General features: G+C 45.2%; 107 protein-coding genes and 1 tRNA gene (1 of these 108 running past the window's edge). 39 read left to right on the top strand and 69 right to left on the bottom strand.

The window, feature by feature from the left end:
• On the bottom strand, positions 1 to 989 hold the 5' portion of the coding sequence (locus tag BUB37_RS16140) for an acyl-CoA carboxylase subunit beta (protein WP_072994858.1). The gene continues 640 nt to the left of window position 1, outside the view; the window shows 989 of its 1,629 coding nt (coding positions 1-989); it begins with the start codon at positions 987 to 989; its stop codon lies off the left edge, out of view.
• Between the two features lie 73 nt (positions 990 to 1,062).
• Here BUB37_RS16140 and BUB37_RS16135 point away from each other — a divergent pair, with 73 nt between their 5' ends.
• From BUB37_RS16135 to ettA, 3 genes are all read left to right on the top strand, one after another.
• Entirely contained in the window at positions 1,063 to 2,043 is a 981-nt protein-coding gene (locus BUB37_RS16135) for a Gfo/Idh/MocA family protein (RefSeq protein ID WP_072994857.1), read from the top strand.
• Positions 2,044 to 2,131: 88 nt separating this feature from the next.
• On the top strand, positions 2,132 to 2,314 hold the full coding sequence (locus BUB37_RS16130) for a CAL67264 family membrane protein (protein WP_072994856.1): 183 nt from the start codon (positions 2,132 to 2,134) through the stop codon (positions 2,312 to 2,314).
• Positions 2,315 to 2,385: 71 nt separating this feature from the next.
• Entirely contained in the window at positions 2,386 to 4,077 is a 1,692-nt protein-coding gene (gene ettA / locus BUB37_RS16125) for an energy-dependent translational throttle protein EttA (protein WP_072994855.1), read from the top strand.
• A gap of 52 nt (positions 4,078 to 4,129) precedes the next feature.
• On the opposite strand, the gene BUB37_RS16120 is transcribed toward ettA, so the two are convergent.
• The 4 genes from BUB37_RS16120 to BUB37_RS16105 form a co-directional block, all read right to left on the bottom strand.
• Positions 4,130 to 5,515: a M16 family metallopeptidase gene (locus BUB37_RS16120; protein WP_072994854.1), complete on the bottom strand. Its 1,386-nt coding sequence runs from the start codon at positions 5,513 to 5,515 to the stop codon at positions 4,130 to 4,132.
• Positions 5,512 to 6,912: a M16 family metallopeptidase gene (locus BUB37_RS16115; protein ID WP_094766769.1), complete on the bottom strand. Its 1,401-nt coding sequence runs from the start codon at positions 6,910 to 6,912 to the stop codon at positions 5,512 to 5,514. Before BUB37_RS16115 ends, BUB37_RS16120 begins: the two co-directional genes overlap by 4 nt.
• An 82-nt stretch (positions 6,913 to 6,994) precedes the next feature.
• On the bottom strand, positions 6,995 to 7,810 hold the full coding sequence (locus tag BUB37_RS16110) for an MBL fold metallo-hydrolase (RefSeq protein WP_072994853.1): 816 nt from the start codon (positions 7,808 to 7,810) through the stop codon (positions 6,995 to 6,997).
• On the bottom strand, positions 7,795 to 8,319 hold the full coding sequence (locus tag BUB37_RS16105; protein ID WP_072994852.1) for a GNAT family N-acetyltransferase: 525 nt from the start codon (positions 8,317 to 8,319) through the stop codon (positions 7,795 to 7,797). Before BUB37_RS16105 ends, BUB37_RS16110 begins: the two co-directional genes overlap by 16 nt.
• 158 nt (positions 8,320 to 8,477) lie before the next feature.
• Here BUB37_RS16105 and BUB37_RS16100 point away from each other — a divergent pair, with 158 nt between their 5' ends.
• The gene (locus BUB37_RS16100; protein WP_072994851.1) at positions 8,478 to 9,365 is read left to right on the top strand and encodes a hypothetical protein; all 888 of its coding nucleotides are present in this window, start codon (positions 8,478 to 8,480) and stop codon (positions 9,363 to 9,365) included.
• Positions 9,366 to 9,453: 88 nt separating this feature from the next.
• Here BUB37_RS16100 and fumC read toward each other — a convergent pair whose 3' ends face one another.
• The gene (fumC, locus tag BUB37_RS16095; RefSeq protein WP_072994850.1) at positions 9,454 to 10,851 is read right to left on the bottom strand and encodes a class II fumarate hydratase; all 1,398 of its coding nucleotides are present in this window, start codon (positions 10,849 to 10,851) and stop codon (positions 9,454 to 9,456) included.
• 171 nt (positions 10,852 to 11,022) lie between these two features.
• Here fumC and BUB37_RS21665 point away from each other — a divergent pair, with 171 nt between their 5' ends.
• Positions 11,023 to 11,193, top strand: a complete 171-nt coding sequence (locus BUB37_RS21665) for a hypothetical protein (protein WP_094766768.1) — start codon at positions 11,023 to 11,025, stop codon at positions 11,191 to 11,193.
• A gap of 113 nt (positions 11,194 to 11,306) precedes the next feature.
• Here the strand turns inward: BUB37_RS21665 and BUB37_RS16090 are convergent, their stop codons facing one another.
• From BUB37_RS16090 to BUB37_RS16060, 7 genes are all read right to left on the bottom strand, one after another.
• Positions 11,307 to 13,796 carry a TonB-dependent receptor gene (locus BUB37_RS16090; protein ID WP_072994849.1) on the bottom strand — a complete coding sequence of 830 codons (2,490 nt, stop codon included), beginning with the start codon at positions 13,794 to 13,796 and terminating at the stop codon, positions 11,307 to 11,309.
• Entirely contained in the window at positions 13,793 to 14,290 is a 498-nt protein-coding gene (locus BUB37_RS16085) for a hypothetical protein (protein ID WP_072994848.1), read from the bottom strand. Before BUB37_RS16085 ends, BUB37_RS16090 begins: the two co-directional genes overlap by 4 nt.
• A gap of 176 nt (positions 14,291 to 14,466) precedes the next feature.
• Complete coding sequence (arsC, locus tag BUB37_RS16080) at positions 14,467 to 14,814, bottom strand: arsenate reductase (glutaredoxin) (protein WP_072994847.1); 348 nt, start codon at positions 14,812 to 14,814, stop codon at positions 14,467 to 14,469.
• 38 nt (positions 14,815 to 14,852) lie between these two features.
• Positions 14,853 to 15,951 (bottom strand): peptide chain release factor 2 gene (gene prfB, locus BUB37_RS16075; protein ID WP_139278126.1). Its coding sequence is split into 2 segments (ribosomal slippage): positions 14,853 to 15,887 and positions 15,889 to 15,951, totalling 1,098 coding nucleotides; the frame shifts between segments, so codons are not numbered across the junction.
• A 129-nt stretch (positions 15,952 to 16,080) separates the two neighbouring features.
• Positions 16,081 to 16,938: a transglutaminase-like domain-containing protein gene (locus tag BUB37_RS16070; protein ID WP_072994846.1), complete on the bottom strand. Its 858-nt coding sequence runs from the start codon at positions 16,936 to 16,938 to the stop codon at positions 16,081 to 16,083.
• A 74-nt stretch (positions 16,939 to 17,012) separates the two neighbouring features.
• Complete coding sequence (locus BUB37_RS16065) at positions 17,013 to 17,960, bottom strand: alpha-E domain-containing protein (protein WP_072994845.1); 948 nt, start codon at positions 17,958 to 17,960, stop codon at positions 17,013 to 17,015.
• Positions 17,961 to 18,027: 67 nt separating this feature from the next.
• The gene (locus BUB37_RS16060) at positions 18,028 to 19,494 is read right to left on the bottom strand and encodes a circularly permuted type 2 ATP-grasp protein (protein ID WP_072994844.1); all 1,467 of its coding nucleotides are present in this window, start codon (positions 19,492 to 19,494) and stop codon (positions 18,028 to 18,030) included.
• Between the two features lie 246 nt (positions 19,495 to 19,740).
• Between BUB37_RS16060 and BUB37_RS16055 the strand changes: the two genes are divergently transcribed.
• Positions 19,741 to 20,763, top strand: coding sequence for a threonine aldolase family protein (locus tag BUB37_RS16055; RefSeq protein ID WP_072994843.1), 1,023 nt, complete (start codon positions 19,741 to 19,743; stop codon positions 20,761 to 20,763).
• A 4-nt stretch (positions 20,764 to 20,767) separates the two neighbouring features.
• On the opposite strand, the gene BUB37_RS16050 is transcribed toward BUB37_RS16055, so the two are convergent.
• A complete protein-coding gene (locus BUB37_RS16050; protein WP_072994842.1) occupies positions 20,768 to 21,085 on the bottom strand; it encodes a YegP family protein in 318 nt (105 codons plus the stop codon).
• A 217-nt stretch (positions 21,086 to 21,302) separates the two neighbouring features.
• Between BUB37_RS16050 and BUB37_RS16045 the strand changes: the two genes are divergently transcribed.
• Positions 21,303 to 22,403: an OmpA family protein gene (locus BUB37_RS16045; protein ID WP_072994841.1), complete on the top strand. Its 1,101-nt coding sequence runs from the start codon at positions 21,303 to 21,305 to the stop codon at positions 22,401 to 22,403.
• Positions 22,404 to 22,453: 50 nt separating this feature from the next.
• On the opposite strand, the gene BUB37_RS16040 is transcribed toward BUB37_RS16045, so the two are convergent.
• Both BUB37_RS16040 and BUB37_RS16035 read right to left on the bottom strand, forming a co-directional pair.
• A complete protein-coding gene (locus BUB37_RS16040; protein WP_072994840.1) occupies positions 22,454 to 22,897 on the bottom strand; it encodes a thioredoxin family protein in 444 nt (147 codons plus the stop codon).
• Between the two features lie 43 nt (positions 22,898 to 22,940).
• Complete coding sequence (locus BUB37_RS16035; RefSeq protein ID WP_072994839.1) at positions 22,941 to 23,267, bottom strand: YbaB/EbfC family nucleoid-associated protein; 327 nt, start codon at positions 23,265 to 23,267, stop codon at positions 22,941 to 22,943.
• Between the two features lie 146 nt (positions 23,268 to 23,413).
• Here BUB37_RS16035 and BUB37_RS16030 point away from each other — a divergent pair, with 146 nt between their 5' ends.
• From BUB37_RS16030 to BUB37_RS16020, 3 genes are all read left to right on the top strand, one after another.
• Complete coding sequence (locus BUB37_RS16030; RefSeq protein ID WP_094766775.1) at positions 23,414 to 25,471, top strand: S9 family peptidase; 2,058 nt, start codon at positions 23,414 to 23,416, stop codon at positions 25,469 to 25,471.
• A gap of 81 nt (positions 25,472 to 25,552) precedes the next feature.
• Positions 25,553 to 26,596, top strand: coding sequence for a cysteate synthase (locus BUB37_RS16025; RefSeq protein WP_072994838.1), 1,044 nt, complete (start codon positions 25,553 to 25,555; stop codon positions 26,594 to 26,596).
• Positions 26,597 to 26,720: 124 nt separating this feature from the next.
• Complete coding sequence (locus BUB37_RS16020) at positions 26,721 to 27,980, top strand: cysteate-C-fatty acyltransferase (protein ID WP_072994837.1); 1,260 nt, start codon at positions 26,721 to 26,723, stop codon at positions 27,978 to 27,980.
• A gap of 55 nt (positions 27,981 to 28,035) precedes the next feature.
• Here BUB37_RS16020 and BUB37_RS16015 read toward each other — a convergent pair whose 3' ends face one another.
• The 5 genes from BUB37_RS16015 to BUB37_RS15995 form a co-directional block, all read right to left on the bottom strand.
• Positions 28,036 to 28,542: a hypothetical protein gene (locus BUB37_RS16015; protein ID WP_072994836.1), complete on the bottom strand. Its 507-nt coding sequence runs from the start codon at positions 28,540 to 28,542 to the stop codon at positions 28,036 to 28,038.
• Positions 28,543 to 28,644: 102 nt separating this feature from the next.
• Entirely contained in the window at positions 28,645 to 29,010 is a 366-nt protein-coding gene (locus BUB37_RS16010; RefSeq protein WP_212635313.1) for a hypothetical protein, read from the bottom strand.
• Between the two features lie 66 nt (positions 29,011 to 29,076).
• Positions 29,077 to 30,540 (bottom strand): potassium/proton antiporter, encoded by a 1,464-nt coding sequence (locus tag BUB37_RS16005; RefSeq protein WP_072994834.1) that lies wholly within the window; start codon positions 30,538 to 30,540, stop codon positions 29,077 to 29,079.
• A gap of 330 nt (positions 30,541 to 30,870) precedes the next feature.
• On the bottom strand, positions 30,871 to 31,989 hold the full coding sequence (locus BUB37_RS16000) for a GTP cyclohydrolase (protein WP_072994833.1): 1,119 nt from the start codon (positions 31,987 to 31,989) through the stop codon (positions 30,871 to 30,873).
• 92 nt (positions 31,990 to 32,081) lie between these two features.
• Positions 32,082 to 33,149, bottom strand: a complete 1,068-nt coding sequence (locus BUB37_RS15995) for a transporter (protein ID WP_072994832.1) — start codon at positions 33,147 to 33,149, stop codon at positions 32,082 to 32,084.
• A gap of 188 nt (positions 33,150 to 33,337) precedes the next feature.
• On the opposite strand from BUB37_RS15995, the gene BUB37_RS15990 reads away from it, so the two are divergent.
• From BUB37_RS15990 to BUB37_RS15965, 6 genes are all read left to right on the top strand, one after another.
• On the top strand, positions 33,338 to 33,601 hold the full coding sequence (locus BUB37_RS15990; RefSeq protein WP_072994831.1) for a DUF4834 family protein: 264 nt from the start codon (positions 33,338 to 33,340) through the stop codon (positions 33,599 to 33,601).
• A 153-nt stretch (positions 33,602 to 33,754) separates the two neighbouring features.
• Entirely contained in the window at positions 33,755 to 36,202 is a 2,448-nt protein-coding gene (locus BUB37_RS15985) for a YfhO family protein (protein WP_072994830.1), read from the top strand.
• Between the two features lie 45 nt (positions 36,203 to 36,247).
• A complete protein-coding gene (locus BUB37_RS15980; RefSeq protein ID WP_072994829.1) occupies positions 36,248 to 37,528 on the top strand; it encodes a glycosyltransferase family 4 protein in 1,281 nt (426 codons plus the stop codon).
• Between the two features lie 31 nt (positions 37,529 to 37,559).
• On the top strand, positions 37,560 to 39,020 hold the full coding sequence (locus BUB37_RS15975; RefSeq protein ID WP_072994828.1) for a lipopolysaccharide biosynthesis protein: 1,461 nt from the start codon (positions 37,560 to 37,562) through the stop codon (positions 39,018 to 39,020).
• A 128-nt stretch (positions 39,021 to 39,148) separates the two neighbouring features.
• Entirely contained in the window at positions 39,149 to 39,964 is an 816-nt protein-coding gene (locus BUB37_RS15970; protein ID WP_072994827.1) for a hypothetical protein, read from the top strand.
• A gap of 105 nt (positions 39,965 to 40,069) precedes the next feature.
• Positions 40,070 to 42,373 (top strand): FdhF/YdeP family oxidoreductase, encoded by a 2,304-nt coding sequence (locus tag BUB37_RS15965; RefSeq protein ID WP_072994933.1) that lies wholly within the window; start codon positions 40,070 to 40,072, stop codon positions 42,371 to 42,373.
• A gap of 78 nt (positions 42,374 to 42,451) precedes the next feature.
• Here BUB37_RS15965 and BUB37_RS15960 read toward each other — a convergent pair whose 3' ends face one another.
• Together BUB37_RS15960 and uvrA are read right to left on the bottom strand one after the other, a co-directional pair.
• A complete protein-coding gene (locus BUB37_RS15960; protein WP_072994932.1) occupies positions 42,452 to 43,615 on the bottom strand; it encodes a hypothetical protein in 1,164 nt (387 codons plus the stop codon).
• A gap of 254 nt (positions 43,616 to 43,869) precedes the next feature.
• Positions 43,870 to 46,647: an excinuclease ABC subunit UvrA gene (uvrA, locus tag BUB37_RS15955; RefSeq protein WP_072994931.1), complete on the bottom strand. Its 2,778-nt coding sequence runs from the start codon at positions 46,645 to 46,647 to the stop codon at positions 43,870 to 43,872.
• Positions 46,648 to 46,892: 245 nt separating this feature from the next.
• Here uvrA and BUB37_RS15950 point away from each other — a divergent pair, with 245 nt between their 5' ends.
• The 3 genes from BUB37_RS15950 (at position 46,893) to BUB37_RS15945 (ending at position 48,642) form a co-directional block, all read left to right on the top strand.
• On the top strand, positions 46,893 to 47,474 hold the full coding sequence (locus BUB37_RS15950; protein ID WP_072994930.1) for an RNA polymerase sigma factor: 582 nt from the start codon (positions 46,893 to 46,895) through the stop codon (positions 47,472 to 47,474).
• A gap of 74 nt (positions 47,475 to 47,548) precedes the next feature.
• Entirely contained in the window at positions 47,549 to 47,692 is a 144-nt protein-coding gene (locus BUB37_RS21660; RefSeq protein WP_170863181.1) for a hypothetical protein, read from the top strand.
• A gap of 368 nt (positions 47,693 to 48,060) precedes the next feature.
• On the top strand, positions 48,061 to 48,642 hold the full coding sequence (locus BUB37_RS15945; RefSeq protein WP_072994826.1) for an RNA polymerase sigma factor: 582 nt from the start codon (positions 48,061 to 48,063) through the stop codon (positions 48,640 to 48,642).
• Positions 48,643 to 48,876: 234 nt separating this feature from the next.
• Here BUB37_RS15945 and BUB37_RS15940 read toward each other — a convergent pair whose 3' ends face one another.
• On the bottom strand, positions 48,877 to 49,539 hold the full coding sequence (locus BUB37_RS15940) for an endonuclease III domain-containing protein (protein WP_072994825.1): 663 nt from the start codon (positions 49,537 to 49,539) through the stop codon (positions 48,877 to 48,879).
• A 64-nt stretch (positions 49,540 to 49,603) separates the two neighbouring features.
• Between BUB37_RS15940 and bcp the strand changes: the two genes are divergently transcribed.
• The gene (bcp, locus tag BUB37_RS15935; RefSeq protein WP_072994929.1) at positions 49,604 to 50,050 is read left to right on the top strand and encodes a thioredoxin-dependent thiol peroxidase; all 447 of its coding nucleotides are present in this window, start codon (positions 49,604 to 49,606) and stop codon (positions 50,048 to 50,050) included.
• Positions 50,051 to 50,120: 70 nt separating this feature from the next.
• On the opposite strand, the gene BUB37_RS15930 is transcribed toward bcp, so the two are convergent.
• Complete coding sequence (locus tag BUB37_RS15930; protein WP_072994824.1) at positions 50,121 to 51,581, bottom strand: nicotinate-nucleotide adenylyltransferase; 1,461 nt, start codon at positions 51,579 to 51,581, stop codon at positions 50,121 to 50,123.
• A gap of 77 nt (positions 51,582 to 51,658) precedes the next feature.
• Between BUB37_RS15930 and BUB37_RS15925 the strand changes: the two genes are divergently transcribed.
• Positions 51,659 to 52,435: an MBL fold metallo-hydrolase gene (locus tag BUB37_RS15925; RefSeq protein ID WP_072994823.1), complete on the top strand. Its 777-nt coding sequence runs from the start codon at positions 51,659 to 51,661 to the stop codon at positions 52,433 to 52,435.
• 18 nt (positions 52,436 to 52,453) lie between these two features.
• On the top strand, positions 52,454 to 52,948 hold the full coding sequence (locus BUB37_RS15920) for a hydrolase (protein ID WP_072994822.1): 495 nt from the start codon (positions 52,454 to 52,456) through the stop codon (positions 52,946 to 52,948).
• Positions 52,949 to 53,007: 59 nt separating this feature from the next.
• On the opposite strand, the gene BUB37_RS15915 is transcribed toward BUB37_RS15920, so the two are convergent.
• From BUB37_RS15915 to BUB37_RS15890, 6 genes are all read right to left on the bottom strand, one after another.
• Positions 53,008 to 53,667, bottom strand: a complete 660-nt coding sequence (locus BUB37_RS15915) for an alpha/beta hydrolase (protein ID WP_072994821.1) — start codon at positions 53,665 to 53,667, stop codon at positions 53,008 to 53,010.
• Between the two features lie 98 nt (positions 53,668 to 53,765).
• The gene (locus BUB37_RS15910) at positions 53,766 to 54,089 is read right to left on the bottom strand and encodes a hypothetical protein (protein ID WP_072994820.1); all 324 of its coding nucleotides are present in this window, start codon (positions 54,087 to 54,089) and stop codon (positions 53,766 to 53,768) included.
• A gap of 61 nt (positions 54,090 to 54,150) precedes the next feature.
• Positions 54,151 to 54,465, bottom strand: a complete 315-nt coding sequence (locus tag BUB37_RS15905; protein WP_072994819.1) for a hypothetical protein — start codon at positions 54,463 to 54,465, stop codon at positions 54,151 to 54,153.
• 26 nt (positions 54,466 to 54,491) lie between these two features.
• Positions 54,492 to 55,745, bottom strand: coding sequence for a dihydroorotase (locus tag BUB37_RS15900; RefSeq protein ID WP_072994818.1), 1,254 nt, complete (start codon positions 55,743 to 55,745; stop codon positions 54,492 to 54,494).
• Positions 55,742 to 57,661 carry a BatA domain-containing protein gene (locus BUB37_RS15895; protein WP_072994928.1) on the bottom strand — a complete coding sequence of 640 codons (1,920 nt, stop codon included), beginning with the start codon at positions 57,659 to 57,661 and terminating at the stop codon, positions 55,742 to 55,744. The genes BUB37_RS15900 and BUB37_RS15895 overlap by 4 nt, the downstream gene beginning before the upstream one ends.
• A 106-nt stretch (positions 57,662 to 57,767) precedes the next feature.
• Positions 57,768 to 58,784 (bottom strand): glycosyltransferase, encoded by a 1,017-nt coding sequence (locus tag BUB37_RS15890; RefSeq protein ID WP_072994927.1) that lies wholly within the window; start codon positions 58,782 to 58,784, stop codon positions 57,768 to 57,770.
• 422 nt (positions 58,785 to 59,206) lie between these two features.
• Between BUB37_RS15890 and BUB37_RS15885 the strand changes: the two genes are divergently transcribed.
• The 5 genes from BUB37_RS15885 to BUB37_RS15865 all read left to right on the top strand — a co-directional run bounded on the left by BUB37_RS15885 (position 59,207) and on the right by BUB37_RS15865 (position 66,301).
• Positions 59,207 to 59,701, top strand: a complete 495-nt coding sequence (locus BUB37_RS15885; RefSeq protein ID WP_072994817.1) for a CAP domain-containing protein — start codon at positions 59,207 to 59,209, stop codon at positions 59,699 to 59,701.
• Positions 59,702 to 60,063: 362 nt separating this feature from the next.
• Positions 60,064 to 63,087, top strand: coding sequence for a T9SS type B sorting domain-containing protein (locus BUB37_RS15880; protein ID WP_072994816.1), 3,024 nt, complete (start codon positions 60,064 to 60,066; stop codon positions 63,085 to 63,087).
• A 58-nt stretch (positions 63,088 to 63,145) separates the two neighbouring features.
• Complete coding sequence (locus tag BUB37_RS15875) at positions 63,146 to 64,072, top strand: PorP/SprF family type IX secretion system membrane protein (RefSeq protein WP_072994815.1); 927 nt, start codon at positions 63,146 to 63,148, stop codon at positions 64,070 to 64,072.
• Between the two features lie 11 nt (positions 64,073 to 64,083).
• On the top strand, positions 64,084 to 66,030 hold the full coding sequence (locus tag BUB37_RS21980) for an OmpA family protein (protein WP_072994814.1): 1,947 nt from the start codon (positions 64,084 to 64,086) through the stop codon (positions 66,028 to 66,030).
• A 186-nt stretch (positions 66,031 to 66,216) separates the two neighbouring features.
• Positions 66,217 to 66,301 (top strand) — tRNA-Ser (locus tag BUB37_RS15865).
• A gap of 363 nt (positions 66,302 to 66,664) precedes the next feature.
• Here BUB37_RS15865 and BUB37_RS15860 read toward each other — a convergent pair.
• Entirely contained in the window at positions 66,665 to 67,573 is a 909-nt protein-coding gene (locus BUB37_RS15860) for a universal stress protein (RefSeq protein ID WP_072994813.1), read from the bottom strand.
• 140 nt (positions 67,574 to 67,713) lie between these two features.
• On the opposite strand from BUB37_RS15860, the gene BUB37_RS15855 reads away from it, so the two are divergent.
• Entirely contained in the window at positions 67,714 to 67,899 is a 186-nt protein-coding gene (locus tag BUB37_RS15855) for a hypothetical protein (RefSeq protein WP_072994812.1), read from the top strand.
• A gap of 52 nt (positions 67,900 to 67,951) precedes the next feature.
• On the opposite strand, the gene BUB37_RS15850 is transcribed toward BUB37_RS15855, so the two are convergent.
• Positions 67,952 to 68,641 (bottom strand): Crp/Fnr family transcriptional regulator, encoded by a 690-nt coding sequence (locus BUB37_RS15850; protein WP_072994811.1) that lies wholly within the window; start codon positions 68,639 to 68,641, stop codon positions 67,952 to 67,954.
• 117 nt (positions 68,642 to 68,758) lie between these two features.
• Here BUB37_RS15850 and BUB37_RS15845 point away from each other — a divergent pair, with 117 nt between their 5' ends.
• From BUB37_RS15845 to BUB37_RS15805, 9 genes are all read left to right on the top strand, one after another.
• Positions 68,759 to 71,155 carry a heavy metal translocating P-type ATPase gene (locus BUB37_RS15845; RefSeq protein WP_072994926.1) on the top strand — a complete coding sequence of 799 codons (2,397 nt, stop codon included), beginning with the start codon at positions 68,759 to 68,761 and terminating at the stop codon, positions 71,153 to 71,155.
• 111 nt (positions 71,156 to 71,266) lie between these two features.
• Complete coding sequence (locus tag BUB37_RS15840; protein WP_072994810.1) at positions 71,267 to 71,752, top strand: DoxX family membrane protein; 486 nt, start codon at positions 71,267 to 71,269, stop codon at positions 71,750 to 71,752.
• A 137-nt stretch (positions 71,753 to 71,889) separates the two neighbouring features.
• The gene (gene ccoS, locus BUB37_RS15835; RefSeq protein ID WP_072994809.1) at positions 71,890 to 72,093 is read left to right on the top strand and encodes a cbb3-type cytochrome oxidase assembly protein CcoS; all 204 of its coding nucleotides are present in this window, start codon (positions 71,890 to 71,892) and stop codon (positions 72,091 to 72,093) included.
• 2 nt (positions 72,094 to 72,095) lie between these two features.
• On the top strand, positions 72,096 to 74,294 hold the full coding sequence (gene ccoN, locus BUB37_RS15830; protein WP_072994808.1) for a cytochrome-c oxidase, cbb3-type subunit I: 2,199 nt from the start codon (positions 72,096 to 72,098) through the stop codon (positions 74,292 to 74,294).
• Between the two features lie 6 nt (positions 74,295 to 74,300).
• Positions 74,301 to 74,492: a cytochrome C oxidase subunit IV gene (locus BUB37_RS15825; protein ID WP_072994807.1), complete on the top strand. Its 192-nt coding sequence runs from the start codon at positions 74,301 to 74,303 to the stop codon at positions 74,490 to 74,492.
• Positions 74,489 to 75,382 carry a cbb3-type cytochrome c oxidase N-terminal domain-containing protein gene (locus BUB37_RS15820; protein ID WP_072994806.1) on the top strand — a complete coding sequence of 298 codons (894 nt, stop codon included), beginning with the start codon at positions 74,489 to 74,491 and terminating at the stop codon, positions 75,380 to 75,382. Before BUB37_RS15825 ends, BUB37_RS15820 begins: the two co-directional genes overlap by 4 nt.
• Before the next feature lie 79 nt (positions 75,383 to 75,461).
• Positions 75,462 to 76,883, top strand: a complete 1,422-nt coding sequence (ccoG, locus tag BUB37_RS15815; RefSeq protein ID WP_072994805.1) for a cytochrome c oxidase accessory protein CcoG — start codon at positions 75,462 to 75,464, stop codon at positions 76,881 to 76,883.
• 8 nt (positions 76,884 to 76,891) lie between these two features.
• Positions 76,892 to 77,335 (top strand): FixH family protein, encoded by a 444-nt coding sequence (locus tag BUB37_RS15810; RefSeq protein ID WP_072994804.1) that lies wholly within the window; start codon positions 76,892 to 76,894, stop codon positions 77,333 to 77,335.
• A 1-nt stretch (position 77,336) separates the two neighbouring features.
• A complete protein-coding gene (locus BUB37_RS15805; protein ID WP_072994803.1) occupies positions 77,337 to 78,041 on the top strand; it encodes a sulfite exporter TauE/SafE family protein in 705 nt (234 codons plus the stop codon).
• A gap of 19 nt (positions 78,042 to 78,060) precedes the next feature.
• Here BUB37_RS15805 and BUB37_RS15800 read toward each other — a convergent pair whose 3' ends face one another.
• Positions 78,061 to 78,516, bottom strand: coding sequence for a pyridoxamine 5'-phosphate oxidase family protein (locus BUB37_RS15800; protein WP_072994802.1), 456 nt, complete (start codon positions 78,514 to 78,516; stop codon positions 78,061 to 78,063).
• A 106-nt stretch (positions 78,517 to 78,622) separates the two neighbouring features.
• Complete coding sequence (gene hemN / locus BUB37_RS15795) at positions 78,623 to 79,975, bottom strand: oxygen-independent coproporphyrinogen III oxidase (protein ID WP_072994801.1); 1,353 nt, start codon at positions 79,973 to 79,975, stop codon at positions 78,623 to 78,625.
• Between the two features lie 395 nt (positions 79,976 to 80,370).
• Here hemN and BUB37_RS15790 point away from each other — a divergent pair, with 395 nt between their 5' ends.
• A complete protein-coding gene (locus BUB37_RS15790; protein WP_212635312.1) occupies positions 80,371 to 81,510 on the top strand; it encodes a sialidase family protein in 1,140 nt (379 codons plus the stop codon).
• A gap of 69 nt (positions 81,511 to 81,579) precedes the next feature.
• Here the strand turns inward: BUB37_RS15790 and BUB37_RS15785 are convergent, their stop codons facing one another.
• The 6 genes from BUB37_RS15785 to BUB37_RS15750 form a co-directional block, all read right to left on the bottom strand.
• On the bottom strand, positions 81,580 to 82,044 hold the full coding sequence (locus BUB37_RS15785) for a GyrI-like domain-containing protein (RefSeq protein WP_072994799.1): 465 nt from the start codon (positions 82,042 to 82,044) through the stop codon (positions 81,580 to 81,582).
• Positions 82,045 to 82,183: 139 nt separating this feature from the next.
• Entirely contained in the window at positions 82,184 to 82,936 is a 753-nt protein-coding gene (locus BUB37_RS15780) for a YoaK family protein (RefSeq protein ID WP_072994798.1), read from the bottom strand.
• Between the two features lie 234 nt (positions 82,937 to 83,170).
• Entirely contained in the window at positions 83,171 to 83,731 is a 561-nt protein-coding gene (locus tag BUB37_RS15770; protein ID WP_072994796.1) for a sugar O-acetyltransferase, read from the bottom strand.
• A gap of 34 nt (positions 83,732 to 83,765) precedes the next feature.
• A complete protein-coding gene (gene cydB, locus BUB37_RS15765) occupies positions 83,766 to 84,842 on the bottom strand; it encodes a cytochrome d ubiquinol oxidase subunit II (protein ID WP_072994795.1) in 1,077 nt (358 codons plus the stop codon).
• Positions 84,843 to 84,844: 2 nt separating this feature from the next.
• Positions 84,845 to 86,176, bottom strand: a complete 1,332-nt coding sequence (locus BUB37_RS15760) for a cytochrome ubiquinol oxidase subunit I (RefSeq protein ID WP_072994794.1) — start codon at positions 86,174 to 86,176, stop codon at positions 84,845 to 84,847.
• Between the two features lie 466 nt (positions 86,177 to 86,642).
• Positions 86,643 to 87,449, bottom strand: a complete 807-nt coding sequence (locus BUB37_RS15750; protein ID WP_072994792.1) for a helix-turn-helix domain-containing protein — start codon at positions 87,447 to 87,449, stop codon at positions 86,643 to 86,645.
• Positions 87,450 to 87,632: 183 nt separating this feature from the next.
• Between BUB37_RS15750 and BUB37_RS15745 the strand changes: the two genes are divergently transcribed.
• Positions 87,633 to 89,141 (top strand): succinate CoA transferase, encoded by a 1,509-nt coding sequence (locus tag BUB37_RS15745; RefSeq protein WP_072994791.1) that lies wholly within the window; start codon positions 87,633 to 87,635, stop codon positions 89,139 to 89,141.
• Between the two features lie 128 nt (positions 89,142 to 89,269).
• Here the strand turns inward: BUB37_RS15745 and BUB37_RS15740 are convergent, their stop codons facing one another.
• From BUB37_RS15740 to BUB37_RS15585, 28 genes are all read right to left on the bottom strand, one after another.
• Positions 89,270 to 89,731 (bottom strand): PepSY-like domain-containing protein, encoded by a 462-nt coding sequence (locus tag BUB37_RS15740; RefSeq protein ID WP_094766766.1) that lies wholly within the window; start codon positions 89,729 to 89,731, stop codon positions 89,270 to 89,272.
• 370 nt (positions 89,732 to 90,101) lie between these two features.
• Positions 90,102 to 91,868, bottom strand: a complete 1,767-nt coding sequence (locus tag BUB37_RS15735; RefSeq protein ID WP_072994790.1) for an FAD/NAD(P)-binding protein — start codon at positions 91,866 to 91,868, stop codon at positions 90,102 to 90,104.
• A gap of 272 nt (positions 91,869 to 92,140) precedes the next feature.
• Entirely contained in the window at positions 92,141 to 92,695 is a 555-nt protein-coding gene (locus tag BUB37_RS15730; RefSeq protein WP_072994924.1) for a DinB family protein, read from the bottom strand.
• A gap of 52 nt (positions 92,696 to 92,747) precedes the next feature.
• The gene (locus BUB37_RS15725; protein WP_072994789.1) at positions 92,748 to 93,284 is read right to left on the bottom strand and encodes a Crp/Fnr family transcriptional regulator; all 537 of its coding nucleotides are present in this window, start codon (positions 93,282 to 93,284) and stop codon (positions 92,748 to 92,750) included.
• A 19-nt stretch (positions 93,285 to 93,303) separates the two neighbouring features.
• A complete protein-coding gene (locus tag BUB37_RS15720) occupies positions 93,304 to 93,771 on the bottom strand; it encodes a DinB family protein (protein WP_072994788.1) in 468 nt (155 codons plus the stop codon).
• 379 nt (positions 93,772 to 94,150) lie between these two features.
• Positions 94,151 to 94,984 (bottom strand): sugar phosphate isomerase/epimerase family protein, encoded by an 834-nt coding sequence (locus tag BUB37_RS15710; protein ID WP_094766765.1) that lies wholly within the window; start codon positions 94,982 to 94,984, stop codon positions 94,151 to 94,153.
• A 294-nt stretch (positions 94,985 to 95,278) separates the two neighbouring features.
• The gene (locus tag BUB37_RS15705) at positions 95,279 to 95,734 is read right to left on the bottom strand and encodes a GNAT family N-acetyltransferase (protein WP_072994786.1); all 456 of its coding nucleotides are present in this window, start codon (positions 95,732 to 95,734) and stop codon (positions 95,279 to 95,281) included.
• Entirely contained in the window at positions 95,731 to 96,678 is a 948-nt protein-coding gene (locus BUB37_RS15700; RefSeq protein WP_072994785.1) for a PD40 domain-containing protein, read from the bottom strand. The genes BUB37_RS15705 and BUB37_RS15700 overlap by 4 nt, the downstream gene beginning before the upstream one ends.
• Before the next feature lie 2 nt (positions 96,679 to 96,680).
• Complete coding sequence (locus tag BUB37_RS15695) at positions 96,681 to 98,372, bottom strand: serine hydrolase domain-containing protein (protein WP_072994784.1); 1,692 nt, start codon at positions 98,370 to 98,372, stop codon at positions 96,681 to 96,683.
• 2 nt (positions 98,373 to 98,374) lie between these two features.
• Complete coding sequence (locus BUB37_RS15690; RefSeq protein WP_072994783.1) at positions 98,375 to 98,791, bottom strand: hypothetical protein; 417 nt, start codon at positions 98,789 to 98,791, stop codon at positions 98,375 to 98,377.
• A 15-nt stretch (positions 98,792 to 98,806) separates the two neighbouring features.
• Positions 98,807 to 99,628 carry an NmrA family NAD(P)-binding protein gene (locus tag BUB37_RS15685; protein ID WP_072994782.1) on the bottom strand — a complete coding sequence of 274 codons (822 nt, stop codon included), beginning with the start codon at positions 99,626 to 99,628 and terminating at the stop codon, positions 98,807 to 98,809.
• A gap of 12 nt (positions 99,629 to 99,640) precedes the next feature.
• A complete protein-coding gene (locus tag BUB37_RS15680) occupies positions 99,641 to 100,042 on the bottom strand; it encodes a DUF5367 family protein (RefSeq protein WP_072994781.1) in 402 nt (133 codons plus the stop codon).
• Positions 100,043 to 100,269: 227 nt separating this feature from the next.
• Positions 100,270 to 101,259, bottom strand: a complete 990-nt coding sequence (locus BUB37_RS15675; protein ID WP_072994780.1) for an AraC family transcriptional regulator — start codon at positions 101,257 to 101,259, stop codon at positions 100,270 to 100,272.
• Positions 101,260 to 101,648: 389 nt separating this feature from the next.
• On the bottom strand, positions 101,649 to 102,293 hold the full coding sequence (locus BUB37_RS15670; RefSeq protein WP_072994779.1) for a DUF1801 domain-containing protein: 645 nt from the start codon (positions 102,291 to 102,293) through the stop codon (positions 101,649 to 101,651).
• A 111-nt stretch (positions 102,294 to 102,404) separates the two neighbouring features.
• Entirely contained in the window at positions 102,405 to 103,172 is a 768-nt protein-coding gene (locus tag BUB37_RS15665; protein ID WP_072994778.1) for a DUF6090 family protein, read from the bottom strand.
• Positions 103,173 to 103,662: 490 nt separating this feature from the next.
• Positions 103,663 to 104,223 carry an HXXEE domain-containing protein gene (locus BUB37_RS15655; RefSeq protein WP_072994776.1) on the bottom strand — a complete coding sequence of 187 codons (561 nt, stop codon included), beginning with the start codon at positions 104,221 to 104,223 and terminating at the stop codon, positions 103,663 to 103,665.
• 163 nt (positions 104,224 to 104,386) lie between these two features.
• Positions 104,387 to 105,271, bottom strand: a complete 885-nt coding sequence (locus tag BUB37_RS15650) for a helix-turn-helix domain-containing protein (protein ID WP_072994775.1) — start codon at positions 105,269 to 105,271, stop codon at positions 104,387 to 104,389.
• A 9-nt stretch (positions 105,272 to 105,280) separates the two neighbouring features.
• The gene (locus tag BUB37_RS15645) at positions 105,281 to 105,703 is read right to left on the bottom strand and encodes a nuclear transport factor 2 family protein (protein ID WP_072994774.1); all 423 of its coding nucleotides are present in this window, start codon (positions 105,701 to 105,703) and stop codon (positions 105,281 to 105,283) included.
• A gap of 71 nt (positions 105,704 to 105,774) precedes the next feature.
• Positions 105,775 to 106,398: a carboxymuconolactone decarboxylase family protein gene (locus tag BUB37_RS15640; protein WP_317616555.1), complete on the bottom strand. Its 624-nt coding sequence runs from the start codon at positions 106,396 to 106,398 to the stop codon at positions 105,775 to 105,777.
• A gap of 532 nt (positions 106,399 to 106,930) precedes the next feature.
• Complete coding sequence (locus BUB37_RS15630; RefSeq protein WP_072994771.1) at positions 106,931 to 107,479, bottom strand: hypothetical protein; 549 nt, start codon at positions 107,477 to 107,479, stop codon at positions 106,931 to 106,933.
• Positions 107,480 to 107,679: 200 nt separating this feature from the next.
• Entirely contained in the window at positions 107,680 to 108,660 is a 981-nt protein-coding gene (locus BUB37_RS15625) for an SRPBCC domain-containing protein (protein ID WP_072994770.1), read from the bottom strand.
• On the bottom strand, positions 108,657 to 108,977 hold the full coding sequence (locus BUB37_RS15620; protein ID WP_072994769.1) for an ArsR/SmtB family transcription factor: 321 nt from the start codon (positions 108,975 to 108,977) through the stop codon (positions 108,657 to 108,659). Before BUB37_RS15620 ends, BUB37_RS15625 begins: the two co-directional genes overlap by 4 nt.
• A gap of 2 nt (positions 108,978 to 108,979) precedes the next feature.
• Entirely contained in the window at positions 108,980 to 109,546 is a 567-nt protein-coding gene (locus BUB37_RS15615) for a dihydrofolate reductase family protein (protein WP_072994768.1), read from the bottom strand.
• Positions 109,547 to 109,812: 266 nt separating this feature from the next.
• On the bottom strand, positions 109,813 to 110,886 hold the full coding sequence (locus BUB37_RS15610) for a 3-keto-alpha-glucoside-1,2-lyase-like domain-containing protein (RefSeq protein ID WP_072994767.1): 1,074 nt from the start codon (positions 110,884 to 110,886) through the stop codon (positions 109,813 to 109,815).
• 65 nt (positions 110,887 to 110,951) lie between these two features.
• Entirely contained in the window at positions 110,952 to 111,821 is an 870-nt protein-coding gene (locus BUB37_RS15605) for an AraC family transcriptional regulator (protein ID WP_244526859.1), read from the bottom strand.
• Between the two features lie 602 nt (positions 111,822 to 112,423).
• Positions 112,424 to 113,041: a CPBP family intramembrane glutamic endopeptidase gene (locus BUB37_RS15595; protein WP_072994764.1), complete on the bottom strand. Its 618-nt coding sequence runs from the start codon at positions 113,039 to 113,041 to the stop codon at positions 112,424 to 112,426.
• 369 nt (positions 113,042 to 113,410) lie between these two features.
• Positions 113,411 to 114,478, bottom strand: coding sequence for a hypothetical protein (locus BUB37_RS15590; protein ID WP_072994763.1), 1,068 nt, complete (start codon positions 114,476 to 114,478; stop codon positions 113,411 to 113,413).
• Between the two features lie 36 nt (positions 114,479 to 114,514).
• Positions 114,515 to 115,030, bottom strand: coding sequence for a hypothetical protein (locus tag BUB37_RS15585; RefSeq protein ID WP_072994762.1), 516 nt, complete (start codon positions 115,028 to 115,030; stop codon positions 114,515 to 114,517).
• Positions 115,031 to 115,343 lie beyond the last annotated feature (313 nt).

Raw genomic sequence — 115,343 nt, 5'->3', positions numbered from 1 at the left:
GCCCAGCCATCGATCCGTGCATAGCCTGTTAGTATGGTTTTTCCGTACCCTTCCTTGTATTCTTCGAACTCGGAGTTGTCTACAAGGCGCTTGATAATTTCGAGCATGTCGTATTGGTCGGTGCGCGAGGCGGGTAAAATACCGTAAATATCCTCGGGATTTTCCTTGGGCTTGGCCGGTTTGGTGCGGTTGAAGCCCGCTTTGTCGAAATCGCCCATCTTGTCAAGTATGTTCTTGATGGTGTCCAAAGCCGTGGCATCGTCCTTGGCCTTATAATCGGTTACCCCGCTTATCTCGCAATGGGTGGTTGCACCTCCCAAGGTTTCGTTGTCGACGTTCTCTCCGATCGCGGCCTTGACCAGGTAACTCCCGGCGAGAAAAATACTTCCGGTCTTGTCCACTATCAGGGCCTCGTCGCTCATAATGGGCAGGTAGGCGCCACCTGCCACACAACTTCCCATCACTGCGGCTATTTGGGTAATTCCCATGCTGCTCATCACGGCGTTGTTCCTGAAAATTCGGCCAAAATGTTCTTTGTCGGGAAAAATCTCATCCTGTAAAGGCAGGTAAACCCCGGCACTATCGACCAAATAGATAATGGGCAAACGGTTTTCAATGGCAATTTCCTGGGCCCGTAGGTTCTTCTTTCCGGTAATGGGAAACCACGCTCCCGCCTTCACCGTTGCGTCGTTGGCCACGACAATGCACTGCCTGCCCTTTACGTATCCGATGGTAATGACCACTCCCCCTGAAGGGCATCCCCCGTGTTCCCCATACATGCCTTCGCCGGCAAAGGCCCCGATCTCGATACGGTCCGTACCCTCGTCAAGAAGGTAATCGATGCGTTCTCGGGCACTCATCTTGCCCAGGGCATGCTGTTTTTCGATACGGGCTTTTCCGCCGCCTAGCTTCACTTTGCCCAGTTTTCTCTTAAGGTCTGACAGTAAAAGTTTATTGTGATCTTCGTTCTTGTTGAATTTAAGGTCCATACGGGTGCATTCGTTTTAGAGCCTAAAGATAAGGAGTAAAATTCATTACATTTGGCAAAATCAAGGATCTGTTATGTCAAATGAAATACGATGGGGCATTGTGGGGCCCGGACGAATAGCCCACAGTTTTGCCGACGATTTACGCCTGGTCGGGGGAGGGAGGCTTACCGCCGTCGCTTCGAGGGACCTGGGAAGGGCCAAGGATTTTGCGAAGGAATACGGGGCGGAGTCGAGCTATGGTTCTTATCGGGAAATTTTTGAATCGGATGCCGTCGATGCCTTATACATCGCTACGCCCCATACATCGCATTGCGAACTTTCCGTTCAGGCGATGAACCACGGGAAACATGTACTGTGCGAGAAACCGATGGGCGTCAATTTGCCGGAGGTTGAAAAAATGGTGGCGGCCGCCCAAGAAAACCAGGTTTTTCTGATGGAAGCCCTTTGGAGCCGTTTCAACCCGTCAATAGTCAAAGCAAAGCAACTGGTCGATGAGGGGGTGCTGGGCGATGTGTCGTACGTGAATGCCAATTTTGGATTTTATGCCTTGGACAGGGACAAAGAGGGAAGGTTGCTTAATCCCCGACTCGCTGGTGGGTCCCTGCTCGATATAGGCATTTACCCCATTTTTCTGGCCTATCTGTTATTGGGCAAACCGCAAAGAATAGAGGCCATATCGAAGTTCCATGCCACGGGGGTCGAGGCACAGACGGCCATGATTTTCGATTACCCCTATGCCCAGGCCGTATTGAGCAGTGGTTTGCGATCTAAGATAAGCATGAAGGCCGAGATAGCCGGAAGCAAGGGGTCGCTCTACTTGAAGGAAAGATGGCACGAAACCCAAGGCTATATGCTGGAGTTGAACGGGGACGAAGAGGCCTTTGACCTGCCCACTAAGGGAAGGGGGTACTCGCATGAAATCGAGGAGGTTCACGACTGTCTGAACAAGGGGCGCTTACAGAGCGAAAGATGGAGTTGGCGGAACAGTGTCGACTTAGCGACCCTGTTGGACGAGGTACGCCGCATTACGGGCGTAACCTTTCCTTTCGAGTAAAGCGGCATCTTTAATAACCGGATTCGGTTAAGGATTTCCTTTAAAATTACGATATTTGCAGCTATCTTTAATTGTTACCAAGAAAACTATGGGAATGAATAAAAATACCGTACTGGCATGGGCCACGTTTATTATGATTTTGGTAGGATTGGGATTAATAGCCTTAGGGGCGTTTCGCTATGATGATGTGGCTGGATGGGGCTTCGCCTCGGTTGGAATAGGCTTTTTCGCCATTGCTTGGGTATTTAATGCGCTGAAGGGGAGGGTCTAGTACCTCCCTGGTCTCCAGAAGCCCTTGTTGTACGTTTTCTTTATACTAAAACACTTAATCCTTAAACTATTATGTCCGACGATAAGAAAGTAATCTTCTCTATGTCCGGGGTGACCAAAACGTATAAAAATGCCAACACCCCGGTATTGAAAAATATATATCTAAGTTTTTTCTACGGTGCCAAAATCGGTATCCTGGGGCTTAACGGTTCGGGTAAATCGACCCTTTTGAAGATCATAGCCGGGGTCGACAAAAATTACCAAGGCGACGTGGTCTTTTCTCCCGGTTACCGTGTGGGCTACCTGGAGCAGGAACCGGAGCTCGACGAGAACAAAACGGTGCTTGAGGTCGTCAAGGAAGGGGTTGCCGAAACCGTGGCCATCCTTGACGAGTACAACAAGATAAACGACATGTTCGGTCTGCCCGAGGTTTATGAGGATGCCGATAAAATGCAGAAGCTGATGGACAAGCAGGCCCAGCTTCAGGATCAAATCGATGCCTCCAACGCATGGGAGCTCGATACCAAATTGGATATTGCCATGGATGCCCTTAGGACACCTGAGGCGGATAAAAAAATCGGGGTGCTCTCCGGGGGGGAGCGAAGAAGGGTGGCCCTTTGTCGCTTGTTGTTGCAAGAACCTGAAATCTTATTGCTCGACGAGCCTACCAACCACTTGGATGCCGAATCGGTACATTGGTTGGAACACCACTTGGCCCAATACAAGGGCACGGTCATCGCGGTTACCCACGATAGGTACTTCTTGGACAACGTGGCCGGTTGGATCTTGGAGCTCGACCGTGGCGAGGGTATCCCCTGGAAAGGCAACTATTCGAGTTGGTTGGACCAAAAGGCCAAACGTTTGGAGCAGGAGAGCAAAACCGCCTCGAAAAGGCAAAAGACCCTGGAGCGCGAGCTGGAATGGGTCCGTCAGGGACCAAAAGGACGCCAAACCAAACAAAAGGCAAGGCTGAAGAACTACGATAAATTGATGAGCCAAGACCAGAAACAACTGGACGAAAAGTTGGAAATCTATATCCCCAACGGTCCCCGTTTGGGAACCAATGTCATCGAGGCCAAGGGGGTGAGCAAGGCCTTTGGCGATAAATTGCTATACGAAGACCTTAATTTTAAACTGCCCCAAGCTGGTATAGTGGGCATTATCGGGCCGAACGGTGCCGGTAAGACTACCATCTTTAAGATGATCATGGGCGAGGAAACTCCCGATAAGGGGGAGTTTGTCGTCGGGGATACCGCCAAAATCGCCTATGTAGACCAAAGCCATAGCAACATCGACCCGGAAAAGACCATTTGGCAAAATTTCAGTGATGGGCAAGAGCTTATCATGATGGGAGGCAGGCAGGTGAATTCGCGGGCCTACTTGAGCCGCTTTAATTTTTCGGGAAGCGAGCAGAACAAAAAGGTGAGCATGTTGTCGGGTGGGGAACGAAACAGGTTGCACTTGGCCATGACCTTAAAGGAAGAGGGTAACGTATTGCTTTTGGACGAGCCTACCAACGATTTGGACGTGAATACCTTACGCGCCTTGGAGGAAGGCTTGGAGAACTTTGCGGGCTGTGCGGTCGTCATTTCCCACGACAGGTGGTTCCTAGACCGTATCTGTACCCATATACTGGCCTTTGAAGGCGATTCGCAAGTGTACTTCTTTGAGGGCTCGTTCTCCGATTACGAGGAGAATAAAAAGAAACGCCTGGGCGGCGATATCATGCCAAAACGCATTAAATACAAGAAACTGATCCGATAAAAAAAACTCCCGTCACCGTGACGGGAGTTTTTTTTCGGATATCGGCCGGTCATTACTGTTTCAGCGAATTTTGAACGGGTTGGGGTATCTGTCCCTCTATCTTTTCCCTGTCGCCGACCACGATCAAGGTCATATGTTCGGGTTTGATGTATTTTTGGGTCATTTCTTGCACCTTTTCAGGGGTCACCGCGTGCATGTTCGCCACCTTATTGGTGAGAAAAGACTCGTCGAGGTCGTGCGTGTCCAAAAATATCATTTGCCCGATAATGCCTTCGGGGGTCGAGTTTTGGAGGACATAGATTCCCGATTCATAATTGATGATCCCATCCATTTCCTCTTGGGAGGGCGGCTCGTTTTGAAGCCTTTCGATTTCCTTTTGTATTTCTATCAATGAAGCTCCCGTATGTTCCGTGGTTACATCGGCCGACTCGTACCAAATGCCACTTTTGTAATTGGAGGTCAAACTGCTGTACGGGGAATAGGTGTAGCCCTTGTCTTCCCTAATGTTACTTGTAATTCTGGAGGCAAAGGAACCTCCCAATATCGAATTGGTAACGTCTAGGGCGATGTAATCCTCGTGCGAGGGTCCGATTACCGGCAATCCGTAATAAATGGTGGATTGCGGCGCTCCCGGACGATCGATGATCTTTACTTGGTTCGATGTTACGGGCCGGGCCACATTGTAGTTGGCGGGTGTTCCCTTGCGCCAGTCGGAGAAAGCCTTTTCTACGGCCTCTTTTACGGCCTTTTTGTCAAAATTGCCCGCTACGTAAACGGTGGTCCGCAGGGCTCCGAAATGCGTGTCGTAAAACTGTTTGATGTCCTCGAGCGTATAGGAGTCGATCATTTCGTCGGTAGGATATATCCTGCCATAGGGGTGATCGGGGTATAGTTCGGCATAGAAGGCCCTTTGGGCCTGGGCCCTGGGCCTCGATAAGCGAACCGACAGGTCGCGTTTCATATCGGCCTTTAACCTATCCAATTCTTCGGCGGGGAACTTGGGGTTTTTTAGAACGTCGGCCATGAGGGCAATGGCCTGTGGCGTAAACTCGTATAATACCGAGCTGCTGATCGAAGAGGTGTGCAGCCCCACACCAATGTTCAGGTTGCCTCCCATGCTGGCCATTTCATCCGCAATTTGCTTTGCGGTCTTGCCCGTACTCCCTTCCTCCAATAGATCGGCGAGCAGGTCGCTTAACCAGATTTGGTCTTCTTTTTCGTCGATATTCCCGGTTTTTACACTAAATCGGATCGTGGCCTTGGGTATGGAACCGTAGGGCACCATCACCAAGGTCAGTCCATTGTCGAGGCGAACGACCTCTTTTTTGGGCAAGGAAAAGTCTTTGGGTTCCCCACCCTTGGGAGGTTGTTCCTTTTCTTGGGCCTGCAGTGAAAATGAAAGGAGGAATATAAGTAGGTAGGCGATTGAGATTCTCATAGTGAAGGTGTTTTTTCGTTATCTGCTAAAAGTGGGTTTACGGTGAGGATCGTTCTATTGGTATCGACCAAATAGGTGTCTATCGTCTCTTTGAGAAGTTCGGGTGTTACCTTCTTAAATTCGTCCTCCAATGTATTGATGCGATGGGGGTCGTCGTCAAAGAGGGCAAAGCTACAGAGCAGGTCGGCCCTCCCCAATCCAAAGGTCCCCCCAATATCATCGTAGAGCTGTGAGCGAAGTTTTACAATGGCCCGGTCTACGGCCTCCTGCGTAATCTCATTTTTTAATTGCCCCATCACTTCGTCGATGGCCTGTAAGACCTCTTCGCGCGAGGTTTGGGGGTCATAGGTAAGGTCGTACATCCAAAGCATGGGCCCTTTGTAATTGAACATATTGCCCAAATAATTGATTCCGCCACTTACGTTTGAGGTATATCCTTTCTCTTTTTCGAGTTTTTGGGCGAGCAAACTATTGTCCCCTTGGACCAAAATCTGATCTAAAAGCCCCATGGCATAGTATTCGGGGGTATTTCGTTCGGGCATGTGATAGGCCAGGGCCATGGCGGGCTTGTTGGCCAAAGAGTCGTTTTTTACAAACTCTTTCTGTTCCGTTTGTCTGGGTTCCGATATATCGGGTTGTTCGGGAAGTTCGGCTGCGGGAATGTTTGAAAAATACTTGGCTATCCAGGTCTTGGCCTCTTCCATATCAAAATCGCCCACTACCGATAGGGCGGCATTATTGGGGGCGTAATAGGTCTTGAAAAAACTTGCTACATCTTCGAGATTGGCGGCATCCAAATCTTTTAGGTCGCCATAAAAGTTATGCGCATTGTACCAGTTCGTATTGGCGTACTGCGGCATATCCAACCAAGGAAAGCCCCCATAGGGTTGGTTCAGCACATTGACTTTCACCTCGTTCTTTACAACTCCTTGTTGATTGGTGAGGTTGTCTTGTGTGATGTCCAACCCCCTCATCCTATCGGCTTCGGCCCAGAGCATGGTTTCGAGTTTGTGCGAGGGCACGATTTCAAAGTAGTTCGTAAAATCAAAACGGGTCGAACCGTTGAGGACGCCACCGTTTTGTTGGACGAGTTTTACAAATTCCATTTTGCCCAGGTTCTTCGAACCTTGGAACATCATATGCTCAAAGAGGTGGGCAAAACCCGTGCGGTCTTTCGGTTCGATCCGAAAACCGATGTTGTAATACACGGCAACAATGGCCGTAGGGGAGGTGTGGTCTTGTGACAGGATAACCTTTAAACCATTGTCCAACTTGTAATATTCTACCGGAACCTTAAACTGTGAGGTCTCGTTCGGCTTTTCTTTTTTTTCCTGCTTGCAACCGATGAATAAGCTGGCGCAAAGAAGGATGGGAAGCAGTTTTGCTCTAATTTTCATAAGGTTGTTTTTTAGTTTTTGTTGATTGTTCCGGATTGCTTTTTTTTGAAAAAGTGCGTAAGTCCGTAGGGTGTTTCCTGGCCTAGTAATCCTCCTTGGGATACCAGTCCAGTTGAACGACCTCGATATCGGGATTGCCGGCGTTCACCAATTCCTTGAACTTGGCCACATCGCTGACATCGGGTTTTCCCCGGTAATGATATGGGTATACTTGCTTGGGTTGGAAGGCGAGAACGGCGTCGGCGGCACTTTCCGGGGTCATCGTATAGGGCAGGTTCATACAAACGAATGCCTTGTCAATGTTTTCGAGGCTGCGCATTTCGGGGATGTCTTCCGTATCCCCTGAAAAATAGATGCGTTCGCCGCCCATGTCCAATACATAGCCGTTGCCCCTTCCTTTTTCGTGAAATTGCTTGGCCTCTTCCCTCAGGTTGTACATCGGAACGGCCTCGACCCGTATGCCGAAACGCTCTTTTGTGTCCCCGTTGTCGAGCACATCGATTTGGGGGGTGAACTCTTTGGGCATCCTATCGGCCACGGCCTGGGGCATCATCAGCTTTGCCTTCTTCGTGTTCAGGGCTTCCAAGGTTTCAAGACTCAGGTGGTCGCCGTGAATATCGGTAATTAGGATGAGGTCGGGGTCTTTTTGGCCCCCAAAGGCTTCCGCACCCCCCACAGGGTCTATATAGACGGTAATGTTTTTCCATTCCAGTACGGCCGAGGCGTGTTCGATCGGAATGATCTTTACCTGGGTTTCCCGGGGGGTGTTCTGCTCATCGCTTTGGTGCAAAACACTGCTTGCTTCGGAATTTGCTACCGAAGCCCCTTCCTTCTTGGCTTCCTTGCATGCCAGTAGCATGACCGTGCAGCTAAGGGCGTAAATTATCGATTTTCCCATGTTTCTATGTTATTGATTGATTTCCTGTCCGATTTCGATACCTTGGGGTTCAGGTTCAGTTCCATTTTGATGTTGCTCCGTTTGTAATCGGAATGTTTTTCCATTTCGACTTCCTTGAACCCGTACTTCCTATAAATATGTAGGGCCTTGTCCAGCGTCCTGTTCGAATAGAGAATTACTTTGTTACTCCCCTGTTTTTTGGCAAAGTCGATGGCAAAGGACAACATCTCCTGCCCGATTTTCCTTCCCTGAAAGGCCCGGGTCACGGCCATCTTGCCAAGCTCGTAATTGTTGTTTTCAAGGGCAAGCAGGGCAAAACATCCAACGATCGTCCCGCCGTATCGGGCAAAAAAAATAAAGCCTCCTTTGTCAATAATGGCTTCCTTGCTGTTTTCTATAACTTCCATGTCCTTCGCTTCCACCTCGAAATAGGTGTTGATCCATTCCAAGGTAAGGTCTTTAAAAACAGGGCTTAGCGTTGGGTTGAAAGGGATAATGTCGAGGCTCATCTGCACAATACGGATTTACGTGTTCTTAAAGTTAGAATATTGATGGCTCTTTATAAGGATAATCTTTCATTTTTTTTTACCAAAAAATCTAAAAATAAAATCTTAACGTATATAGGTTGATACAAACAAACATCTTTTAAGAAATTAATTTAAACATTATGACTGAAACAAAAAGTAATAACGGGTTAAAGGTACTTGCCGGCCTGCTAGGGGTGGTGCTATTGGGTACCATTATCTATACGGTTAGTCTTTACCAAGAGAAGAAGAAGAATGAGGCCGTTTTGATGGAGGAGAAGCAGTTGGTTGTTGAAGATTTGAACAGTTTGAAGTCTGAATATGACAAGGCAATTTTGGAGAGCAACGCTACCAATGAGGAATTGGTTACCGCTCGCGATAACATTGCAAAGTATATTGATTCGGTAAAGAGCATGAAGGCCGATATTTCCACATTGTCGCGTTACAGAAGACAGGTAAGCGTTTTGAAAAAGGAGCGGGAGCAATTGTTGAAACAGGTCGATTCCCTTACCAAGAGCAATGCTTTTATCGCCATGCAGCGCGATAGTACCTACACCGAGCTCGAGAAGCAGACCATGTTCAACGATTCATTGGTCGTACAGAATACCCAATTGGCCGATGTCGTCGAAAAAGGTTCGGCCTTGAACTTGTCCAAATTTAGCGTAGATGCCGTCAAGGAACGTTCAAGTGGTAAATTGGTCTCTACATCGAGGGCCAAAAGAACCGATAAATTCAAGATTTGTTTCACCGTGGCCGACAACTTGATTGCCGAGGCCGGCGACAGGGAGTTCTTTATCGAAGTGCTTGATCCACAAGGAAACATTCTTGGCGAGAGCTACTCCAAATCAAACGATTCGGGAGCTTCCATTACCTACAGCAAGGGTACTAGTTTTTATTACGAGAACAAGTCGCTTGATGTTTGTGACTATATCAGCAAACCTGCGGGCGATTTCCAGGAAGGCAACTACATGGTAAATGTATACGACGACCGATTGAAGTTGTTGGGTACTTCCAAGTTTGCCCTAAAATAAATAAGTTTATAAACACTATCCATTAAAACCGAAAAGGGACAATCTTCTGATTGTCCCTTTTTTATTTGTTCCTGGTCCCTTTCCTGCTTTATTTCAGGCTGCCGACCATATCCTCGGGTTTAACCCATTCGTCGTATTCCTCTGCCGTTACATAGCCCAGGTTAATGGCCTCTTCTTTTAAGGTGGTGCCGTTTTTATGGGCCGTATTGGCTATTTCCGCGGCCTTGTAGTAACCGATTTTGGTGTTTAGGGCCGTTACCAGCATCAACGAGTTGTTGAGCAATTGCTTGATTACCTCGTGGTTGGGTGTTATGCCCGAAGCGCAATTGATGTCGAAACTCACGCAAGCATGTCCCAAAAGTTCGGCAGATTGCAAAATGTTGGCCGCCATCATGGGTTTGAACACGTTTAGTTCGTAATGGCCTTGGGTGCCGCCAACCGAAATGGCCACATCGTTGCCCATTACCTGCGCACATACCATGGTAAGGGCCTCGCACTGTGTCGGGTTCACCTTACCGGGCATGATGGAGCTGCCGGGCTCGTTGGCGGGAATGATTATCTCGCCGATACCCGAGCGGGGGCCCGAGGCCATCATTCGGATGTCGTTCGCAATTTTATTCAAAGAAACGGCGAGTTGCTTTAAGGCCCCATGGCTTTCTACGATGGCATCGTGGGCGGCAAGTGCCTCAAATTTGTTTTCGGCCGTTTTGAAGGGAAGACCGGTAAACTCGGAAATATACTTGGCGACCAACACGTCATAGCCTGCAGGGGTGTTCAGCCCGGTGCCAACGGCGGTACCTCCAAGGGCCAGTTCACTTAGGTGGTCCAGTGTATTTTTAAGAGCCTTTAGACCGTGGTCCAACTGGGACACATAGCCCGAAAACTCTTGGCCCAAGGTCAGGGGAGTGGCATCCATTAGATGGGTTCTGCCTATTTTGACCACATCGGCAAACTCCTTCGATTTTTGCGCAAGGGTGTCACGTAACTGTTCGATTCCGGGAATGGTGGTTCCTACGATCTTTTTATAGGCGGCAATGTGCATGCCTGTAGGAAAGGTATCGTTAGACGATTGCGATTTGTTTACGTCGTCATTGGGCTGAATGGTCTTTTCGCCCTCCCCGATCTTATTGCCGGCAATTTCGTGGGCCCGGTTGGCGATCACCTCGTTGACGTTCATATTGCTTTGGGTACCCGAACCGGTTTGCCAAATGACCAGGGGAAATTGATCGTCGTGCTTTCCTTCCAGAATTTCATCGCATACTTGGGCGATCAAATCCCTTTTTTCCTTGGATAGGACACCGAGCTCGCAATTTGCATAGGCCGCGGCCTTTTTGAGGTAGGCAAAACCATACACTATATCCAAGGGCATGGAGGCCGATGGACCTATTTTGAAGTTGTTTCGGGAGCGTTCGGTCTGGGCCCCCCAATATTTGTCGGCGGGCACCTCTACCTGCCCCATGGTGTCTTTTTCTATTCTGAATTTCATTTTGATAATATTTCGTTATTGAAATCGCACAAACAAAGGTAGGACATAGCGTATTTATTTCCATCCGTGGTATATGAAAATTTAAATTTTAGGACGGATTGGATTTTTTTTAGGTTATCACTTGCAATTCTCATGCTTTCTCAAGTATCTTTGTACAGCAAAATTTTATAAATGGAATTTGATCAATACCTCGGATTTTTAGCATTTTTGACCATCTTGACCATAGGATTTTGGTTGATGATTTTTTTATTGACTTTCGTTGTACCCTATTGGTTGGGCGGAAACCTTATCGAACTTTACAAGGAGTGGAGGGAAAAGAAAAAGGCAAGTCGTAGCGCCTAGGTTTTTATCCACGATATAAATCATATAAAAAAAAAAAAAAGGAACGCATTTTGGCGTTCCTTTTTTTTTGTGTGTTAGCCCCAAGAACCTACGTTCTTAGGGGGGAGGGGCTTCTAGCCTTCCATATCTTCGTCCCCACCGTCGTCATTGCCGCCGCGGCCGTTTCCATTGCGTTCCTTGGGTTGATTGAAGCGGTAGACAAAGGATAGCCTGAACGATCGTTTTCTCCACTGGAACTCGCTACGCGAAGTGAAAAAATCGGTTTCGGTATAGGATTCGCGTTTAAATGAATTCAACAAATCGCTGACGTTCAGCGAAACGGTGCCGTTATCCTTCATGATATCCTTGCTAAAGGCCAAGTCGATACGGAAGAGTCCATCGCTTTCCGTTTGTGAGTTTTGGCTAGGCCCTCGGTAAAAGGCGTTGGTCTGCCATTCGATCTTCTTCGGCAAGGAAACCTTGGAGCTAAACCGACCAAACCAACTGGTGTTGTCGGCCCCGTAATCCACGCCGTCGTAAACCCCTTCCTTGTCAAACTTGAAGACGTTAACACTGCTGTTCAAGCGCAACCATTTGGCCGGATTGTAAAGAATACCGGCCTCGGCCCCGTACCTGTTTTCGGTAGATAGGTTGATGGGGAGGGTCCGGATAATATCGATTCCATCGGTGGTCGTTTGCCCTGTGGACTGCTGGACCCGTTCAAAAGAGTCCGTTTCCCTTTGATAGTATATAGACGACGTCAGGGTCAACTTGTCCCATCGTTTGAGATAGCCGAGGTCAAAGGTATTGGAGAAGGCAGGGTTCAGGTCGGGGTTTCCTTGAAATATGTTCGTTCTGCTCGAACGCGAGGGGAAGGGATTGATATAGAAACCACGAGGCCTGTTTATTCGGCGGTTATAGCCCAGGGAAATGCTTTGCATACCTTCTTCATCCAGCTCATAGATCAAATTTACGGTAGGGAAGAGTCCTAGATAATTCTTGTCAAAATTGGCGTCTACGGCGACACCGAGGTCTTCCTCCAGTTCACTGGCATCGTATTCCGATTCCAGTTGCCCCTTTAGTTGCGTGTTCTCGAGGCGTAGGCCCAATAAAAAGGAGAAATTCCCGAACTTATTACCGTACTGGGAGTAAAGCGCATGCACGTTTTCGTCGTACGTAAACTTGTTGGTGAGGTCCTTGTTTGTATTGAACAGCCCGGTACTTTGGTCGAGCGAATCGAGTCTATAGTCGGTGATGTTTTCCTCGAGATTGCCACGATAGCCAATTTCAAACTGCGATTCGCCCATGGGCAATACGTAATCGGCCTGAATCAGGTACTCGTTTTCCACTTCGTTCTCGTAGATGTTCTCCAAGGCGATCAACTGGTCGCTGGGCAGGGTTTGGCGCTCTTCAATGATCGACGGTTTTGTTTCGTCTGACTTGGAGTATTGAAAATCTACCGTCAGTTTTTGGCCGTCGTCGTCCAGGTTGTTTTCATAGTTTAACGCCACTTGGTAGTCGTTGTCGTCCTCGACCTCGCTCTCTTCGCGAAAGGTGTTGTCGGCCAATTGGTTCAAATTGTAGCGCTCATTTGTATTTTCGGTCAAATCCTCATCCTTTGATAGGCGGTAGAAGGCGCTTGCCGTAATCGATGACTGGTCATTGATAAAATATTGGATGCCCAAATTGGTATTCAGGGATTTGTCGAGCCTGTTATAAATCCTGTCCTCGATGATCCTGTCGTAACTTCCGGAGGAGTAGGTGTTGTCAAAATAGGCGCTTCCCGGGGAATCGCGATAACGGACACCCGTGGTGTTGAAGATGTTGAACTTATCGGTTCTCATGTTGATGTTGGCCGTAAGGCCGCTGTTGGCCGGATATCCGATATATGTGTTCACCGAACCGTTGAGGCCCAAGGTTTTTTCCCTTTTGAGCACAATGTTCAAGATGCCTGCCGTTCCCTCCGCATCGTACCTGGCGGAAGGACTGGTAATGACCTCTACCTTTTCAATGGCGTCGGCGGGCAATTGCTGCAAGGCATCCGTAGAGCCAAACCCGGCCAAGGCCGAAGGTTTCCCGTTGATCAATATTCTAACGTTTTCGTTACCCCTTAAACTGATGGCGCCCTCCACATCGACATCTACCGAGGGTACGTTGTTGAGGGCATCGCTAATGGTGGCGCCGCTCGTGGTAATGTCTTTGCCTATGTTGTAAATTCGTTTGTCGAGTCGGACCTCGACCGTGGTCTTTTCGCCGACCACTTCAACCCCTTCGAGTTCGGCCGCCGCTATTTCGAGATAGACGGTACCTATATCGGTAGATCGGTCGAATGAGGTTTGGGGAAGTTTATAGGTCTTATAGCCGATGTATTCTATAGAGGCGTTGTATTGGCCACCGGGCACTTCTACGTTGAATTTACCGTCGATATCGGTAATGCCCCCGCTGATCTTCGACGGGTCTTGTATACTTTGCAACACCAGTGTGGCGTATTCCAAGGGGGTACCTGTTTCCTTGTCTATGACTGTTCCTGAAATTTTAATGGATTCTTTTGCCTTTCCTTGCGGTCTTTGGGAGAACGTGTTGGTGGTAATAATGGTAAGGGCTAGTAGGAACAGTTTTTTCATGTTTGGTCTTTGTTTTTCTTCTTTTTACGTTTTTTCTCTTTTTTCTTCTCCTTTTGGGCTTTTTGAATGCCCTTTTTTTGCATTTCGACGAAAGCCTCGTATTTCTCCAAGGGCAATCCCGCCTTAAGCTCCTCGTCTTGGGCCTTCGTAATCTTTTCCATGCCCTCGCGCATCTGTTCCGGACTCAACTCCAGGATTTGCATCTCGATGCGCTTCTGAACGTATTTTTTTAGAATGGAGCTCAGTACGGCGCTCTCGAATTCATTGAGTTCCAATGTTTCCGAAATCTTGGGCATCTCGGCATCGACGATCTGCTCGGCCGTTTTGGGCTCGGGCTCCTTGGGCGTTTGCTCTACCTGTGGAATGGCATTTCGTTGCCTTCCATAGCCATAGCCATAACCGCTTCCGTAACCGTAGCCGTATTGGGCCTGTAATTCGGCCCCGCCAAGGACCATTGCAAAAAATAAGAGCGTATAGTTGATATAGTTGTTCATGACGATATCGGTTTATTAGATTAAAATATTGTTTGAAGGTTTAACCGGTCAAGGTTAAAGCTTTGTTAAATTAAATGAACAACAAATGTACCAAATATTTAGGGCGAACCTTATTATTTTGTTACTTGCCTAATTAAGTGCAAACGAAATACACGGCTATGGGTGTGGAAGCCTGGTTATTCGGAAAGAATTTCCGTGATGCGTTCCGGGGGCCTGCCGATCACGGCCTTGTTGCCCTTTACGACAATAGGGCGCTCGATCAATTTGGGGTGCTCGACCATGGCATCGAGTATGTCTTCGTCGGAGAGCAACCGGCCCCTGTACTTTTCTTTCCAAACGGCCTCGTTCTTTCTTACCAACATTTCGGGGGTGATGCCCAAACAACTTATGATTTGGCGTAAGTCTTCCTTTGTGGGCACCTCTTCCAAATATTTGACCACCTCGTAATCTTGTCCTGATTTTTCGACCAGTCCCAAACCTTCCCTCGATTTTCTACAGCGGGGATTGTGATATATTTTAATCATCGTGTTTTTGTTAAGTAATTCTGAAATCCTTAATTGGCTTATTCTTCTTCTTTTTGGCCCATCATCATCAAATAGGCCTTGAGAAAGGCATCGATATCGCCGTCCATTACGGAGTCGACATTGCCCGTTTCTTCACCGGTACGTACATCTTTTACCAGTTTGTAGGGGTGCATGACATAGTTTCTGATCTGCGATCCCCATTCGATCTTCATTTTAGAGGATTCGATCTCGTTTCGGGCCTCCATTTTCTTTCGCAGCTCTATTTCGTACAGCTGCGATTTTAGCATTTTCATCGCTGTGGCCCGGTTGTCGTGTTGACTTCGCGAATCGGAACAGGAAATCTGTATGCCCGTAGGATGGTGTACCAATTGTACCTTGGTCTCCACTTTGTTTACGTTCTGTCCGCCGGCACCACTCGAACGGGCCGTGGTTATGGTAATGTCGGCCGGATTCACTTCGATTTCAATACTGTCGTCGACTAGGGGGTAGACATAAACCGATGCAAACGAGGTATGGCGTTTCGCATTGCTGTCGAACGGCGATATTCGCACCAACCTGTGCACACCGTTCTCGCCCTTTAACCAGCCAAAGGCGTAGTCGCCATCGATTTCGAGGGTAACGGTCTTTATGCCCGCAACATCGCCTTCCTGATAGTTCAGCTCCTTGACCTTATAGCCGTTTTTGTCGGCCCACATCATGTACATCCGCATAAGCATGGAGGCCCAATCGCAGCTTTCGGTGCCACCGGCGCCCGCGGTTATCTGTAAGACGGCAGGCAGCTCGTCGCCCTCTTCCGAGAGCATGTTCTTGAACTCCAGCTTCTCGATTTGGTCGAGAGCCTTTTCGTACTGGCTTTGTACCTCTTCCTCGGTAACATCCCCTTCCTGCAAAAATTCAAGCAGCACTTCGAGGTCTCCTACCAAGGTTTGGGCGGCATTGTAGTCGTCTACCCACTGTTTCTTTGACTGAATGAACTTCATATGGGCCTGGGCTTCCTGGGGATTGTCCCAAAAATCGGGAGCCAAGGTCTTTTCTTGTTCGTTCTCTATTTCAATAAGTTTCGCATCGACGTCAAAGATACCTCCTTAACGCACCAAGGCGATCCTGAAGACCTTTGAACAGGTCAGTGGTTATTATCATCGTATTTTGTTTTTCATGCAAAAATAATACTCTTTTTTGTCTCTTATGCAGTAAATGGTCGAATGTTGGCACGGGCATATGTACCGCGATCGGCATTAGGCCTTTAGGGCTGGGGCCCCTTGGATGTCATTGTTGGTTTTGCCCGTTCACCTGCACCGAGTGGACGGTCTTGTTCTTGCCGGCCGTGTAGACAATTCCTTTTAAAGGGGAGCAATCGACATAGTCCTTGCCGTGTGCTACCTTTATGTGGTTGGTATCGGCCAAGATATCGTTGGTCGGGTCAAAACCTATCCAGCCTACGTAGGGCACATAGGCTTCTGCCCAGGCGTGCATCTGCGAATCGCCAAAATAGCCGTTGCCCTGGTGTAAATACCCCGATACATAACGGGCGGGAATTCCGTTGGCCCGGGCCAGGGCGCAAAACAAATGGGTGAAGTCTTGGCAAACCCCTTTGCGTATTTCGAGTACCTCTTTCAATGTGGTATGCACATCGGTGGCGTGGGCATCGAACTGAATGTGCTTGTAAGTGAATTGGTTAAGGGCCAAGAGGTTGTCGAAGATCGACTTGTCCTTATCGAATTCGAACAAGCCCTTTTTTTCGTTCGGAACCGAGGTGAAGACCGTCGTTTTTAAATGGGCATCGAAATCGACCTTAAAATCGAGTTCCTGAATTTTGGCGTATGACTTTACCCTGTCGACTTCGGGTTTAAAATCGAAGGGATTGATCTTTTTCTTTATCAACTTGAAATTGGCCTCAAAGGTAATCTCCTTAAACCTGTCCTTTGGGTGTACCCGAATGGTCTTAAAACCGTATCCGTTGATGGAGAACTCGTGCCTGGCGTTTATGGAGTTGTTAAAATCGACACCTATAAATTGTTGGGAGTCGTTCTCTTCGGGAACGACCAGAAATTGCCAATATGCCTCGTGTACCCATTCCTCGTATGTATTTTCGGCCTTATAGGTAATGAAATATTCTAATGACATAGTTTGTTTATCAAGGGGTTACGGTCAATTTTTGGCGCCCGGGAGCCATTGGTGGTTGGCATAGGGGAAAGGGCTTAATAGCTGAAAAATTCCTTTTCCATTTTCTGGCTGATCTCATAAAGGCGGTCCAAGGTCTTGTTGATTATGGATTGTATGTCGTTTTCTATTTCGGCTATGCTTTTGAATTCGTAATCGGCCCGCACCTTGCCCACCAAAAAAGCCGTAGAGTCCTTATCGGGCCTTTTGCCGTGATCTAGGATCTTTATGTGCTTGTACACTTGGTTCAAACTGTTCATTATGGATCGCGGGCAATCGGGGTTTAGGATCAAAAACTCCAAGGTAGTGATACTATTCGGGGTTTTTTTATAAAATCTGCGCATCATGTCGTACGACTCCGTACATTTTAAAAGGGTGGTCCATTCAAAACTGTTCTTGAATTTGTCGCCATAACTGCCCTGGGCCTTTTGGGCGTCGATAAATTTGGCGTTTATTATACGGATGATCTGGGTGGCCCGTTCGATGTTGCCCCCCATCATTATTATGGCATAAATTTCATCGTGCATCAGGGTGCTGCGCACCTTGCCCCTGAGAATGGACGACATTTCGGTGACGTTCAGGGTAAAGTCGTGAAGTCCGTTCTTTGTATATACCTGGGCGTCGTAGTTCGATATAAAATGGAAGAATTTGTTGATCGATTCGTAGAGTTCCGTAGAGATCAAGTCCCTGGCACTATTGGCGTTCTCGCGCGAATTTCTAACGTTGTTGATGATCGATGAGGGGTAATTGGGGTCGAGGCCAATCTTGTAAAGGACCTCTTCTTCATTGAGGAGAACGGATTCATCGTCTATGGGGGACCCCACCATGGTCAACATGGAGCGCAAAACGAATTGCCTGGATTGGGATAGTTGGTTGGGGGCATCGAGGGATGAAAAATAGTTGACCCTGAGGTATCGGGCAATGTGTTCTGAACGTTCTATATATCGGCCCATCCAGAACAGGTTATTGGCGACGCGTGCAAGCATAGATATCTTTTATGTGTTGGTTTTTGTTTAATTGGGTCGAACAATCGATTGGAGGATGTCCAATACCTTATTGGGGTTTTAAGACCCAAGTATCCTTTGATCCCCCACCTTGGGATGAATTGACGATCAAATTGCCCTTTTTAAGGGCCACCCGGGTCAAGCCCCCTTTAAGTACAAACTCTTTGTCCTTTCCCAGTACCGTAAAGGTCCTTAGGTCGACATGGCGCTGTTCGAAAGATTCGTTTTTGTCGATATAGGTCGGGTGTACCGAAAGCGATAAAATGGGTTGGGCCACGTATTTCCGGGGATTGGATTGAACCTCTGCCTTTACCCTTTCAACCTCCTTCGAGCTCAATCGGTTTCCGATGGAAATGCCATACCCACCGGCTTCGTCTACCGGTTTGATGACCAGTTCCCTTATATGTTCCAGAACGTACTTTAGTTCTTTGGGCCTACTGCAGTGGTAGGTGTGAACGTTGTTGAGAATGGGCTCTTCATTGAGGTAATATCGAATGATCTCGGGCATATAGGTATAAATGGCCTTGTCGTCGGCAACCCCCGTGCCGGGTGCGTTGGCCAAGGTTACGTTGCCCTTTTTGTAAGCGGCGAAGAGTCCGGGCACGCCCAATGTGGAATCAGGTCTAAATTCCAGGGGGTCGATAAAGGCATCGTCGATCCTTCGGTAAATGATATCCACCTTTTGGGGGCCTTGAATGGTTTTCATATAAACGAAGTCGTTTTCGACAAAGAGGTCGCGCCCCTCTACAAGTTCGACACCCATGGTCTTGGCCAGATACGAGTGTTCGTAAAAGGCCGAATTGTACATGCCCGGGGTAATCACGACGACATTGGGGGCGTCGACACCATTGGGTTTTACCGTTTCGAGTAAGTCGAGGAGGTTTTCGGCATAATTGGTTACCGAATAGGTCTTATAATGGTTGAAAACACCAAAAAGTGCCCTTTTTAAGGCCGTGCGGTTGCAGATTACATAACTGACCCCGCTCGGGCATCTAATATTGTCTTCCAAAACGTAATATTGGCCGTCGTTGTGCTTGATGACATCCGTTCCGGAGATGTGGTTGTAAATTCCGCCCGGGGGGTCGATGTTTGTCATTTGGTCCAAGTAATTGGTCGACGAGCTGATGAGTTCCATGGGAACGACCTTTTGCCTTATTATCTTTTTGTCGTGATAGATGTCCCATAAGAACAGGTTGAGCGCCCGGCTGCGTTGTATGGCCCCCGATTCGATGATGGCCCACTCTTCAGGAGGTATAATGCGCGGAAAGAGGTCGAACGGAAATATTTTTTCCTTGGTTTTCTTTTTATCGTATACCTGAAAGGTAATCCCCTGGTTAAAAAATGATGCCTTGGCCTTTTCGTTCAAATTGACAAAATCGCTGATCGAATGTTCCCCGTAAAGATTGAAAAGCTTGGAATACACTTCCTTTACCTGTCCTTTTTTGTCATAGATTTCGTCATAGAGAACGGGGTTTCTCTTGTAGGAAGAAAAAATCTGGTTCTTGAGGTTTTCCATACGTCTGTTTCTTTGTACTTAAGGTACTGGTTTTTAAGGTGTTTTCAAGGGGAAATAATGTAATAATCCGAAAGAAAAATTGTCTTTTCGATAAAAAGGGCGGGTTTTATTTGTCAAATGCTGTACGAAAAATGCATAAAGTATCTTGTTTTTATCATATTTATCTACTTTTGAACCTTCGTGTTTCATGCCGTACGACTGGCGGTAAAGTGTAGGGAATTAGTGAACAATACTTAATATAATAGCATGAAGATCAACCTTATAAGCGATACGGTCACCCAACCTACTCCGGCCATGTTAAAAGCCATGGTCGACGCCCAGGTGGGCGACGATGTGTTTAAGGAAGACCCGACCGTAAATGCTCTCGAGGAAAAAGTGGCCCAAATGTTCGGAAAAGAAGGCGCATTGTTTTTTCCGTCGGGAACGATGGCCAACCAAACGGGAATTAAATTGCACACCCGCCCCGGGGAGCAGTTGATATGCGACAAATATGCACATGTTTATAACTACGAAGGGGGAGGGGTAAGTTTTAACAGTGGCGTATCGTGTAGGCTGGTCGACGGAACAAGGGGGATGGTCACGGCCGATCAGGTAGAGGAGGCCATTAATCCGCCCGATTTTTACCACAGTCCGTTGACCTCCTTGGTCTGTATCGAGAACACAACGAACAAAGGGGGAGGGGCCTGCTGGGATATCGGCGAATTGAAGCGGATCAAAGCGGTTTGTGAAAAACACGGTTTGGCCTATCACCTGGATGGCGCCCGTTTGTGGAACGCCTTGGTCGCAAAGAAGGAAGATCCCTTGGCCTACGGAGCCCTTTTCGATACAATCAGTGTTTGTTTGAGCAAGGGTTTGGGCTGTCCTGTAGGGTCGGTCTTGGTAGGAAGCAGGGAACTTATGGACCAAGCCCTTCGTATACGCAAGGTCCTTGGCGGTGGTATGCGCCAGGCAGGCTTTCTGGCCGCGGCGGGTATTTATGCCTTGGACCATCATGTGGGGCGTTTGGCCGAAGATCACCAAAAGGCACGCGAAATAGGGGAGGTGCTGCAAGGGTTGGCCTACATCGAGCATATCGAGCCCATTGAGACGAACATCATCATTTTTGAAATCGACGAAAAAAAGATGGCGGGTGGCCGCTTTGTCGAAAAGCTGAAGGAGAAAAACGTGCACCTGATCGGTATGGGACAGGGAAAACTTAGGATCGTTACCCATTTGGATTATACCGATGCCATGCACGAAAGGTTTCTACAGATTCTAAAAGCGCTTTGACGATCTAGTCGCCTTCGGCTTCAAGGGCGCCCAGGACCTTTGCAAGGTTCTTGATGCCGTTTTCCATACCGGCCTCCGAACCGTACGATAGACTGTGGGCCATTACCCGTCCGTTGTGGTCCTTTACCCCAAAAAGAAATCGCCCGTCGTGGTTGGTGGTCCGTTCGATACTGCTATTTGCCAAGGGCATGGAGCGCAATCGCGCTATGGCCTGTTGCATGGTGCTTTTATCCGTAAAAGTTACGCTTTTGAGTATGGTGGTCCCGTTGGGGGCGGTAATTGAAAAGTGGTAGCCGTTATCGTCGAAATAAGTTTTTACCATGGGTGTTTTTCTTTGCTACTAAATTTAGGGCTTTTTCAAACAACATTTTTAGGTAGAGCACCAGGGTGTGCCATGTCGGTATGGGCTTATGGTGGTATTTTCTGGATAAAATAAGGCCGTTTATCGGATTTTATAGTAGTTAACAAGAATAATCTTGTTAAAAATTATTAAAATATTATTTTGTTGACAACTATAAATTTTAAACATTAACCACATTATGAGAAAGTTTCTTTTTTCACTGGCCGTATTATCGGCCACATGGGGCTATGCCCAAGATTTACCGAGCAATCCCGAACCGGGAAAATGTTATGTTCGATGTACTACCCCCGATGTTTATGTAAACGAAAGTGTTACGGTGACCATCAAGCCAGGGTATAGTGTATTGAAAATTATTCCCGCGACCTACAAAACCGTTACGGAACGGGTTTTGGTCAAGGAGGAAAGTAAGAAGTTGCGTATCGTTCCCGAGGAGTGGGGTACCGAAAAGGTAGCCTATGTGTCAAAGGAGGGTGCCCATACCTTGGGTGTTGTCCCGGCAAGTTTCGGTAGGGGCTCGGAAACCATCGAGGTGAAACCGGCCTATGCCCAATGGGAGCTGGGTGCCGCGGCCCCGGATTGTGATTCGGGTAACCCCGATGACTGCCGGTACTGGTGCTATAAGGGCTACCCCGCCGAATTCCAGACCATAGAAACGGCAACCTTGGAGAGTGCGGCGCGCACTTCAAAGACGCCGGTTCCCGAGAAAACGGCAACTTATACCAAAAGGGTCTTGGTCTCTCCCGCCAAAGTGGTCGAAGAAGTGGTTCCGGCCGTATACGAAGAAATAACCAGAACCGTACTGGACAAGGATGCGTATACCGTTGAGGAGGCCGTTCCACCGGTAACAAAAACCTACACCAAGGAAGTTCTAAAGGAAAAGGGAGGGCTTACCACTTGGAAGGAAGTGGAATGTTCCTTGGTGACCTATCAGGCACTTCCCATTAACTGGAACCTAGGCAGTGCCACCCTGACCCCGCAGGCCAAGGGTATAATCGATACTCGGTTGTTGCCCGTATTGGCCCAAAACCCCGGAGTCAAGGTGGAGCTGGCGTCGCATACCGATTCCCAAGGAGGCGCCTCGTCCAATCAAGAGCTATCCGAACGCAGGGCAAAGGCGGTAGCGCAATACCTGATTTCAAAAGGGATCAATTCGAGCCTGTTGGTGGCCAATGGCTATGGGGAAACAAAGCTAAAGAACCGATGTAAGGACGGAGTTTCCTGTACGTCGCGGGAGCACGCCGTCAATAGAAGGACGGAGTTCAGGCTCATAAACAACTGATGCCTTGCCAAAAGAAAAAAGCAAAGGGCCTTTCGGGGCCCTTTGTTTGTTTATTTGTTCTTTTCCAAAAACTTCAAGTGATAGCCGATTTCCCCGGTCATCCCGTACCCTGAATAGTTGTCCAGCACCTTGCCTTTGGCGTTGAGAACGGTGAGCAGGGGAAAAACCTTTTTTTTGTTCAGGCCGATCAACAGTTTCTGGTTGTGTCTCCACTGTTCGGCGTCCAGTAAATCCCTGTTTCGGGGGATGTCGACATACAGGAGAACATAATCTTGTGCCAGTTCGGCAAATTCGGGCGTATCAAATAGGTCGCGTTTCAGCATTTTACACGGGGGGCACCAGTCACTTCCGGTAAAATAGACCAGAACATTTTTGTTTTCCTTTTTTGATAGCGTTATCGCTTCGTCATAGCTCGTTAACCATGGTAGGGCCGTACTGCTTTCAGATTGGCCAAGCATAAAAAAGGGCAGGATAAAAAAAAGCAGTGGTTTCATCAGGTGTCGTTCAATGTTCTAGGCCGGGTAATTCGTACCGCCCTTATTTGAATAACGAATCCATCCCCGGAATATTGGGCATGCCCTCCTTGGCGACTGCGGCCAGTTCGGTCTCGTTGACCCGGGTGGCCTTTTCTATGGCCTTGTTCACGGTCAATACCAGGTAGTCTTCGAGTTGTTCCTTGTCCTGTAAAAGACTATCGTCGATCTTGATTTCCTTGACCTCTCGGTTGGCGGTAATGTTCACCTGTACCAAACCTTCGGGCGAAGTTTCCTCCAGTGTTACCGTATCCAACCGTTTTTTGGTTGCTTCGACCTTTTGTTGGGCCTCCTTTAGCTTGCCCATCATACCCATCATATCTCCAAACATAAATTTTGATCTTTTTATGGTTCACGGTGCCAAAATTACTAAATTGAATGGTAAACCCGGTTATTATGTTCCTTCGGTCCAAAAGTAATTCGATTGTTTTGTTAAGTCTTACCTTTGCATTCTCATTACAATGCCAAGATAAGCCTATGACCAAAATTAATGCGCCCGTTGCCAAAAAGGTTGAGCATAAACTCGAAAAACACGGCGATATTCGAATCGATCCCTATTATTGGATGAAAGACCGCGAAAATAAGGAGGTTATAACCTATTTGGAAGCGGAGAACGACTACTACTCCAAGTGTTCGGAACATACCAAAGACTTTCAGGAACGCCTTTTTGCCGAAATGAAGGGGCGTATAAAGGAGGATGACGAATCGGTACCTTACAAAGAGAACGGTTATTGGTATATTACCCGCTACGAGAAGGGGAAGGAGTACCCGATTTATTCCCGAAAGAAGGAAACCCTTGATGCCGAGGAGGAAATCATGTTCGATGGCAATGAAATGGCCCAAGGGCACGATTACTTTAATATTGGGGGCATCGCCATTAGTCCGGATAACAAATTGGCGGCGTTCGGGGTCGATACGGTATCGCGCCGTCAATACACCATACGGATAAAGAATCTGGAAACCGGGGAAATCTATCCCGAAAAAATCGAGAACACAACCGGGGGATCCGTTTGGGCCAATGACAACAAGACCCTCTTCTATACCCAAAAAGACCCGGTCACCTTGCGTTCCGATAAAATATACAAGCACAAACTGGGTACGGATGCCAAGGATGACGAACTGGTTTTTCATGAAAAGGACGAGACCTTCGGAACCTTTGTATACAAGTCAAAATCGAAAAAGTACATCATTATAGGGTCGTACAGTACCCTTACTTCGGAGTATCAGACCTTGCTTTCCGACCAGCCCGACGGGAACCTGAAAATGTTTTCCCCCAGAAAAAGGGGGGTAGAGTACAATATCTCGCATTATGGCGACCATTGGTACGTTTTGACCAACAGGGACGGTGCGACCAATTTTAAGTTGATGCGGGCCGAAGAGGGGAACACCTCGTATGACAATTGGAAAGAATTTATACCGCATAGGGAAAATGTGCTTTTGGAGGATATCGATATCTTCAAGGACTTTTATGTGGTGTCGGAACGTGAAAACGGGCTCAATAAAATCAAGATCCACAGGTGGGACGGCAGTGAGAGCTACTACCTTCCCTTTGAAAGTGAGACCTACACCGCCAACGTAAGCCGTAATCCCGATTTTGATACCGAAATACTGAGGTTTTCGTACAATTCGATGGCCACGCCGAATTCCGTAATCGATTTTAATATGCGCACCCGTAAAAAAGAGGTAAAAAAGGAACAAGAGGTATTGGGCGGCACGTTCGACAAGAACAATTACATCGAAAAGAGAATTTGGGCGACGGCCCGGGACGGCGCCAAAATTCCCATGTCGCTGGTTTACCATAAAGATACCCGCCTTACGACGGACACACCTGTACTGCAATATGCCTACGGCTCGTACGGGTATACGGTAGATCCTTATTTCTCGACGGTACGCCTAAGTCTTTTGGACCGTGGCTTCGTTTATGTCATAGCCCATATACGCGGAGGCGAATATTTGGGCAGAAAATGGTATGAAGAGGGTAAGTTGCTGAAGAAAAAGAACACATTTACCGATTTTATCGATTGTTCCAAGTTTTTGATCGCCCAAGGCTATACCAGTGCGGATCACCTTTATGCCATGGGGGGCTCGGCAGGTGGCCTGCTGATGGGTGCCGTCGTCAATATGGCCCCTGAACTGTACAAGGGTGTTATTGCCGCCGTACCTTTCGTGGATGTGGTTACCACGATGCTCGACGATTCGATTCCTTTGACCACGGGAGAGTACGACGAATGGGGCAACCCCAATGACAAGCAATATTACGAGTACATGAAATCGTATTCGCCCTATGATCAGGTTAGGGAACAAGCCTATCCGAACATGTTGGTAACAACCGGTTTTCACGATTCACAGGTACAGTATTTCGAACCTGCCAAATGGGTAGCGAAATTGCGCGAAATGAAAACGGACAGTAATCTTTTGCTCTTCGACATCAATATGGATGCGGGCCACGGTGGAGCTTCAGGTAGGTTTGAGGCTCTTAGGGAAGTAGCCAAGGAATATGCATTTTTGTTGGATTTGGAAGGTTTGATCGCCTAATTGAAAAAAAATAGTAATTTTGTACCAAGGAGTATGCGAAAAGTTCAAGACTTTCGTTTTCCCACAAACTAGACATCCTTTATGGAACAAAAGATTAAAGCTTACGATAATATTCTAGAATTAGTAGGCAATACCCCTCTCGTTAGATTAAACAGAATTACCAAAGGTTTTACAGGCAATTTCTTTGCCAAGGTCGAATCTTTCAATCCAGGTCACTCCTCGAAAGACCGAATAGCCATGCATATTATAGAGGAGGCCGAGCAAAAGGGCATCCTGAGCCCGGGAAGCACCATCATCGAGACCACTTCCGGTAATACGGGCTTCAGCATTGCCATGGTCAGCATTATCAAAGGTTATAAGTGTATTTTGGCAGTCAGTTCGAAGTCGTCAAGGGACAAGATCGATATGCTGCGCTCTATGGGCGCTACCGTATACGTCTGTCCCGCACATGTTAGTGCGGACGATCCCAGGTCGTATTACGAAGTGGCCAAACGCCTACATCAAGAGACCAAGGGCTCCATATATATCAACCAGTATTTCAACGAACTGAACATTGAGGCGCACTATGCGTCCACAGGGCCTGAAATTTGGGAACAGACCGGTGGGCAGATTACCCACTTGGTGGCATGTAGCGGTACCGGGGGCACAATTTCCGGGACGGCCAGGTACCTAAAGGAGCAAAATCCAAAAATAAAGGTCATAGGTGTCGATGCCTACGGTTCCGTATTGAAAAAATACCACGAAACCGGGGAGTTCGACAGTAAGGAGATTTACCCCTACCGGATCGAGGGATTGGGCAAAAACCTGATTCCCGCGGCCACGGATTTTACGGTAATCGACGAATTCATAAAGGTAACCGACTCCGAAAGCGCCCATACGGCACGTGAAATAGCCCGAACGGAAGGTATTTTCGCGGGTTACACCAGTGGTGCGGTCATGCAGGCCTTAAAACAATTGAACGAAACGGGGGAATTCAAACCGGGCGATAATGTAGTCGTTATTTTTCCCGACCACGGTTCCCGCTACATGAGCAAGGTGTATAGCGACCAGTGGATGGAAGACCAAGGCTTCTTTGATACCGAGACGGTCGAAGAGACCCAGAAGATTCAGTATGTTAAAGAATAATAGCTTCCTGTAAGGTATGCCAAAGCAGCAATCATAAATGATCGTTGCTTTTTTTGTGGACATAATATGTTATGAATTCCGTGCTGAAAACCATACTTTTGCAGGCAGAACTTAATCCAAACGAATGCGAGATTTATTTGATAGAATTTTAGAAAACAAGGGGCCCTTGGGAAAATGGGCCTCACAGGCTGAGGGTTATTTCGTTTTTCCTAAACTGGAAGGACCGATTTCCAACCGAATGAAATTTCAGGGAAAAGAGGTCGTTACTTGGAGTATCAACGATTATTTGGGATTGGCCAATTTGCCCGAAGTAAAAAAAGTCGATGGCGAGGCCGCAGCCGAATACGGCGCCGCCTACCCGATGGGGGCCAGAATGATGAGCGGACACACCGATTATCATGAGCAATTGCAGCAAGAACTTGCCGATTTTGTACAAAAGGAATCTGCATACCTGTTGAACTTTGGCTATCAGGGAATGGTTTCGGCCATTGATGCCTTGGTGTCAAAAGACGACATTATCGTTTATGACGTAGACTCCCATGCCTGTATTATCGATGGGGTACGTTTGCATATGGGCAAGCGTTTTACCTTTAAGCATAACGACATCGACAGTCTTGAGAAAAATCTTGAACGCGCAACGAAGATGGCCGAACATACCGGAGGGGGTATTTTGGTAATTTCCGAAGGGGTTTTCGGTATGCGTGGGGAGCAGGGCAGGTTAAAGGAAATCGTAGCCCTTAAGAAGAAATACAAATTTAGGTTGTTCGTCGACGATGCACACGGCTTTGGAACCTTGGGCGAGACCGGTGCGGGTACGGGCCAGGAACAGGGCGTACAGGACGATATCGATGTGTATTTTGCCACCTTTGCCAAGTCTATGGCGGGTATCGGTGCGTTTTTGGCCGCCGACAAGGAAATTATAGAATACCTAAAATACAATTTGCGCTCACAAATGTTCGCCAAGTCCTTGCCCATGATTTATGTAAAGGGGGCCTTGAAAAGGCTTGATATGTTGCGGACCATGCCCGAACTCAAGGCGAAGTTGTGGGAGAATGTGAATGCCTTGCAAAACGGACTCAAGAGCAGGGGCTTCGATATAGGAAATACCAATACCTGTGTTACCCCGGTCTATTTGAACGGAAGCATTCCCGAGGCCATGGCCTTGGTAAAGGATCTGCGTGAAAATTATGGAATATTCTGTTCTATAGTGGTTTACCCGGTAATACCTAAAGGATTGATCCTTCTTCGTATGATTCCGACGGCCACCCATACCATGCAGGATATAGAAGAAACATTGGACGCTTTTTCTGCCATTAGGGACCGATTGGAAAACGGTACCTATAAAAAATTGTCCGCCGCCGTAGCGGCCGCTATGGGAGAATAGTTAAAAAGTTTGTTGTATAAAAAAGCCCCGCAGCTTGCTGCGGGGCTTTTTTCGTTTACGCCGCTTTTTTGTTCTTTGGCAAGCAGTCCCGAACGAATTCCTGCCACGATTTAATGGCGCCCAATTCGCCGTATAAAGGGAGGTTGTCGTCCGTATTGAAAAACTCAAGGTTTATTTCGTCCTGCTTGTTCGAGTAGGGAATAAGTCGTAATTCCAGTTTTTCGATAACCAGGTTCTGTTTCTTGTTCTGTCTTAAGGTTCTGTCGGTTTGCCGAATTTTGCAATCCTTGACCTCCTTCAACGCAATTTGGTATTCTTTGATACGGTCTTGTCGTTGCTTGATAAAAAACAAAAATTCCCGGTTTTCATCCGTTCCAATGGCAAAATTGGTGAAAATTTCATATTTGTGTAGCTTACGGTTTCTCTCCCGGGCCATTGATGCAAGCGTGTTGCGTAATTTATTTTTCCTTTTGTTTTTGCCGATATAGAGAAATATAAAGGGCAAAATACAGATAACTATAATAATGGCAAACACGATGGTGCTGCCTAAGTCCGTTTTCATTACTATACTTTTTTAGGTTTTGATAATAGATAGGTACTGCCCCAAAGGCCGGGCAGGTATATTCGGTCAATGCAGTGTAAAGACTGCCTTTAAGACGCTAGTTTACCAGAAGTAATGAAAAGGGAATATAATATCGCACTTTCGAAACCGCGTGAGCAGGTTGTGCGAATAGATTTTGTACGACCTATATTCGGCCGCTAGGTATGTTTCAATGAATTTATGAAGGGCTGTAAAGCCGGGAGGGACTTGGTGATAGCTTTCGGGCAAGGATTCAAGGCCCTGTAGCGAATCGTCGAAGTCTATGAACTGGCAAGGGAGTTTGGTAGATGCCGAATACGCCTTGCCTTCGTCGTTGGCCGAACCATCAAGGAGCGGGGGTTCAGGCGAAGGACGACTGCCCATGCCCAAGGAAACGAAGAGCACGGAGGTCAGTACGAACACCCCGATCGTCCTAAAAAGCGTATTCATTTTGCGAAAATGGTCGAACATATAGACTTTAAGCAATCAAAGGGGCAAAGTTAAGTACTTTTTTGTTTAGGTAATCTGTAGCGTCTTATTAACTTCTTCAAAGGCCTGCGCCTTATCGGCAAGTACTACCAAGGTATCGTCGGCCTCGATTTGAGTGCTTCCATTGGGCGTGATATAGTTGTTGTCCCTTATGATCATGGCTATGATCGCGTTTTTGGGAAAACCGAGGTCCACAATTTTCTTGTCGACGGCATAGCAGTCTTTGGTGACCAGTATCTCCCGCATTTCGGCCTTGGGGTTTTCGGTCATCAGCAAATCGGTGGCCGTAAGTTTTTTTGCTTTTTCGGGCAGGGCCACATGCAGCCATTTGGCGACAATTGACAAGGTGGTTCCTTGGATCAAGACCGAGGTGACCGAAATAAAAAAGACAATATTGAATATTACATCGGCCTTTTCAATACCGGCCAAAAGGGGATAGGTAGCGAATACGATGGGAACGGCCCCACGCAGCCCTACCCAAGAGATGTAAAAGCGCCTTCGCATTTTCATCTTAAAGAACATTAAACTGAGAAAGACCCCGATAGGACGGGCAACAAGGATCAAAAAAATCGATATCAGGAGGCCAATGCCGATATAGGGTACCACCTGCGAAGGAAACACGAGCAGGCCCAGGGTCAAGAAGAGCACGATCTGCATGAGCCAGGCCAGACCGTCGTAGATCTTTAGTATGGTCTTTTTGTGGATGAGGTCTTGGTTGCCCAGATAAACGGCACAGATATAAATGGCCAGAAAGCCGTTCCCGCCTATGGTGTTGGTCGCCGAAAAGGTGATGAACATTAGGGAAATGACCAGGACGGGATAAAGGCCCTCGAAATCCAATTTTATTCGGTTGATAATAAGTTTGCTGAGCTTGCCGAAGAGAAAGCCGGCTATGCCGCCCAAAATCATTTGCTGCAAGAGCAGGGGAATGACCGAAAGGACGTTCTGGTCTTGGTTCATCACCAAGGTTAAACTGGCTATGGTCAGTACATAGGCCATGGGGTCGTTACTTCCGCTTTCCAATTCCAAAGTAGGTCTTAGATTGGTTTTAAGGGCAAGACTTTTAGACCTTAATATCGAAAATACGGCCGCGGCATCCGTAGAGGACACGATGGAGCCCAAAAGCATGCTTTCGTAAATGGTAAAGTCGGTGACAAAATAAACGAAGGTTCCTAGTGACAGGGCCGTTAAAAGTACGCCCAAGGTAGACAGTGCCAGTCCTTCGCGCAATACAGGTTTAATGGCGTTCCAGTTCGTATCGAGCCCCCCGGAAAACAAAATAAAGTTCAGTGATACCAAACCTATGAACTGGGCTATCTGGGGATCGTTGAAATTGATGCCCCCTATGCCCTCCGATCCGGCCAACATTCCGATGGCCAAAAACAACAGTAGTACCGGAACGCCGAACCGGTAGGAGGTCTTTCCGGCGATGATACTGACAAACAATAATACCGATCCTACTAAAACTATATTCTCAATGGTCAGGTTCATATAGGGACTGATAAAATTTAATTTGTGATGATGTTGGGGCCCGTCGAATTTTACGTCCTAAAACCCCTGGTAACGTCACAAAGAATAATTATTTTTTGCTTTTTGGTCAATACCCGTGGGTGTTTTTTTTGACATATTTGCCCCGAATGCACGGCACGGTCAATCTTACCTCCTAGGTGTGTGCACAAAAATACCACAAACACGGGTCTTTTGCACTTTTAATATTCGTTGCCGAGGCTTTTTGTGAATGCCCGGGCAGGAATAGGGAGCCATGGAAAACGGGTGCATCGCGCGGGGAGGTGAAAAGAGGCTAATGCTGGTAGTCATCCGTCAGAGGTCCTTTTTATACGTAGATCGACGTTTGTATATTTTGGGATCGAAGTGTTTCCACATTTGCCTGATGGCGATATTGTCTTCCAACTCAGGGGTGCGGTAGCACATTTCGATGCCTTTTTTCTTAAAGGTCTTGTAGTATTCGTTAAAGATGATTGCCGTCACGCCCTTGTTCTGGTAATCGGGATGGATGCCGATAAGGTAGAAAAAAGCGTCCTTGTTGTATTTCTTGGCCCTGAGAAGGTGAAAAATGCCCCAGGGGAACAATTTTCCGTTGGCTTTTTGCAAGGCTTTGGAAAAGGATGGCATTACGATGGCGAAGGCCATCAGTTTATCGTTTTTGTCGACGATGAACTTGATGTACTCGGGATTGATAAAGGAGATGTACTTTTTCTTGAAATACGCTTTTTGCTCTTCGGTAATGGGTACGTGTGAAGAGAGCTTTGAATAGGTTTCGTTAAAAAGGTCGAACATTTGGTCGGCCATGGGCAAAACCTCCTTCGTTTTTGTAAAATTGATTTCCCTTAGGCCGTACCGGGCCTTTACCAGCTCGTTGAGTTTGGTGAACAGGGCCGGGTCGGCATTGCTGGTAGGAAACTTGTTTTCCACATATCGTTTCTCCTCCTTAAAACCGAGTTGTTCGTAGTGGTTTACGTAGTAGGGATAGTTGTACCAGGTGACCATGCTTCCGATATGGTCGTAGCCGTCGGTCAAGACCCCCACCTTGTCAAGGTTCGAAAACCCGACCGGACCTTCCATAAAATCCAATCCGTGTTCTTTTCCTATTTCCGCTACCTTTTCCAACAAGACTTTGGAAACCTCCAAATCGTCTATAAAATCAAACCACCCAAAACGCATTTTTCTGACCTTCTGTTGGTTTACCTCAAGATGGTTCACGATGGCGACGATTCGGCCTACGACGGTGTTGTCCCTATAGGCTAGAAAAAAGCGGGCATCCGCATTTTTAAAGGCAGGGTTTTTGTTTTTGTCGAAGGTTGCCATCTCGTCGGCGATGATGGGGGGGACCCAATATGGAGAGCCCTTATAAAGCGAGAAGGGAAACATGACGAACGCCTTCATATCGCTCTTGGATACCGCTTCCTTTAAGGTGACCATACAATTGATTTTATAGGGTCAATATTAGGCATAATTAGGATGAGAATAAAATAATGGCCCTAATTTATGGTCATGGGTTTAAGTTCAGGTGGTTAAAAGTCAATGGCCCCGTTATCACTATTTTTTTTCTTCTTTTTTTCCTCCTTTTTCAGTTTTCTCAACTGTTTCTTCGTAGGGCCAAGATCGATGTCCTCGGCGCCACTTCCGGTTTTCTTTTTCTTTTTCTTTTCCTTTTTCTTCATGCTGTTCTTTTTGATGGCTCCCCCGTTTTCTCCCGCATTTTGCTCGTCTATGGCCTTGAGCTTGTCTTTGTGGAGGTCAAGGCGATATGAGGCGCCCATGGTCACAAAGATTCGGGAAGGGGTGTTTTTGAAACTGGCCCCAAGGTTAAAGTCCACTTGAAGATCCTCGCTCAAAAGATGGGCTATGCCTCCGCGCAGGAGAACGTCCGAATACCGATCGCTGTCGATTCCTTGGTTTTCGACAAAAGCGCTCCATTTGGGGTTTCTGAAGGCGTGGGTAAGGGAGACGATGTAGCTCAGTTCCGGAAAATCGGTGCTTATACGGTCGTAGGCAAAGTTGCCAATAAGTACAAAGCGGGGCGAAAGCCTACTTTGGGTGGCTACCATGGCGCGGTAAGACACTGTGGGGTCTCCGACATAAAACGGATTGTCGCCCAGGTTAAAGGTGGCGCCCCCGTAAACGGACACCGAGGGAATCAGGTTTTTCAGCTGAAAGACGTTGTTGGCCCGCCAACTGTAAAGATTGGGCTTGTTGCGCTCTTCCGACTTGTACCGATCGTATATCAAAAATTTGAGTCCGACTCGGTTTCTTGAAAAATCGGTCAGATTGTATGAGGTGCCAAAATCGGTATAGGTGATGTTTTGGTTTTGGTAAGTGCCCTCGTAAATGATTTCGAGCTCTTCAAAAAGTAGGCCGTACCTCAGGGCAAATTCTCCCCCCCATATGTTGCTTTCGGTGTTCAATAGGGAGTGGTCGCTCTGCTCGTAAAAGACCCCGCCTTCGACCTGGATGACATTTCGGCCCACGGCATAGGCGCTGACCGATTGACCGGGGCGGTTTGAGTTGATTACATCGGTATATTGGGCTAGCCCGATAAGGGGCAGCATAAAGATTAGGCTGTTAAAAAAATTTTTCATTTTTCTACGGTTTGCAAAAGGCTCGATAAGGTTGTCACCTGTCCAAATGTTACGATTTGTACGCTTTTAATCGGGTGGTTCGCGCCGCCCCTGTCAAGCGCTTAGGGCTACTTTAGCTTAATTTTAGCAGTTTTGACCCCATATTACAACGTCAGAATCGTATTTTTGATATAATCATACGTAGAAAAATGGCATTTTTAAAGACAATATTAATAATACTACTGGTCTATTATCTTTTTAAGATTTTGGTCCGGATGTTTGCCCCCAAAATTTTTGGTTACGCGGCACGCAAGACCGAGGAACACTTTAAGGAACGTTTCGGCGAATTTGCCCAGCAAGCGCAGCGCCAAGAAGAACGTGTTGGGGAGGTTATCATAGAAAAGAAATCGGTAAAGAACAGCAAGCCGTCAAAGAAAGTGGGCGATTATATCGATTTCGAGGAAATCGATTAGGTCAATGAAAGAGGGCTTGCCGCCCCAAGACAGGCCTTCTTGATACCCCTTTTTTACTTCGTGCGCCAATTTACGCACCCCGAATTCCCATGCATCCTCGCAAAAGTCGGGATAAGTTCGTTATTTTAGCCCTGTTAATTGATATTTCCAGTTATGCAAAAAGGATTAAAAGCCTTCTTCGTCCACTTTTTTGTAACCGTGTTCTTTGTTATCGTCGCCTTGGCTTATTTCCACCCCGTTCTACAGGGCAAGGTCATCGAACAGTCCGATATCGTCCAGTTTACCGGAATGGCCAAAGAGCAGAACGACTTTCGCAAGCGAACCGGGGAAGAGCCCTATTGGACGAATAGTGCCTTTGGCGGAATGCCTACCTATCAGCTTGGGGCCTATTACCCCCACGATTATGTGAAAAAACTGGATCGGTTGATTCGGTTTTTGCCCCGGCCCGCAGACTATCTATTCCTCTATTTTATCGGATTTTATATTCTTTTGTGCTGCCTAAAGGTCGATTATCGATTGTCGGTTTTGGGGGCGCTGGCCTTTGGCTTTTCGACTTACTTGATAATTATATTGGGGGTCGGCCATAACGCAAAGGCCCATGCCCTTGGCTATATTCCCATGCTCTTGGGGGGCATCGTCCTCGTCTTTAGAAAGAAATACCTCTGGGGGTTCATCCTTGCCGCTATCGCCATGGCCCTTGAAATTGGGGCCAACCATTATCAAATGACCTATTATTTTATGTTGTTGGTACTGGTTCTCGGGGTCGTATACCTGGTCGATGCCGTAAAAAAGAAAGAACTAAGGCACTATTTTCTTTCTGTAGGCATCTTGCTGGGTGCCGTCATTCTGGGAATTGCGGCCAATGCCACAGGGCTCATGGCCACCAAGGAATACGCCGATTGGAGTACACGTGGCAAATCGGAGCTGACCATCAACCCCGATGGTTCGGCAAAGGAAAAGACGGATGGACTCGATAAGGAATACATCACCCAGTACAGTTATGGCATCGCGGAGTCGTTGAACCTCTTCGTGCCCCGCTTGTTCGGAGGGTCGAATGGGGAGGACTTGGGCGAAAAGTCCAAGAGTTTTAACTTTTTGATCGATCAAGGGGTTTCTAGAAGCCAGGCCCTTAGTTTTTCCAGTGGCTTGCCTCTTTATTGGGGCGATCAGCCCATAGTTGCCGGGCCGGCCTATATCGGGGCAATCGTCTTTTTTCTGTTTGTCTTGGGGCTGTTTTTGGTCAAAGGCAAGGCCAAATGGTGGCTTTTGGGCGGAACCTTGATGTCCCTGATGCTTTCGTGGGGCAAGAACTTTTCGTTGCTGACCGATTTTATGATCGACTATTTTCCCCTGTACGATAAGTTCAGGGCCGTATCGTCGATTCAGGTGGTATTGGAGCTATGTGCCCCGGTAATGGCCGTATTGGCGTTGCGCCAATTGTTTAATAGTAAACTTGGGGTATCTGAAAAGACCAAGGCCCTAAAAATATCCTTTTTCGGTGTCTTGGGCTTGGGGGTTCTTCTCTTCGTTTTTAAAGGAGCCTTCGATTTTGTGGGGCCGAGCGACGATTTTCTGATCCAGAATTATGGAGATGAGCTGGTTTCCCTGATCCAGGCCGACCGTAGGGCGGTCTACAACAGCGATTTGATCCGTTCCCTCATATTCGTTTTGCTAACCGCCGCGACCATAGGCTTGTACCTGAAAGGAAGGCTTAAGGAAAACTTCACCCTTGTTGCCATTGGCCTCCTGATCGTCCTCGACTTGGTCGGCGTGGGGCTGCGCTATGTCGACGGCGATGACTTTGTGGCCAAGCGCAGAATGGCACAGCCCTTTCCTGAAATGGCATTGGACAAGCAGATCAAAAAGGATAGCGGTATTTTTAGGGTATACGATCCGGCCGAGGGTATAAACGGTGCCCGTACTTCCTATTACCATCAGTCCATTGGGGGCTATCACGCCGCCAAACCGGCCGCCTTGGAAGACTTGTTCCTGTTTCACATTTACAAGGGCAATATGAATGTGTTGAATATGTTGAACGTTAAATACGTGATACAGCAAGACGAAGAGGGCAGGCGCTATCCTGCGGTCAACCCCGAAGCCAACGGCAATGCGTGGTTCGTTCGTAAATTGAACCGGGTGAACAGTGCCGACGAGGCCATAAAGGCCCTTGAAAACCTCGATACCAAAAACGAGGCGGTGGTCAATTCCTCGGATATCGCTTCCTTGGACCGTTTCGAGTTCGAGGTCGACTCCACGGCATCCATAAGTTTGACCGATTATGCGCCCAACCACCTTACCTATACGTCGAACAATGCGAACGAGGGACTTGCCGTTTTTTCTGAAATGTACTATCCCCAGGGTTGGAATGTTTATTTGGACGGAGAATTGACAAGCCACTTTAGGGTAGACTACAGTCTTCGCGCCATGCGGGTGCCCCCTGGGCAACATACCATTGAGTTCAAGTTCGAGCCCGAAGTCGTAAAAAGGGGAAGCCAAATTACCTTGGCTTCGTCCATACTCCTGGGATTGGTCGTTTTCTTCGGAATAGGGTTTTCCTTTTACCAAAAGGGAAAACAAGACAAAGAAGGGGATGGGGCTTAAAAATGGGCGACGACCATGCCCCGAACTTAACCAAGTGTTTGACTTATGAAAAAGGTGCTCATAGTTACATATTATTGGCCTCCTGCCGGTGGTCCCGGGGTACAGCGATGGTTGAAGTTCGTCAAGTACCTTCGCGATTTCGATATAGAGCCCATTGTTTATATTCCCGAAAACCCCCACTACCCGATCGAAGATCCATCATTGGTAAAAGAGGTGCCCAAAAACATAAGCGTCCATAGCCGGCCTGTGTTCGAGCCCTATGGCTTCGCAAAACTGTTGTCTTCGAAAAAAACAAGGCGCATCAGCTCGGGCATCATACAAAACAAGAACCAGTCCTTGGTCGAAAAGGCCATGTTGTGGGTACGGGGAAACTATTTTATCCCCGACGCCAGAAAGTTTTGGGTAAAGCCTTCCGTGGCCTATTTGTCGGAGCTGTTGAAGACCGAAAACATAACCACCTTGGTCACGACGGGGCCGCCGCATAGCGTACATTTGATAGGCCGCAGCTTAAAAAAGGAGTTGAACCTTACCTGGTTTGCCGATTTCAGGGACCCGTGGACATCGATCGGTTACCACAAAAAGTTGAAACTTTCGAAAGCAGCGCAAGAAAAGCATAAGGCCTTGGAAAAGGCCGTACTTACCGAGGCCGACCATATCATTACGACCAGCGAAACCACAAAGCGGGAATTTAGGGGGCTGACCGATCGGCCTATTTCGGTCATTACCAATGGCTATGACACGGGGTATGCCGCCGAGGTCGATCTAGACAAGAACTTTACCATATCGCATATAGGCTCTTTGTTGACGGGAAGAAACCCTAAGAACCTATGGAAGGCCCTTTCTCGGATCGCTTCGGAAAATGCCGTGTTCCGGGCCGACCTGCAATTGGAGTTTATGGGAGTGGTAAGCCAAGATGTGATGGACAGCCTTTATCGCTACGAGCTGGGGCCCTACATCAAGATGAGGGGCTATGTTTCGCATGCCGAGGCCCAGCGGAAACAACGCCAATCGCAACTCTTGTTGCTCGTTGAAATAGATTCGGAGGAAACCAAGGGCATCCTACCGGGCAAGTTGTTCGAATACATACAGGCAAAGCGGCCTATTTTGGCGATGGGCCCAAAAGAGTGGGAGGCGGGAAGCATTATAGCAAAAACGAAGTCCGGAAAAACCTTTGATTACAACTCCGATTCAGAATTGACCTCGGCTATCTTAGCGTGGTACGACGCCTACAAAAAGAACGAATTGGTTTCGACTTCGGTCGATATCGAAGTCTATAGCCGAAGGGCATTGACCGAACGGCTGGCCCATTTGATCAATCAAAATTAATGATATTTAACCGGTTAACATTAAGTGTGTAATGGGTATTGTATTAAAGCAATCATTGAACAACTCCATTGTTACCTATTTGGGCTTTGCCATCGGCGCGCTTAATACCTTGGTGCTTTACCTGAACTTTATGTCGCCCACGTACTATGGCCTTATTCAGGTCATCTTGTCCGCTTCCTTGGTACTTAACCCGATTTTGGCCTTTGGCGTGCCCAATACCTTGGTCAAGTTTTACAGTAGTTTTAAGGATGCGAAGACCACCGATGGGTTTTTGACCCTGATGTTGCTCCTGCCCTTGGCCCTTATTGTTCCGGTAGGGATAATTACGTACTTCGGATATGAGGCTATAGGAAACTTTCTTTCAAGGGAAAATGCCATTGTAAAGGAGTATGTGTGGCACATTTTTTTTATCGGCATGGCCATGGCCTATTTTGAGGTTTTTTACGGGTGGGCCAGGGTGCAGATGAAATCGGTATTCGGAAATTTTATGAAGGAGGTTTTCTCTCGGGTGATGGTCTCGACCATGCTGTTTCTCCTGTATTTCGATATAATCACCGTAGAGTCGTATATACATATCATGGTGGGGGTCTATTTGCTTCGGACCTTGGTTATGAAGATCTATGCCTATCGACTACGCCCTCCGAAATTGGAATTTCAATTTCCTGATAATACCAGGAATATACTGGTTTATAGTACGCTGATCATCTTAGGGGGGTCCATAGCCGTCGTTCTTCTTGAGGTCGACAAAGTGATGATCAACCAGTTTATCGAGTTGGAAAATGTGGCCTATTACAGCGTAGCCGGGTTTATTGCCATGGTCATTGCCGTACCCTCGCGGTCTATGCACCAAATTACCTATCCGATGACGGCTGAACTATTGAACAGAAAAGACAAACAGGCCCTTAAGCGGTTATACCAAAAGAGTTCCCTGACCTTGTTTCTTATTTCTGGACTTTTGTTTTTGTTGATTTTCTTGAACCTGAACGATATGTATGCCATGATGCCCGAAGCTTATGGAAACGGATATGTCATATTTGTATGGTTGGGCTTGGCCAAAGTGTACGATGCCCTTATGGGAAACAACAATTCCATACTCTATAATTCGGACTATTACAGGGCTATTTTGGTCTTGGGGGTTGTACTGGCCGCCATGACGGTCGTTCTGAATTTATGGCTGATTCCCCGTTACGGGTTGAACGGTGCCGCCATAGCCAGTTTTTCGGCCTTGTTTGTTTACAATACCTTAAAAATCGTTTATGTGAAGTTGAAGTTTTCCATTGTGCCCTTCACAAAAAAAACGGGCCTGTCGGCCCTCCTTATGATCGGGACCGGTCTGCTTTTCTACATGTTATCCTTTCCTTTTCACCCAATTGTGAACATCGCCTTGAAAAGTCTGCTGATCACCGTTTTCTATTTAGGTGTGGTATATCGATTTCGAATTTCCGAGGATGTCTATGCCTTGATTGGCAAATACATGAAAAAACTGAGGTAGGGCTTTGATGGCAATGGGGCAATCCATCCTACCGGCATCATCCGTTTGCCTAAGAAAAAGGGGTCTTCGTAGATCAACTGTCCATATAATATGATTTTTGTAGTAGCTTTACTACGCAAATTTTGGACATGGGCTATATAATCAGGGGTAATTTGAGCGCATCACTTTTCCCGGACATTCGGGAGTCGGTCAGTAATGTAGAGGTCTTGATCTATTTAAAAAATGGGCAAAATAGGTCGAAAGGCAAATTAAAATCCAAATTGCGCCCATTGTCGCGAAAGGAAATTGCCAAAAGGGAAAATCTTGTTATCGGCAAGGCCCAGACCGATGCAAAAGGCAATTACGAGGTAGAACTTAATGCGCTTTACCAAGACGAGCCGATAACTATTGACGTAAGACTGTCGAAAGTACCATGCCAAAAAACAACCAGGCACAAGCCCCTTCAATTCAATCTTGCTTGTTTGAAGCCTATTTGGCATCGGCGTGGCCATGATTATACCTACAGTTACAGTTACAATTTTTCCTTCGAAAACTGGTACCGCATACGAAGGGTCTTCGATGCATGGACGATTTGTGGGGTAGTAAAATATAAGGGAAGGGAAGAAGCCGGACTTTCCGGACTTGTCGTAACGGCCATGGACGTCGATTGGGTACAGGATGATCTTATCGGACGGGGGACCACCGACGATAGGGGATGTTTTAGGGTCGATTACGACAGTTCCGACTTTAAAAAAACCTTTCTGTCGCCCTTGGTGAATATAGAGACACCCATTACCGCCATTCCCGGACCGGGACTGTATTTTAGGGTAGAATCGGCAGACGGCACCGTTCTTTATGAAGAGGATCGGTCTATCGGACATACAAGTGGCAGAAAAAACGTAGCCCACTGTTTTTTTGTTGAACTAAGTCTCCAGTACGCTTCCCATAAAGTTGTTGAGCCATAGATTTCAAATAATCTGTACTTTTTGACCAATAACGATTATCTTCTTTCCGGGAAATTGTATTTTGGTCATCGTCTAGTGTCGTTTAAGTATCTTCAAGTGAAACCTATGCCAGAAAATAGTATAAAAAGGAATATATCCTTAACCGGGTCGGAAGCGTTTACGAATATTCGATTGGGCGAACCCATGCGTTATGCCGCGGGAAAATTAGGAGTAAAGGAAGCCCTTAAACACGGTTTTAAGGAAATGGGCATTGTTCGCTCTATGCGGGCCCTGTTGGAAATGAACCAGGAAGACGGTTTTGATTGCCCCAGTTGTGCATGGCCCAACCCCGAGTCCCCTTCAACCGTTGCCGAATATTGCGAAAACGGGGCCAAGGCCCTGGCCGATGAGGCGACCAACCATAAAATCGATAGGCATTTCTTTAAGAAACATTCTGTAGAAGAACTGTCCCAACTGACCGATTATCAATTGAACAAATTTGGCCGTCTGACCGAGCCCATGGTCCTTCGTCCGGGAAAGGTACATTACGAGCCGATTTCTTGGCCGGAAGCCTATGAACTGATTTCGGGGGAACTGCGCCAATTGGACCACCCCGATGAGGCTATTTTCTACACTTCCGGGCGATCAAGTAACGAGGCCGCCTATCTATATGGAATGTTCGCCAGGGCCTTTGGTACCAACAACATGCCCGATTGTTCCAATATGTGCCACGAATCGAGCGGAGTGGCCCTTTCGGAAACCCTGGGTATCGGCAAAGGGTCGGTCAAGCTAGAAGACCTGTACCATGCCGAAGTGGTTATCGTCGCCGGTCAAAACCCGGGGACCAACCACCCTAGAATGCTCTCGGCCTTGGAAAAATGCAAAAAAAACGGCGGAAAGGTAATCAGCGTGAATCCTTTGGAGGAGGCCGGTCTTGTAAACTTCAAAAATCCACAACATCTAAGCGGTTGGTTGGGTCCGGGTGAAAACATGGCCGATCTGCATCTTCCCGTAAGAATCAACCAAGATGTTCCCCTGGTCAAATTGATTCTCAAAAGATTGGCCCAACTTGACAAACAGGGTAAAAACGTATTCGACCATGAATTTATAGCCCAATACGTCGATGGGTACGAAGGCTTGCTTGCCGATTTGGAGAAATACAGGGAAGAAGACCTCCTTTCAAGATGTGGGGTGCCCGAAGGATTGATCGATAAAACGGTCGACTTGTTGGCCGCCAAAAGCAACATCGTGGTTTGCTGGGCCATGGGCCTTACCCAACATAAGAATGGTGTGGAGAACATTAGGGAGTATGTAAACCTTTTGTTGCTCAAGGGGGCCGTAGGCAAACCGAATGCCGGTACATGCCCTGTACGCGGGCATAGCAATGTACAAGGAGATCGCAGTGTGGGCATTATGCACTACGTTGACGAAAAACTGAACCGGCGAATTGAAAAGCACCTCGGGTTTGTGCCCCCGTCGAACGAGGGGGTAGATACCGTAGGGGCCATTAAGGCCATGTACGAGGGCAGGGGAAAGGTCTTTGTCTGTCTTGGCGGTAATTTTTTGATGGCCGCCAACGATACGGCGTATACGGCCCAGGCCTTGCAAAATTGCTCCTTGACGGTACAAATAAGCACGAAACTGAACCGGTCCCATTTGGTAACCGGCACGACCGCCCTGTTGTTGCCTACCTTTGGTCGTTCTGAAAAGGACTTGAAGAACGGTAAGTTGCGTTACCTCACCATGGAGGACAGTATGGGAAGGGTCAGGCAATCGAGGGGATTGTTGAAACCCGCATCCGATACCATAAAGAGCGAACCCGAACTGATCGCCGAATTGGCGCACACTTATTTTAACGGTCAACATGCCGTCGATTGGAAGGCCATGGGCGAAGATTATGATTTGATCCGCGAAAGCATCGACAAGGTGGTGAAGGGATTCGACAACACAAGCGAACGTTCAAAAGGTATTGGGTACTACCTGCCCAATAATGTAAGGGAGCTCGATTTTAGCATGCTTCCCAAGGGAAAGGCACAGTTGACGATAAACGGCCTGCCCGAAGACAACCTCGGAGAGGATGAGTTTTTGTTGATGACCATCAGGTCGCACGACCAGTTCAATACCACCATCTATGGCCTCGATGATCGCTACCGCGGGGTTTATAACGAAAGGCGGGTACTCTTCATGAATCCCGAGGACATGAAAGCGCTGACACTTCAACGACTCGATGTGGTAAACATCCACAGCCATTACGACGGTATAAAAAGAACGGCCCGCAGATTTTTAGTGGTTCCGTACAACATTCCCCAAGGGAATTTGGCGGCCTATTTCCCTGAGACGAATATGCTGGTTCCCTATAACCACTATGCCGATAGAAGCAAGACGCCAATAAGCAAATCGGTACGGGTCACCGTGGAGAAGGACCAATAGGGGAACGGCACGAAAAACCCCCGTAGTGCATCCATCCACTACGGGGGTAAAACAACTAACCAACCTAAAAACTGTTTTTTAATATCTTCGTGTACTTCTTGAAGAAGAGGACCTGTTAGCGGAACTGCTTCTTTGGTTTGGAGCCTTCCGTACCTTTCTTTGGGTAGACGAACTTCTCGTGGCAACGCTTCCGCTTTTGCTCCTTGAACTACTTTGTCGTACCGACGAATTTCCCGCCGTTCGCTTTCTTGGTGTATTATAGTTCTTCGTTGTTCGCGTCACCGTTCTTTTGGTTACGGTATTGCCGCGTGGAGATGCAACGGTCGTAGACTTTCGGGTAACGGTACGAGAGCTGTTGGCCTTTATGGTGCTGTTTCGCGTACTGCTTCTTTGGGCCACGCCGCGTTTGGCATTGCCGGAACTTCTACTGACATCGGTTCTACGTGAGGCATTCGAACGGGCAATATTGTTTTTGGTGCGGTCTGCCCTTATATTGCTGTTTCGAATAGGGGTATTGCTTCTCGAAGCTACCGACCGATTGTTTCTAACCGGACTTTTGCGAACGGCTACCCGCTTGTCGTTTCTGTAAATTTTGGCGCGCTCCCTTCGAACCTGGTTGTATTTATGGGGCTTGCCTATTTGGGCATAAGCCCTTCTTTTATTGTACCTATAGGGTCTATGATAGGTATATCGAATAGGTCGATAGTACCTTCTATAAGGTTTGTGGAATACAAGGCGGAAGCCCAATGCCGGCCTGACGAACAGTGAATGGAAGGGCCTGAACACATAATGTCTGTTATAAATATTGATATAGCCGGTATGGTAATCGTAGAAGCCCCTTCGGTTATAGAAAACGGTCATACCCCCTAAGCGGTATACCCTACCATTGTTATACCTGATGTCTACACTGCCAATTTGGGTGACACGGCCATAATAATCGTAGAATATCGGAACGTTCTCTACTTGGATTACGGCACCATAATCGTCGTATTGCGCATACGGACTATAATCAAAGCCCGAGTTAAAGGTTATTCCGTTTCTTCGTCCGCTAACATAAGAGTCGATATAAAAGTCGAATTCGCCATCGGGATATACCGAGAACGTAATGCCATTCTCGACAAAAATAAAAGCGTCGTTGTATCTATAAGCATTGCGTTCTGCAACCTTATCTTCCGTACTTGTGGCCCATGCACCCGAGGTGCCCATAACCAAGGCCGAAAAAAGGAGTACTAATTTTTTCATGATATAAGGTTTAAATTCCCGAATGCAACTATTTACATTCATTGGGAAATAAACAAACAACGTGCCAAAAAAAGGAAGCAAGGTTTAATTTACTGTAAATCAACATTTTAAATTGAAGGTTGTTTTGCGGGGAGACGTTGAAACGCTAAAAACGGTTCGGGCAGGCGCCTCGTTTTTAGACCTGGACAAAAGAAATTAAGGCCCGTCTTCGAAATGCAGGCGAAGGGGCGAAAGGAAAAATACCGTAACCTTGTTCAGAGTTTTTCGGCCAGGTATTTGGCGGTAAAGGAACCTTCTGATTTTATGATTTCCTCGGGAGTGCCCGAAGCCAATACATTACCTCCGTTTTCACCTCCTTCGGGGCCGAGATCGATAATGTAATCGGCACATTTGATCAATTCGATATTGTGCTCGATGACCACTACGGAATGCCCCTTTGAAATAAGGGCGTCAAAAGACTTTAAGAGCTTTTTTATATCGTGAAAATGCAGGCCGGTCGTAGGCTCGTCAAAAATAAACAGGGCCTTGTCCTTCGTGGCGCCCTTTACCAGAAACGAAGCGAGCTTTATGCGCTGTGCCTCGCCCCCCGAGAGGGTCGAAGACGATTGCCCCAAGGTTACATAGCCCAGGCCGACATCTTGCAAGGGTTTTAGCTTGTTGGTAATCTTGGTCTCTTTGTGGGTTTCGAAAAAGGCTATGGCATCATCGATGGTCATGTTCAGAACATCGTCAATATTGGCATCGTTGAACTTTACTTCCAATACTTCCTTTTTAAACCGTTTGCCCCCGCAGGCGTCGCATTCCAGATGGACATCGGCCATAAACTGCATCTCTACGGTAATTTCGCCCTCTCCCTTACATTTTTCACATCGCCCCCCATCTACGTTAAAAGAGAAATGCTTGGGTTGATAGGCCCTGATCTTGCTCAATTTTTGTGTGGCGTAGAGGTTTCGTATATCGTCGTAGGCCTTGATGTAGGTGACGGGATTGGAACGCGACGACCTGCCAATGGGGTTTTGGTCGACGAATTCGACGTGTTTGATCGACTTGTACTTGCCCTCGACCTTGGTAAACTGTCCGGCCTTTTCGCCATAACCTCCTACTTCCTTTAAGATAATGGGGTAGAGCAGTTTTTTGACCAAGGTGCTTTTGCCGCTTCCGGAAACTCCCGTAACCACGGTAAGCATGTTCAAGGGAAACCTGACGTCAATATTCTTAAGGTTGTTCTCCCTTGCACCGATAATTTCAATATAGTTGGGCGATGTCCGTCTTTTTTTGGGAACGGCTATTTCCTTGGAGCCATTGAGATAGCTGGCGGTCAGGGATTTGGATTTTAGGACTTGGGGCAGGGGCCCGCATGCCACTACCTCACCGCCATGGGTACCCGCCTCGGGGCCGATGTCGATTACCTGGTCGGCGGCTTTCATAATATCCTCATCGTGTTCTACCACAATTACCGTATTGCCAAGGTCGCGTAGGGATTTTAGGACCTCGACGAGGTTTTCGGTGTCTTTCGGATGCAGTCCTATACTGGGCTCATCGAGAATATACATGCTACCCACCAAACTACTGCCCAATGAAGTGGCCAAGTTGATGCGTTGGCTTTCACCGCCTGAAAGCGAGTTCGATTTACGGTTGAGGGTCAGATAACTCAATCCGACCTTGAACAAAAAACCGAGTCGGGTATTGATTTCCTTAAGAAGACGGGAAGCTATTTGCTCATCGTGCGGGTCGAGCGAGAGGTCCTTGAAAAAAGGTATAAGCCGTTGAATGGGCAATTCCACCAAATCGGAAATGCTTTTACCAGCGATCTTTACATAATCGGTTTCCTTTCGAAGACGCCTGCCCTTGCAAAGGCTACATTTGGTTTTGCCCCGATACCGGGAGAGCATTACCCGGTTCTGGATCTTATAGCTTTTTTCCTCGAGCATGGCAAAGAACTTGTGCAGGCCTATAAAATGCGCGTTGCCTTCCCAGACCAATTGGCGCTGCGCCTCGGAAAGCTCAAACCAGGGTTTATGGATGGGGAAATCGAATTTATAGGCCGAATTGATCAACTGGTCGCGATACCAGCCCATACTTTCGCCCCGCCAGGGCGATATGGCGTTCTCGTATACCGAGAGGGCCGTATTGGGCACGACCAAATCTTCATCGATACCTATTACATCGCCGTATCCCTCACAATTGGGGCAGGCACCGTAGGGGTTGTTAAAGCTGAAAAGATGCACATTGGGTTCTAAGAACGATAGGCCATCAAGTTCAAATTTGTTGCTAAAACGGGTTTGTTTACCTGTTTCGAGTTCTTCGATGATACACGCCCCTTTTCCTTCAAAGAACGCCGTGTCTATGGCATTGGCCAAGCGGTGGTAGAAATCCTCGTCGTCTTTTACGACAACACGGTCTACCACCAGGTCGAATTCCCTGGAGATATCTTCCGGCGCGGCATCGATACGCAAAACCGCACCGTTGTACTTTATACGGGCATAGCCTTGTTTCGATAGTAGCTGCAACGATTTAAGGGGGTCCCGGTTTTCATCGATTTTTATAGGGGCCAGTAACAAGAGCTTTGTGCCCTCACCATAGGTTTTGACATGGCGAACCACATCGGTCACCGAGTCTTTTTTTACCTCCTTCCCCGAAATAGGGGAATAGGTCTTGCCGATACGGGCAAAAAGCAATTTAAGATAATCGTATATCTCGGTGGTGGTCCCGACCGTCGAGCGGGGGTTGGTCGAGTTTACCTTCTGTTCGATGGCTATGGCCGGGGCTATGCCCTTTATGTAATCGACCTTGGGTTTGTCGAGTTTTCCCAAAAATTGTCGGGCATAGGAAGAAAGGCTTTCGACATACCGGCGCTGCCCCTCGGCGTAGAGGGTGTCGAAGGCCAAGGTGGACTTGCCCGATCCGGATAATCCGGTGATTACCACGAGTTTATTGCGGGGGATGATAACATCGATATTCTTGAGATTGTGCAACTTTGCACCCTTTATAATGATGTTCTCCTTTGGATTGACCTCTAGTTCTACTGCCATTTTCAAATATCTTTTGCAAAGATACGATGAACCATATTAAAAATAATATCGTATACTAGGTATGTAAGGGTTAAAATGGCTCATAGAAGATTATTTTATGAACCATTTAATTTTTTCTATATTTGATACTAACTAAATGTTAATACGCCTATAGCATAAAAAATTACTTTTTAAAATTTAGAACGATCGACTACGGCTCCTTTCCCATGGATGGGATGCATGGTTTTAAAAAAAAAGTAATAGCTATGGATGTACAACTCGAAGATTCCCTTCTGGTAAAAAGATATATTGCCGGTGACGAAAAGGCACTGGAAATACTGATCGACAAGCACAATCAAAGACTGAGCAGTTTTATTTACTCAAAGGTCAACAGCCGGGACATTACCGAAGATATTTTTCAGGATACCTTTATTAAGGTAATAAAGACCCTAAGAAAGGGGTCTTACAACGAAGAAGGCAAGTTCTTGCCCTGGGTCATGCGTATAGCCCATAACCTTATTATAGACCATTATCGAAAAAGTAGCCGAATGCCCATGTTCAACGGGGCGGACAGTTTTGATATCTTTTCCCTTATGGGGGATGACAAGTTGAACGTCGAACGCCAGATCATAAAAGACCAAATTGATTCCGACCTTGGGGTCTTGGTCAATGAACTGCCTGCCGACCAGAAGGAAGTACTGATAATGCGTATTTACAGGGATATGAGTTTTAAGGAAATATCGGAAAATACCGGGGTAAGTATAAACACGGCCTTGGGACGTATGCGCTACGCCTTGATCAACCTTCGTAAGATCATAGAGCGGAACAATATTGTTTTAACGAATTAATAGGCGGTAGGTCGAGCTTATTCATTATATTTATATCGGTAGCGTTATTATCGTGAAACAATACTGATATAAATATGGGAAAAATCTACTCTGCGGAACAAAGTAAGAACTATAATTATAAGGTAAGTGATTCAACGGTAAAGTTTTTGTTGGATTATTCCAAGGCCTTGGATGTTATGGAGGCCGAAGGAATAAAATTTGAATCGAACTTGAATTAAGTACGTTTAGAAACTTTAATAAGGTAAGGCCCTGGTGTATACACCGGGGCTTTTTTTTGGGGGTATGGTGCCGGGCTTGGCCGTCATAGGCGGCCAAAAAAATGGATAAGTCCCTTTTCTACCTACTGGCTTATGGCGTAAAGCCTTGTATTCAAACGGTTTTCCGATTTCAACGCATATGTTCTGGTTTTATTTTGTTGAAAACAGAAAAAGTAGGTTTTCACATCATAAACTGGCAGTTTGACAACAATGTTTTTTCTGCGAGACCCAATCTTTCTAGTTTTATGTCAGAATTAAAAAGGTACTCTTGTAAGACGATCCGAAACATTAACTAAATGACCTCAAATCTTAACAAAAAATCTACACGTATGAACCTACAGACCGAAGACTCAATATTAGTAAGAGATTACATCGCCGGAGATGAAAAAGCCTTGGAGATACTGATCAACCGCCATAACCAAAGGATTACGAGTTTTATTTATTCAAAGGTATTGGATAAGGACATTACCGAAGACATTTTTCAAGACACCTTTATCAAGGTCATCAGAACCTTGAAAAAAGGTACCTATAGTGAAGAGGGTAAATTTTTACCTTGGGTGATGCGTATTGCGCATAACCTGATCATCGATCATTTTAGAAAGAACAAAAGGATGCCGATGTTCGAAGGCAACGACGATTTCAATATTTTTTCGGTAATCGGCGACGATAAGTTAAATGCGGAAAAGCAATTGATCAAAGATCAGATCAATTCAGACCTTAGGCACTTGGTAGAAGAACTTCCCGATGACCAAAAAGAAGTTTTGGTGATGCGGATCTATAGGGATATGAGTTTTAAGGAAATCTCTGAAAATACGGGAGTTAGCATCAATACGGCTCTAGGAAGAATGCGCTATGCGCTCATTAACCTTCGCAAGATCATCGAAAAGAACAATATCGTCTTGACGAACTAGACAGGCGGGTTTAACCCCTATAACAATATTTCATATGTAGTTGCGTTATCCTAGTATAACTATGCTACTATTATGGAAAAAATCTACTCTGACAACCTAGAAAGAGGTGAAATCGTAAAAATCAGTTCTGAAACGATCCAATTTTTATTGGGGTTCTCCAAGCAGTTACATGTGGTTGAATATAAAAAGCTTCAATTCGAGAACAGTTTAAATTAAAAAGCAAAAAGTCCTTGTTTAACGGGACTTTTTTGCTTTAAGGTACTCTTCTATCACTTTTTTTCTTCCTATGGTCTTGGTAATTATATCTCGATCTAAGTCCCACCCCCTAGCCGGCGAATATTCCCGACCGTACCAAATAATTTGAAGGTGCAGGTCGTTCCACAGGTTTTTAGGGAACAGTCTTTTGGCATCCTTTTCGGTCTGTACCACATTTTTTCCGTTCGAAAATCCCCATCGGTACATCAAACGATGAATATGCGTATCTACTGGAAATGCGGGAATACCGAATGCCTGCGATACGACAACACTGGCCGTTTTATGGCCTACGGCAGGAAGTTCTTCCAATGATTTGAGGTCGGCAGGAACCTGACCATCGTATTTTTCGATCAATATTTTTGAAAGTCCGTGAATACCCTTCGATTTCATCGGCGATAGCCCAACGGGCTTTATGATTTCGCGGATTTCCTCGACCGATAATTTTACCATATCGTAAGGGTTGTCGGCCCGGGCAAAGAGCAAGGGGGTTATTTGATTGACCCTGACATCGGTACTTTGGGCCGACATAAGTACGGCGATCAACAGGGTATAGGGATCTTTGTGGTCCAATGGGACGGGAATTTCAGGATAAAGCTCCTGTAATGTCTTTATGGTAAAGTCAACCTTTTCGGCTTTAGTCATTTTTTACTTAGTTTCGTTTTGGAATTATGAAGAGTACGAATTTAATTTAAAAATAATTAGCGATATGTTGAAAGTAGGAGATCGGGTTCCTGAGTTTTTGTCAAAAGACCAAGACGGAACAATTATTAAACTATCAGATTACAAGGGGCAGAAACTGATCGTCTTTTTCTATCCAAAGGCGAATACGCCGGGGTGTACGGCCGAGGCATGTAACCTGCGCGATAACTTTAACGCCCTGAAAGCAGCTGGCTACGAGCTTTTGGGCGTAAGCGCGGATTCGGGAAAAAAGCAATCGAACTTTAAGGACAAGTACGATTTGCCTTTTCCGCTCTTGGCCGATGAAGACCACACGGTCATCAATGCCTTTGGTGTTTGGGGCCCTAAAAAATTTATGGGAAAGGAGTACGAAGGTATTATCAGGACTACTTTTATTATCGACGAGGAAGGTGTAGTGGAACGGGTAATCGATAAGGTGAAGACCAAAGACCACGCCGCCCAGATATTGGATTAATCGGGGAGGGGCCCAAAACATAAAAATCCCGGACGCAGGTCCGGGATTTTTTGTCTTTCGGCATGGGCCCTTAGGTCTTGCTATCCTCGTTTTTGAGCAATTTACGTGTAAAAAGGTTCTTTTCCTTGATCGTATCGGCAATACCCTTGGGCAACATATTTTCCCATCCCTTTTCGTTGTTGATGATTTTTTTGAGTACGTCCCGCGAAAAAATGTGCATGATCTCGGGGTCGTAGTCGATAATGTCCATAACCTTGCCATTGTATTTGAAGAACTTGTAAAGTTCCTTCATTCTCGGGTGTACCTTTACGTTGTTGCTCGTCATAATCTGGCCCGTTTCCGGATTTTTCATCGGGTAAAGGTATACCTGTAGTTCCTTGAAGAACAATTTACCGAAGGCCTCCAAGATACCCCCGCTAAGGTGTCGGTAATATTTTTCGTCAAAAATATCCACCAAATTGTTCACGCCCATGGTCAGGCCTATCTTGGCCTTCGTATAGTTGTTCAGGTACTCGACCAGTTTGTAGTACTCCTGAAACTTGGATATCATTACCGTATGGCCCAGGGCACAGAGTAATTCGGCCCGATCCATAAAATCCTGTTCGTCGATTTCGCCCGAGGCCTTGAGGTTCGAGAGGGTAATTTCAAAAATTACGATGGTATTGTCTTGATCAACGGCCTGGTCCCTTATAAAGATGTCGTACGATTTATGGAACATATCCATATTAACCTTGGTCACGGGACGAAAGCTTCCCCTCAGCGCCAAGATGTTCTTTTTGTAAAGTATGGCCGCGGGCAACAAGTTATTGCCATCGGGGCCGAACATAACCGCATCGGTCATGTCGTTACGGATTAATTGAAGGCTCATCAACCTATTGTCGACCTCCTTAAAATTAGGGCCCGAAAAGTTGATCATGTCGATCTCCAAGGTATCCTTATCGATATGGTCGTATAGGTATTTGAGCATTTTTCGGGGCTTGTGGTACTTGTAAAAGGCCCCATAGATGAGGTTTACCCCCAAAATGCCCAAGGTTTCCTGTTGAAGGCGTGCTTCGTTCTGCTTGAATCGAATGTGCAGTACGATCTCGTCAAATTCCTTTTGGTGCGGATCCAGTTGAAACCGGATACCTACCCATCCATGGCCCTTGTAGCGCTTTGAAAAGTCTATGGTCGCTACCGTATTGGCATAGGCAAAGAACAGCCGGTCGGGGTGTCTTTCCCTGCTGATGCGTTCTTCCATGAGCTGCATTTCGTGGGAGAGCATTTTCTTTAGGCGCGATTGGGTGACGTACCGTCCGTCGGTCTCGATGCCATATACGGCATCGCTAAAGTCTTTATCGTAGGCGCTCATTGCCTTTGCAATGGTTCCCGAGGCGCCACCGGACCGAAAAAAATGCCTTGCAGTTTCCTGGCCCGCGCCTATCTCGGCAAAGGTACCGTAAATATCAGGGTTCAGGTTGATCCTTAAAGTTTTAGCCTTGATTGAGGGAATGTTTTCAAAGGAGGTGTCCCTTTTTAGAACTGAAGCCATTTTAACAAATTTGATGAGAGCAAAGTTAACAAGTTCGGGTAATCTATTAAATTATTTAGTTATAAATTTGAGCGCGCATGAAAGAGCCATTAAAAATCACTTTTTTGGGTACGGGCACTTCCCAAGGAGTCCCTGTAATAGGCAGTAACCATCCGGTATGCTTGAGCAAGGACCCAAGGGACAACAGGCTTCGGGTCTCTATTATGATTTCTTGGGAGGGCTACAATTACGTGGTGGATTGCGGCCCCGATTTTAGGCAACAAATGCTGAGGCATCGGGTTACTCGATTGGACGGTATCCTTTTTACCCATGAACATGCCGACCATACCGCGGGTCTGGACGATATCAGGCCTTTTTTCTTCAGGCAGGGCGACATTCCCATTTTCGCGCACCAACGCGTGGCCGATTCCCTTCGCAAGCGTTTCGATTATATTTTTGCCGAAGCCAATCGTTATCCGGGTGCACCGGCCGTAGAGGTCAACATCGTCAAAAAAGACCGCCCTTTTAAAATTGGTGATATCGCGGCCATTCCTATTGAGGCCAACCACAACCGCATACAGGTATTCGGTTTTCGCCTTCTCGATTTTACCTATCTGACCGATGTCAAGACCATCGACGAGGCGGAAAAGGAAAAAATCTACGGAACAAAGGTATTGGTGGTCAATGCACTTCGCGAAGAGCCCCACCATTCGCATTTCAATTTGGAGGAAGCCCTGGGGTTTATCGATGACATCAAGCCCGAGCGTGCTTATTTGACCCATATCAGCCATCTTTTGGGGTTTCACGAAGAGGTCGAAAAAAAATTGCCCGACGGTGTACATTTAGCCTACGATAATCTCGTTATAGAAGTATAATCAATACCCTACTTGTTTATGAAAAGTAAGATTGTTCTTTACCTGTTCATTTTTATGTCGATGATATGCCTTTATTTGTTCGTTAGTAATGGAAAAATGGCCAAGTCAAAGGACGCCAGGATCGCCCAGCTCGAGAATGAGGTGGAAGCATTGCAGGATTCGGTGCAGGACGCCCAGTTGAAAGTTCTTGAAATGCAGTACTTCTCCTTGGAGAACAATGATGATGCCTTGGCCTATTACGACCATTTGAAGCTCGACGACCCTTCAAGGTACATAGCCGACAAGTTGCTCGAGACCAACGAAAGCAAGGGCGATAACCCCCTTATACCTTATGAGGGGATGGAAAGCGATTTTAAGATCAACAAGATCAAGGTACTCAACCACAAATGGATATTGACCGACTTTTCGGATGGAAAGTATTGGGGAGAGTTACTCATAAAATACGAACTTAAGGACGATTTGGGGGTAGACTTTACCACTATCGACCATTTGTTGTACACTCGCAGCAATTAGGTACTTTGATTTCGGTGGAGGGCAAACCTACCTACCAACCTACCTACCTGGCCTCAAGTTTAAAACCTGTCGTTCAGCCATTTGTTGAACGAATGAAAGTTTTGGGGCGATACGCCGTGTCCGACAGGAAATTCTTCGTATACATGTTCGATGCCCAATTGTTTAAGTAATTCGGGTGCCCGCTGGGCCCATTCGGGGGGTATGACCTGGTCGACCTGCCCATGTGAGGCGTAGATCTTTAGGTGCCCGTGGTCCCTATCTTTATAGTTTTCACTTAAAATCGACTCGTTGATATAGCCGCTCAGGGCGATTAGGTTCTTAATTTTGTCGGGATACGACAAGGCTACCGCATAACCCAAGATGGTACCTTGGCTAAAACCCAAGAGGCTTACCCTGTTTTGGTCAAGGCCGTACGTTGCGCAGGCCTCGTCTATAAAATGGACTATTTTGTCCCTCGAATCCCTTGCCTGGTCGTCGTCGCTCCATTTGCCCTGCTGGGCATCAAAGTTAATCGCGTACCACGCATAGCCATACGGTTCCAGGGGGTAGGGCGCGCGTACCGATATAATGCATAGGGCTTTAGGGAGCTCAGGAGCAAAGGAAAACAGGTCTTCCTCATTGCTGCCGTAACCGTGAAACATGAACAACACGGGCGGTTTGCCTTCTTCCGACGAAGAGGGCCTGATGATGTGTTCCAATGATAGGGGAGCGGTGGTCATTGTCGGATATGGGTTTAAAAATTATATTTTCGATTCGCTGGTCACTACGGGGTTGAAAACGGCATGGGATCGTCCGATTCGTTCCAAACATGGCCGGCTCAACTTATAAATGTAAACCATTTTTGAAAATAAGGCCCTAAAACGGGAAGGGACTGGTATTTTTCCGATAGGGCGCCAAAAAAGCCATAAAACCACAAAATGGAATAGCATAGCATGAGGCCAAAGAAAGAATACAGATTGCCCCAGTTGCTCGAAAGAATGCCGAAGGCAATGAAGAGCAGGTGGAGACCGAAGGCCTGTCTGGTGTGAAACCGGGCAAACTCGTTTTTTTGTTCGGCGTTCATGCTCATGGCGATCAGGGCCCCTACAATGGTGAAATAGGCTGTAATGGCAGCGGTTTTACCTTCTTTAACAGTGCTCATAAGATCAAATTTAACTCCTCGGGTTTCTTGTGCAAGGTATAACTTTTGGGTTTGTCATGGGTCAGATTTCAATGGAACCGATGACCGGGAGCGGTTCGGCCTTTCCGTTGACCGCATTGACTATGCCCATTATCATCAAAGCCAAGAGAAGGAAGCCGATAATCGTACTAATGATGCCCAATGCCGAAGGCAAAAACCATGAGAGCACCGAATTGGCGAGTCCCGCAATAACGATCCTCAACGATTGCCCGATATGGAACTTGGCAAATGCGTTTTGCTTGTCGCTGTTCATGATATAGGCCACAATGAGTCCGATAAAGGTAATATAACTGATGATCGCGATGGTCTTGCCTTGGTTTATGGTCGTCTGGTTCATGGGTTTGTTTTTATATTGTTTTTGTGTTAGCGTCTCAATTGTCCGTTACTTATCGATCCGTAGGCCCGGCCCTTTAACTTGCTTCCCAAAAACATACTGTTTTTTGAGGTAGATAGAATGTCGTCGGCACCAAAGGTATATTCGACATCGGGATTGAACAGGGCAAGGCAGGCCGGGGCCCCTTCCGCGATGGTAGGGGTGGCGATGCCAAACCTTTCCCTTCCCTTTATCAGCAAGTCAACGGCGGTCTCGGTGTCGAAAATTTGGTTCAATACGCCAAAGGCACTTTCAAGGCCAAGGCTTCCGTAGGCCGCGTTGTCGAATTCGACCCTTTTTTCTTCGATGTTCAATGGGGTATGGTCACTGGTAACAAAATCGATCGTACCCTCCTTTACCCCCTGGATCAAGGCCTTTACGTCATTGGCACCGCGTAAGGGCGGCATCACCTTGTATGAAGAATCGAAATCTTCCAAGGTTTCATCGGTATAAAATAGATTGTGAATGGCTACGCTACAGGTAACGTTCAATCCTTTTTTCTTGGCCTCGGCAATCAGTTTGACCGAGGTGGCCGTTGAAATGGTAGGTACGTGCAACTTGCCCCCTGCATACTCCAAAATAAAGAGGTCCCTTACCAATTGTAGTTCTTCCGACAATGCCGGAATACCTTTTAGGCCCAATCGGGTCGATACCTCACCCTCGTTTACGATGCCCTTTCCGGCAATTTTCGCATCCAAGGGAAATGAACAGATCAATCCGTCAAAATTCTGGCTGTATTGCAGGGCTATCTTAAGGAGGTTGGAGTTTTGAAGCGGACTTTTATAGTCGTAGAAACCGACGGCCCCGGAATTTTTCATATCGAATAGCTCGGCGAGGTCGACACCCTCCGATTTGATCGTTAAGCTTCCTAAGGGGTATAAGTTGGTGACTTGGCCCCTTGCGGCGTTTTTTAAGAAGACGATATCGGAACTGCTGTCGGGTACGGGATGTGCGTTCGGGTTGAGGACAATATCGGTAAATCCGCTTTTTGCGGCGGTGGAAAGTCCGTTCGCTATGGTCTCCCGCTCCTCGAAGCCCGGTTCGCCGAAGCTGACACTGCTGTCGAACCACCCAAGGGATACGTGAAGGTTGTCGAGCTCGACGGTCTCCGTTTCGGGTTCGGCGGATAGGTTGGGGGCGATTTTGGCAATGTTGCCGTTCTTTATAAGAATATCTCTGGTCTTTAAATGAAGATCTTTTTGGGTTTCATCAATTATTTTGGCCGATTTTAAAAGAATGTTCATTTAAAAAGTTTTTGAATAAGTATTTCCACCATTAGCAAAATCAACGCTAAAATAGCAAACCATTTCCAAAGCTCCGTAACCCTATTGTCGTTTTCCATACTTTGAAATAGGGAAGGGAGGGATGTGCTGTGGTTAACGCCCACAATATCACCTACATTTAGGTAACCCAGGTCACTTTCGTTTCGATCGTGGTTAAAACTCAAGTGTCCGATTATCTGCTTCCCGTCGGTGATGCCATAGATGCCATCTTCCATCAATTCATCGTTAAAGGTCATGCTTACCCTATGTGTCAGCAACTCCTGTAGGGGGATGAGCTCATAATTTTCCTTTTCCACCTTCAACACGCCGTCTTGGGTCAAATTAATGGGTACGTCTATGTGGGCGGGGCGCCCCAGCACATAATACAATTGGGGAATCTTTAAACTGTTGGTTCCTATATTGTAGAAAGTGGGTACGATCAAGGGCGCGTTTTGAAAATTGGAATAATCGGCGGATAGGGGGGAAGCAAAGAGGTAAAAACCTTCACCCGCGACTAAAAAGGGCTCATTGTCCTGAAAGGCAAGGGCTGCCGAGGCCTTCGACCTTAGTTTATAGTGTACCGAGCTAGTGGGGTACTGAAAATTTGAAATGGTCTTTTCGAACACGTTTCTAAAGAGCGGGTGCTCAAATGAAATATGCGTGATGTTCTTCCGGCCCCGGTTTACTTCGCCGAAGGCCGCCCCAAAACTTGAAGTAAGCAAATTGTAGGAATTCACGTCCGCATCGCCGGCCGGTATGATTGCCAAATGCCCCCCGTCTTCGATAAATGCCTTAAGGCTTGCCGTCAAAGGCGAAGGAATGCCGGGCAATTCGTTGAGAACGACCAGGTGCTGTTTTTCGATATCGCCATAATTGAGTGCGTTTAAGGTGACCGCGGTCAGTTCAAATTCATCCTCGGTGTAAATGCGGTGCAAAAAGGAATCGTTTTTAGGTCCAATTTCAAGTACCTTTATCTTTTCTTTCTCATCGATATTGAAATAGAGCCGGTTGTCATAGGACAGGCCGTTATCCGTAATCTCAAGGGTGCCCTTGAATACTTCTGAAGCGGGGATGGTAAAACTTACTTCCCCTTTTTTGTCGGTATTGAACTTTGCCGAACTCTTTGCCGTCAGTACTTGGTCGTTGTATAGGGATACGGGGGTACTTTCTATTTCGGTAGTGCTGGACAGGCTTACGGTCAGGTTCAGGTGATCATCGTTAAAGGACCGGAAAAAAACGGAATCGATGGCGATGTTTTCCATGGTCTGGGGACGTAATTCTACAAAGTGTCGGTTGATCGGCCCCAAGGAATCGACTTCGCCCGAATACATGGTTTCTTGAAAATCGGAAACGACGATCAGGTTCTTTTCGGTGGTGCCGTCCGAAGAGAAGAGCGAATGGGCCTTGAGGTAGATATCGTCCAGGCTCAATTGCTTGCCACTGTAGGCCAGGGCCAATAAATCGTTCTGGAGGTCTTCGATCTGGGTATTCCTAAAGGTTCGCGTATTGGTGAAAAGGGTGAACTTTTGGGACTTGGGGACCGATTGAATGAGTTGTTGAACGGCATTTTGAAGCAGTGACGTTCCCTCGCTTTTCATTTGCATGCTAAAGGAGTCGTCTAGATAGATAACGGCTTCCTTCTGTTTTAGGGCTTCTTTTTTTGCGAAAAAAGGTTGGGCGAAGGCCAATACGATTGCAGCGAGCAAGGCCAATCTGGTAAACAGGAGCAACCATTTTTTGAGGGCCTTGCTTCGCCTTGATTCCACTACCACTTTTTTCAAAAACTTTACGTTCGTAAACGGTGTCTTCTTAAAACGCCGCAATTGGAAAAGATGGATAATAATGGGAATCAGGAGTAGAAATAAAGCCCAAAGAAGTTCTGGATATTTAAACTGCATTTCCTGGATTGAGATGGCAAATATAGTCAAAAAAAGAAGGAAGCCGGCAATATTCATCAATGACATATAGGCTTAAGGCCGTCTCGATCCTACCCTTTTAAAAGGGCTAGCAAAAAAAGAAATAGTCGGTCATGGGTTGCTGTCCCATTTGGGCGAAATAAGCCCTTATCATCGCTTGGGCCTCTTCGTTGGCTACCGTAATTATGCTTTGGGCTTGGGGCAGCTCCTTTAATTTGGAGTAGTGGTACATGTGCTTACCGTAAATCTCCTTTCCTATTTTATTGGGGTTGTCGCATAACCAATGGAATTCGACCTTCTTTTTGATCAGCCCCTTGGCGATCTCTTTTCCCTTGCTGCCCGCTCCCCACAAGGTCAATGTGCGTTTGGGGTCACGGTCTAGCCTTAGAAAATAGTGGAGCTTGATATCGAGAAAATAATTTTGTGCATAGTGCTCACTGGTGCGTGACGTCCGGGTATCGTAATCGCGCCATAGGTGCAATACTTGGTCGCAGGGGATGCATCGGAGTCCCTTTTCATAAAAACGGAAGGTGAGGTCGTAATCTTCGGGATATCGGTCGGGGTCGAAGGCCCCGCAGGCATCGAGGTCGTTGCGGTAGACCATCCAACAAGGGGAGGGGATAACGCATTCCTTATAGATTTCACCGTAGTTGCTTCCCCTTTCGGTAAGTTGGTTGAGCCATTGTTCGTAGCGTTCGTAACCGTTGCTGATTCCCCTGTCCGAAAAGTAGCGGACCTGGCCTATGGCCACGTGCCCCGGTCCCCGTGCCTGAAGGGAGTAGGCCATTACCTGTAATTTGTCCTTCACCATAACATCATCGGAATCCATTCGGGTGATCAAGGTTCCCCTACTGGCGTCATAGGCCGTTCGGAGCGCCTCGATAATGCCATGGCCCTTATTGGGGTATAGTTTGATGCGCGGATCCGATTGGGAAAAACGCCTTACAATTTCCACACTGTTGTCGTTGGAGTGGTCGTCTACGGCCAATACTTCCCAATGGGGGTAACCTTGTTCGATGATCGACACGAGGCATTCTTCCAAAAAATCCTGGGTATTCTTAAACGGTACTAAAATACTGATCAACACGGTTGCGCTTTGTTCCAATGGCTTATGGGGTTTTGATTTTCCCAAAATAGGAAAATTAAAACGGATCGCCAATGGAAAAGAATATACCCTGGTTTTTCCGGATCTCGACACGATGGCCTCGGTTTTTTCCTACCCCGGCCATATGGCTGTTTTTTTTGGGGTCCCGTGCATCTTGACCGGACTATGGTACCCCATGTCGATGAAGCGGGTACCACGGAATCGCTTAGTGGGGCCAAACCGCTGATAAGGGGCAAAATCACCGTCGTTCTGCGCGGTTTATACGCCCTGTGACCGGCCCATTTTCTTTGTAGGATTTGGATTTCGAAAAACATGCACTTAAACGATCAAAGCCTACCGTATATAGCGATTGCTGAGGAGGGGATAGGATTCACCGTTCCTTTGCATCGGAAAACAATTACAAACTGGTATTTAAAAAAGCTATGGTACGTTACACAACTTTAATCTTGCTTGCGATTACGATCTTAATGACCTCATGTTCTTCATCAACGACCGAAGAAAATGAATTGTACGAAGCCGTTGCCGCCACGGCACAAGATGTAACCGTTTCCTCCTTGGAACAAGAGGTTATGGATGCCGTCAACGAATACAGGGTTTCGATCGGACTGGGTACCCTTGAGTTCAGTTCCATTGCATACAGTTACGCCATAGCCCATAACGAATATATGATATCGGAAGGAATGATCAGCCACGACAATTTTGAACTTAGGGCTTCCAAGCTTTCCCTCGATGCCGGTGCCGACTTTGTATCGGAAAACCTGGGAATGGAATTTACCAATGCCAAAGCCATAGTGGAGGCTTGGAAAAACAGTCCCACACATAAAAAGGTAATGGAAGGTGACTTTGACTATACTGCCGTAAGTGTGGCCCCCGATCAAGATGGAACCTTATACTTTACCCAACTGTTCTACAAGTAAGAAATTAAGTAGTCGAAGTTGTTTTCAAACCCCCGGCCGGGAATCCTGGTACGGGGGTGTTTTTTGTCCACTTCCCAAATGTGTATGTTATAGGGGTTATTTTAAGTAAGTTCTTACAACACATTTAAGTAAAATCAAATTTAAAATAGAACAAAAAGGTAAGTTTTTACTTAAGATTGGAGCTTTATCTTTAGGTTTTAGAAAGATATATGATCGATGAAATGCAATTATTTGATGTCTTATATCGAAAATAATACCGTTTATCGAAGAAATCGGTTTTTTACGGATAAGATATAATCCAAACCATACTAATAGAAGCAATTATGGGTTATAGTAGTACTAAACCTACAAAATAACCAAATATGTTTCGGAAAATTACTACCCGTGGCTATTTTTTATTGCTGATTTTTCTTACTTCATCTGTGCTGTACGTCCAAGGGCAGACCTATGCGACTACAGTCTCCAGCCAAAATGAGGTGGATCTTTCAGCCAATGCCATCGATGGGGATTTAAATACCCATGCCACGATCAGGGCGAACTCAGGCCTGGTTGCCGGTCTTGGTTCCTATTCAGGGAATTTGGACCTGGCCTATCCGTCCGATTTACCATCGAATACAACTTCCTATGTAAGATTGGAGACCCAAGATGATATTCTTTCGAGTTTGCTGGGCGGAAGTTTGGGGGGGCTACTTTCGGATGTCGTAGGAGTCCTACTTATAGGCAACCAAGAGTTCTCGGTTTCGGCAAGCTATGATAACGTTGTAGTGGTCGAGTCGTCTTCCAGTAGTGTGGATGCATTTTCGACCGATGAGGCCCGTGTGGTCATCGATGCCAATGGTGATTTTTACGTTGCCATGACCCCGACCAGTGTTTACAACACCATAGGTATAAGCAACCGAACCGGTTCCTTGATCGGACTGAATCAGACCAAGAACCTCGAAGTTGCCGCAGTTTACTACGGAGATGCCGAGGAACCCTGTGGCTCGCCCAGTTATACTTCCTTCGATGGACATGGTATTAGTTTAGACCTTTTGGGGCTTGGAGGGGCAGGGGTTACCGATCCCGAATCGGCCATAGACGGGGATTCGGGCACCTATTCCAAATTGGGCCTAGGTATTTTGAACGTTGCCGCCGATATCGAACAGACCTTTTATTTTAACGAAGTACAGGATGCGACGAACACCTTCTATATCCAATTGTCGGTGGATCCATCCTTGGTCAGTTTGGGGGTTTTAAACGCCCTTACGGTTACCGGACAAAACGGTTCGAACGCCCCGGTGTTCTCGAGTGACCTGTCGAGTCTGATAAGTCTCGATTTACTTGGCCTTTTGCAGAACGGAGACACCGCGACCATAGGATTCCAATCCCCTGAGCCCATCAACCGGTTGACCCTTACCTTGTCTTCCCTATTGGGCGTTGACATTGAACAACACTTGAACATTTATGAGGTTTTTGCGGGCCCTGAAGCACCGACCCTGAACATTGATGCCGAAGGTGCCTATATATGCGAGGGGTCGACGATCGACTTGACGGCCAGCGTAGCCAACGGGAGCGGGGTCGAATTGCGTTGGTACGATGCCGCCGATGGAGGCAATCTATTGGCAACGACAAGTTCGGGCGGTACGTTTACGACTCCTGTACTTACCGAAGACACCACATATTATGTAGCCTCGGGCAGGATTGGCTGTGCCCAGGAATCCCCTAGAACCGAGGCCCTTATCCATGTCGAGGATATCCCGACGGCAGCGGATATTACGATTACCGGCAATGAGGGCTCGATCTGCTCGTCGAACGATGTCGTTCTGGTTCCCAATAGTAGCATCGACGGCGACTTCTCGTGGTACTTCGATGCCAACATGGTTTCGGAAATAACCGATGGTACCGTTTCGGGCGGGGCTAGCTATCAGATCGACGGGAACGATAGACTGATCATTTCAGGTTTGACCGAGGCTGGCGGACCTTATACGTATTACACCGCGCTGACCACAAGTCGTGCAGCTTGTCAAAATGCCCCTGGGGACTTGCAATCGGTTACTGTTGACGTAGTGGATTATGATAAAAACGTAACCATTACTTCGGTCGTTACCAAGACGCTTGATGACCTTATATCCATTTTCGACGGAAACAATACCACTACCGTGAGCGGCACCGTTTCAGGTGATGTAAACACTGGTGAAATCGTTTCGTTGTTAATCAATGGGCAGCAGTTCGATGGCGTTGTACAGGCCGACTCCTCTTTTGAGATAAGTGTCGATGCCCTTGACCTGGTTTCCGATGCCGATGGCATTATCGAGACCATTATCGACAACGGTATATGTTTGGGCAACGACGAAATCCTTATCGAATTACCCGACCTGTCCCTCGACAACCTCTTACAGGTTTTTTGCAGGACCGAATTGGCAACGGTGGCCGATATTGAATTGGGCGACGACGATTTGGTATTGTTCGATAGCCTCGATGCCCTTGTGCAGGTCGATGCCGATACCCCTTTGGCCGATGGCGATGTTTATTTTGCAGGTATCTTGGGCATTCCGGCCTCGGTATTGGCCAGGGTTGCGGTAACCGTTCAAATCAACGATGTGCCCGAGCCTACTACGACCTCCGAACTTCAGGAGTTTTGCGACAGCCTAAGTCCGACAGTTGCCGACATCCAAGTAAACGAGGCCAACGTCGTGTTTTATGACAGTGCGGCCGGAGGAAGCATGATCGATCCCTCAACGCCTTTGGCCGATGGTGGAAGATACTATGTGGCAGCCGTCGAAAACGGTTGTGAGAGCAGTTCCCGACTTCGAATAATGGTAAGCCTTACCGAAGATGATTTTGAAGCCATTACCTTGGATGGCGAGTCGGAAGATGCCTGCCTCAACACAGCCTATACCTACGTTACCCAGAGCGGAAAAAACAATTATGGCTGGGAAGTAACAGGAGGTACGATAACGGATGGTGGTACGGCCACCGACGATTTTGTAACGGTAGAATGGACCGAGGAACAAGACAACAGCCTTACCGTCTCGTATGAGGACGCATCGGGATGTAACCCCAATAAATCGATGGTACTCGATGTAAACGTGACCTCTTGCGGAATGGTCTTGGGCGAGGAGTTTTGTCTAAAGGTCTATAATGAATTTTCGCCCAATAACGACGGATTCAACGAAGTATTCAAGGTGCAGTGTATCGAAGATTACTCCAATACCCTGGAAATCTATAACCGTAACGGTAACCTGGTGTACAAGACGGCGGATTATCGAAATACGTGGACGGGAATTGCCAACGTCAACGGAGTTTTGAGCAGTGGGGACCACCTGCCCTCAGGCACCTATTACTACGTGATCAACATTCCGGAACTGGAAAGAAATCTAGTGGGATGGTTACAGTTGGCCCGTTAAGGGACGAATCCGAAATGCTTTTACCCAATCTATACACTACCATTAACACATACCTAACATGAAAACCAATTCGATTACCATAACCACACTTTTTCTTTGTGTTTTTCTGATGGCCGTAAATACCATGAGCGCCCAGCAGCCGGCACAATATACACAGTACATGTACAACACCATGGTACTGAATCCGGGCTATTCTTCGGAGAATAGTATTATTGATGCCACTTTGCTCCATCGCTCGCAATGGGTGGGGATCGAAGGGGCCCCCGAAACCCAGTCGCTCTCCGTTCAGGGCAAGTTCAGCGAAAGGGTAAGGCTCGGCCTTACCTTTGTAAACGACAATATCGGTGCCGCCAACGACATCGATATCAACGGAAATTTTGCCTATCAGATTCCCGTGGGGTATAAGACCAAGCTGTCGTTGGGACTGAACGCCGGGGTCGATATCCTCAAGGTAGATTGGTCGAAGGGTACCTACGAAGATGGCCTGGATCCGATTTTTGCGGACAACATCAATACCTTGAGACCGGTATTCGGGGCAGGGGCCTATTACTTTAGCGATAAATGGTACGTAGGAATTTCGACCCATAACTTCCTTAATTCACAAATCTATAGCGATAACGATGAGGTGGTTACCGACGTTAAAAGTCAATATTATGTCATGGCCGGCTATGTCTTCGACCTTACCGATAACCTAAAGTTCAAACCGACCTTGTTGACAAAGCATGTGGCAGGTGCCCCGATTACCGTCGATGTATCCGGAAACTTTATGATCAACGAGATCTTGACCTTGGGCTTGGCCTACCGATACGACGACGCCATCAGCGCCATGGCGGGGATCCATATCGCCAAAAGTTTCTTTTTGGGCTATGCCTACGATTATTCGACGACGGGGTTGAAAAGCTACAACGATGGCTCACACGAAATCATTCTCAAATACAGCCTGTTTGACGGTGCAAAGCGTGCATTATCCCCAAGATTCTTCTAAAACCGAACTCCATGAAAAAAATTATACTTTATATCGTTATGGGCTCATGCCTAATGGCCAATTCCCAAAACAAGGAAGAAAGGGCCGATCAGTTCTTTACCGACTTTAAGTTCGACAAGGCCATAGCCCTGTACGAAGACCTGGCACAGGAGAAACGAAGGCCCTCGCTCAATACCATTCAAAAACTGGCCGATAGCTACTTCAATATCAATAGATACCAAGAGGCCGCCAAATGGTACGAAAAGCTGTATGCCATAGAGGGCAAGGAAGTAGGGGAGGGCAATATGATCAAATTGGTACAAAGCCTGAAGGCGGGTATGAAAACCAAAAGGGCCGATGAGCTTTTGAGGGAGTTTTATACCGACCAGGATCGGCTCGATATGATTTTGGCCCAAAAGAAATACTTGGACAGCCTATTGGGACAAAACGAAAGGTTTGCCATACAAAACCTACCCTTTAACAGCAAGAAGTCCGATTTCGGACCCATGTTGTTCAACGGCGGATTGATCTTCGCATCGGCCAGGGATACGATCAAATCGGGCGGAGAGCTTTATCCTTGGAACAAACAGCCTTATTTGGACCTGTATATTACAAAGCCCGACGACCGGGATTACGTGCCCGAGAAGTATTTGACCAATCTAGAATCATCCTACCACGATGCAACCCTGACCTTTTCATGGGACGGGGAGACCGTTTACTTTACCAGAAACTTCCTAAAAAGAAAAAATAAGCTAAGTGCCAATGAAGAGGGCCTTTCGAACATGCAGATATTGCGGGGGCGGATATGGCAGAACCAATTGGTAGACGTTACCTCCTTGAGCTTTAATAGCAAGGACTATTCCTGCGGCCACCCCATGCTAAGTCCGGACGGAAGATATCTCTATTTTACCTCGAACATGCCCGGGGGCTACGGGGAGTCCGATATTTATGTGGTTGAACTGAACAATGAGGGCGACGTGCTTTCAGATCCAATGAATCTGGGGCCTAGCATCAATACCAGGGGTAGGGAAATGTTTCCCTTCGTCATGGACAATACCCTGTATTTTTCCTCCGATGGCCACTACGGTCTCGGTGGCCTTGATATCTTCGGGTCCGTTATATACTCCAAAACAAAATACTCGATGCCCATGAACATGGGTACCCCCATCAATAGCAATATGGACGATTTCTCGCTCATACGTGGAGAGAAGAAGGGAAGCGGTTATTTTGCCTCGAATCGTTCCGGTGGGGTGGGCGACGACGATATCTATAGCTTTGACAAGGTCAAGCCCGTGGACTGTTTGGAGTATGCCGGATATGTACTCGATAAAAAAACCGGGGAACCCATTGCCGAGGCCAATGTAGAGTTAAAAAACACCACCGATGAGTTGTTGACCATCTACAGGACCGACGAAAAAGGCTATTATCACCTGATCCTACCCTGTAACAAGACCAATGTGATCGCATTTTCGAAGGCCGGGTATTCGAAGGAAACGGTAACCGTTGAAACCGGGGTAAACCCCGAAGCCCCTTCCCTTAACAATACGGTATACCTTACCGAATTTGCCAGTATCGTTGAAAAGGACGGCGATGTGGAAAAGATCAAGGTAGATCCCATCTACTTCGACTACGATAAGTGGGATATTACGGCCCGCGCCGAAATCGAGTTGGAAAAGGTGCTCTTTGCCATGCAAAATTTCCCCGATATCGTAATAAAGATCGAGTCGCATACCGATTCGCGAGGGAGTGACGATTACAACCTGGTGCTCTCCGACAAAAGGGCAAAAGCCACGCAGAAATACCTTATTTCCAAGGGCATCGGCACCGATAGGATCGAAAGCGCCTTTGGTTACGGGGAGTATCGTTTAAAGAACGAATGTTCCAACGGGGTGGCCTGTAGTGATCAAAAACACCTCGAAAACCGTCGTTCGGACTTTATTATCATCTCAAAGAATAGTATAAACCCCAATACGAAGTAACCGTTTTGGGCAAAAGAGGCTAATTTTCGGTTAGTACATTAGATCTGTGGAAGGAAAGGGCACCCGGTTTGGGGCCCTTTCTTTATTTTTATCTCGACGATTGACCACTTGAATTAAAATTTCCAAAAAATAAAATATGTAAATCTTTTGGGTAAAAAAAAAGCTTTCTATATTTGCACCCGCTTAGGAGGAATGGCAGAGTGGTCGAATGCGGCAGTCTTGAAAACTGTTGAGGGTCACACCTCCGGGGGTTCGAATCCCTCTTCCTCCGCTTAATAACGTGAAAAGCCCCTATTTTAGGGGCTTTTGTTTTTTGGTTGACAGGTTAGGGGAGGATTCCATTTGAAAGGACTGCCGATTTACTGGCACTGTATGAAAGGTACTTCTTCCGATCAATCTGGGGAATAACCGATAAATATGGGCTATCGAGTACCCGCCTTTACTTTACATCGGACGCCCTTGTGTCGTGAATCCCTGGTGTATACCCCAAAGTCCGGAACTACTATATTCTGGGGATGCTGTTAGGTCTTTTCCAAATATGGGTTTGAATGAAACCCTAAAAAAGGGGAAGGCCTGCCTACTTGGTTTAGGGCAAGTGTCGTGCCGAGGTTTTTGAGGGAATGACTTCCCTCGTTCAATTGATCCCTTCGGCATATGACATGGGGCTTTTTGCCCTATGGCCGGGTCCGCCCATGCTTAGTTCGGGAATGATCATCAAGGGTACTTCGGTTTCGAAGGTTTTCTTCTTTACGACAGGGTCTTCGGTAACCTGGTCCAAATAGCTGTACCTGTAATTGAGCATGGCCAATAAGTGGATGTTCAGCTCTTCGTTGAAGACCTGTAGGGTTTTTGATACCGAATCCAATTCTGAGACCGTATGCACATAGTGTTCCACCGGCCCCAAATATTTGCGCAACATGCCCAGGTTGAACTGTTGCACATCGGTCAAAGGGGCAATGCCCTGCTGAATGTGAACGATACGGATGGTCGCGTCGAAGGTCTTCGCCATCTCGATCAAGGGGGCCAGTTCCGAATCGGTATAGAACCTATAAAAATCGGTAGAGAAGGTAATTTCGTCGGGCCGGGCAAATTCGAAGGGTTTCGGAATGGCCAAAATAGGGCAGCTTTTAATCGATTTCAATAGTCTGACCGTATTGTGGCCCATATATACCTCGGGTTGGTCCGAGGCCCCTTTTGTTCCCATTACGATATAATCGATGCCTTCTTGCTCAACAAATTGCTTGACTTCATCGTTCAGCATGGCGAACGACGAGTAGGTCTCGAAATAATGATTGTCGTTGGATGTGTAGTTTCTTATGCGATGCATGAGTTTTCCCAACCCTTCTTCCGATTGCTCCTTGGATCCCGCGGCAATGGGCCTACCATTTTTGGGGTGTGCAATAAACCGGTTACTGACAAGGGCGGGGGTATAGGTGTTGAGTAGGTGAAACACGCATTCATCCTCCTTGAAAAGCTCTAGCGCATAACGCGTCGCGTTCCACGCGTTTTCCGAAAAATCGGTAGGTATCAATATTTGCCTCATATAAACTAGCTCGGTTCCAAAGTATAAAATTAGGTCTTATGCCTACCTGAATCTATGACATATATCAGGTTTTGGCATGCGATTTGAACAAGGTCTAATCGGTTATTTTTTAATGATTTAATTCTTAAAAACATTAGATTATGAAGAATAAACCTGTCAAAGTTTCACTTATCGGAAAGGGAGACGACAATGTCTACAAAATCAAATTCCCTAACCTTCGCATTCCTGTCAACGTTAACGAAGAGCTGTATAACAAAATGTTGCACAGTCCCCAGTACGAGTTTATAAACCAGAAAATGGAGGACGGTGTAAATAATTATGCCTAAAGACTTAGGATTTGCCCGGTGACCGGCCTAGGGGCGGCACCGGGCAACTTTATCAAAAGCCTTGGACAAGCTCGACCAATCCTTTCTCATCCGATATCTTGATTTTCTTCCCAGAGGTAGACAAATATCCCTTTTTCTTGAATTCCGAAATGATCCGTATACAAGACTCCGTGGCCGTACCGACCACATTGGCGATATCTTCCCTCGACAGGGTCAAGAGTAAATAGCCCTCGTGGTCTTCGCCAAAATTGTTCCTCAAGTAGAGAAAGGCCTCGGCAACCCTCTGTTTTACCGTCTTTTGGCTCATATTGACAATGACATCGTCGGCTTCCTTAAGGTCGTGGGCCATATGCCTTAGGACTTCAACGGCAAAATCGGGATTCTTTTGTAGTGCGTCGAGAATGTTTTCCTTGGGCACAAAGCAAACCTCCATATCGTTTACGGCAATGGCACTCAAATTGGTATGTTCGCCGGCAATGACGGATCGTTGTCCCATGACCGCCCCCTTGGTGGCCAATTTGACGACTTGGTCCTTGCCGTTGGTACTTAGTTTTGAAAGTTTGGAAACCCCTTCACGGACGCAATAGACGCCATCGAGTTTTTGGCCTTCTTCGAAGAGCGCCTCCCCTTTTTTGACTTTTTTGTAGATTTTTGCATCCGAAACCTTTTTCAATTCGTCTTTCGTCATTGCGCGTAGCGAATTGAATTGGCGAACGATGCAATGTTCACATCTGCTTTCCATATTTTAATTTTACCTGACGGCACAAAAATAGTCGGGAGGGCCAAGGTAAAAACTGATAATTATCATATTCTTAAAATTTAGTTCGTCAGACCTTTGGAGCGGTATAAGCGAATGGAAATGAACACCGATCACTGCTATCATTGTGGTACGCCCTGTGACAAGACTACCATCGAGTTCGATGGGAAGCCCTTTTGTTGCCAGGGCTGTAAGACTGTCTATGAAATTCTCTCCGAAAACGACCTGTCTTATTATTACGACTTGCAGGGTCAGGCCGGTGCTACTCCCAAAATAAACGAAGGCAAGTACGATTTTTTGGGATCTCCCGAAATTGTCGAACAACTGGTCGAGTTTAGCGATGGGAACGTCCAGGTTGTCAATCTATTTGTGCCCCATATTCATTGCAGTTCCTGTATTTGGGTCTTGGAGAATTTGAACAAGCTCAATCCGGCGGTCAAGGCTTCGCAGGTAGACTTCCCCAAGAAAACGGTACGCATAACCTACAATGCCTCCGAACTGCCCCTAAAAAACTTGGTACTTTTAATGGGGCGTATCGGTTACGAACCCAATATCAGTTTGGCCGATATCGAACCCAAGAAAAAGCCCGTCAATCGCAGCCTTATCTATAAACTCGGCATTGCCGGTTTTGCCTTTGGCAACGTTATGTTCCTTTCCTTTCCCGAATATTTTGACCTGTCGAGCAATAGGGAATCGGGGGGCGAATTCTGGCTGAACGAGTACCAGAACCTTTTCCGATGGCTTATGTTCTTGTTTTCCCTGCCCGTAATGCTGTATTCGGGAAGGGACTACTTCGTTTCGGCCTTTAAGGGGCTGCGCTCCAAAATGCTCAATATAGACGTTCCCATAGCCTTGGGCATACTGACCCTTTTCCTTAGGAGTACCGTGGATATCATTTTTGATTGGGGGCCCGGTTTCTTCGATTCGCTCACGGGCCTGATATTCTTTCTGTTGCTAGGAAAGTTTTTTCAGCAAAAAACCTATTCCTTCCTTTCCTTTGAACGGGATTACAAATCGTATTTCCCGATAGCGGTTACCCGAATACTGCCCGACGGCAGGGAAGAGGTGGCCCAGGTTTACGAAGTAAAAAGGGGCGACAGGCTGCTGATCCGAAACGAGGAACTCATACCCGCCGACGCCGTTATCGTCAAGGGGAACGGACACATCGACTACAGCTTCGTTACGGGGGAGGCCGAACCCGTGTTAAGGCAAAACGGTGACAAGGTCTTTGCGGGTGGAAAACAATTGAACGGGGCCATTGAAATAGAGATAACCAAGCCTGTTTCGCAAAGCTATTTGACCCAATTGTGGGGCAATTCGGTTTTTGACGAGGAGAAAACGACCCGATTTCAAACCCTGACCGATTCCATTGGCAAGCGTTTTACCGTCGCAGTACTGTCCATAGCCTTTGTAGCGGCGGCCTTTTGGCTTTATTACGACTCCAAAAACGCCCTCAACGTATTTACGGCGGTCTTGATCATCGCCTGTCCGTGTGCCATTGCCCTGGCCGCCCCTTTTACCTTGGGCAACATGCTGCGGATATTTGGGAGAAAGAAATTCTATTTGAAGAATGCCGGGGTGATCGAGCGGTTGGCACAAATAGACATGGCCATCTTTGATAAAACGGGTACGATAACCACCTCATCCACGACGACCGCCTTCTATGAGGGAATGCCGTTGACGGAAGCCGAGGAATCGGTACTCAAAAACACCCTGAGGTCGTCGAACCATCCGCTTAGTCGTGCCCTGTACGATATGCTTTCGGAGCACAACATCGTTACCATTGACGATTTTACCGAGCATACGGGCCAAGGCATAGAGGCTTCGACCGAACTGGGAAATATCAAGGTGGGCTCCGCCGAGTTTACCGGTAACGGCGCTTCGGCAAGGGACGATAGTACGGCCGTACATATTTCGGCCAACGATGCCTATAAGGGGTGCTATGTCTTTAGAAATGAGTATCGCGATGGGATTGTCGAAGTATTCGAAGAGCTCTCGCACAAGATGAAGTTGGCCATTCTTTCGGGAGACAATTCGGGTGAAAAACAAAGGTTGCAGGAGCTTTTGCCCATTTCTACCTTACTGTACTTTGACCAAAAACCCATAGACAAGCTCCATTTTATAAAAAGGGCGCAAGGCGAAGGCCATAAGGTGATGATGGTAGGGGACGGATTGAACGATGCGGGGGCCTTGGCCCAGGCCGATGTGGGTATTGCCATTTCGGAGGATATCAATGTGTTTTCACCTGCCTGCGACGCCATTTTGGACGCATCGAAATTTAAGGAGCTATTCGCCTATATCAAGGCCTCCAAACGGGCTGTGGGCATCATAAAGCTCAGCTTTTTTCTTTCGCTGTTTTACAATGTCATCGGGTTGTTTTTTGCGGTTACCGGGCAGTTGGAGCCCGTAATTGCCGCTATTTTGATGCCCTTGAGCTCAATCAGTGTAGTGGCCTTTACCACGGTGGCCACCAATCTTATCGGCCGAAAACTGGGCTGATCCCGCCCCTTTTTTTTTAAATTGTCCCGGCTTAGGGGGCTGAAATTGGAAAAATTCGTTTCAAAAAATTAGGTTTGCACGGCAAACCGATCTTTTACCATTTAAGAATATATGCCAACTTCAAACAACTCGCCAATAAGCGAACACTTTGGAAAAATCTCCTTACTTCAGGTTTCGATAGCCATTGTTTATCTCTGGTTTGGTTCCTTAAAGTTTTTTAACGACTTGAGTCCGGCCGAGAAACTGGCCCAAGAGACCATTGCGTCGCTTACCTTTGGCCTCATTCCCCCATATCTGTCCATTCTGCTTCTGGCTTTTTTGGAAGTGGGGATCGGCTTGTTTTTGTTGTTGGATCTCTTTAGAAAGCAGACCTTGTTCGTAGCTTTGGGGCATATGGCGTGTACTTTTTCCACGCTGCTTATCCTGAACGATGTCTCTTTTTCCCATAGCCCCTTCGTGCCTACCTTGCTCGGGCAATATGTGATCAAAAACGTGGTCATTGTGGCCGCCCTTTTTACTATCTACCCAAGGGGCAAAAAAACTAAGGCGGCCGACTGGGGCGCCCCACCCCGTGATAACCGAAAATGTTTTTGGTGATTGTGGTTTTTATAATGTTGGTTTACAGGTGTTTGTGTGTTGTTGTTAGGAAAATTTAAGAGAATTTTCAAAACCTGATATAAGTCATATTTAATAGCGGCCAGACACCGTAGTTTTACCCCCAAATTCAGGTAGGTATGAGTGTTATTTATGTATTGTTGGCCATCAGCCTTGCCGTAGCGGTCCTGTTCTTCATTGCCTTTATCGTTTCGGTAAAGAGTGGCCAGTACGATGATGACTACACACCTTCGGTTCGAATGCTTTTCGAGGACGAATTGATCAAAACACCTTCCGAAAAAAAGAAATGTAAACAAAAAGAAGCTATCCAACTAAACGAATAACTATGGAGATACAGCAATTTTATTACGATAACAAGATTGTAAAAAAATTCCTTTACGCCACGATGTTTTGGGGCATCGTGGGCATGTCGGTAGGCCTTTTGTTGGCCTTTATGTTCATGTTTCCCAATTTGACCGACGGTATATCGTGGTTGAGTTTTGGGCGTTTGCGCCCCTTGCATACCAATGCGGTAATCTTCGCCTTTGTGGGGAACGCCATCTTTGCGGGGGTCTATTACTCGACCCAGCGCCTGCTCAAGGCCCGGATGTTCAGTGACTTCCTGAGCAATTTCAATTTTTGGGGTTGGCAGGCCATAATTGTGGCGGCAGCTATTACCTTGCCCTTGGGGTATACGAGCACGAAGGAGTATGCCGAGCTGGAGTGGCCCATTGATATTGCCATTACCTTGGTTTGGGTGGCCTTCGGTGTCAACTTGATCGGAACGATGTTGAAAAGAAGGCAACGTCACCTCTATGTGGCCATTTGGTTCTATTTGGCCACCTTCGTTACCGTTGCGGTCTTGCATATCTTCAATAACCTGGAACTTCCGGTAAGTGCCTTAAAAAGTTATTCGGTGTACGCCGGGGTACAGGATGCCTTGGTACAGTGGTGGTACGGGCACAATGCGGTGGCCTTCTTTTTGACCACCCCGTTTCTTGGGTTAATGTATTACTTTGTTCCCAAGGCCGCCAATAGGCCTATATACTCTTATAGGTTGTCCATTGTACACTTTTGGTCCTTGATCTTTATCTATATCTGGGCCGGTCCGCACCACTTGCTGTATTCCGCCTTGCCCGATTGGGCCCAAAACTTGGGGGTTGCCTTTTCCGTAATGCTGATAGCCCCTTCTTGGGGAGGTATGATCAACGGATTGTTGACCTTGCGCGGGGCGTGGGACAAGGTTAGGACCGACCCCATTCTTAAATTCATGGTCGTGGCCATTACGGGTTACGGTATGGCGACCTTCGAAGGCCCCATGCTTTCCCTAAAGAACGTGAATGCCATTGCCCACTTTAGCGACTGGATCATTGCCCACGTACACGTAGGGGCATTGGCGTGGAACGGTTTCCTTACCTTTGGTATGATTTATTGGTTGGTGCCCAAAATGACCAAGACTAGACTGTATTCCCAAGGCCTGGCCAACTTCCATTTTTGGATTGGTACCCTAGGTATTATCCTCTACACCTTGCCGATGTACGTGGCCGGCTTTACCCAAGCCTTGATGTGGAAGGAGTTTAATCCGGACGGCACCTTGGTATACGGTAACTTCCTGGAGACCGTCAATGAAATTATGCCGATGTACTGGATGCGGGCCATCGGGGGCAGCCTGTACATTATCGGGGCCTGTACCATGATCTACAACGTTGTGGTAACCATCAGGTCGGGAAGCAAGGTCGAAGATGAACTGGCAGAGGCACCGGCCCTTGCCAAGGTTTCCAAAAAAAGAACGGCTGGCGAAACGCTACATACTTGGATCGAACGTAAGCCCATCCAATTGACCATTCTTGCCACTATCGCCATTTTGATCGGGGGCATCGTACAGATCGTACCCACCCTTTTGATCAAATCGAACATACCGACCATAACCAGTGTCAAACCATATACCCCGTTGGAACTCGAAGGTCGTGACCTCTACATCAGGGAAGGTTGTGTAAGCTGCCATTCGCAAATGGTAAGGCCTTTTAGAAGTGAGGTCGAGCGGTATGGCGAATATGCCAAGGCCGGGGAATTTGTTTACGACCATCCCTTCCTATGGGGAAGTAAGCGAACCGGTCCCGATCTATTGCGGGTCGGTGGCAAGTACTCCGACAACTGGCACCTGAACCACATGTACGACCCGCAGACCACATCTTCGGGATCCATCATGCCATCGTACAAATGGTTGGTACGCAACCGTCACGACCGAAGTGATATCCAAGATAAGATGAGGGCCATGGTTACCCTTGGGGTTCCGTATACCGAGGAGGAAATCGAAAATGCGGAACAGTTGATGGACGAGCAGGCGTCGAAAATAGAACAGAACCTGTATTCCGACCCCGACTTTGCCAAAAGTTATGAGGCCGATAAAAAGACCGCCGGGGAAAACGGGGAAGAATTCGTAGAAATGAAAGACCGCGAAATCGTAGCCTTGATCGCCTACTTACAGCGCTTGGGCACCGATATAAAAATCAAGGAAACCGATGAAGTAATATCACAAAACTAACACGCTATGCTGAAATTTGTAAAAAGCCATATGGAAAGCATTGATGGGGTCGCCACTTACCCCATGCTCTCCCTACTTATATTCTTCGTCTTCTTTATACTGTTGTTCTGGTGGGTGTTTACCGCATCAAAAAAACATGTACAGGAAATGAGCGAACTCCCCCTAGATAATAACAACCAACAAAATTTAGACTTATGAAAAGCAGTTCGAACTGGTGGATAATAATACCCCTAAGTTTTTTTGTAATTCTCGGCATCGTAGAGTTTTATGTCGATTCGGGTGAAAAGCCGGCATTTATAGAGTATACCATGGTACAGATATTCATGGCCTTCGTTCTATTGGTTTTGATTGCCATCGCCTTGATCGTGAAGGCCATTGAAAATGTAATGTACCAGACGCTTTCCGAAGAGGCCAAGGAACGCTACCTCGAGGCGAAAAGCAAGCAATGGGAATGGAAATGGGGCAAGAGGGTATACCAAAAACTCTTGGGTTCGAAACCCGTCGAGGAAGAGAGTGAAATTATATTGGACCATAACTACGATGGTATACGGGAGCTCGATAACAAATTGCCGCCCTGGTGGGTCTATATGTTCTATGCCACCATCGTCTTTGCCGTAGTCTATCTGTTGAGGTTCCACGTCTTCAACGATTACGACCAGCTTGAGGAATTTGAGACCGAAATGGCCATGGCACAGCAGGCCATAGAGGAATACAAGAAAAATGCCAAAGACTTGGTCGATGCCAGTACGGTGGAGGTCTTGACGGAAGCCAGCGACCTCAAGGCCGGAAAGACCATTTTTGAAAGCAATTGTGTCGCCTGTCACATGATCGATGGCGGTGGGGGTATCGGCCCCAACTTAACGGACCAGCACTGGATTTTGGGCGGCGGCATCAAAAATGTCTTCAATACCATATCTGAAGGAGGTAGGGACGGTAAGGGCATGATCGCCTGGAAACAGACCCTGAAACCCTTGGAAATTGCCCAGGTGGCCAGTTATGTACTCAGTTTTCAGGGTACTACGCCTGCCAACCCCAAGGCTCCGGAAGGCGATTTATGGGAAGCGTCCGAAGACGACGCGGCCAAATAGCTACTAATTAACGGGCAACGGCCATCTGTTATGGGTCCGTTGTCCTTTAAAACCAGATTTTTTCCAACGGCAGATTAAAATGGCACAACAGGATCAAGAGAATTTTAGGGACAGTATCGGAACCATAAACGAGGAGGGCAAGCGCGCCTGGATATTCCCCAAAAAACCGAGTGGCAAATATTACAACTACCGCAAGTTGGTAAGTTACTTTCTATTGGCCATTTTGTTTGCCGGCCCTTTTATAAAGGTAAACGGAAACCAGTTTTTCATGTTCAACGTTCTTGAACGCCGATTCAATATTTTTGGTTTTCCCTTTTGGCCCCAAGATTTTCACCTGGTCGTCATATCCATGATCATCGGCGTGGTCTTTATAGCCCTCTTTACGGTGGCCTTTGGCCGGATTTTTTGCGGATGGATGTGCCCCCAGACCATTTTTATGGAAATGGTGTTTCGAAGGATCGAGTATTGGATCGATGGGGACCGGGGCGCACAGATCAAACTCGATAGACAGGCTTGGAACGGCGAGAAAATCCGTAAAAGAGTGCTGAAATGGACGGTCTTCTTTATTATTTCGTTCTTGATCGCCAATGTGTTCCTGGCCTACTTGATAGGTAGTGACCGTCTACTTAGTTACATAGCAGACGGCCCCATGGCACACTTGAGCACCATGGTATCGCTGTTGATATTTACAGGGGTGTTCTATTTTGTTTTTGCCTGGTTCCGCGAGCAGGTATGTATTATTGCCTGTCCCTACGGGCGTATGCAAGGCGTTCTCTTGGACAATAAATCCATCGTGGTGGCCTACGACCATAAGCGGGGCGAAGGCGAAAATGGCAGAAAGAAATTTCGCAAGAACGAAGACCGGGCCGCTTTGGGCTATGGCGATTGTATCGATTGTAAGCAATGTGTCAACGTTTGTCCGACAGGGATCGATATCAGAAACGGAACCCAATTGGAATGCGTCAACTGTACCGCCTGTATCGATGAGTGCGATACCATCATGGAAAAGGTAAACCTGCCCAAGGGCTTGATCCGCTATGCCAGTGAGGACAACATTGAAAAGAAGGCCAAATTTACCTTTACCCCAAGGTTGAAGGGGTATACCGCCGTTCTGGTCATTCTTATGGGAATCTTGTTGGGCATGCTCTTCTTGCGCAACGATTTGGAGGCTAATATTTTACGCTTGCCAGGGCAACTGTTCGAGCACAAGGAAGGTAATGTTATCAGCAACGTCTATACCTATAAATTGGTGAACAAGACCGTTCGCGATGTAGACAGTGTCAACTTTAAGCTACTGTCCCATAAAGGAAAAATCGAATTGGTACGGAAGCAGGCTTTCGTGGTGCCCGCCCAAGATTTGGCCGAAGGAACGCTTTTCATTGAAATTGACCAAGCGGCATTAAAGAGCGACAAGGAAAAATTAAAAATCGGGGTGTACAGTGGCGATCGTTTGATCGAAACGACCACGACCGCCTTTTTAGGCCCCCGAAGCTATAAATAAAAGGAATCATGAAAATAAACTGGGGAACCGCAATCGTTTTGGCCTTCGTGGCATTTATATCGTTCATTATGTTTTTCGTGGTACGGATGAGCACCGATAACCGGGCCAACCACGATTTGGTCACCGAAGAGTACTATCGCGACGAACTCGGTTATCAGAAGGAAATCGATGCCGAGGAAAACGCGAACAAAAATGCGCGGATTTCGGTCGTGAAATCGGACGAGGGGCTGACCCTAACCTTTCCGGAAGACTTTGAATATAACAAAATAAAAGGAACAGTGTCCCTGTATAGGCCATCTAATAAACATTTGGATTTTGACCTCGATTTAAGTCTGTCCAATAAACATTTGCTTATACCTGACAACCGTTTGTTAGGTGGCCGTTGGGACATTAAGGTATTTTGGGAGTACGATGGCGAAGCGTACCTGCACAAAGAAAGTTTGACCTATTAGTATGTTCTTGTCCGCTTTGATATTGGGATTGATGGGAAGTTTGCACTGCGTGGGGATGTGCGGCCCGATTGCCTTTATGCTGCCCGTGGACAGGACCAACAATTTTAAAAAGTTCGGGCAAGTCTCGATTTACCATTTGGGCCGCCTTTTGGCCTACGGCTTGATCGGCCTGGTCTTCGGTTGGTTGGGCAAAGGACTCTATGTTTTTGGGATGCAGCAAAACCTTTCGATTGCCATAGGTATCGTAATGATCGTATTGGTATTGGTTCCGGCCCGTCTCTTGGGCAAGTATAACGTGTCGAGGCCCATTTATAGGTTGATATCCCAAGTAAAGAGCAGACTGGGCCAGGAGCTCAAAAAAAAATCGCCCGATACCTTCCTTACGATCGGATTTTTAAACGGCTTTTTGCCCTGCGGATTGGTCTATATGGGGCTTTTCGGTTCGATAGCCATGGGCAGTGCATGGCAGGGCGCCTTATATATGATCTTGTTCGGTCTGGGCACCGTACCCTTGATGACCGCTGCCGTTTACTTCAGTACTTTGTTACAGGGGGGATTGCGTAACAAGGTACAAAAGCTTATTCCCGTTTTTGTGGTAATCGTAGGGGCCCTCTTTATCTTAAGGGGTTTGGGCCTGGGAATACCCTATGTTTCTCCGGCACCCGTTTCACCGACCGTATCCAGTACGATGGAATGTGGTAACTGATCCGTTATTTACCTCCGGGTCATTTGCCGGTCCTTTCCTTGCCATTGATCGCATTGATCCTGATAATGAACACCACGGGGGCTTCCTTACCGAATATCCGACTCGAAAAGTCACTGATAAACTTGGCGTCGCCGTCGTGGTCCTCGATGATCCGTTGTACCCCTTCGGCAAATTTGTGCAAGTACTTTTTGGCCGTACTCCCCTTAAGCTCCTGAAACCTGCCCTGCACAAGTACCGATTGCCAGTGGTGCACGTCGGTTATCTCGTCAACTTGTAAAGAGACCGAATCGAAACGTCGCATGGCATCGAGTTTATGGCCTTCCGAAGAATAACTGATAATGCATTTTTCTTCGGCATCGTGAAAATAGGTGATCGGTATAACGTGCGGGGTCGAGCCGTAGATATAGCCCAGACGGGCAATGTAGTTTTTGCCCAAAAGCTGTATGCATTGCTGTATTTCCAAATTTTTTATCATGGCTAAGGTATTTCAATAAAGATATTAATTTAAGACAAGTTTGTACAACTTGGCCCAAATTAAACCAGCCGGTGATTAAAGATAGGGTACTGCCCGGGCAATGGGCCTATACGGTCATTGAAAATACACGGGTATTCGGTGACTGCCGTTGCAGGTATTGATCAAAGGCCATGCACACGTTTCTTACAAAGGGCCTGCCCTTTTCGGTTATCCGGACGCTTTTCGGGGACAAGACCACCAAGCCGTCCTCTTCCATACCTCTTAATCTTTCCTGGGACGCCGACAGTAGGGGGGCTTCTTGGTCGGTCCATGAAGTTTGCATACGGCACATCAAGTTCAAGATGTGCTTTCTGACAAGTTGGTCTTCTTCCGAAAGGATATGCCCCCTGTAAATAGGTATGATATGATTGTCTACCAAGTGTTGGTACTCTTCTAGGCTTTTTACGTTTTGGGCAAAGCCGTACCAGCTATCGCTTATGCTCGAAAGTCCCAAACCGATCATCAACTGGGTCTTTGATTCGGTATATCCCATAAAATTGCGATGCAGGGAGCCGTTTTTCATTGCGGTGTAAAGACTGTCGGTTTCAAGGGCAAAATGATCCATCCCTATTTCCTTATATCCTTGCTCCAACAGCAGGGCCTTGCCCAATTCGTACTGGTTTCGCTTTTCCTGTGCGGAGGGAAGGTCCTCTTCCTTATAGCCTCTTTGGCCATTGCCCTTGAGCCATGGGGTGTGGGCGTAGCTATAAAAAGCCAAACGGTCGGGCAGCAGCTCCTTGGTCTTGGCAATGGTATGCCGCACATGCTCTTGGGTTTGATGGGGCAGTCCGAATATAATATCATGGCCTACCGAAGTATAGCCAATGTGTTTGGCCCATTCCGTTACCCGTTTTACGTTCTCGAAGGGTTGAATGCGGTTAATGGCCTTTTGTACGGTAGGGTTGTAGTCTTGTACACCAAAGCTTACCCTTGTAAACCCCAGTTCGTACAGCCCTTCTAGTTGTTCATAGGTCGTGTTGTTCGGATGCCCCTCGAAACTGTATTCGAAGTGTTCGGTCCGTTCTGCGGTTTCGAACAAACCTTTGATCAACATGCTCAAGTTTACCATGGAAAAGAAAGTGGGCGTGCCGCCTCCCAAATGCAGTTGTTTTATCCGTGGTTTTTCTGAAAAGGCCTTGCAGTACAGTTTCCATTCCTTGAGTACCGACATGACATAGGGCACTTCGACCGAATGTCTTTTGGTAATGCGTTTGTGGCATCCACAAAAGGTGCATAGACTTTCGCAAAAAGGAAGGTGGATGTACAGGCTTATACCATCGGTATTACTTTCCTCAAAGCTCCTTTGAACGGTAGTCATCCATTTCTTTCCCGAGAATTCCTCCGTATTCCAGTGGGGTACGGTCGGATAACTCGTGTATCGCGGACCGGGAACGTTGTATTTTTGAATCAGATGGCACATAGACTTGTTTTTGCACAAACTTACCCGACGCGCCTTTTTCAAAACATGATATTTGTCAGAAAATAGGAATTTTAGGGGCCATGGCCTGCCTTGTATAATGGGCGGTCAAGGAGTGGGGAAGGAACCGGAAAGAGCAAAAGCACTACTTGTCCTATGTTTGGGGCAACGCCAATCCGTCGAACACGTCAATTTGCGTATGGGGATGTGGTAAGTTATTGATTGTAAATTGATTATTGTCTTTATCGCCTTGGATGTACATAGCCAGAGGCTACGACATAGGGCAAAAAACCACGTATAAAAGCGAAATAATAGGCAGTTTGGTATACAAGTGCTTTCGTATATTTTACCTTTATAACGCCTAGGCCTTGGCCAGGGGCAACAATCGAGATAGCCTTATGATGAAAATAGTACGAACGATACTGTTCGCCGGCCTGTTTACCCTATTTGCCAATGGACAGGACCCCAATAGGAAGCCTAACGATGTCACCGGTAAATTTTTTATCCCTCCCCTTGAAAAAGTAGGGCAGGGGGCACTTCTTAAACGCGAATTTATATACCCCTTGGACCAAAGACCGGAGGCCAGTGCACACGCCTCGACGATAGTCGAGACCCCTTCCGGACTCGTGGCTGCGTTTTTTGCAGGTCCGTATGAAAAGCACCCCGATGTTGGGATCAGGGTATCGCGATACCAAGACGGGGAGTGGACATACCCCGTAGAAGTGGCCAACGGCTTTCATAACGATACCCTGCGCTACGCCACCTGGAACCCCGTTCTTTTTCTCCCCAAAGAGGGCCCCTTGCATTTGTTCTATAAGGAAGGACCGAACCCGAGGGACTGGTGGGGTATGGTAAAGACCTCCGACGATGATGGTAAAACCTGGTCCTATGCTCGAAAATTGGGAGAAAACGACAAGATCGGCCATTTGTTGGGACCGGTAAAGAACAAGCCGTTTCAGTTGCCCGATGGCACCATCTTACATCCGTCAAGCAGTGAAAGAATCGAGGACGGTGAAGTAATATGGAGGGTCCATTTCGAAAAGACCGACCCCTCGGGAAATAACTGGGAGGTAATCGGGCCCATTAACGATGGTGTTGCCTTTGACGCCATACAGCCCAGTATCCTTCATTTTCCGGACGGCCGCCTGATGATCTTGGCCCGTACCAGACAGGGCGTCCTGGGCCAATCATGGTCGAACGACAACGGAAAAACCTGGAGAGAGATCAAAGCCATCGATTTGCCCAATCCCAATTCGGGAACGGATGCGGTAACCTTAAAGGACGGGCGGCACCTGTTGATCTATAACCACAAACTTAGGACAAAGGCCAACCGCGGACGGGATTTGTTGAACCTGGCCCTTTCGGAGGACGGGGTACACTGGACACCGGTAATGACCATTGAAAATGAGGCTTCCGAACACGGCTATGCCTATCCGGCAATCATCCAGGCCGCCGATGGCCTCGTGCATGCCACCTATACCTACAACAGGGAGTCGGTGAAGTATATCCTTATAGACCCGTCAAAACTGGGCCGGTAGGGTAGGCAGGGTCAATGTGGTGTGGGGCCTTGGGAGGAACTTGCCTTGGCGGTTCCTTACCTTCCATGCCTATCCAAAGGTAGAAAGGTAGATGTCCAATTCGGCATCGTTCCAGTCTTGGCTACGCTCATCGTATACCTCAAAATCATATCCGAACTTTCGTTTGAGGTCGGAGTTCCATATTTTGATCCATGCATCGGTAATACATCCTGTCATCACGCCCCTTACGGTTATTTTATGATAGGTTTGCCCCGGGATCTTTAGGCTGCTAAGGTGTTTCGGATAATCGCTTCCTTCGGCCACCTTGCAACCGATAAAGTATGAAAATGCCTCTGTTTCGTCTTTGTCATAGTCGTAGTAAACGGCATATATTTCGTCGCTTAACTTATTCGGGACGAGATCGAAAATTTTATCGTTTTCGAATTGCTGCCATAAGTTACCACAATCGACACTGGAGCGGTTGTCTTTGTTGGTGGTTTTGTCTTTAAGTTGAAGGCCCACCAACATAAAGCCGGGTTTTCTTATTTTTTCCATACCAAACCTTCTTGGTTAGACAAATAAATATCTTAAAAATCGACGACGGTATTCTTGTAGCGAGCGGGCTATCCGTGTATGTACTAAAATAATAAATATGCGTGGAATGGCCAACCGTTGGTCTTTCCTGCAATTGGTATTATACGGTGTTTCGCAAGGTTTTTCTTTGGTTGTATTTTCTTTTGGTCTTTATGAGCCTGTACCTCATATCGTCATAAAACAAGCTCAGTAACAAAACAAAGGCGCCGAAAACCAAGGTGTAAAGCTCCAGGTCCAGTTTGGAGTATAGATAGCCTCCGATCAGTCCCCCGGCGAAAAAGAACAAAATAATGTAAATACGCAGCTTAATTTTAGACTTGATCTTTATGCGGTTGGGATGTGTTTTTGGGAAAAAAAGCTGCGAAATATCAATGCCCAGATCGGTAAAAAGACCGGTCAGGTGCGTGGTTCTTACTACGGCATTCGATAGTTTGGTCACAAAGGAGTTCTGCAGGCCCATGGCGAAAAGCAGCAAGCACACGATCAAATCAGGAGATCGGGTCTCAACGACACTGCCGAAGAGGCCGATCGATGTTAAGATCAAGCATTCGATTATGGTGGGCAAGACGAAGATGTTAAGTTGTTTGTTCTGTCTGTACCGCTCGATCAAAAAGCTCGATGAAAAAGAGCCGAAAAGGAAGGAGAAGATATAGAGAAAATAAACCGTTCCCTTCCAAAATTCGAAATTGGCCAGATCGTAGATGAACAAGGCAAAATGCCCGGTGACGTTGGTGGTCAGTTGTTTGAAGGCCAAGAACCCCGTAACGTTGACAATTCCGGCCACAAACGACAAAACCGTTGCAATGCGCAAATTGTGTTCCAGTGTCCTGCTTTTACCTTGATGTCTAAACATTTTAGTTCGGTTGGTCAAAAAGTGCCACTTCGTTTTTTTGTTTCCAATTTGGCCTTGTCATAATAAGGGGAGGGAAGTGGCCGACGTTACATTGTACAATGATGATCTTTTGGTTTATGGTGTTTTGTTATGGGGTGAACTATTGGAGGTGGTGCCCATGTGCAAATTTGTGGGGCAAAATTATGGAAAATAATGTTGACGGGTCTGTATGGACGGTACAAAATCTACTTCTTTTTAGAGTTCTCTCCGTACTTTACACGGATTGCCAAAAGCCAGGACATTATCGGGAATGTTTTTGGTTACCACGCTTCCCGCGCCGATGGTTACGTTGTTGCCGATGCGCACCCCGGGAAAGATGACGGAATTGCCCCCGATCCAAACGTTGTCTCCAATGCTCACCGGTTTGGTGGAAGTCAAATAGCGCCTATCCACTATGCGTTCCGATGCCCTTAGGGGATGCTTGGCGGTATAGATCTGAACGTAAGGGGCGATCAGGCCGTTTTTTCCTATCGTGATCTTATTGTTGTCCAAAAACATGCAGTTGGTGTTCACGAAGGTGTTTTCCCCGATCGAGATGTTCTCGCCGTAGTCGCAGAAAAAAGGGCTTTCGATCCAAACGCCCGCCTCCTTGGACCCAAGGAGATCGCTCAAAACCTCTTCCCTCTCCCGTAAAAGCTCGGAATCGAGTGAATTGTACCTTTTCAATAATTTTCGGGCCTTGTGGTAGGTTTTTATGAGTTCGGGGTCCCTTGAATCGTAAGGGTCCCCATTGAGCATTTTCTCTTTTTCGGTCATGATTTTTTATGTATAGTAGGGGCTGGACGTAGGGTCAGTGCTCCCCATATCCCACATCGTCCATTTTTCCTTTAAATACCCTGTATTGTATAAACATATAGGCGGCTACTAAGACAACGGCTATAATGAACCAATACACTCCTACGGACAGGCCGTATTCGTGGGCGGCGACATTGTACAGGGTCAAATCGGGGTTGATGGAGTTCGTAGAGGGCAGTACCTTTGGGAAAATGGATGCGACCGTAGACGTCAGTCCCCCCAGTAAAAACAGGGAAGAGAACAAAAAGCCCATACCGTCTTTTTGAAAGGACCTTACTTTGAACAGACCGAACAGGCCTGTAAACGCCGTTAGGGGAAAAACCCATAGCCAAGGATGGGCCAAGAAATTGTGGAAGGGCCGCGGCTCTATGATGTGCCATGCGAAGAGGGAAACGACCACCAGAAGCAATAGGACGATATTAAGGCTGAAAACCACTCTTTTCAATCGTTCGTTCAGTCCGGAATTGGTTTTGAAGATGATCCAATTGGCCCCGTGAATGGTGAGGGAGACAACACCTATGACCCCCAGCAACAAGGTAAACCAATCGATGACCCCCAAACTTTCGGCATGTGGACTAAAGGTGGGGTTCCACAGGGGCAAAAAGAAATAATGGGCTTCGTGCGTAGATACACCATCGACGACGTTGCCCAGGTTGACCCCCCTGACCACATTGCCCAAGGCGACCCCAAAGAAGAGCGCCAACAACAGACTGGCTATGCCAAAGGCCTTGTCCCATATGGCTTCCCACATGGTATTGTGGACCTGCCCCCTCAGTTCCAGTCCGATGGCCCTGAAGATCAGTAGCCACAGAATAATCATCAGGGGCAGGTAAAAACCACTGAACGACGATGCGTACAGGGTAGGGAAGGCGAAAAAAAGAACCCCTCCGGCAGCGATCAACCAAACCTCATTGGCGTCCCAAAAAGGGCCGATGGCATTAGTGATCGCCTTTTTGTCCTTTTCCGTTTTGGCAAAGAACAGATGAACGATTCCCGCTCCAAAGTCATAGCCGTCCAAAACGACATAAATGGCCAACATCGACATTAAAATAATATACCAGAACAATTCCATAACTAGTGCTGATTAAGTTGTGGGCCCTTATTGATTATCTTTCCTGCGAGCATCAAGAACAAAAGCCCCAAAAGCAAGTACAGGCCAATAAAGCCGAGCAAGGTAAACAGGGTATTTCCCGAGGAAACCGTTGGCGAGGCACCATCGACGGTACGCAGTAAATTGTATACGAGCCAGGGCTGTCGGCCCAGTTCGGCGGTATACCAGCCCGTCGTATTGGCAATATACGGAAAGGGCAGCATAAACATAAGCGACCACAAGATCCATTTGGTCTTATATAGTTTTTTCCGGATGAGCTGTACGCCCGCCAATAGCATCAAGCCTATAAAAACAGTGCCCAAACCCACCATAATATGGTAGGCGTAATAGAGGCCGGGAACATTGGTGGGATAGTCTTTGGGCTCGAATTCGTTAAGGCCCTTAATTTGCGCGTCCCATTTTTGATAGGTCAAGAAACTTAGGATGTTGGGTACCGCGATTTTGTTGTCCAGTTTTTTCTCCAGCATGTTGGGTTGCCCGATCAGTACTATTTCAGAGCCCCCATCTTCGGTTTCAAAGATGCCTTCCATGGCGGCGAAGGTTACGGGCTGGTGCTTGGCCACGTTCTTTGCGGCCCAATCCCCTGTTGGAAAAGCTACCAGTAGACTCGCAATCAGGCCAAAGACCACACCGGTCCTTACAAAGATTTTACCGAAGCCATGGTGTTTGTCGTTGAGCAGGTAAAAGGCTCCTACGGCCGAAACCACAAAGGACGAAGTAACCAACGAAGCCGCCTGGTTGTGCAGATAGGAAGGTAATAGCCAGGGGTTGGAAAACAAGGCCCCGAAATTGTTCAATACGAACTTGCCGTTTTCCAAGATTTCATAGCCAACGGGGTATTGCATCCACGAATGGGTGGCGATAATAAGGTATCCACTGGCCCATGAACCCAAGAAGACCAAAAACCCGGTGACAAAGTGCAGTTTATGGCCCAAAAGCTTTTCTCCAAATAAAAAAAGGCCCAGAAAGGACGATTCCAAAAAGAAGGAAAACATACCTTCCATTGCCAGGGTCTGACCGATGATGCCCCCGGTCAGTTCCGAAAACTTGGCCCAGTTGGTGCCGAATTGAAATTCCATGGGAATACCGGTAACCACGCCCATGGCAAAGTTTAAGGCGAAAATCTTCATCCAAAACTTAGCGGCATCGTTGTATTTGTCGATTTTGGTCTTGAGAAACTTCCACTTAAAATAGACGATCATCAGCGATAGTCCCATGGTCAATTGTGGAAACAGGTAGTGAAAGGTGATAGTAAATGCGAACTGCATCCTATCGTAAAATAGCATGTCTTCCATAAAACGCTCATCATTATTGCAAACCCTACCTACACGCTATATGTGGGGCAATGGACGCGTAATCGATAGCGGTAAATTCTAGTTAAAAATACTTAAAATGACTGACTTTATCAGGAGGGGGATAGCAATAATTTTTCCTTTTTTAAGGTCTTTGAATATTTTGGGGAATTCTTTAAGCAAAGGACAGTATATCTGGCTGTTTTATACATAAATAGTACTTAACTTGTAGGTAAGAATGGGTTTTGGGCAAGTCGGGGAGCTCGCCTTTATGAAGGCTAAAAAAGAAAGCCTGTAAAAGTAGGGCTTTGATTTCTTGTTCCTTATAGACATCCTTTTTTTGTGGGTTGTCGTCGATTGGCCGTTGTACTGCGACCAGGTAGGGACCCATCGGGCGCAGGCACCGGCACGAAAGAACGGAGACCGGTGTTCTTAACCGTTTTGGACATTATTGGGGCGTATTACAGGACTAAGGTGCCAAGTATACTTCGTTCGATGTTCTGTACTCCGAAGGCCGTTTTCCCATGATTTTCGTGAAGGTGTTGCTGAAAGTGGGCAGACTGTTATAACCTACCATGTGCGCTATTTCTGAAATGGTATGGTCGGAGTTTATTAAATATTCCAAGGATTTAAAGATCCGCAACTGGGTGTAATACTTGATAAACGACATGCCCAGGTCTTTTTTAAAAAGACGGTACAACGACTTGTCCGTCATGCTAAAACGGGATGCCAATTCAGGCAAATGGTGTTCGTGCTGAATGTTTTCGGTAAGGTACTTGATAATGGAGACCAATCGTTTGTCCGTAGCATGAGGCAACTCTATGTGCAGGGATTTGGAGACCGTTTGCCCCAACAGTTCCTTAAAGGCGCAAACAATGGCATATTTGCTTTTTTGGGACTTGGCGATGTCGCCGTTCCAGTTTTTGGTAAATAGCAATAGCTCCATCAGTAGGTTGTTGATCGGGTAGATGCCTTCTTTTTTGTAAAATCCGGTGGTGGTAACCGACATGGGAAAATATAGGTTTCTCATGACAACACGGGGCGAGCTGGGGTAAATGGCATGTTGTACCCCGGACGGTATCCACATGTAATGCCGGGCCGGTAAATAGTACATTCTACGGGTGGTCTTTACATGTACCACGCCCCCTTCGGTATATAAAAACTGTCCTTTATCATGACTGTGGGCTTCAATGAACGTTTCTCCCATTAAATTGTGGTAGCAAAAAATACTGTGCGGATTCTTGTCTACCTCGGTTAAATAATACTTACTGTCCATGAATGGTCGTGATGATGGAGGCAATGCACTAAATTAATAAAACATTGTCTTATTTAAATAAATAGACATTAAATATCTTCTATAAATTACAGGCTCGTTTTTGATAAAACGGCAACCAAAGGAAAAATAATGATCAAATAGGAAATTTTTCCAACCAAAAATTATAAAATACATATTAGAAAGATGGATAGAATTAAATATGCGCCTTACAAAGACAAGGTTCAAACACCTGAAAAGGCGGCCTTGCTCATTAAAAACCGCGATGTATTGGGAGTCAGTGGTTTTACCAAGGCCGGGGATAGCAAGACCGTTTTGCCACAAGTGGCAGAAAGGGCACTTTACGAAGATTTAAAGGTGACGGTTTTGAGCGGGGCCTCATTAGGGTATGATACCGATGCCGATTTGGCCAAAAACGGGGCCCTGTACAAAAGAATGCCTTTTCAGGCCGATCCTACCTTGCGAAAGAGCATCAATAACCATGAAGTGCTATATGTAGACCAACACTTGGGGCAAACCGCCGATATGTTACAGAGTATAGATACCTTTAAAATAGATGTGGCCATTATAGAGGCGGTGGCGGTTACCGAGGAAGGATATATTATACCCACCACCTCGGTCGGTAATTCCCCGATCTTTACCGAGAAGGCCGATAAGATCATTATAGAGATCAACAAGACCTTTCCGGAAACCCTTGCCGGGGTGCACGATGTAAAATTTTTAAAAAAGCAACCCCATAGGGATGTCATACCCATCCGTGATCCCGACACCAGAATTGGTGTGCCCTATATAAAAATAGACCCGGAAAAGGTAGCGGCCATTGTTTTTACCGAGGTTCCCGACAGTCCGGCCGTCATTGCCGCCCCGGACGAGAAGACCACGGCCATTTCGAACCATATTCTTGGTTTTTTGGAAAAAGAGGTGGACGAAGGCAGGTTAACGGAGTCGCTACTGCCCTTGCAGGCAGGTATCGGGAAAACGGCCAATGCCATTCTATCGGGTTTTACCAAGAGCAGGTTCAAGAACCTGACCATGTACTCCGAAGTGCTTCAAGACAGTACCTTTGAGCTTTTCGATTCCGGAAAATTGGTATTCGCCTCGGCATCTTCCATCACCGTGACCGAGGAATGCTCCCGTAGGGTGTTCGGTGATTTTGAAAAGTATAAGGACAAGCTCGTATTACGCCCCCAGAACATCAGTAATGCTGCCGAGGTCATCAGCCGTTTGGGAGTTATTGGAATAAATACCGCCATTGAGTTCGATATATACGGAAATGTGAACTCTACCCATATCACCGGTACCAAAATGATGAACGGTATCGGGGGTTCGGGCGATTTTGCAAGAAACGGCTACCTGAGCATTTTTGCCTGCCCGTCGATGTCAAAAGGAGGTAAGATATCACATATTGTTCCCATGGTTTCGCATACCGACCATACCGAGCACGATGTCGATATCCTGGTCACCGAGCAAGGCTTGGCCGATATCAGGGGATTGGCGCCTATAGAAAGGGCCCGGGTGATTATCGAGAATTGTGTGCATCCGGAGTACAAGGAACAATTGACGCAATATTTCGAAGAGGCTTACAAACAGGGCGGTCATACACCACATATACTACAAAAAGCATTTAGCTGGCATACCCGGTTCAAGAACCAAGGCACCATGAAAATACAGGAGTATGCCGATGACCATGCCTAGCTAGCCCAGGCCGGTCCTTTACAGCGGGAAGCGTCCTTTTTTTAAATGTGTGTAAATAGAAAATAGCTAGGATAAAACCTAGCTATTTTCATTTGTTCTGCTTCCTTAATCGGAAAAAAGGAGGAAAATCAATCCTTGTCGATGCGGATAAAATCGCCGTTCATGTCAAATTCGAGCTCGACATGGTTGTCCAATTCCACCTGTTGGTGATCCAGTTCCAATTCCCAATCGGTAATGTAATTGTCCGGATAGTTGGTAGCGGTATAGTCGCGAATGGCTTCCGGTATTACAGATTCAGGAAGTTTTGATGTACCGTCGATATCAACAATATCCAAATCGCCGTTAAACTCCAGATCGGTGTTGTCCGATAAATGGATTTCATAGGTTACCCCATCGTTTTCCGTTTCTTTTTCGGCATTGAGGATCGTAGTTTCCCCAAAATGATCGTTGATGTAAGTTTGGATGCTTTCGGGAATCTCTGCTTCGCTTAAAAAGATGTCATTGGAATTGTCGTCATCGTCACTACATGAGGTAAAAAGGGTTAGCATCGATGCCATTGCGATTACGGGAATTTTAATAGTGTCTTTCATTGTGATGTATAGAATTAATTTTTCTTGGATTTTTTTTGATCGTTCGATTATGACGGCTGTATTCTTCAGGTCTCCATAGCTTGTTTTTTTTATTACAATGCAAACGTAGAAGCCAAAACTGGAAAGAATTTGGAATGGATCGCAGGGGCTGCTATTAATTTTTTGAAGTGTATCGGAATTCCTTTTTAAGGATGGAACAAGGGGCTTAACGAAGGGCTGGGGTCAAAAACTTGACCTGTCATTCCGATCATTGTCCCAAATTCGGGAAGGACCTTGTTGCCCGTAAATGCGCCCGAAGGATGGAAAATGGTACATGGGCACCATTCGCCCTCGAAAAAAGCAGGGGTTTGAATAAAAGTGCCAACTCCGTTTACATGGCTGCCTTCATTTTATGCAACCAATCAATGTGTTTGGCCGCCGCTTGTTCGGCCCATTGCCTTGGGCGGGGGCCAAAGCACTCCAAAATGGCATCTACACCGATAACCGTGCCCTTGGCGAGCCTACCAAGGAGTGCTATGGGCTTGTCGCTATCATTGTTTTTAGATAGCAGGTAGCCGTATTTATCGGTTTTAATGCCCAAATCATCGTGAACAACCTTCATTAAGTTGTCTTCGAGCAGGTTTTTGACGATGGGCGACCTGACCGATTTGATTTTAGGGGCATCCAAAACGGAATCGATCATCATTGTGGCCGTAACCGATCGGCCTTCGAGGTCAAACCTCCAGCCCTTTTCGGTCAATTCGATATGGGGGTCGTTGACGAATTCTAAGTTGAGGGCGCCCGCCCTCCCCAATGCCAATAATTGCTGGATGCTGTCGACGGGAGGGCCATAGGAGTATCTCTTTGTCGATTCGTCCAGGGCGATAATTTCGGCAAAAACACGGTCTGAACAGTTGTTGAACGACAAGGCCCTGTATATGGAGGGTTGGCAATGGCGCCACACCTGACCGATGCAATAGTCCAAGCTTATGGGCCTATTTCCAATGGCCATCTCCACAAATTCCTCCATGCTTTTTAGGGCGGGTTGATTGCCGGGGGTGATAAGCGGATGGTCAATAGTTTGGTCCTTGAGCCATTGTATTACCAACTCCTCAACACCGGTCTTTGATAGATTTTGCGCATGTGCCGGCTTGGGCAGTTGGGCATAAATGGCGGCTGCTATGGGAGCAAAACTTGCTATTAGAAAAAGGGGGCTCCCTGCCTTTTGCTGGGTTTGTTGGTCTCCTATCTGTTCTTCAAAGCGGATAAGGGCCGCCTTTGACGGTTCAAACCAGTTGTCGACTCGGGCATTCAAGGGTTTAGGGACGGAGGGCAACCCGTCGAGCGAAAACGGAACATACATAACATGGCATTCCTTCCCTGCCTGGTAAGTGCATGCCCGGGTTTGCCCATCCTCAAGGATAAACTTTCCGAATTTTTCTGAGATGGCCCGTACTACGTCTATCATGGCCAATCCGAACCCCCGGATACCGATACAACTTTTTCCATTCAGGTTCTGATGGTCTAGATAGGCGGTTGTCGGGTACGGGGCTTTAAACAAGTTGATGCTTCCCTTGTCGGAGGCAAACTTGTCCCAATCTTTTATCTGTTGCGATGCTTCCGTTAATTGATGGCCTATGGTCAACACGACTTCATCGTATCCCGTATGGGTGCCCGTATCGGTTAGTATTTGAATTGTATCCTTATTGGAATAATCGATTTTCCTAACCTCTTCCTCATACATTGAAACCCTATTCGTAGCCATCAAGGGCAGGGTGAGCGACTCAAATCTTTGGGACAGGTATTTTCCTATTTGGTTACGAGGGGGGTAGGTGTCCATGGTGTCCTCGGAAATTGTATCGTAATCTTTGCCGACCCATTCGTGGTAGGAGGGAAAGGAGGGAATTTTCAAGTCAGGGCTGTCCAGGGCTTCCCTCCGGGGCAGCTCCATTACCCTTTCGGTAATATTGATCCAATTCGATGGGTTTTGGTGTAAATCATAGACCGGACCGTTTCCGAAATTTCCGGTCGGTTCGAAAAGGGAAAAATGAATGTTGTGAAGGCTTTTTTGTCTTGCCAGTTCAAGGACCAGCCTTTCCAAGGCATAGCCTCCTCTGGGGCCTATGCCGATAATCCCAACTTTTCTTACCTCCTTCATTTCGTGTTTTTATACGGGGAACTTTGCGGCCCGATGTGCCGGCTGTCCAATTTAATGGAAATATAGTGAAAACCAGGGATGTTTGGAGGTAATGTCCCGGTGTATATTGGTCCATTTTTTATGTACGCACCACCTATCGTGCGAAATGCCAATATGGGAAGGGAATACCTGGTTGACAGTACCGCGATCTTTCGATGGTGCCCAATGCGACCTAAAGTAATGCTTTAAGCGCTTTTAGGTAGGCCCTTTGGTCGTACGGGGCCCGTGGCAAGTTATTCAAGGGCCCTTTTTAAAGTTTTTTCGGCTTGTTTGACGTGCCTTTCATTATGGTAGACGACCACCCTGAGCGTGTCTCCCAGTTTTAATTTGACCCATTTTGATATGGAGATGGCTGTTTTGGTCTTATCGAGATTTACGCTTTTTGACCGGTCGAGTAGTTCGATGATCCGATGTTGTTGGCCTATAAATTTTTCAAGGGTTTGAACGGTCAATGTTGAATTGATGGGATTCATGGATTTAAAGGTTTTCATTTTATTTAAATCGTTATGGTAGGCTACCGATCGGCTAAAGTATTCGCCTAGCCAGTTGCTTTTGAACAGTTCCGAATTTTTATGTTTTGAGGCCTCTATCCGCTTTGTTATCTCGGGTATATAAAAATCGCCATACCTATTTAAATGCTCTATGCATTCCAATACGCTCCAGCTATTGGGGTTTTCCTTCCAGTTTAAAAATTCGGGCGACCGGGATTTAAACCTTTCGACATCGTTCATGTTTTTGCGAGTCATCTCCAATAGGTCCTGCAGTAACTCTCGAGCTGTTGTTGTCATGGGTTTTTTGTACAAATTTCAAGAATTGACCGGGGAAAAACCTTGACCGAAATCAAGACTTTTTAATTCTGGAAAGCGTTTCAGGTGACATTCTTAAATAGGATGCAATATATTTATTCGGTATTTCCTGGAATAGTTGTGGACTTCTCTTTAAAACCCTATTGTAACGTTCAATAGGGGAGGAGGTTAGAATATCCCTTTCCCTTTCCATTTGTTGTAGAACAAAATTTTCGAGAATACCGAGCCATATGTTTTTGTTCGCTTTGGATGATTCGATAAAAGGGACAAAGTTTTTTTTGGTCATATAGTTGAGCGTTGTTTTTTTTAGGGCTTGGATATAGAAATCGGAAGGTTGTTCGGTCAAAAATGAATCCAAAGCAGCTATCAGGTTATTTTTGTACCCAAATCTAATGGTATGCTCCTCGAATTGATTGATTATAAAGATCCTCAAGCTTCCATGGGTAACCAGGTAGATATTGGTGTCGATACTTCCCTGTACCTTTAAATAGTCATTGCGCTGCAATTCTACCTTTCCATCCCAGAGGTTTTCGCTGTTGATTTTATCGATCAGATTGGAAATAGGGTTCATGTTGGCTGGGGTTATTGTGTTAGTCCCATATCTCGGGACGATCTATTTTCATTGCCCTTAGGTACGAAAGGAATTGTCCTGCGTGAACGGATTCGTGATAGCCGATCCGCAGCAAATACTTTCCAAGTGTTTTTTTGTCTCCATTTCCGGGGTGGACGATTTCCGTTTCCGCCAGGTCTGTATCCGAAAATTGCCGCACACTCTTTAAAAAGGCATTTCTGTAGGGTTCGGCAAATTGAATTTCATCGGCAACGCTGATGAAAGGTCGATTTTCCCAGGGTGTTTGATAATTGGCCATACTGCCCCTGTTGATGATAATGTTCCATCCGTAATCGGCTTCCAAAACGTGTCTGACCATTTCTATGGCCGTCATGGCTTTTTCGTCAGGTTTCCAATTATAGTGGCTTTCAGGCAGTTTCTTCCAAATTTCTATGCTTCTTCTCCTTATTTCCGTAAAATTTAGGATGATGAGTTCGGATTGGGTCATTTTCCTTGTTTTCGAAAGTATCGTTATACATTACGCCCTGGGTTTCGGCTGGGCTTTTGCAAGCATTTGCAAGGGCCATTCCCCTGGCCGCTACCAAATATAGCGGATAAATGCCAACTTTTTGCAAGGCCATCGGGCCTTAAGCCCGACCCTGATTTTTTCAATAATGGCCAAGGCCGGTCTGGCCCCAACTTCCTTGGGTATTGAATAAGGTGATGGTTTTTTTTTGATACTGTGGATGCGGGCCGGGCTTCGGACTTTCCCCTTTTCCCCTCCGTGGAGTGGCCGAAACGGCTTTTTATCCGCTGTTATGGGCAAGGACTAAGGGGGGCAAGGGTTTAAGAGTCCCGACCTTTTGAAAACAAAGTCATTTTGGTTCCTATTTCTTCGTGGTTTCGATCACGGCCCTGAAATAACCGACAGATTCGGCAAGTCCCATAAAGGGATTGTCTTGGTTTCTTTCATGTTCCATACTGCAAACCCCTGTGTAACCAACTTTTCTGATCATATTCACCAGTGCGGGAAAGTCGATAATACCACGGCCTACTTCGAGTGAATACCCCGATTTAGTAGGGGCCGTAACATCCTTAATGTGCATATCGAAAACGCGGGTATGGTATTTTTTCAGGTCGGCAACGGGGTCTTTGCCGTTGCGTGTGTCGTGACCGATGTCCAAGCACATTCCAATCCTCGGGTCGAGGTCTTTGGTGTGGTTCCAGACATCTTCGGCATCTGGAAAGATTTTAATATCCGGCCCGTGTAAATGAATCGCAAATTTAAAATCGTACTCTTTTACTTTTTTGTCCACATAAGGAAGCAGCTCAACGTTGGGTACGCCGACGATCAATTTTACCCCAACCCTTTTCGCATATTCAAAAGCCCGGTCGACTGCCTTTTTACTTTTCATATAAATTGGGCCAACGGCATAACCGGTAACATGGCTGGCTTTCAATTTTTCATGAAAGGCGGCAATTTCCTCATCGGTACTCGTCATGGGCAAATGAAAATCCTTGATGCATAAATAATGTACATCGAGCGCTTTCATTGTTTCAAGTGTTTTATCGAGGTCGAATTTTACGAAGGTATAGCCTGCTATTCCTACTTTGAATTTTTCACCGGTTTCAGCGGGAGGCTGTGGTCCCGTACTTGCTTCCTGTGCCCTGCAGGCCATGATGGTAATCGCAAACAGAAACGCCAATACTTTTAATTTCATTCTTCATTTTTAATGATTCCGTCCTGGCCAATGTAGCACATGCATACCGAATACGAAATCTGTGTGGATCTATAGGCTAGGGGCACCAAGCCATTATCTATACGGCGTGTACCGCTGCACAAGTTAACAAAAAAGTACGTTTCGCCCACGGTCTATCGATAGTTATCCTGGCATGCGATTTCAGGGTAGGGGCGGTAATCGGGAAAAAGCCCTAAAAAGGGCTTAAAACTGGGCGCAATTTTGTTCATTATGGACTTGTCCCTTGGTTACCCGTGTTGGCACTGGTATTTTAATCTAATTCAAATGCATTTTCATGCCTTGATGTGTGGCCTTGAATCCAAGCGATTCATAAAAGCGAATGGCGTCGGGACGTTTCTTGTCGGTGGTCAACTGCAACAAATGAGCTTTGCGTTCCTTCGCTCTTTGGATAGCCCATTGAAATATGGCTTTCCCAATACCAAGTCCCCGATGTTTCTTATGCACGCGTACTCCTTCAATTTGTGCACGAATACCTCCTTGGTATGTTAAATAAGGGATAAACGTCATTTGAAAAACAGCGATAATCTGTCCATCTCCATTTTCGACCACCATCAGTTCTTGGTTTGGGTCAGAATCGATTCGCTCAAAGGCGTCATAATAGGATCTTGCCAATGGGATGGTAAGGTTTTCCCGTTTACGGCCCAAGGAATCGTCAGCAATCATTTCTACAATGGTAAATACGTCATTGGTTGTTGCTTTTCTATATTTCATGGTTCTTTCAAGTATTGGTGTTGGTTAAAATTCTTTTCCATTTCCTCTTTTATCGGTCTAAAACCCACCCAATAAATATTACCCTCATTTTCTCCGCCTCTATGGAAAAACAAATACTTGCCATCGGGCGATACACTTGCAGCCATTTCAGTTTGATCTGTGTTTATCTTGGGCCCCATGTTAAAGGGCCTTGACCATTTTTCATTTTTATTAAAACTGATGTACAAATCACTTTCACCATAACCTAAATCACTCTTAAAATCATAAATCATATAGCTTTCGTTTGGAGCTATGTATGAATGGGCTACCCATTTGGCAGCAGTATTGATTTCCTTTCCCATTCTATCAATACTTTTGTATTGACCATCCTCTTTGATTGACTTGTAAATAACCCAATCTTCTGGAGCATCTCCTTTCTCTCCAGCGGTGAAATATAAATTACCCTCTTCAGTAGAGGTCAAGTACATGATTATGGTTCTATCTACAAATGGTTTCTGCAACGGTATTGGCGTGCTCCAGCCCTTTGCTTCCCTCTTACTATACCATTGGTGAAGTCCTGGTGGTTTAGGTGTATCGTTTAGAGGTCGTGTACTTCCAAAATACAGTTTATCCCCTTTTGGGTTGATATGAGGTTCGAAATCCCACCCTTTGGTTGCTGTAAAAAATGCAGGTTTTGGGCTGGACCACTTATCGTCAACTAATTGCATGCAATAAATTGTATTGTCTTCTCCAGGTTTTCTCCGTGTAAAATAAAGTTCGTCCATTTCTGGAGTAAAGGTAATTGCAAACTCGTAGCTCTCAGTTGAAATAATCCCTTCCCCAAAAACCAAAGGCGTGTCAGTTGGAATGTCAGGATCTAACAGCACTATATTTGATTCTGTTTCTTTACTGCAAGAAAACAAATGAAGGACTATGAATAGAAAAGTAACGTTAACACCTTTCATAATTATATTTTTACGAATGATACATTTTTCGCCCTACTGCTGGATACCTCAAATCCAATAATATCATTAGCAGAGTTTCTTATAAAAACCACCTTTAGAAATGACCCTTTATTACCAATGAAATAGTCATTTTTAATAGCATTTAATTTGAAATCACCCAGTCTTGTGTGTTTTGCAACCAATTGATTTTCTTTCACATAAAATGAGTAGTAGGCATTCAATTCAGAGCTGTAATATCTTCCGGTAAATTCTTCAAGAGTAGTTGCATTGTATTGTGCAGGAGTATATTTTTCTGAAATGATTTGATAGCCATCACCCAGTGTCATAATCATCTGGTTGTTTGCAAAGGAGATACCCACATAGTCATGAATATCCATTTCAAAAGCATGTTCGCCTACTGGCACTAAGGCAGTGTTGCCATTCTTGGTAATAAAACGCAAGGTGTCATTTTCAACTTTAATGTGGCGTGAATATGTATCATCTTCATCCCAATAATGGCCCTCAAATTGTTTTAAATATGCCGTTCCTTTCTTAATAGGTTTTTTGTGGGTTAATAGTTTTTTGGGTGATGAAATTGATTTTTTATTTTTAAGATAGGGTTCTAGACAAATGTCCATGATATCATACACCATTCTGGAGCCATTGATTTCACCATTCGTATTTGTAAAGATCACACTCAAGTTCAGTTCTGGAAATCTTGCCAAATAAGACTGATAGCTGGCGTCCTGTCCACTGTGTTCAATACGTTTGAACCCTTTATAGGTGTTGATGAACAAACCATTTGCATAGCCGTAGGTTTCTCCATTGTTCAAATGCCGTAAGGTTTGCATTTTTTTAAAGATAGCTGGGCTACCGACTTTTTTTGTGTCATAATTAATAAGCCATTTACTCAAATCTGTAATTGTCGTGTTAAGGTTGGTAGCACCAACACTGAAGTTATTAAATAGATCTTCAACGTATATTGAATCGACTTTGAAATAGGAAAGGCTTTTATTTTTAACAACCTGTCCTTTTTGATCTACAAATTTGGAATCATACATCCTTAGGGGTTCAAAAATGTGTTTATGCGTAAACTCGGCAAAGGACATCTTCGATACCCTAGCTACGATTTCTGCCAACAATACATAGTTGGTATTGCTATACATATGATTTTCGTTGGGTTTGAAATTTAAGGTCTCTTGATTAAAAATAATCTTCAACACCTGTTCATTGGTAATGACATCATCTAGCGTCCAACCAGAGAGGCGTAATAGGTTATACTTGTCTTTTAGCCCACTTGTGTGATTTAGCAAATGGCCAATGGTAATTTTGTGCTCAAATTCGTGCATCTCAGGAAGATGGATTCCAATATCATCCTCCAAAGACAGTTTTCCTTCGTCTTCAAGTAAGAAAATGGCAAATGCGGTAAACTGTTTTGAAACCGAAGCCACATGAAAGGAAGTCCCTTTGTGAATCGGTGTCCCATAGTCAAGATTGGCCAATCCAAAGTACTTTTCATAGATCAACTGATTGTTTTTTACAAGACCAATGGCAACGCCCGGTTCATTCTCATTATAATTACTTAAAAGGCTATCGATTTTCGTTGTTATGTGATGGATGTTGATTGGTCCACTATTGTTTTGGGCATGTATGGTAACGGCATTTAAAATAAGCAGTAAGAACCTTATGAATTGAAAAGTTGTTTTCATATTCATTTTTAGTGTTTAGATGCTTTACCGGTATCACCAAAACCATAAAAATGGACGATCACTAATAATGTGAAACCCAGACCGAATCCCAAAACTCCTATGTTTAGACCTAAAATTGTTTTTTCACTTCCGTCTAGATATTTCATTGAGCCGCCATACAAATCCTGTAATAAGTAAGCCAACAAAAACCCACCAGTTACTAACATGCTCAATAGTGAGCTTAACTTGTTCTCTTTTTTGGCCCAAAGCAACCATAAACATAAAACTCCTATTGCCGAATTGGTGATGAGTTGCCATACTTCATGAATTTTTGCATGTGGTGTCCAGTCAGGGTTAAATACATGAGTGTCATTAATTTCTAAAAAAGGTACAGCTAGAGCATACAAGAGAATGACGAATGTAATTGTACTTTTTTTAAATATCATTTCGATTCTTTTTTGCTAACCCCAAATACCAGTTGCCGCAGTTTCCTTAGCATACGTTTCAAAATCTTTCGCGGGCCTACCCAACACTACGGCAACATCATTGGAAACTTCTTGGTTGTCTGGGTTGCCTAATACTTCTTTGAACAAATAACCGAAGAGCCAGACGTAAGTATTGGGCAAGCCGGCTTTTCGCATACTTTCCTTAAACTCATCAATGGAAATAGGTACAAATTGAATGGGTTTATCTATGGCTTCGGCCATGATACCGGTCACTTCCTTAAAGGTACTTTTTTGAGGTCCTGTTACGGTTATGGTTTTCCCGTTGAAAGTATCATCCATCAGTACTTTTGAAACCACATCTGCAATATCATCGGCATCCACAAAAGGAATCTCAGCCTCTGGCATTGGCAGGGCCACGGTACCTTGCCGCACAAATTCCAAAAAGGCGCCTTCACTAAAGTTTTGGTTAAACCATGATGCTCTAACCAGTGTATAATTTAATCCGGAATTTGCCACGATTTGCTCGCAAGCTTCTGCTTCAGTTTCTCCCTTTCCTGATAGTAAAACGACTTTATCCAATCCTGCCTTTATAGCTTTTTCAACCAGTTTGCCAATGGCATCTCTGGCTCCAGGGACAGCTAAATCAGGATAATATACGATGTAGGCTCTATCCATATCTTTTAAAGCAGCATTGTAGGTTTCAGGATTTTCCCAATCAAATACCGGGTTTGTTTTTCTACCAACAATGCGCACATTGTGGCCAGATTCTTTTAATTTTTTTGCAACCCGACGACCTGTTTTTCCTGTACCTCCGATAACTAAAATGTTTTGTTTCATGATATATGCGTTTTATGTAATTTGGTTTTGTTTATTGATTTCTACCTTGATATACCAATAGAGTACTGTTATGCCTAAGAATTCAAAGCCTATAAGCCAAAATCCTAAATCCGTGAAAAATTGATAATAGGAGCCTCCATTTGGGATAACAAAAACAGGAACCGTTATTATAGCATCCAAGGCTGTTGCGGTTAAAAAAAAGGTTTGCCCAACCCAATATCCATGTGTGTTCGTTTCTTTTTTGTAGTATAGTCTTGCCCCATACCAGACCAATGGTATGACTGAAATAAAAAGCAGCATATTTGCTTGTTGTTCCGCATTTTGTAAAACTTGGATGTAAAAGGAAAGTGTATAAAGACTGACCCCAATGATCCAGATAATAACGCCAATACCAATAGCTCTTAATTGTTTCATGACTGTTCGTTTTTTGATTTGTAATTTCTATGGCTCGATTCAGTATTTTGGATAACCCTTTGCCAGCATTACTGTTTATTGGTTATCCATGACACGGCCGCTAAAGTGATTGATGTCTTTATCTATAATCGAGTAGTCAATTTGATGATACAAAGGTGTGAAGCGATCAAATGGTTTTTTTGACACTTAAAGACAAGATTTTGACAGTTTACGCCAAAAAGAGCATTCTAATTGTTTTTTCTGAATTCAGATGGGGTGAGGTCAGTCCATTTTTTAAAAGCACGATTAAAGGCACTTTGTTCTGAAAAACCTGTTAAGAACGCAATCTCGCCTATACTCACAGTGTTTTTGCGTAGCATTTCTTTTGCGATTTTTTCTTGGGTTTTTTTAACCAAATCACGATAGGTAACACCAGCTTCGGAAAGTCTGCGGGTCAATGTTCGATTGCTCATAGCCGCAAGGTCACTGATATAATGTATGCTTGGAATGCCTGTTGGAAGCGCATCTTTTATAAGTGCTTCAACATCACGAACAAACTTATTGCCAGGAATTTTTATGCCTTTGGCCTTCTCATCAACTTGTTGTAGTAAATACCTGTTGATGCTGGCATCTGCCTTGGCGGTTCTTAAATTTAAATCGGCTGTTTTGTAACTGATTGAGTATTGTGGTCGGTCAAATAAAATAGGACAATTAAATGCTGCTTTATGGCTAGTGAGATCTTTGGGCTCTTTATGTTTGAAACTTACTTGAATGGGGGAAATGTCTTTTTCGGACATGGCTTGGAGTACGACTACTGTTGCTGAAAGACTTGCCTCGGTCGATAGTTCCATTCCTTTTCGATGTGCTTCACGATTGAGTACTATATGTGAAATGCTTCCTTCCTTCTTAATTTGCCAATCAAAGGTGTTGGATAATAGTTTGAAGTAGCGTTCGCTACGTTCAAAAATCTCCCCAACTGTTGAGCATGTGCGCCAAGAAAGTCCTAAAACGCCATAATCTTCGATTACCATTTTTTGGCCTACTCTTACGGCAAAACCGTGCCCAAGTTTATCGGCAAGTAATTCATGTAAGGTTAGGAACTCCTCAGCCGAAACGACTTGTAAAGAATCCAAAGCGTTAATGGGGGTTGTTAAATCCATAAGACTCTCTCTGGAGAGGCCTTCCTCAATGGCACAATCAAGCATTTTTCTATATAGGTTTACGGAAAAGTATTTCATGGGTTTAAAATACTAAGTTGTTGATTGTGTTTTTTTTTCAAATTAATCCCAACACAGCGTGCCCGTTGTACAAGATATAAAAAAGAGCTTTGGCATACTTGCCGATCGGGCGATGGATCGTCGCCTACAACCTAAAACCCGCCTGAACGGCACGGGCAGGAATACCTAAAGTTTACGGAAAAACGCCCCAAGAGCGGGGCGGGGGCACTCGGTACCTTAAAAAGGGGCGAAAAGGTCCTGCTCCGCATGCTCTACGCCCTTTTTGACCGTTCAAAGATCAAGTTGCAAAGACCGGCCTAAAAACAAAAAAAACTAAAAAGGGCTTATAAAAAGTGTTTTTTCACTGTTCAAGGACTTGTACAGGGCTTGCCGGTGTTACCCAAGGCTTTTTATTCCGTTTCCAATTGTTTATGTGAACCATCACAATGCGGCTTTCGTTTCGATAATCCGCAAGTACAATCATTTAATCCGTATCCATCCATAATTCGTTCCATATTTTTTTCAATTCGGGATATTTTGGTTTTAGATTGTTTTGGTTTATTAAAATACAAAAGATACCCTCTTTGTCTACCAGGGGTTAGTCTCGAAAATGCTTCTTCGAAATCCGGATTTTCCCCAAATTTTTCCTCTAACTCATTTGGTATTTCAAAATCAGTGGTTTTTTTCTTTTTTATTTTAATTCCCGATTTTTCAATTTCGACTGCTTCTTTAATATAATCCTTAATAATCGGTTTTAGTTCAAAAATTTCAGGTAAGTCGGTAAACCGTATTTGTCTGGCAGCTTGTACGTTTTCTGTTTGCTGAATTAATATATTTTCAGGGTCCTTTAATAAAGCTCCTTTATTAAACAGAATGGCACAATAATTTTTAAACCCATGGATTAGAACAATGTTTTTTCCTTTGTCCGTATAACAAGGGTGCATCCATTTATACTCTTCGTTCAGTCCACATTCGAGAATAATTTCACGAAGTTTTGTTAATTCCTCTTTCCAGTTTTTGAGGTTGTTCAGGTATTTATTTACTTCTTGGTTCATTTGTTGCTCGGTTTCTCCCAAATGTTGGGTAACGGGCGGGGTAGCTATTTGCGCGTGATTTTCGTCCAGAAAATCCGAAGGCACCGAATTTTGGCCCTTGTTGTGCTTTCGTTAGTTGTCCAGTTCTTGCTCGATTAATTTTAGTATGGTTTCTATTTCCGCCTTTATGCGACCAAATAACTTTGGCCCATTCGTTGCTTTGGCCAAGAGTCGATAACCCAGCAGGTAATTTTCAAATTCAACTAATTTGAACATCGGCTTGTTGTTTACCATTTCGGAAATCGACTCGTTTTCAAAATCCATAAATCCTATATCACTTATAATGTTACGCACACTTCCCTTATTATATAAAAGCGAGCGTAAATTGTCGTCATAAAAATTTGCTTCATTTAACTGAATATTTATAAAATCCAATGAGCTTTCAAAAGAGGCCAGGTGTTGCCTTAAGTTTTTATTCAAAATGATATTAAGCTTACCAGAACTAATGATGTCATTTAAAACCCCTGTTGAAGGCAAATAGCTTAATTGACTACCAAGAACAGGAGCAAACATCTGCGATATTTCCCGATTGCTGACCGTATCAAGTACATTTTTGTCAAATAGGGTAGATAGATTGTCAAGTGATTCTATTCGTTGTTCATTTTCTTGAATCGAGGCATTTATTTTGTTCAGGTTGGTTTCAAATTCCGATCGTAGCGATACTAAATATTCCTGCTCTAGATTTCTTTGTTCGTTGTAATTGTTGTTATTGTTAATCTGTAAGGCAATTAATATCCCGATAACAACAAGCACAATTTCTCCAATGGCATAAAGAAGGTATTTGCTGAATTTGTTTTCAGTCAGCATTTTTTGGCGAATCTTTCTAAAGAATTTTATCATTGGTTATGGGTTGGTTGAAGTACAGCGATCTGGGCTAAGCATGGTTCGGGGGCACGCTGTCGCGCAATTTTCAATTTAGCGATTTTATAAATATACACAGACCATTTGATTTGGCACCATGGTCCGCCTTAGGTTTAGCTTGTGTGCCTGTAGCACAAATCACCAAAAAAGTGCTCGTCGATGCTTGCCCATCGGGCGACGGATCCCCATTGTGCAGTGTAAAAGCGGGGCGGGGGCACTTTGTCCCCTAAATAGGGCTTAAGAAGGTGTTTTTTCGCTGTTCCAGGACTTGTGCGAGGCTTACCCATGTTATGTGTCGTTTTCCTTCTTTTTTCTACTTACCAGGATAAATATGATTATGGATGCAAGAACTAGTCCCACAGCAATAACGTTGGAAAGTATACCTGCATCAGAATTGATATCTGTATGTGCGAAAACGGGTTTTGATATGGAGGGTATTCCAAACAGAAGCACTAAGGCCAATTTTTTCTTATGACTCATCCCTTAATCTTTTAGTTTCCTTAAGTGTTACTATCAAACCATACCATGCTGGAATTAATGGCAATGCTGCCGTTGCTACTCCTGCTGTATATCTCCATTCTCCATATAGAATAAAAGGAAAAATAAAATGGGTTAATTCTGCAATGGTCATGGCTACAAAGAAAAAAGCCAGAAAATAATATCCTAAAGCCCATTGCTTAATAATGAATATTGCTCCGGTTATCCACATTACAGGGGCAAAGAATGCAGCAAAAGTCAGTAGGCCTTGCTGTGAAACTTCTTGACCACTAAGTTCAGACGCAACACTTTCAAAACCGAAAATGTATTCTTCGTATACATGGACAATGAAGAAAATGACAGTCAACAAATAGGCGATGATCACTTTGGATGTGTCGAATCGATATTTATATCCGGTTTTAAGGTATAAAAGAAACCCACCTGCGCTTGCTCCTCCAATGACCAAGGGTCCGATTTTACCAAAAAAGATATAAGTACACAGACTCAATAGAATAATAAATACCCCTGGAATAATTATGTCTAAGTTTTTCATGTTCCTTTTTTTTATGACTCACAACGGTTTGGCTACGCGTAGTGCGTGACTGGAATGCACTTCGCAGTCTGTCTGCCGTTATGTTTATTCATAATCACCTACTTTCAATTTAAAACAAGAACCCGCATTAAGTATAGCTTTTGATGTGCGTCCGTTTTTCTGTTTAAACGGTTGAAGCTCTATCAAAACCAACTGTTTCCCGGTACCGATGTGGCGATACGTCTGCATTCTTCTTAAAGAATCTACTAAAATAATATTCATCATTATAGCCCAACTCATAAGCGATTTCTTTCACGGTTTTATCTGTTAGATACAGCTGTCTTTTGGCTTCTATGACGATGCGTTCAGCGATTAAGTCCGTCAAGGTTTTGTTGAAATGTACCTTGGTCAGTTTGGATAGGGCTTTTGGCGAAATGGATAGCATTTCGGCATAGTCGCTGGCGGTATGCTTGGTCTTGTAATGCGATTCTATATAGCTCTTTAGGTTTTGTAATATAAAGGGCTCTTTATTTCTTTCTGTTATGTTTTGTCCGTCACCCTGTTGTGCCGTTTTTAGTCTTGATGCTGAAATCAAGAATATTTTCAGGTAGGAAATCAATAGTTCATATTGTGCCAAATCAGGTTTTTGCATTTCAGTTTTGATTTGGTCAATGATCATTTCAAAATTTGCTTTTGCAGCCTCGCTCACGTGGATAAAAGGCGGGTCGTAAATATTGTTGAACAATACTCCATTGCATGCGACTTCTTTGTGATGCTTATGGATGCAAAAGAAGTCAGGATGAAAATTTATTACTGAACCACTAATTTCAGTTTCGGCATTGAGCATAAAAGGTTGGTAGGGTGAAAAGGAAAATAGGGTATGCTCTTGAAAGTCATAGTTTGAAAAATCAGCCTTGACGTTGCCCTTGCCCTGCTTTACCCAAATGAGAGCGTAATAATTCAACCGCTGAATATGGTCAAATGGGTTTTCCTTTTCAAAATGGTATAGTTTGAAGGCCAGATTGCCCGTTTGGGGATTGATGAATGTGAAATGGTTATCTTGCAGCATAGCCCAATATTAGATCAGCTTTCTTTCGCTTTTATCAATTTTTAAGTCGTTAATACTTGCAAACCGTTTTTGCATGAGTCCATTTTCGTTAAACTCCCAGAGCTCGTTTCCATACGCCCTGTACCATTGGTCGTTTTCATCTTGATATTCATACTCAAATCGCACCGCCATTCTGTTTTCTCGAAATCCCCAAAGTTCCTTTTTTAGTTTGTAATTTCTTTCTTTCTTCCATTTTTCAGTCAGAAATTGGACGATCTCTTCCCGTCCGTTGATAAATTGAGTCCGGTTTCGCCACTCGGAATCTAAAGTATATGCTTTTGATACACCTAGAGGATCTTTGCTATTCCATGCATCTTCTGCCATTTGCACTTTTTCAAGAGCCGTATTCAATGTGAAGGGGGGAAGTGGATATTTTTTTTCTTCCTGATTCATTGTACATAGATGTTTTGGTAAACCCAATGTGGGAATCATGTTGACACGACTCCCATATTAGGTTTATGAATTTACAAACTTTCGGCCATTGGGAAATCGACAGGCACTTTCGTAAGATTGTGTAAATAATTCATGGCCGTTTTATCACTTACCTGAAGGATCAAATCGACAAGGTTTTCCTTTGTATATCCCTGGTCAAAAAAGTCCTTGACATTTTCATCACTTGCATTTCCTTTGTTTCTGGTAATGTCGGCCGCCAATTTAACCAAAGCATTCAATTTGGCATTCTCGCTCTGTCCTTTTCTGATATCCAACAGTTGTTTGTCATCGAATCCATTCATTTTTGCCAGTACGGTGTGTGCACTTTGGCAATAAATACATCCGTTTACCTGACTGACAATTAGGTTCACGGCTTCCTTTTCTTTGTTCGATAATGATGTTTTGGCGTTTTGATAGTCCAAGTACTTTTTGAGGCCATTGTCTGAATAGGCAATTGTAGCATAAAGGTTAGGGACAAAGCCCAATGCCTTGTTTAAATTGTCAAAAATCTCTTGATTTGTTGGAGATACTTGCTCCCTTGTAGGAACATTAAATTCTACTTTAACTAAATTTTCCATTCTAAACTGTTTTAATTGTTGTTTGTCAATATCGACAACACAAAGATGGCGTGCATTCACCCTGAATAAAATGGACAATTTTCGTTAATGGATGGATGATTTTCCTGAATGCCGGTCAATTGTTACACAACGCTTAGGCTAGGGTTCGTTGATGTGATTCGTCCGAAGGACAACCCCTCCGTAGCCCAAACCCCTCCGAACGCCCGCCTGCATGACAAAGTCGGGAAGGTAGCCGTTCGGTACGGGCGGGGGTAGCTTTTTGCGCACGATTTCCGATTGGGAGATCCGCGAGCAATGAATTTTAGGCTTTGTGCCTTTGGTGCAAGTTATAAAAAAAAGGATTTGACCCTTGCGGATTAAAACAGGGATGGCAGTTTTGGGTATGCGGGGGAAAAAAGGAGTACCCGTAAAAAGGGTGCGCCCGCTTGACATTAGATCGTCGCCTACCACCTGAAAACCCGCCTGAACGGCACGGGCAGGAATACCGGAAATTCACGGAATAACACTCTAGGAGCGGGGTAGGGGCACTTTGTTTCCCAATAAGGGCTTAAAAAAGGTGTTTTTTTCGCTGTTCAAGGATTTGTGCAAGGGTTACCAGTGTTGTAAAGGGTTATATTTTCATTGCCGCCATTTGTTTATCTAAAAACTCTTGAATTTCTTGTTTATGTCTAGTTTTTACAGTTCCACTAACTCTTCCATATTTTTCCATTTCCGTTATTTTATCTTCCTTTTTTGGAAAAGGAAAGCGACCAGCCCAGCTAGTGTAACTTTGAAAATTGTTTAATAGTTCAATTTCTTTTTCAGACAACTCTATTTTGTAATGGTTAACTATCTCCATGTAACCATGACCATTGGTATTTTTTGATTTCCATTGATTCATAAACTCCTTAAATGAAGAAATTTGACCATTCAGAATATTGTCTTTTTCCTCAAATAAAGCTCTAGCTTTTAGGATTAATTCCAAACTAACCGCATACATAAGCATACTACCTCTAAACAAACCAAGTGCATGAACTCGTTCATTTTGATCCCTAATTTGCATAACCTCTTTTCCTTTTTCGAACGAATCGTCAGCAGCAAGTTTTAGACTTAAAGCGTGTTCTTCATATATTAACCATGAAAGTGAAGATCTTATCTCGTAGTATTTTTTGATGCTCAATATTCTCTAAATTTTGGAATTATGCTTTAATGCTTTACAACGGCAGTCTGTCTCAAAACCACCTTTGATTTTGATTAAAATCACACAATTTGTGATATACGGGATATCGGCCTGAAAGAAGGTTGGGTTTTCATAAAAGGGGATGTAAGGGACAAGACCCCATCTTTCAGCCTTTTAATGGTTACAAGGGCTTTTTGTCGTTATTTGTTTATGTAATTGATCATCCAGTTGATACCAAACTTATCTGTAAATTCTCCGAAGTAAGCACCAAAAAACATATCTGCCATTGGCATTGTAATGTTGCCATCTACAGAAAGTTCAATAAATAGCCGGTCGGCTTCTTCCCTTGTTGCGGGTTCTAGGCAAATATGCATATTGTTTCCACTTGTCAATGCAAAGCCCATTTCCTTTGGTGCGTCCGTACCCATTAATATATGCCCACCAACTATGGGCAATTCAACGTGTAAAACCATTTTTTTTACGTTATCGGCAATGGGAGGCCAATTTTCGGTACTTGCAGGCACATCTTCAAAACGTTCAATGCCTTTACCTATAAATTCAGTTTTGAAAACAGATTTATAAAATTTGAAAGCTTCTTCTGTATTACCTGCGAAGTTTAAGTAGGTCGTTACTCTTGGCCTATTGTTGGTTTTATTTTGATTGCGCAGTTTAAATTGTGCTTCAATGTATTGGTCCAGATTTTCCATAGCCATGGTAAAACCTTCTTTAAAGCCTATTGCGATAATTTTTTCCAAGTCACCAAGGCTCTCGTACTTGGCTGTAATGGTCACAAGGGTTTTCTCTCCATATTCATTGAACTTATTTGTCCATTGGGTTCTAGGCATTTCTGGGTTAACTGTTCCGTTTTCATCACAGAAGGCATCTAATCCCGAAAACATGGATTGATTTACAATTTTGATGTAATCATTTTTGCACCAATGACATTCTTGCGGGTTTTCACCTTCGGTATTATACATTTCGTAAAGCCACATTCCGCCCTCGCGAAAATCCATTGATTTTGTTCTTGTTTTATAGGGTTTAGGTGCCCACCACAGGTCAAGAATTTCGGGATTTGTCCACGCTTCCCAAACCAATTCAAGGTTTGCGGCAAACTCGCGTTCCACATTAATTGTGTTTTTGTCCTTATCGACTACGAAGTCAAATTTTAAGTTTGGGTTCATTTTCCTTTCGATTTCAATTGTTCTAAAACGGTGTCCAATTGGTCAAAGCGTTTGTCCATTAGCGCTTTAAATTGCTCCAACCATCTTTCTACATCCTTCATTTTATCAGCATTTAAGTGATAATGAATTTCCCTGCCTTGTCGCTCCTGTTTGATTATTTCACATTCTGTAAGTATTCGCAAATGTTTTGAAACAGCTTGTCTGCTTGAATCAAAATGATCGGCTATGGCATTTGGGGTCATTGCACCAACGGCCAAAAGCATTATTATGGCTCGTCTTGTTGGGTCTGCAATTGCTTGAAAAACATCTCTACGCATACTTATTCGGGTTTATACAACATGGCAATAATGTTGCATTCAAATTTTTGCACATCAACGAGATTAAATTTTTGCATCTCGGTCAACTCTTTAAAAATGGGCATTCCGCTTCCGATAGCAGCAGGGTTTACAAACAAATGCAACTCGTCAATAAGCTTGTTTTTGATGAGTGCGGAAACGAATGCACCACCACCATAAGCAATAATGTCTTTGCCTGGCCTATGCTTTAAATTGGTAATTTCTTCGACCAGGTCGCCTTTGGCAATTTCAGTGTTTTCCCAAATTGATTTGTCAAGTGTTTTGGTAAATACGATTTTTTGGGTTGAAGCATATTTAACCCCGCCTTCATACTCTGGATTGTCGGGGTCTTTGGCAACATTTGCCCAATGTGGAATAAATCCTTCCGCCAATTTTCTACCTAGAACAATTGTGTCTATCGGTTCGGTAATTTCTCGAACATAATTGGTAATGTCATCGGTCCAAGGAAACTCCATCCAATCCATTTCCCCATTTTGACCTGAAATAAAACCATCTATGGTCGTTTGGACCTGTAATTTTAATTTTCTCATTTTTCTAAAATACGAAACCAATCAGTTGCAAATATATATGAAACCAATCGGTTTCTCAAATGTTTTTTAAAAAAATGAATTATGTTGTGGTTTTGAGGTTTGTAAAGTGGTTTCCAATGACCGCTAATGGTGAAGGCTTCCCCATTTTTGAATCCTTCACAAAGACTGGCCTAAAAACAAAAAGCCCCTAAAAAGGGCTTAAAAAAGGTGTTTTTTTCGCTGTGCAAGGACTTGTGCAGGGCTTACTTTTGTTGTAAGGCGAATTTTTATTCCAATTTGGCAATTAAGCCCCACCCGTTCGCCTTATCTATAACAACACAATGAATGTTGTTTACTCCTTTTTCAAGGGGCAGGTATAATTTATTGGTATTGATATCAATATGTCCCATGTACTGAATCCCTTTTGCCCTAAAGGTATTATTGCCTTTAAAAAGGACTTTCCCGTTTAAATAGACTATTATTCTGTCACTATAATCAAATGAGAAAAGTTTTGTTTCATCATTATCGGAATGTACCGTAGTTGATGCTACGATATAGTCTTCTTCATTCTGTTCGAAGTTGCCGGAAGATGACTTTTTTATGTATTTGGAAATAGGTAAAAGACCTGTCGCCTCAGTTTCAACGGTAATGTATTCTTCCTCTAAAAAATTTTCATAGTGTATCTCTTCGGCCTTGTAGGGTTTTGATTTCGTTATTTCCCATTTTGTAATAATTGCAGGGTCAACAGGGGCAATGCTGTCTTTTTTGGTACTTTCTACGGCCTCTTTGGGTGTAAATCTAAAGTTTGAGAATCGATTTGGGAACAAGGCAAAAAGCCCAATTTCCCCAGTATTATGTTCTGTTCTTAGTTTGTCAATTGTCATGACTTTTTTATCGTTTACAAAAACCTCGGCACTTTGGTTGTTTACTTCGATTCGTAAGCTGTTCCAACCTGTTTTCTTAAATGAAACCCTTGCTTGTTTTTCTCTATATAATTGCCAATTCGACTCATTGTTAAATATGGGTGTATACTGAACGGCATCAACTTGGTTCGATTTATGCATTCGCATATATACTTCTTCCATATCGTTGTTTTGCTTTCTAAAAGTAATACCGGCAAAACTTCTGATTGTGTTTGCATATACTTCCACCTCTATGGTGCCGTTTGCAAATTTTTGATCTTTGACCGTAATCCTTCCTCCGTTTAAAACCAAGGTTTCCCTATTGTCAAATTTTTCGAACCTTGTTTCTTCTGAAACATTCCAATTCGAGGCGACCATGTCGACTTTTATTTCAGGGCCTTGGGCAATAGCCAGTTGAAAACCCAACAAAGCAATGATTGCACAAATTATATTTGTCATGATTTTTAATCTTTGTTTTGGACAAAAATCCGATTTAATAGCCTTATTACCGTATCACTTTATTGTTAATTGCTATCATTTTGGTAAATCTTTCTGTAAGCGGAAGGATTCATGTCCTCCATTTTCATAAAAAATCGTGACAAGTTATTTGGTTCACTAAAATTTAAGTCATGGGCTATTTCTGATATTGTTTTATCGGAATAGCGTAGTTCGGTTTTTATCTCAATGAGTAGCCTATTGCTGATAATTTCCTTTGTTGTATATCTGGTATGCTCTTTGACCAAGGCATTAAGCTGATGGCGAGTTACATTTAATAAGTTGCAATATTCTTCTACCGTATGCGAGGTGCGAATATTTAGTTCGAGTAGTTCTTTAAATTTATAGATTATTGAATTCGATTGCGTGCTTGGTGAAATATTGTAGCATTTTGAATACAACCGATTGAGCTTTGACAAAGAAAAATACAATAGGGAACGCAAGATATGGGGACTATCATTTTGATAGTTTTTTATCTCGGCGATAATTTCGTTCAATGCCGATCGTATAAAAGCATAATCATCATTTTTCAGTCGTAAAAATTGAGGGTGCTGGGAATTATAAAAATATTGTAACCGGTAGGTGAACAGTTTATCGCCAAAAAAGTCGGATAAAAAATCACTCTGAAATACAAGATGAAAACCCTTAATGCCGGATAGGTCGATCATACAGCATTTTTTTTGGAAGGGGGAAATAAAAAAAACGCTATTCTCCTTAATTTCCAACAATTGCCCGTTCAATTCTATGCTTCCATTCGCCTTTTCAAAAATCATGATCTCAAAAAAATCGGTGATCTGTGGATTGGGGTCAAAGAAAACATTAGGATTACCTTCAAACTTGTGTAAGTCCATTAGCAATTCGAAGCCGTACTTTGATTTTTCAAAAATGAATTTTCGCAAAATTGAATTTTTCCGTTACTGGTTTTTCATATACGTTACAACGGGCAGGCGGCTATGGCGAGTTGCGTGGTATGCCAGGCATACCTTAGCAAGGGATCGCCATTAGACGCACATTCGCTATGGCCAGTGATGTCGATGCTACCGACCGCGAGCGGCTCCGTCCGGGTTTTCTAGGATTGAATATAGCAAATTTTATGGGCGAATGTGCAGTCGTACTGCCTGGCCGATGGTCGATGGTAGGAAAAAAGGGGAGGGACGGCGGCCTCGACCGCCCGGTTTTTTACGGGCCGGAGGTATCATCGACCATCACATAAATAGATACAACCTTCACGTACTGCCCTAAAAATATAAAAAAATGCTTAATCCTATGTATATCAGTCGATACGGTCTGGGCTGCGCCTGTTTATGTTGTATGTCAATTTTACGGGATACCACTTTTGATATAGAAAATACGCAAACCAGGTAAAGGGGAAAAGCTTGTTTGGCTATGGATCCTACCCCTGTTGCACAAGGTGTTGGCAGGGTACCTGTACGGATCCGTTTTTACAGCGAATCAATGGCTTGTGAAAGGGGTGTTTTTTGTTGTACACGGCTTATTGATCTCAAATTACAAAGCCTACAATGCCGTATGCAATTATATTTGCCAATCCATGCGAAATCCAACCGGGAACAATACTTCCCTTTCCGATTTTTTCATTAAGATATACCGAAACATAGGCACCGATAGAGGGAATAATAAATATAACCAGTAAGAAAAAAATATTGGTTGTGATCAGTGCAAACATGAGGGTATGAATAATTCCGAAAAGCGCTGCTTGAAGTACGTTCCCTTTTACAAAACCCATTATACTTACAAGTCTTTTTGCAATAAACCCTCTAAATATAATTTCTTCGGAAAGAGAGGTTTTGAAAACAGCCGTAATAAGTAAAAGAGTTATGGAATAGGTTCCCAAACCCATCTGTCTAAACTTTCCGGTTATACTGTTTGGGTCGAACATTATGTCTTTAAATTCGGAATTTGTAAAAGTGAGAATTAGAATGGGTGCGGCAAACAATAGGCAAGCTACAATTGCTAAATAGTTTGCTCTTTTTGTTGATTGTTTTAATCCGATATAATTCAAAAAACCTTTTGGCGATTTATTTTTAATTATATACACTAGAAATGGTATTAACGTAAAAACCAAAATTTGAAGAATCGCTCCTATTGTTTCGTTTATCATAGTTTTTAAAATTGTATACAAGGGTTTGGCCATGTGCAATGTCCTCGAAGGGCATAGCCTATAAGTAGATGCAATTACTTATAGCCATTGTGCCTTTGGTACAAGTTATAAAAAAAAGGGATTTGATCCTTGCCGATCGGGTGGTGGATCCTAATTCGGCTTTATGCAGTGTAAAAAGCAGGGAGGGTCACTTGCTTCCCTAAATAGGTACGAAAAGGTCCTGTCCCGACTGTTAATCGCCCTTCTGGACAGTTCAAAGATCAAGGCGCAAAGACCGAACTAAAAACAAAAAGCCCTTGAAAAGGACTTAAAAAAGGTGTTTTTTCGCTGTGCAAGGACTTGTGCAGGGGTTACTTGTGCCGTAATCCGTTATTCTACTCGATTTATTTGGTTTTCGACAAACGATTTTCTCCCCCCTATGTCTGTATATGTTCCACTCACTTCATATTCGATAAACTCCTCGCCATCATCAAAAGTTAGGGTGAGCCTGATTTCTTCATTATTCTTGGCCTTAACATTTTTTTGGGAATACATCCCAAGGATACTTTTATTTGTATCTAAGTAAAGGTTTGGCTCAAATTTCCAAAGACCTTTTTCAGGACTGTTGTCGGTAAAATTTATAAATGTAATTGGCTTACCTAGATTTTTAATTTCAAGCCCTTGGTCATTAAAGCTGATTTCAAGCTTTGGGGTTTCTAATTCCTTGGCAGAAAGAACCTTCTTTATTTCGTTATCAAGGTGTAAGTATGAATTGCCGTATACCAAGGAGTAGAGGGAATCCTTTGAAACCTGTGTTTGAATTAACCTATACTTTTCTAAAGCACTGTAATAAGTATAGTCTAAGGTGCCATATTCGAAAGTGTCAATTTTTAAGGGTAGTTTGCTAATGAAATAAGTTTGGTCCACCATAGAATCCACTCTTTGAAGTGTATTTTTAGATAAACCGTCTTTTGCAAGCACAATGTAAAAAGGTGGTTCGGCACTATCCAATTTGCTTAAAAGTAATTCCTTGGTAATTTGCTTCTTTTTGTCTTGTCGATAGGCTCGAAGGTGTTTTTTACCATATACGCTGAGTATATAAATTGAAATTGAAAGTAAAACCAGCAACGGGAGCATAAAAGTGTAAATAGGGTAGCGTGATTTTTTCACCCTACTTTCAATTTTATATTTTACCGATTCCAAACTGTATAATTTACCATCTTCCTTTCTTAAAGTCCAAACATGGGTGACAGGAAAAACGGGTATGTACATAAAATGAAAATACTCAATTCGTTCTTCAACTTGAAGAACTTTTGTTTCCGACTCCTTACTGTTCCATAAATCAAGACCATTATATGGTATGTTGAATTGATCTGTATTCCCAATTAAAAAGTCAAACAGTTCAATTTCGTATTTTTTATTAAAAATACTTCTATATCCAATTCTTAGTCTAGTCACTATTCTATAGGTGTTTAGAGGTTGAGTGGTAAACAGTTATTTTACATAGCTCCTATTTTCTATACTTTCAGAATTCCATCGAATATCAATAATCCACTTTCCGAATTTCGAACATTCTAGATAAATTTCATCTCCAATGTTTACTTTTTCAAAAGTATTTTTACTAACCTCATAAGTAGTTAAAAATTCATTGTCATTGAAATAGATACTATATCCCGAAATAATAGACGAATTAGCTTTTCTAGTCAACTTTTTATCTTCAATTTTAAGTTGAGTTATTATTTTCTTCTTTTGACTAAGATCTCTTCTTATACTGTTAGGACTAAAAAGTAATCCTAAGAGATTTAATAGACCCATTAAAAGAAAAAATCCAAGACCTATTAAAAATATCAAGGTACCTATGTCAAAAGGTTTGGAATGACTATCATAAACGAGGTAAAAAATGAAAGAAAATATAAAACCAAACAGAAGCGTTCCAAATATTGAACTAATCCATTTATAAAAGATTTTTTTTAATTCTTTTTGATTCATTTTTACTTCTTTAAAACTCATTTAATGAAGGAGATTAATGTTTGTTGTTTACAACGGCCAGACGGCTATGAGTAGTTGCGTGGCATACGGCCCTGGCTATGGCAAGTGCGAGATTTTGAAACCGAATCTTTGTCCGCCAGACCGAATGTTATTTTGTTGTAATATCTTCATATTTAAGCAGTCAACCCCCATTTGCTATAGCATCGATGAAAAAGCAGTAAGTCGAGTATCTTTAAAATGAACTAAAAATTAAAGATATGGTTACTCAAATTACTGCTGTACCGAAGTTATACATTGGGATCGACATTCACAAGAGAAGTTGGAAAGTGCATTG

The sequence above is a fragment of the Pseudozobellia thermophila genome, from assembly GCF_900141855.1.
GTDB lineage: Bacteria > Bacteroidota > Bacteroidia > Flavobacteriales > Flavobacteriaceae > Pseudozobellia > Pseudozobellia thermophila.
This window is presented reverse-complemented; position numbering and strand designations above follow the sequence as displayed.

Coding starts and splice junctions, on each gene's coding strand:
- BUB37_RS16135 (WP_072994857.1), top strand. CDS start 1,063: ATGTCAAATGAAATACGATGGGGCATTGTGGGGCCCGGACGAATAGCC.
- BUB37_RS16130 (WP_072994856.1), top strand. CDS start 2,132: ATGGGAATGAATAAAAATACCGTACTGGCATGGGCCACGTTTATTATG.
- ettA (WP_072994855.1), top strand. CDS start 2,386: ATGTCCGACGATAAGAAAGTAATCTTCTCTATGTCCGGGGTGACCAAA.
- BUB37_RS16120 (WP_072994854.1), bottom strand. CDS start 5,515: ATGAGAATCTCAATCGCCTACCTACTTATATTCCTCCTTTCATTTTCA.
- BUB37_RS16115 (WP_094766769.1), bottom strand. CDS start 6,912: ATGAAAATTAGAGCAAAACTGCTTCCCATCCTTCTTTGCGCCAGCTTA.
- BUB37_RS16110 (WP_072994853.1), bottom strand. CDS start 7,810: ATGGGAAAATCGATAATTTACGCCCTTAGCTGCACGGTCATGCTACTG.
- BUB37_RS16105 (WP_072994852.1), bottom strand. CDS start 8,319: ATGAGCCTCGACATTATCCCTTTCAACCCAACGCTAAGCCCTGTTTTT.
- BUB37_RS16100 (WP_072994851.1), top strand. CDS start 8,478: ATGACTGAAACAAAAAGTAATAACGGGTTAAAGGTACTTGCCGGCCTG.
- fumC (WP_072994850.1), bottom strand. CDS start 10,851: ATGAAATTCAGAATAGAAAAAGACACCATGGGGCAGGTAGAGGTGCCC.
- BUB37_RS21665 (WP_094766768.1), top strand. CDS start 11,023: ATGGAATTTGATCAATACCTCGGATTTTTAGCATTTTTGACCATCTTG.
- BUB37_RS16090 (WP_072994849.1), bottom strand. CDS start 13,796: ATGAAAAAACTGTTCCTACTAGCCCTTACCATTATTACCACCAACACG.
- BUB37_RS16085 (WP_072994848.1), bottom strand. CDS start 14,290: ATGAACAACTATATCAACTATACGCTCTTATTTTTTGCAATGGTCCTT.
- arsC (WP_072994847.1), bottom strand. CDS start 14,814: ATGATTAAAATATATCACAATCCCCGCTGTAGAAAATCGAGGGAAGGT.
- BUB37_RS16070 (WP_072994846.1), bottom strand. CDS start 16,938: ATGTCATTAGAATATTTCATTACCTATAAGGCCGAAAATACATACGAG.
- BUB37_RS16065 (WP_072994845.1), bottom strand. CDS start 17,960: ATGCTTGCACGCGTCGCCAATAACCTGTTCTGGATGGGCCGATATATA.
- BUB37_RS16060 (WP_072994844.1), bottom strand. CDS start 19,494: ATGGAAAACCTCAAGAACCAGATTTTTTCTTCCTACAAGAGAAACCCC.
- BUB37_RS16055 (WP_072994843.1), top strand. CDS start 19,741: ATGAAGATCAACCTTATAAGCGATACGGTCACCCAACCTACTCCGGCC.
- BUB37_RS16050 (WP_072994842.1), bottom strand. CDS start 21,085: ATGGTAAAAACTTATTTCGACGATAACGGCTACCACTTTTCAATTACC.
- BUB37_RS16045 (WP_072994841.1), top strand. CDS start 21,303: ATGAGAAAGTTTCTTTTTTCACTGGCCGTATTATCGGCCACATGGGGC.
- BUB37_RS16040 (WP_072994840.1), bottom strand. CDS start 22,897: ATGAAACCACTGCTTTTTTTTATCCTGCCCTTTTTTATGCTTGGCCAA.
- BUB37_RS16035 (WP_072994839.1), bottom strand. CDS start 23,267: ATGTTTGGAGATATGATGGGTATGATGGGCAAGCTAAAGGAGGCCCAA.
- BUB37_RS16030 (WP_094766775.1), top strand. CDS start 23,414: ATGACCAAAATTAATGCGCCCGTTGCCAAAAAGGTTGAGCATAAACTC.
- BUB37_RS16025 (WP_072994838.1), top strand. CDS start 25,553: ATGGAACAAAAGATTAAAGCTTACGATAATATTCTAGAATTAGTAGGC.
- BUB37_RS16020 (WP_072994837.1), top strand. CDS start 26,721: ATGCGAGATTTATTTGATAGAATTTTAGAAAACAAGGGGCCCTTGGGA.
- BUB37_RS16015 (WP_072994836.1), bottom strand. CDS start 28,542: ATGAAAACGGACTTAGGCAGCACCATCGTGTTTGCCATTATTATAGTT.
- BUB37_RS16010 (WP_212635313.1), bottom strand. CDS start 29,010: ATGAATACGCTTTTTAGGACGATCGGGGTGTTCGTACTGACCTCCGTG.
- BUB37_RS16005 (WP_072994834.1), bottom strand. CDS start 30,540: ATGAACCTGACCATTGAGAATATAGTTTTAGTAGGATCGGTATTATTG.
- BUB37_RS16000 (WP_072994833.1), bottom strand. CDS start 31,989: ATGGTCACCTTAAAGGAAGCGGTATCCAAGAGCGATATGAAGGCGTTC.
- BUB37_RS15995 (WP_072994832.1), bottom strand. CDS start 33,149: ATGAAAAATTTTTTTAACAGCCTAATCTTTATGCTGCCCCTTATCGGG.
- BUB37_RS15990 (WP_072994831.1), top strand. CDS start 33,338: ATGGCATTTTTAAAGACAATATTAATAATACTACTGGTCTATTATCTT.
- BUB37_RS15985 (WP_072994830.1), top strand. CDS start 33,755: ATGCAAAAAGGATTAAAAGCCTTCTTCGTCCACTTTTTTGTAACCGTG.
- BUB37_RS15980 (WP_072994829.1), top strand. CDS start 36,248: ATGAAAAAGGTGCTCATAGTTACATATTATTGGCCTCCTGCCGGTGGT.
- BUB37_RS15975 (WP_072994828.1), top strand. CDS start 37,560: ATGGGTATTGTATTAAAGCAATCATTGAACAACTCCATTGTTACCTAT.
- BUB37_RS15970 (WP_072994827.1), top strand. CDS start 39,149: ATGGGCTATATAATCAGGGGTAATTTGAGCGCATCACTTTTCCCGGAC.
- BUB37_RS15965 (WP_072994933.1), top strand. CDS start 40,070: ATGCCAGAAAATAGTATAAAAAGGAATATATCCTTAACCGGGTCGGAA.
- BUB37_RS15960 (WP_072994932.1), bottom strand. CDS start 43,615: ATGAAAAAATTAGTACTCCTTTTTTCGGCCTTGGTTATGGGCACCTCG.
- uvrA (WP_072994931.1), bottom strand. CDS start 46,647: ATGGCAGTAGAACTAGAGGTCAATCCAAAGGAGAACATCATTATAAAG.
- BUB37_RS15950 (WP_072994930.1), top strand. CDS start 46,893: ATGGATGTACAACTCGAAGATTCCCTTCTGGTAAAAAGATATATTGCC.
- BUB37_RS21660 (WP_170863181.1), top strand. CDS start 47,549: ATGGGAAAAATCTACTCTGCGGAACAAAGTAAGAACTATAATTATAAG.
- BUB37_RS15945 (WP_072994826.1), top strand. CDS start 48,061: ATGAACCTACAGACCGAAGACTCAATATTAGTAAGAGATTACATCGCC.
- BUB37_RS15940 (WP_072994825.1), bottom strand. CDS start 49,539: ATGACTAAAGCCGAAAAGGTTGACTTTACCATAAAGACATTACAGGAG.
- bcp (WP_072994929.1), top strand. CDS start 49,604: ATGTTGAAAGTAGGAGATCGGGTTCCTGAGTTTTTGTCAAAAGACCAA.
- BUB37_RS15930 (WP_072994824.1), bottom strand. CDS start 51,581: ATGGCTTCAGTTCTAAAAAGGGACACCTCCTTTGAAAACATTCCCTCA.
- BUB37_RS15925 (WP_072994823.1), top strand. CDS start 51,659: ATGAAAGAGCCATTAAAAATCACTTTTTTGGGTACGGGCACTTCCCAA.
- BUB37_RS15920 (WP_072994822.1), top strand. CDS start 52,454: ATGAAAAGTAAGATTGTTCTTTACCTGTTCATTTTTATGTCGATGATA.
- BUB37_RS15915 (WP_072994821.1), bottom strand. CDS start 53,667: ATGACCACCGCTCCCCTATCATTGGAACACATCATCAGGCCCTCTTCG.
- BUB37_RS15910 (WP_072994820.1), bottom strand. CDS start 54,089: ATGAGCACTGTTAAAGAAGGTAAAACCGCTGCCATTACAGCCTATTTC.
- BUB37_RS15905 (WP_072994819.1), bottom strand. CDS start 54,465: ATGAACCAGACGACCATAAACCAAGGCAAGACCATCGCGATCATCAGT.
- BUB37_RS15900 (WP_072994818.1), bottom strand. CDS start 55,745: ATGAACATTCTTTTAAAATCGGCCAAAATAATTGATGAAACCCAAAAA.
- BUB37_RS15895 (WP_072994928.1), bottom strand. CDS start 57,661: ATGCAGTTTAAATATCCAGAACTTCTTTGGGCTTTATTTCTACTCCTG.
- BUB37_RS15885 (WP_072994817.1), top strand. CDS start 59,207: ATGGTACGTTACACAACTTTAATCTTGCTTGCGATTACGATCTTAATG.
- BUB37_RS15880 (WP_072994816.1), top strand. CDS start 60,064: ATGTTTCGGAAAATTACTACCCGTGGCTATTTTTTATTGCTGATTTTT.
- BUB37_RS15875 (WP_072994815.1), top strand. CDS start 63,146: ATGAAAACCAATTCGATTACCATAACCACACTTTTTCTTTGTGTTTTT.
- BUB37_RS21980 (WP_072994814.1), top strand. CDS start 64,084: ATGAAAAAAATTATACTTTATATCGTTATGGGCTCATGCCTAATGGCC.
- BUB37_RS15860 (WP_072994813.1), bottom strand. CDS start 67,573: ATGAGGCAAATATTGATACCTACCGATTTTTCGGAAAACGCGTGGAAC.
- BUB37_RS15855 (WP_072994812.1), top strand. CDS start 67,714: ATGAAGAATAAACCTGTCAAAGTTTCACTTATCGGAAAGGGAGACGAC.
- BUB37_RS15850 (WP_072994811.1), bottom strand. CDS start 68,641: ATGGAAAGCAGATGTGAACATTGCATCGTTCGCCAATTCAATTCGCTA.
- BUB37_RS15845 (WP_072994926.1), top strand. CDS start 68,759: ATGAACACCGATCACTGCTATCATTGTGGTACGCCCTGTGACAAGACT.
- BUB37_RS15840 (WP_072994810.1), top strand. CDS start 71,267: ATGCCAACTTCAAACAACTCGCCAATAAGCGAACACTTTGGAAAAATC.
- ccoS (WP_072994809.1), top strand. CDS start 71,890: ATGAGTGTTATTTATGTATTGTTGGCCATCAGCCTTGCCGTAGCGGTC.
- ccoN (WP_072994808.1), top strand. CDS start 72,096: ATGGAGATACAGCAATTTTATTACGATAACAAGATTGTAAAAAAATTC.
- BUB37_RS15825 (WP_072994807.1), top strand. CDS start 74,301: ATGCTGAAATTTGTAAAAAGCCATATGGAAAGCATTGATGGGGTCGCC.
- BUB37_RS15820 (WP_072994806.1), top strand. CDS start 74,489: ATGAAAAGCAGTTCGAACTGGTGGATAATAATACCCCTAAGTTTTTTT.
- ccoG (WP_072994805.1), top strand. CDS start 75,462: ATGGCACAACAGGATCAAGAGAATTTTAGGGACAGTATCGGAACCATA.
- BUB37_RS15810 (WP_072994804.1), top strand. CDS start 76,892: ATGAAAATAAACTGGGGAACCGCAATCGTTTTGGCCTTCGTGGCATTT.
- BUB37_RS15805 (WP_072994803.1), top strand. CDS start 77,337: ATGTTCTTGTCCGCTTTGATATTGGGATTGATGGGAAGTTTGCACTGC.
- BUB37_RS15800 (WP_072994802.1), bottom strand. CDS start 78,516: ATGATAAAAAATTTGGAAATACAGCAATGCATACAGCTTTTGGGCAAA.
- hemN (WP_072994801.1), bottom strand. CDS start 79,975: ATGTGCCATCTGATTCAAAAATACAACGTTCCCGGTCCGCGATACACG.
- BUB37_RS15790 (WP_212635312.1), top strand. CDS start 80,371: ATGATGAAAATAGTACGAACGATACTGTTCGCCGGCCTGTTTACCCTA.
- BUB37_RS15785 (WP_072994799.1), bottom strand. CDS start 82,044: ATGGAAAAAATAAGAAAACCCGGCTTTATGTTGGTGGGCCTTCAACTT.
- BUB37_RS15780 (WP_072994798.1), bottom strand. CDS start 82,936: ATGTTTAGACATCAAGGTAAAAGCAGGACACTGGAACACAATTTGCGC.
- BUB37_RS15770 (WP_072994796.1), bottom strand. CDS start 83,731: ATGACCGAAAAAGAGAAAATGCTCAATGGGGACCCTTACGATTCAAGG.
- cydB (WP_072994795.1), bottom strand. CDS start 84,842: ATGGAATTGTTCTGGTATATTATTTTAATGTCGATGTTGGCCATTTAT.
- BUB37_RS15760 (WP_072994794.1), bottom strand. CDS start 86,176: ATGGAAGACATGCTATTTTACGATAGGATGCAGTTCGCATTTACTATC.
- BUB37_RS15750 (WP_072994792.1), bottom strand. CDS start 87,449: ATGGACAGTAAGTATTATTTAACCGAGGTAGACAAGAATCCGCACAGT.
- BUB37_RS15745 (WP_072994791.1), top strand. CDS start 87,633: ATGGATAGAATTAAATATGCGCCTTACAAAGACAAGGTTCAAACACCT.
- BUB37_RS15740 (WP_094766766.1), bottom strand. CDS start 89,731: ATGAAAGACACTATTAAAATTCCCGTAATCGCAATGGCATCGATGCTA.
- BUB37_RS15735 (WP_072994790.1), bottom strand. CDS start 91,868: ATGAAGGAGGTAAGAAAAGTTGGGATTATCGGCATAGGCCCCAGAGGA.
- BUB37_RS15730 (WP_072994924.1), bottom strand. CDS start 92,695: ATGACAACAACAGCTCGAGAGTTACTGCAGGACCTATTGGAGATGACT.
- BUB37_RS15725 (WP_072994789.1), bottom strand. CDS start 93,284: ATGAACCCTATTTCCAATCTGATCGATAAAATCAACAGCGAAAACCTC.
- BUB37_RS15720 (WP_072994788.1), bottom strand. CDS start 93,771: ATGACCCAATCCGAACTCATCATCCTAAATTTTACGGAAATAAGGAGA.
- BUB37_RS15710 (WP_094766765.1), bottom strand. CDS start 94,984: ATGAAATTAAAAGTATTGGCGTTTCTGTTTGCGATTACCATCATGGCC.
- BUB37_RS15705 (WP_072994786.1), bottom strand. CDS start 95,734: ATGAAATATAGAAAAGCAACAACCAATGACGTATTTACCATTGTAGAA.
- BUB37_RS15700 (WP_072994785.1), bottom strand. CDS start 96,678: ATGAAAGGTGTTAACGTTACTTTTCTATTCATAGTCCTTCATTTGTTT.
- BUB37_RS15695 (WP_072994784.1), bottom strand. CDS start 98,372: ATGAATATGAAAACAACTTTTCAATTCATAAGGTTCTTACTGCTTATT.
- BUB37_RS15690 (WP_072994783.1), bottom strand. CDS start 98,791: ATGATATTTAAAAAAAGTACAATTACATTCGTCATTCTCTTGTATGCT.
- BUB37_RS15685 (WP_072994782.1), bottom strand. CDS start 99,628: ATGAAACAAAACATTTTAGTTATCGGAGGTACAGGAAAAACAGGTCGT.
- BUB37_RS15680 (WP_072994781.1), bottom strand. CDS start 100,042: ATGAAACAATTAAGAGCTATTGGTATTGGCGTTATTATCTGGATCATT.
- BUB37_RS15675 (WP_072994780.1), bottom strand. CDS start 101,259: ATGAAATACTTTTCCGTAAACCTATATAGAAAAATGCTTGATTGTGCC.
- BUB37_RS15670 (WP_072994779.1), bottom strand. CDS start 102,293: ATGAACCAAGAAGTAAATAAATACCTGAACAACCTCAAAAACTGGAAA.
- BUB37_RS15665 (WP_072994778.1), bottom strand. CDS start 103,172: ATGATAAAATTCTTTAGAAAGATTCGCCAAAAAATGCTGACTGAAAAC.
- BUB37_RS15655 (WP_072994776.1), bottom strand. CDS start 104,223: ATGAAAAACTTAGACATAATTATTCCAGGGGTATTTATTATTCTATTG.
- BUB37_RS15650 (WP_072994775.1), bottom strand. CDS start 105,271: ATGCTGCAAGATAACCATTTCACATTCATCAATCCCCAAACGGGCAAT.
- BUB37_RS15645 (WP_072994774.1), bottom strand. CDS start 105,703: ATGAATCAGGAAGAAAAAAAATATCCACTTCCCCCCTTCACATTGAAT.
- BUB37_RS15625 (WP_072994770.1), bottom strand. CDS start 108,660: ATGAACCCAAACTTAAAATTTGACTTCGTAGTCGATAAGGACAAAAAC.
- BUB37_RS15620 (WP_072994769.1), bottom strand. CDS start 108,977: ATGCGTAGAGATGTTTTTCAAGCAATTGCAGACCCAACAAGACGAGCC.
- BUB37_RS15615 (WP_072994768.1), bottom strand. CDS start 109,546: ATGAGAAAATTAAAATTACAGGTCCAAACGACCATAGATGGTTTTATT.
- BUB37_RS15610 (WP_072994767.1), bottom strand. CDS start 110,886: ATGACAAATATAATTTGTGCAATCATTGCTTTGTTGGGTTTTCAACTG.
- BUB37_RS15595 (WP_072994764.1), bottom strand. CDS start 113,041: ATGATAAACGAAACAATAGGAGCGATTCTTCAAATTTTGGTTTTTACG.
- BUB37_RS15585 (WP_072994762.1), bottom strand. CDS start 115,030: ATGAGTTTTAAAGAAGTAAAAATGAATCAAAAAGAATTAAAAAAAATC.